This window comes from Nesterenkonia halotolerans (genome assembly GCF_014874065.1).
GTDB classification, from domain to species: domain Bacteria; phylum Actinomycetota; class Actinomycetes; order Actinomycetales; family Micrococcaceae; genus Nesterenkonia; species Nesterenkonia halotolerans.
This window is the reverse complement of record NZ_JADBEE010000001.1, coordinates 171,767-287,109: the sequence shown is the minus strand read 5'-3', so window position 1 is coordinate 287,109 and position 115,343 is coordinate 171,767. Positions and strand designations below refer to the sequence as shown.

Here is a 115,343-nt window from a genome sequence, read left to right as displayed (position 1 = left end):
ATCAGCGGGTCGGGTTCCCCCACGATCTCGTGGTCCTTGCCCTCGTATTCGAACTGGGAGAGGAAACACCGCATCGCGTTGAGCCGGGCACGCTTCTTGTCATTGGACTTGATCGTCATCCACGGCGCGTGGTCGGTGTCCGTGCGCCGGAACATCTCTTCCTTCGCCTCGGTGTAGTCCTCCCAGCGGTCGAGAGACTCCAGGTCCATGGGAGAGAGCTTCCACTGCCGGACGGGGTCGATCTGCCGAATGGCGAAGCGGGTGCGCTGCTCCTGCTGCGTGACAGAGAACCAGAACTTCGTCAGGTGGATGCCGGCGTCGACGAGCATCTGCTCGAACTGCGGAGCCTGCCGCATGAACACCTCGTACTCCTGCTCCGAGGAGAAGCCCATGACGCGCTCCACCCCGGCCCGGTTGTACCAGGACCGGTCGAAGAGCACCATCTCCCCGGCGGTGGGCAGATGGTCCACGTAGCGTTGGAAGTACCACTGTCCGAGTTCCCTGTCCGAAGGGCGGTTCAGCGCCACCACGCGCGCCGTGCGCGGGTTCAGATGCTCGGTGAAGCGCTTGATCGTGCCGCCCTTGCCCGCGGCGTCACGTCCTTCAAAGACCAGCACATGCTTGAGCCCGTAGTCCTCGGCCCAGTACTGGAACTTCAGCAGCTCCACCTGCAGGTGGTACTTCTCGATCTCATAGACATCTCGACCGAGCCGCTCGGCGTAGGGGTAGTTCTCATGCCAGGTCTCCACGGCGCGGCCCTGCGGGTCGATCAGATCCGGGTCTGGGGTGTGACCGTCCTGGACCGTGTACCCGCCGTCGCGCAGCTCGTCGATGAACTCGCGGAGATTCTTGCGCGCCGTACCGTCGACCTGAAAGATCGGATCATTCATCAGAACAGCCTTTCTCGAGATTCGGCTCGCCCCAGCCAAGCAGAGGTGCGTGAACACGCCGTTAACTGGTCTGTTAACTGTTCGGGCAGAACCTGGACGCCAGCTGTGAGTCGAACAGGCTCTTCAAGCCGATCGCTACAGCGTCTCCTCGCCCATCTGACCGGCGCGGGCCAGTGCAGTCAGCCGGGACACGGTGCGGTGGTACTTCTTCATGTATCCGCCGGACATCATCTCTTCGGTGAAGAGCTTGTCGAAGGGCACGCCCGAGGCGACGATCTTCACATCCTGGTCATAGAGGCGGTCGGCGAGCACCACGAAGCGCAGCGCCAGCGCCTGTGCCTCGATGGTCTCCACGTCCTTGAGCACCAGCACATCGACGTCATCCACGAGCTGGCGATACCGGCTGGGGTGCACGCTGGTCATCCGCTCGCACAGTGGGCCGAAGTCATCCACCGCGATCGCGGCCTCCGGGTAGTGCTCGGCGGCGAAGTCTTCGAGCTCTCCGCTGCTCAGCGGGGCCGGCGCCTCGGGGAGTCCACGGTGGCGGTAGTCCTCGCCGTCAACCTTGATGACGGTGAACTGGTCCGCCAGCACCTGGATCTCGCGCTGGAAGTCTGCGGCGGCGAACCGACCCTCCCCGAGTGACCCGGGCAGCGTGTTCGAGGTGGCCGCGAGCTTCACTCCGGCGTCGGCGAGCTCACGCATGAGCCGCGACATCAGCACCGTGTCGCCCGGGTCGTCAAGCTCGAACTCGTCGATGCAGACCAGGGTGTAGTCACTGAGCACGTCCACGGTGCGCCGGAAGGACAGGGCACCGACGAGGTTCGTGTACTCCACGAAGGTGCCGAAGGCGCGCTGACCCTCGACCGCGTGATAGAGCGAGGCCAGCAGGTGCGTCTTGCCCACGCCGAAGCCGCCGTCGAGGTAGATCCCGGCAGGCTCCTGCGCGCCGGCTGCGCCGCGACCGAAGAGCTTTCCCCAGAATCCCCCTGCGGCAGTCTTGCGTCCGGCAGTGGCGGCGAACTCGCGCAGCGCGGTGACCGCCTTCTCCTGTGAAGGGTGTGCGGGGTCGGGGATGTACGAGTCGAAGGACACCTCGGAGAACCGGAAGGAGGGCTTCAGACCTTCGAGCAGCTGACCCACTCCGAGCTGGGGGGTCCGCTGGCTCAGCGGAGTGACATTGGTCGGCATGTCACCACTCTACCTACGACTCTTCGTTTGACCCGCCGATTCCCTATCCTGGAGACAGACCCACGCCGCGGCGTCCTGACGGTCGGCTGTCACGGCCGCGCCGGAAGCGACCGAGCCGGGTCGCGGCGTCCTGCACACCTGCCGGCATCGACGAACATATGAAGGAAGGTTCTGCACACCATGACCGAAGCGAAAGACTTCTCCCAGTACGCCCACCCCGAGTCCCTGGTCTCCACAGACTGGGTGGCGCAGCACAAAGATGATCCGAGCGTGGTCCTGCTGGAGTCCAACGAGGACGTCCTGCTCTACGAGACCGGACATATCCCCGGGGCACAGAAGATTGACTGGCACACCGATCTGAACGACTCGGTCACCCGTGACTTCCTCGGCCCTGCGCAGTTCGCCGACTTCGCGGCCTCGAAGGGGATCACCCCCGAGACCACCATCGTCTTCTACGGCGACAAGTCCAACTGGTGGGCCGCCTACGCACTCTGGGTCTTCACCCTCTTCGGCCATGCAGACCTGCGCCTGATGGACGGCGGTCGGCAGAAGTGGGTCTCCGAGGAGCGCGAGCTCACCACGGAGCCGACTCCGGCCGCTCCCGCCGAGTACCCCGCCCCCGCGGTCCGCGACGATTCGACCTTCCGCGCCTTCCGCGAGGACGTGCTGGAGCATTTCGGCAAACCCCTGGTGGACGTGCGTTCACCGCTGGAGTACTCCGGGGAGCGCACCCATATGGAGGGTTACGAGCAGGAGGGCGCGATGCGCGGCGGTCACATCCCTTCAGCCGCCTCAGTGCCATGGGCCAAGGCGGCGAACGAGGACGGCACCTTCCGGTCCCGGGCCGAGCTCGAAGAGATCTACACCGAGCAGGCCGGGCTGGGCGCCGCCGATGAGGTGATCGCCTATTGCCGGATCGGTGAACGGTCCTCGCACACCTGGTTCGTGCTGCAGCACCTACTGGGCTATGACAACGTGCGCAACTACGACGGTTCCTGGACCGAATGGGGCAACGCCGTGCGGCTGCCGATCACCACGGGTGATCAGCCCGGAGAGGCGCCCACCCGATGAGCACGACGGATCCAGAACGCAGGGCGGCAAGCGCCGACTCCGAGCCCTCGGAGCTGCCCGAACAGCTGGCCGAGGTGATCGAAGAGTTCGCCGAGCTCGAGGAGCGGCAGAAGCTGGAGATGCTGCTGGAGTTCTCCCGGGAGCTCCCGGATCTTCCCGAGCGCTACGCCGGCAGCTACGACCAGATGGAAGAGGTGGTGGAGTGTCAGTCGCCGCTGTTCCTCACGGTGGAGTACGACGACGCCGCCGGAACGGCCGAGCTGTTCTTCGCGGCACCCCCTGAGGCCCCGACCACCCGCGGATTCGCCGCGATCCTGCACGAAGGGCTCAGCGGGCTGAGCTACACCCAGATCCTCGGTGTGCCCGATGATCTCTCCGAGCGACTGGGTCTGGCTCGGGCGATCACTCCGCTGCGCCTGCGTGGGATGACGGCGATGCTGGGCCGGATCAAGCGTAATATCCGGGCTCACCTGGCCGAGACTGCCCCGGGGCAGGCCGGCTGAAGAGGTCGGTGAGCCATTCGACCATTGTGGCGTCCCAGCGCTGCGGGTCGTGGTTCCATTCCTTGACGTGGCGGGCCTGCGCGAAGGAGACATAGCTGACCTTCGAGTTCTTCCGGGCGAGATCCCGGGAGGGCCCGTAGGGCACGATGTTGTCATCGACGCTGTGCATGATCAGCACGTGGTGGCGCAGCTGGTCAGCGCGGTCGATCCAGTTCATCGCCTGCAGATCCACCGGCGCGGCCAGGCCGGTGACTCGCCGCCCGCCGGAATTGGAGATGAACCACTGACCCAGTCTCCCCACCGCAGACGGGATCCGGTTCGCGCGGGCCTGGTAGGCGAGCACGTCCATCCAGTCGATGACCGGGCCGGTGAGCACCAGGGCGCGGATGTGCTCGGCGAACCGTGACCGGTCGGCGACCTGCAGAGAGATCGCACCCCCCATGGACCAGCCCAGCAGGACGATGTCCTGCGCGCCGCGTTCCAGCGCATACTCGATCGCCGCCTCCACGTCCTCCCACTCGGTGACGCCGAGTCCATAGCGTCCATCGGAGGCGTCGGGGGCTTCGCCGTCATTGCGGTAGGAGATCAGCAGCGTGTCGATGCCCAGCGCCGAGGTGGCTGTCAGGGCGCGGATCCCCTCCGTGCGGTTGCTGCCGCGACCGTGGACCCCGATGGCCCAGATATTGCGCCCGGCCAGTGGCAGCTCTTCGCCCTCGGGCCGGCCCGCAGCACGAGGCTGGGGAGGGACATGCCAGGCCGGCGAGGGTCCGCCCGGCAGGGTGATGACCACTTCTTCGCTTTCAAAGCCGGCGTGACTCGGGTTCAGGTAGACCACGGAGGTCCACCAGCCACGGACAGCGGTGCGGAGATCTCCGCCATAGACCTTCTCCACCGGCCGTGTCACGGTGCCGCCCTTGGGCTCCAGCGCGGAGATCGGTCCGATCCGCGCCAGCGATCGTCCCCCGTGGAAGAACAGACCGTAGGTGCCATCCACCACCGTCTCCGCGGTGATGGGAAGGATCACCTCATCACCTTCGGGTCCGCGGGTGACCGCCAGGATCTGAAGATCCTCCGCGCGTTCTCGCACCGGAGTCACCACGGTCCGGGCGAAGTACCCGGCGAGTCCGGAGGCAGCGGCGGCCAGCGTCATGCCCGCTGCCAGTCCGGTGCCGGCGCCCAAGGTCACCGCGCGGACCCAGGGAGTAGGCGCCCGATGCGTGGTCTTCGCGGCCGATTCCCGCCGACTCCACCACGGACGCACGCTTCGCATGACGGAACCCGCGGGTGCGGCCCGTGGACTGTGCTCTTTCAGCCTGGACTTCATGACGCTCAGCTTACGCGGGCACTCGGATCATGATGAGATAGAGACATGAGTGAGAATCAACTTCCGGGACCCTCCGACGACCAGTGGCGCGAGAAGCTCAGTCCGCAGGAATTCCAGGTCCTGCGCGAAGGCGGCACCGAACGTGCCTACACGGGCGAGTACTGGGACAACAAGGCCGCGGGGATGTACTCCTGCCGGGCCTGCGGCGCAGCCCTGTTCACCTCGACCGAGAAGTTCGACTCCCGCTGCGGCTGGCCGAGCTTCTTCGAGCCCGCTGCGGACGCGAACATCCGCTATCTGCGGGACGTCTCGATGGGCATGGAGCGCGTCGAGGTGCGCTGCGGCTCCTGCGACTCCCATCTCGGGCATCTCTTCACCGGTGAGGGATTCGACACCCCCACGGATCAGCGCTACTGCATCAACTCCATCTCGATGGACTTCCACCCGAGCGAAGAGGGCTGAGCGTGACAGTCACAGATGCACCCGCCCAGGTTCTCGACGCCTCCTTCGCCTCGGACAACGTGGCCGGCGTCTCGCCGGAGATCCTTCAGGCGCTGAGCCGGGTCAATCCCGATTCGGCACTGCCCTACGGGGCCGATTCGGTCACGGCCGAGCTGCGCGAGGTCACCAAGGAGATCTTCGGCTCCCGGGCCGAGATCCTGCCGGTGTTCAACGGCACCGGCGCCAACGTGGTCGCGCTGCAGGCTCTGCTTCCCCGCTGGGGGGCCGCGATCTGCTCACTGCAGGCGCATGTCAACAATGACGAAGGCGCCGCTCCCGAGCATGTGGGCTCCCTGAAGCTGTTGCCGCGACCTACGCTCAGCGGCAAGCTCAGCGCCGCCGATGTCGAGGCGGAGATGAAGAACCTCGGATTCGTCCACGCGGCGCAGCCGCTGGCCGTGACACTGACCCAGTCCACGGAGCTCGGCACGGTGTACACGCCTGAGGAGATCTCCTCCATCGCCGCCGCGGCGCATGGTCACGGGCTCGGGGTGCACATGGACGGTGCGCGGATCTCCAACGCCGCCGCCGCGCTGGGCTGCTCGCTGGGTGAGATCACCACCGAGGCAGGGGTCGACGTCGTCAGTCTCGGCGGGACCAAGAACGGCGCCATGGCGGCCGAGGCCGTGGTGGTCATCGATCCAGACCGGGTTCGCGGCACGGACTACATCCAGAAGTACTCGATGCAGCTCGCCAGCAAGCAGCGCTACGTCTCGGCTCAGCTGCTGGAGCTCTTCGGCACCGATCTGTGGCGACGCAACGCCTCCCACGCCAATGCACAGGCCGCCACACTGGGCCGCGCGCTGAGCGAGGTCGAGGGAGTCACGCTCTCGCGCCCCACCGAGGTCAACGCCACCTTCCCGGAGGTGCCCGCCGCCGTCGCCGACGCGATTCGGCAGCGCTATCTGGTCCACGTCTGGGACACCGCGGCCAGCGGCAATCCGGTGCTGCGCATCATGTGCTCCTGGCACACCAGCGACGCCGAGATCGAGGCCCTCCTGGAGTGCGCGCGGCGCGCCTAGCACGTCAGGCTGACTGCGGTTTCTAGTCTTGGGTCGTGACAGCATTCGGTCCCATCTCAGGACCCGACCAGCCCGGGGCGACCCGCACCGGCCCGAGCGACCCACGCGGGACCTCTGGCCTCGAAGGGCTCCCCGAGACGTTCCTGCACGCACTCGGTGAGCTCCGTCGATCGTCGCCACGGGCTGAGGCCCATGTGGCCGAGGTGCCTGCCCCCTCCAAGCTGGCGCCCTACGCGGTGGCGCTGCGCGCCGAGGTTCAGACGCCGAGCATCTCCACGCTCGGGTCCCACCCGGCGAGCAGGCTGCGGCCGCAGCCAGAAGACCCCGAGATCCTCGCCACCGGACGCTTCATCCTGCTCCACGACCCCGCCGGACAGCAGGCCTGGGGCGGGACCTTCAGGGTCGTGATCTACATCCGCGCCGAGCTCGATGCTGAGATGGGCAACGACCCGCTTCTAGGTTCAGTCGCCTGGACCTGGCTCTGCGATTCCCTGGCCCAGCACGGTGTGGAGTACAGTCATGCGGGCGGCACCGCCACCCGCATACTTTCCGAGAGCTTCGGGAGCATGGAGAACCGTCAGCCCAGCAACGACGTCGAACTCCGCGCCTCCTGGAGCCCCACCGGGCCGAGGTTCGGATCGCACCTGCAGGCGTGGGCAGATATGGTCTGCTCCTTCGCCGGGCTGCCGCCGCTGCCCGATGGAGTGATCGCCCTGCCACATATCAGGAGGAGCTGACGACGTGTCGGACACCTCGATGGACGCCCCCGAATCGGGCCCGCCGCCGCTGCTGACCGAGCCCGAGGACGGGGTCCCCTTCGTCATCGACACCGAGCGTGGGCTGCAGCGCTGCGCCGAGGCGCTGGCCGAGGGCACCGGCCCGGTGGCGGTGGACGCCGAGCGCGCCTCGGGCTTCCGCTATGGTCAGCGGGCCTTTCTGGTCCAGCTCAAGCGCGAAGGCTCCGGCATATGGCTGATCGACCCTGAGCCCTTCACCACGCTCGCCCCGGTGCAGGAGGCTCTCCAGGATGTCGAGTGGATCCTGCATGCCGCCACCCAGGACCTTCCCTGCCTGGCCGAGCTCGGCATGCACCCGCACCGCCTCTTCGACACGGAGCTCGCCGCTCGGCTGAGCGGACTTCCCCGGGTCAGTCTGGGCGCCGTGGTCGAGTCCCTGCTCGAGGTGCGCCTGGCCAAGGAGCATTCAGCTGCCGACTGGTCCAAGCGGCCGCTTCCCCAGGACTGGCTGCGCTATGCCGCGCTCGACGTCGACCTGCTGATCCCGCTGCGCCAGCGGCTGCTCGACCTGCTGGAAGAGCAGGGAAAGCTCGACTGGGCGCAGGAGGAGTTTGAACATCTGCGCACCCACCGGCCGGTCACCATGCCGCGCAGCGAACGGTGGCGCAAGGCCTCTGGGGTCAACAAGCTGAAGTCCCCGCGCAAGCTTGCGGTGCTGCGTGAACTCTGGGCTGCTCGGGAAAGCATGGCGGAGTCCAAAGACGTCTCCCCCGGTCACATCCTGCCGGATTCTGCGCTGGTCGCGGCCGCGGATGCCATGCCGCGCACGGTTCCCCAGCTGCTCGGCGTCCGTGGTTTCCATGGGCGCGCCGCCAAGCGGGAAGCTCCGAAATGGCTGCGCGCGATCGAGTCAGGGAGCAGGGACGAAGATCTGCCTCCCGCCCATCGCCGAGCCGCGGGACCGCCTCCGCCCCGGGCCTGGAAGGATCGCAATCCGCTGGCGTTCCGGCGCTACCGAACCGCTCGTGACTGGCTCACCCACCACGCCGACGAGCTCGACCTCATGCCGGAGACGCTGTTGACTCCTGCGGTGCTCAAACAGCTGTGCTGGACCCCGCCTGAGGTCATCGACCTGGACGGCGTCAGCGCTGCGCTGCGTGAGCTCGGGGCCCGGGAATGGCAGATTGCTCAGTGCGCCGCCATCGTGACCGTGGCGATGTTGGATCCGGAGCCGCTGGACGCCTTCTGAGGCTCGTCCCGACGGCTGCAGTCGACTCGGTTCCCCCTGTGGTTACCCGCGGGTAGTATGTGAGCTGAGACTCATCCGAGGCGCGGGATGCCCGCGCTCCCCCTCACGTCACGGAGGCCATGACATGGCAGCAGCGAACGCCCACGACATCCCGGAAGACGCCCTGGACTTCTCCAGGTTCACCGAGCTGGCCTCGGTCTTCGGCGACGAAGTCATCACACACAGTCGGGTCGAGGACGTCGAGCTTCCCCATGGCGCGGGCACGTTCCTGCTCATCAGGTTGGACAATGACCATCCCAAGCGGCCGTCCACTCTGGGCCCGAGCAGCCTCATCGAGTTTGGCGAGACGCTCGCCGCCGCGCTGCCGCGGGCTCGCGCCGGTGAGATCACGGGAGTGGGCGTGATCGGCAAGCCAGGAGTGCTGGCCGCCGGAGCCGACCTGGGCGCCGCAGAGCGCGTGGACTCCTCAGATCACTCCTACGCGATGGCGGACCTGGGACACCAGGCCTACCGACTTCTGGAGGACTTCCCCGTCCCCAGCTTCGCGTTCATCAACGGCACCGCCCTCGGCGGTGGGCTGGAGATCGCGCTGGCGGCCCACCACCGCACCGTGTCCACTGCGGCCAAGGGCATCGGCCTGCCCGAGGCCTTCCTCAGGCTGGTTCCGGGCTGGGGCGGCGTGTACCGACTGCCGCGCCTCATCGGCCCCGAGGCGGCGGCCCAGGTCATCTTCTCCAACGCGCTGAGCAGCAACCGCACTCTCACCGGAGACACCGTCTATTCACTGGGCATCGCCGATCAGCTCCTGGACGCTGAGAACTTCGAGACGCAGAGCCTGGACTACGCAGCGCGCATCATCAGCGCAGACCCCGCCACCACCGACGCGCTGGCCACCCACCGCAGCCACGACGACACCCCCGAGGCCTGGGAACGGGCGATCACGACCGCCGAGCGCACCGTCGCCGCCAAGCTGGGAGACACCGCTCCTGCCCCGCTGCGCGCCCTCGAGCTCTTCCGCCGAGTGCCGGAGCGCAGCCGCGAGCAGAGCCGCGAGGCCGAGTGCGCCGCGCTCGGTGAGCTGATGCTCACTGACGAGTTCCGCAACACGGTGTACTCCTTCCTTGGCCTGCTGCAGAAGCGTGCCAAGCGACCCGCGGGAGTCCCCGAGGCGGCTCCCCGCAGCATCGCCAAGGTCGGCGTCGTCGGCGCCGGTCTCATGGCCTGCCAGCTGGCCATGGTCTTCGCGCAGCAGCTGAAGGTCCCCGTGGTGCTCACCGATGTGGACCAGTCCCGGGTGGACAAGGGGCTTGCCCATATCGAGTCACAGATCGGCAGGCTCGCGGAGAAGGGGAAGCTCAATCCTGAGCAGGCGGCCGCGGTCCAGGGTCTGATCACCGGGTCCACTGACAAGTCCGTCTATGCCGACGCGGACTTCGTGATCGAGGCGGTCTTCGAGGAGACCAGCGTGAAGAAACAGGTCTTTGCAGAGCTCGAACGGATCGTGCCGGCCGAGACCATCCTCGCGACCAACACCTCCTCGCTCTCGGTGACCGAGATGGCCGCTGACCTCGAGCATCCGGAACGGGTCATCGGCTTCCACTTCTTCAACCCGGTGGCGGCCATGCCGCTGGTCGAGATCGCACGAGCACCGCAGACCGGTGATGTTCCCATCGCCACGGCGTTCCAGCTCGCGGCAGGCCTGCGCAAGACTCCGGTGCTCACCAGCGACTCCACTGCTTTCGTGGTCAACCGAGTGCTCCTGCGCCTGATGGCGGAGGTGCAGCGAGCCTTCGACGACGGCACCGATGCCGCCACCGCCGACACCGCACTGCGGCCCATAGGGCTGCCGATGAGCCCGTTCACCCTGCTCGCCATGGTCGGGATCCCGGTGGCACAGCATGTGACCGAGTCGCTGCACAGCAGCTTCGGTGAGCGATTCCACGTGTCGGCGAACCTGCAGCGGCTCATCGATGCCGGGGTCACCGAGATCTGGAGCAGCGACGAGGCCGGCAGGCCGTATATCAAGGACAGCACCCGTGAGCTGATGAGTGTGGGCAGCACGCCGCGCAGTGCCGAGGAGCTGCTGACCACCGTGCAGGACGCGTTGGCCGAAGAGATCGCCATGATGCTCGACGAGGGCGTCGTCACCTCCCGCGAGGACATCGATCTGTGCATGATCCTCGGAGCCGGCTGGCCGCTGCACCGCGGGGGCATCACCCCGTACCTGGACCAGGTCGGCGCGAGCCAGCGGGTGAACGGACGGACGTTCGGAGCATGACTCAGCCTCCCTGCGGTCGCCGTCGCTTCCTGCACACCTCCGCGCTCGGCGCGGCCGCTGGGGCGGCGGCGCTGAGCGGCTGCGGGAGTCCCGAGAGCGAGTCTGCCTCGAGTCCGGCCGCAGAGACACCGCCGAGCGACGCGCCCTGGACAGACGTCCTGCCTGCCGCCGAGCTGCCCACCGGCACGAGCCGCGAAGTCGCCGTCGGCGAGACCCAGCTGCTGCTGCATCGCAGCGAGGAGGCCACGGTCCATGCCTTCTCTGCGGTGTGCACGCATCAGGGCTGCGCGGTGGCCGCCGAGCAGGAGCGCTACGCCTGCCCCTGCCACGGCTCGGTGTTCAACCTGCAGACCGGAGCGCCCGAGGGTGGTCCGGCCCGGGACCCGCTGCCGAACTACCCCGCCGAGATCAGCGGGGACACGGTGCGCGTCCGGATCTGACCTCAGCCGAGCTTCAGGTCCACCTTCGAGGCGGGCACGTCTGAGCCGCGGACGGCGGACTTCACAGCATCGCGGGCCTTGCCCTGGTGCAGGGTGGAGAACCGCATCACGCTGGCGTGCCCGCTCTCCTGAGCCTCCACCTCTGGATCACCGAGCGCACCCAGTCCACGCCAGGCGAGCACTGCAAGCACCTCGCGATGCACCGTCTGGACGTTGCGTGCCTCGGAGGAGCTGGGCTGCCCTGCCTTCAGCGGGTAGATCAGTCGAAGTTCGGTGAGCGATTCCGCCGGGGCCTCGTCGAAGCCATCTTCGCGGCACTGCGCCTGGAAGCTCTCCAGCAGCTGATCAGCTTCCTCGGAGTCTGCCTTCTCGGCGGTGATCTTGCCGTTGGCGCCGAGCGTTCCATGGTGGATGACGAACTCCTGCGCGGTCTCGTCGAACCATGCTTCGCGGTAGGTCCAGGCTTGTTCTTCTCGGCGGTACAGGGTGAGCAAGGTCAGGCCTTTCGAATGCGGAGACTGGGGATCTGTCCGGTGGGGAAGGTCTCACCCGGCAGTGGACGTGCGTAGGGAACCTTGGTGCCGAGCACCTGGCCGACGGCGTCCTGGGTGATCTGCTGCGCGGTCAGTCCGACCCGAGCCAGCACCTCGGTGCGGCTGCCGTGAGCGAGGAACTCCACCGGAAGACCGACTTCGTTGAGGCCGGTGTCCACGCCTGCCTCGCGCATGCTCTGCCGGATGCGTGATCCCACACCGCCAGCCTTGACCCCGTCTTCGATGCAGATGACGGTGCGGTGACGAGCGGCCAGGGAGACCACTGACTCCGGAACCGGAAGCACCCAGCGCGGGTCGACGACGGTCGCGCTGATGCCCTGATCGGAGAGCCGTTGGGCGACATCAAGGGAGAGCTCGGCCATCGTTCCCACGGAGACGATGAGCACGTCGTGGGAGTAGGCCGTCTCGGCCTCGGAGCTGGTCGTGGAGCGCCACAGCACGTCCACGCCGTCCTCGAGGCGCTCGAGCGCCTCGATCTCTCCGTTGACCGAGCCCTTGGAGAAGCGCAGCACGGTGGGGGCGTCGTGGACCGCGACGGCCTCACGGAGCTCTTCGCGAAGTCGGGTGGAGTCACGGGGAGCGGCGATCTGCAGTCCAGGCACGATCTGCAGCAGCGACAGGTCCCACATGCCGTGGTGGCTGGGACCGTCGGGTCCGGTGACGCCTGCCCGGTCCAGGACCACGGTGACACCGGCTCGGTGCAGCGCGACATCCATCAGCAGCTGGTCGAAGGCGCGGTTGAGGAAGGTGGCATAGATCGCCACGACCGGGTGGAGCCCGCCGAAGGCGAGACCGGCCGCGGAGGTCAGTGCGTGCTGCTCGGCGATGCCGACGTCGAAGACCCGCTCAGGGTGCTTCTGCGCCAGGCTGCGCAGGCCCACGGGGATCGTCATGGCACCGGTCAGCGCCACGATGTCCTCCCGCTCGTCGGCGATCGCGGTGATCTCCTCCTCGAAGACGGAGGTCCAGGACCGGGCTCCCCCGCGGTGCACCGGCTCCCCGGTCTCGGGATCGATCACCCCGACGGCGTGGAACTGATCATTCTCGTCGGCGCGGGCCGGGGCATATCCGCGACCCTTCTCGGTGAGTGCATGGACGATCACCGGGCCGCCATAGTTCTTCGCGTCCGTGAGGGCCTCTTCCAGCGCACCCTGGTCATGACCATCCACCGGACCGATGTACTTCATCCCAAGATCTTCGAAGAGCCCTTGCGGGGACCAGAAGTCCTTGGCACCCTTCTTCGCAGCATGCAGGCTGCGGTAGACCATCTGACCGACCGGGCCGCCGTTCTGCAGCCGGTGCTTGGTGCCGTCCATCACCGTCTCGTAGGTGCGGTGTGTGCGGACCTTGTCCAGGAAGCCACGCCGCAGCCGGCCGAGCTGGTTCGCGAGTCCGCCCACGGTCGGAGCGTAGGAGCGGCCGTTGTCGTTGACCACGATGACGACCCGGCGGTTCTTGTCCGCAGCGATGTTATTCAGCGCCTCCCAGGCCATGCCGCCGGTCAGCGCACCGTCCCCGATCACCGGGATGACGCAGCGGTCGCTCTCCCCCGCCAGCACTCGGGCCTTGGAGATTCCGTCCGCCCAGGAGAGTGAGGAGGACGCATGGGAGGACTCGACGATGTCGTGCACCGACTCGGAGCGGTCCGGATAGCCGGCGATGCCGCCCGCCTGACGCAGGGTGGAGAAGTCCTGACGTCCGGTGACGAGCTTGTGCACGTAGGACTGGTGGCCGGTGTCGAAGATGATCGAGTCACGTGGTGAGTCGAAGACGCGGTGGATCGCCAGCGTCAGCTCGACCACGCCGAGGTTCGGCCCCATGTGTCCGCCGGTCTTGGAGACATTGGCGATGAGGAACTGCCGAATCTCCGCGGAGAGCCTCTCCATCTGCTCGTCGGTGAGCTTGGACAGCTCCTGCGGAGACGTGATGGTCTGCAGAATACTCATGGACCGAGTCTACCTCGCGCGGTTCGCTTTGCCCGGGTGCACCCGTGCGCGTGACGCGCAGGTGAGACGCACGGGCGAGACAGAGGAAGGGGCGCCCCGACCGACAGGTCGAGACGCCCCTTCCTCACAGGGTCGCTCAGGCGCGAAGACGCCTGGGCTCAGCTGCTCTACTGCTTGGCGAGCTGACGCAGCACGTACTGCAGGATGCCGCCGTTGCGGTAGTAGTCGGCCTCGCCGGGGGTGTCGATGCGCACGTCGGCGTCGAAGCTGACCTCATCACCGTTGTCCTTGACCGCGGTGACCTTCACGGTCTTCGGCGTGGTGCCCTCGTTGAGCTCGGTCACCCCGGAGATCGAGTAGGTCTCGAAGCCGTCCAGACCCAGCGTCTCGGCAGACTCGCCCGCGGGGAACTGCAGCGGGAGCACACCCATGCCGATGAGGTTCGAACGGTGGATCCGCTCGAAGGACTGGGTGATGACCGCCTTCACACCGAGCAGGCTGGTGCCCTTGGCGGCCCAGTCGCGCGAGGATCCGGAGCCGTACTCCTTGCCGCCCAGGACCACCAGCGGAGTGCCCGCCTCCTGGTAGTTCATCGCCGCGTCGTAGACGGCCTCCTGCGGGGCGCCCTCCTGGGTGAAGTCGCGGGTGTAGCCGCCCTCCACGCCGTCGAGGAGCTCGTTCTTGATGCGGATGTTCGCGAACGTGCCGCGGATCATGACCTCGTGGTTGCCTCGGCGGGAGCCGTAGGAGTTGAAGTTCTTGCGCTCCACTCCGTTCTCCAGCAGGTACCGCCCGGCAGGGGTGTCGGACTTGAAGGAGCCCGCCGGCGAGATGTGGTCGGTGGTGACCGAATCGCCGAGCTTGAGCAGCACCCGAGCGCCCTCGATGTCGGTGACCGCGTCCGGCTCCAGCGTCATGCCCTCGAAGTAGGGGGGCTTGCGCACGTACGTGGACTTTTCGTCCCAGGCGAAGGTGGAGCCCTCGGGGGTCTCCAGCTCCTGCCAGCGGTGGTCTCCGTCGAAGACCGTCGCGTACTTGGACGTGAACATCTCGGTGTCGATCGACTCCTCGATGATCTTCTCGACCTCCATGGGGTCCGGCCAGATGTCAGCGAGGTAGATGTCCTTGCCGTCACCGTCCTGACCCAGGGCCTCGTTCTCGAAGTCGAAGTCCATCGTGCCGGCCAGCGCGTAGGCCACCACGAGCGGCGGGGAGGCCAGGTAGTTCATCTTCACATCGGGGTTGATGCGTCCCTCGAAGTTGCGGTTTCCGGAGAGCACGGAGGTGACAGCAAGGTCCTGCTCCTGGATCTTCTGGGAGATCTCCTCCTCCAGCGGACCCGAGTTGCCGATGCAGGTGGTGCAGCCATAGCCGACCAGGTAGAAGCCGATCTTCTCCAGGTACTCGGTCAGGCCTGACTTCTCGTAGTAGTCGGTGACCACCTTCGAGCCCGGAGCGAGCGAGGTCTTGACCCACGGCTTGCTGGCGAGCCCCTTCTCCACGGCGTTGCGCGCCAGCACGCCGGCGGCGAGCATGACGTTGGGGTTGGAGGTGTTGGTGCAGGAGGTGATCGAGGCGATGGAGACTGCCCCGTGATCCAGCTCGAACTCGCGTCCATCGGGCATCGAGACCGGGGTCGGGTTCGACGGGCGGCCGCTGGCGTGTGCGCCCGAGGTCTCTCGCGGCTTGTCGGTGGCGGACTGTTCGTCCGTCGCCGAGTGCGAGGGCGCGTCGGAGGCCGGGAAGGACTCCTCGGAGGTCTCATCCACGTGGCCGTTGGCCTGCGAGGCCTCCGCGTAGTTGTGGATGTCCTTGCGGAACTGCTGCTTGGCGTCGGTCAGCTCGATCCGGTCCTGCGGGCGCTTCGGCCCGGCGATCGAGGGCACCACGGTGGAGAGGTCGAGTTCCATGTACTCGGAGAAGCGCAGCTCGCGGGAGGGATCGTGCCACATGCCCTGTTCCTTGGCATAGGCCTCGACCAGAGCGAGCTGATCCTCGGTCCGCCCGGTCAGGCGCAGGTAGTCCATGGTCACCTGGTCGATCGGGAACATCGCCGCGGTGGAGCCGAACTCCGGCGACATGTTGCCGATGGTCGCGCGGTTGGCCAGCGGCACCGCCGCCACGCCTTCGCCGTAGAACTCGACGAACTTGCCGACGACGCCGTGTTCGCGCAGCATCTCGGTGATGGTGAGCACCACGTCGGTGGCGGTGGCACCCGCGGGGATGGAGCCGCTGAGCTTGAAGCCGACCACGCGCGGAATCAGCATCGAGATGGGCTGGCCGAGCATCGCGGCCTCGGCCTCGATGCCGCCCACGCCCCAGCCCAGCACGCCCAGGCCGTTCTCCATGGTGGTGTGCGAGTCAGTGCCCACGCAGGTGTCGGGGTACGCGCGCAGCGCGCCGTCGACCTCTCGCGTCATGATGGTCCGCGCCAGGTTCTCGATGTTGACCTGGTGGACGATGCCCATGCCCGGGGGGACGACCTTGAAGTCGTCGAAGGCCGTCTGGCCCCAGCGCAGGAACTGGTACCGCTCGCCGTTGCGCTGGTACTCGATGTCCATGTTGCGTTCCATGGAGTCAGAATTGCCGAAGGAATCGATCTGCACCGAGTGGTCGATGACCATCTCGGCAGGAGCCAGCGGGTTGATCTGCTCAGGCTTGCCGCCGAGCTCCTTCACGGCCTCACGCATGGTCGCCAGGTCCACGACGCAGGGGACGCCGGTGAAGTCCTGCATCAGCACACGTCCGGGGGTGAACTGGATCTCGGTGTCCGGTTGAGCGTTCTCGTCCCACTGGGCGAGCGCCTTGATGTGCTCATCGGTCACATTTGCGCCGTCTTCGGTGCGGAGGAGATTCTCCAGCAGGACCTTCAGGCTGTAGGGAAGGGTCTCGGCCCCCTCCACAGCGTTGAGTCGGAAGATTTCGTAGTCGGTGCCATCGACGCTGAGTGCGCCCTTGGCCCCATAGCTGTCCACATTTTTCACGCGGGACTCCTCTGTAGTTGCCAGTCGTGCCGTCCCGGACAGGTCAATATCCGGACCGATGAATCGGGTTATATTCTACTCTTTCAGATTTCTGTGATGCCCGTCATGTCAGCGGAGTCCTGACGCCGTGCAGCCACGCCCAGGCTGTTCACCTGCGGCGAGACCGGGTGAACAGCGCGACAGACTCCATATGGTGGGTGTTCGGGTACAGATCGAAGACCCTGAGGTCTCCCAGCTGCCATCCGCGGGCCAGCAGCGATTTCGCATCCCGAGCGAAGGAGGACGGCTCGCAGGAGACATAGACGATCTCCCGGGCAGCTGTGGCGTCCAGCGACGCGATCACCTGCTCCCCCGCTCCGGCTCGCGGTGGGTCGAGGACGATGATGTCGCGGTCACGAAGCCGCTCGCCCACGCGCTCCACGGAGGACTGGACGACCTCCACGTGTGGCGTCTGCGCGAACAGCGCCTGAGCGCTGCGGCTGGACCCCGGGGCACCCTCCACGCTGAGCACCGATCCTGCCTCCCCGGTGAGCTGCGCGGCCCAGGCGGTGAACAGCCCTGCACCGGCGTAGAGGTCAGCCACGCGTGCTCCTGCCGGCACGTCTGCCATGGCGTGGACCGCGGCCACCAGGGCCGACGGGGCATTGCGGTGGATCTGCCAGAAGTCCTCGGGCTGGACCTGGACCGAGGAGGTGGCGCCCTGCGACCCGCCCAGCGGAAGCGGCTCGGTGATCGTTCGCGACCCGGCGAGGACCTCGTAGCTGGCTCGGCGCGGGGCGGCGGGGCTGGGATCCGTCGACGCATCCTGGCCGGCGGCGGGACGCGCTCTTCCGCCGCGCCCCCTGCGGCCCGGAGTGTTTCGCCCTCGTCCGCGGGCGGGGGTCGGCTCAGGCTCGGGGGTCACCAGCACGATGTTGGCGATTCCCGGCTCGCGGTGGTGGAGCTGAAGCAGCCGCGAGCAGAGGTCCTCGCGCTGCGCCTCGGTGAGCCCGGCGCGGGCCTGGACCAGCAGCGTCACCTCGGCACCGGCGGCCGCCGCGACGGCGTCCACGCGCTCGGCGCCGAGAAAGCTCCACCCGAAGATGCCGCTCTCGTGGATCGAGTCCACGGCGAGCGGCATGCCGCGCAGCTCGATCAGTTCGTTGCTCCGGTGCGGCTTCATGCTCAGCGCACCCTCGGCGCTCACCGCGAAGCTCACCCGAGTTCGCCAGTGCAGCCCGTGATAAGGGCCCTCGGAGAGGACATCCTCCACATGCAGCTCTCCGTCTCCGGTCGCCAGCTTCAGATGCTGGTCATGGGTGGAGAACCCCCCGATGCGCTGCATCGTGTCTCGGAAGACCTGAGCCTTGAGCCGACGCTGATGCTGATCGGTGATGTGCCCGAACTCGGCGCCCCCGACCGGCAGACGGTCATTCTCGTGGGCGCGCAGCGAGTCCGCGAGCTTCCAGATGTGCCGCCGTCGATAGTCCGAGGGACTCAGCACCTCGACGACGTCGGCGCGCCAGTACTTCGCTCCGGGGCCACCTTCGGTGACGCGCGCGCGGACCGTCTCCCCGGGAATCGCGTGCCGCACGAAGACGACTCTGCCCTCGTGGCGGGCCACACAGTGGCCGCCGTGCGCCATCGGACCGATGTCAAGCGTCAGTGTCTGCGTCATGGCTGCCTCAGCTGCTCCCCTCGGTGCGCGGCGAATCACCTGCGGGCTCGGTCTGCTCTGCGGGTTCTGCCGGCTCGGTCGGCCCGGCGGGCGGCGCAACGGCAGGACGGGTGATCATCCAGCCGACCCACAGGGCCAGCGCGTAGAGCGGGATGCCCATGACGAGGCGGGCGGTGCCGAGTCCTGCGACGTCGTCGGCCAGGTACAGCGGAAGCTGCACCAGCAGACGGAGCCCCGGGACGGCGAGCAGGATCCAGGTGGCCAGGGCGTAGCGGCGACGACGCACCGGGTCTTTGCGCCACTCGAAGGCCTCTCCGCGCACGATGCCGAAGAGCAGGCCCAGGAACGGCCACCTGACGAGGATCGAGACCAGGAAGGCCAGCAGGTAGCCGGCGTTGATCAGGAAGCCCCAGGCATAGAAGTCACGGGCGTCGCCGGAGCGGTAGGCGACGAAGGCGCAGATCAGGATACCGATGAGCCCAGCCAGCGATTGGACCAGTGAGCCCTTCTGCACCACACGCACCACGGCGAAGGCCACGCCGACGGCGACGGAGCCGATCAGCGAGGCCATGAGGTCCTCGGTCACCAGGAAGGCCGCCAGGAAGGCCACCGAGGGAAGCGAGCTCTCGATGAGGCCGCGGACTCCCCCGACGGAGGCCATCACGTCCAGGGAACCGTCGGAGGTGGTCCTGACCCGAGACCCGGCTGCGCTCTTGAGCTGCATCTCACCGTCTCGCGAGACCTGACGCGGGCGGTGCTGCCCGTGGGAATCAGGTGTCATTGCTGACCGGGGCTGCCGCCGGGTTGGGACTGGGGGCGTCATCGCGCCGCTGTGCCCGGTTGCGCGGAACGGCGACCCGCTTGGCGCCCTCCGGGGGCTGCAGCCTGAGAAGTTCGCGCGGGGGCAGCGGATCGTCTCCGCGGACCACGACGATCTTGGAGAAGAGCTCCTCCACAGCACGGGCGGCGGAGGCGTCGATCGCTCCACGGCCACCTACGACGCCGCGAAGGAACCAGCGCTGGCCCTCGAATCCGATGAAGCGCGCCACGCGCCAGCCCTTGCGCCCATCCTTGAGAACTGTCGGCACGCGGGCGGCAAGCTCCTTGCCGAAGCGCCCGTCCACCTGCTTGACCTTGCCGTTCTGCTTGATCACGGAGTCCTGGATCTGTTCGAGCACCTCATTCCAGGTGCCGCCCGACTTGGGCGCCGAGAAGGGCTGGACCTGGATGCTGGCCTGCTCCACCATGATGGTCAGCGCGACGACGCGCTTGGTCTTCTGGTCGATGTCCAGGCGGACCTGCTGGTTCTTCGCCGCCGGAATCAGCAGTGCACCGAAGTCGAGGTAGCCCTTCTTCGAGTCGATCTCGCTGAAGTCCCGGGGCCCGTGCAGCTCGACCGTGCTCGCGTCCGACTCCTCCGGAGAAGCCGCTGCGGGGGCGGCACCATCGGTTGCGGCCGCCGCTGTGTCGGTGGGCGCGCTGACCTCTTCGGTCGCGTCCTTCGATCCTGCTGTCTTCTTCTTGCCGAAGAGCATGCCTGTCCTCCTGGTAGGTTCTCGGCTGGTCTATCGCCCGGTGGAGCCGAAGCCGCCGGCACCGCGGGCGCTGGCGTCCAGATCGGCCACGGGCATGAAGTCGGCCTGATCGACCTGCTGCAGAACCAGCTGGGCGATCCGGTCACCGCGCTCAAAGTGGACCGCCTCGTGGCGGTCCGTGTTGAGCAGGCATACCTTGAGCTCACCACGATACCCAGCGTCGACAGTCCCCGGTGCGTTCAGCACGGTGACGCCGTGGCGAACGGCGAGGCCGCTGCGCGGGTGCACGAGGCCGACCCAGCCGTGCGGCAGCGCCAGTGCGATGCCTGTGGGCACGAGACGGCGCTCACCCGGCGCAAGGGTGAACTGCTCTGCACTGAGCAGGTCTGCGCCGGCATCGCCGGGGTGGGAGTAGAGCGGCAGGCTCAAGCCGGGGTCCAGCTGTCTGACGGGGACTGAGATGCGATTCACAGCCCTGAGTCTACCTTCGGGCTCGACCCGAGAGGTCCGCCGGACATGCGACGATAGTGGTATGAGTGACACGAGTGGTCTGAGTGCTGAAGCGTCCTCCCACGCGGAGCAGGTTCCCGCGTACAGCGAGAAGCTGTGGCCGGCCTGGTGGCTGTGGGTCGCCGGCGTGCTGCTGGGGGCCTCGATCTCCCTGATCTTCTTCCCGATCAGTGTGACCTTCGGGCTGATCACCGCGGTCATCGGAATCGCGCTGGTGATCTTCGGGCTGGTCATCACCACCCCGCGCGTCGAGGTCTCCGAAGGGTGGCTTCGCGTGGGGCGGGCCCGGATCCAGCGGGTCCATCTCGGCAAGATCGTGGCCCACACCGGCGATGCCGCCCGGGAGCAGCTCGGCCCAGGCTTCGATGCGAGCTCCTACCAGTGCATCCGGGGCTGGATCGGCCCCGTCGTCACCGTGCAGATCCTCGACCCCCAGGACGCGACGCCGTATTGGATCTTCTCTACCAGAAAGCCGAACGCCGTGCTCTCGGCACTGGGCTCAAGAGAGCCCGTGCAAGAGCACGGCGTCAGTTTCGAGTGAACCGGATCGACTGCGACCCGGTCACCACCTCCGCTCACCGCTGAGTCTCGACCGACTGTGGGGTCGCTCAGGGTCCAGGAAGCAGGTGCGCTGGGGGCGGGTCAGCCCTCGCAGTCCTTGCAGAAGAACATCCCGTTCTCCTCGCGAGCGACCTGGGAGCGGTGACGCACCAGGAAGCAGGAGGAGCAGGTGAACTCATCGGACTGCGCTGGCAGCACGCGGACCTGCAGCTCTTCGTCGGAAAGGTCGGCTCCGGGGAGCTCGAACCCTTCCGCTGCCTCGGTCTCATCCTCGTCCACCACGGAGGACTGACGCGAGGTGTTGCGGTTCTTCAGCTCTTCGATCGAATCTTCGCTGGTCTCGTCGTCGTTCTTCCGCGGCGCGTCGTAATCAGTTGCCATAAGAGGTGCTCCACACTCCGAATTCTTGAGATCGAAGCGCTCGATGAACGGCTTCGTGGGGAAGCTGAGTGAGCGCGATTTCCCTGTGGCGTGGCCCCTGTCGGAGCGGACTGACGCCCGTCCCGCAGCACACGTGGGAAATTCTGGTCGGACAGATTGTGTCCCATCCGGACCCCAGGACCAAATCCTGTCCCGCCGTTTGAGCCCTGGGCTGACATATGGCGATCTGGGTCGGACATCGAGCCGGATCCGCGCGGCGAAGATGGGCGCCTGGGCGGACCTGCAAAGCACTGTGGGACACGTTGGGGCACTCGTCGGACGCGGCTGCGCCTCGAGCAAGGACCACACAATGTCATGAGAAGCGCGGCAAGGCAATCCTTCCAGGAGTGGTTGAGCAGTTCGGTCGCTTTTGAACCCCACCGCGATACAGTGGCCCGAATAACCACCAGCTCGTTCTTCGGAGGAAGCCCAAATGCAGCACCTGCGCATCGTCGGGGTCAATGAAGGGGAGAACGATCCGCAGCTCATCCTTTCCGACGACTCGGGTCATGAGTTCGCGCTGACGGTGGACGAGGCGCTGCGCCAGGCCGCAGCCCGGCCGACCGTGCGACCCACCAGATCAGGCCTCTCCACCCAGCCGCTGAGCCCCCGAGAGATCCAGGCACGCCTGCGCTCAGGCGCGACCGTGGAGCAGGTGGTGGCGGCCTCCGGGTTGAGCACCGCTCATGTCGAGCGCTACGCAGGGCCGGTCCAGGCCGAGCGAGCGTACATGGCCCAGCGTGCGCAGACGACGCATGTCGCACCTGCCTCGGCCGCCGAGGCCCACCGGGTGGCCTTTGGGGATGCTCCGGCAACGTTGGCCGCGATGGTCAAGGTCCGGCTCCGTGCGATGGACGTGGACCTGTCCACGGTCAGCTGGGATGCCTGGCGCCGTGAGGATGGGCTCTGGCAGATCACCTGCGAGTTCGACGTCGACTCGTCGACGACGCATGGTCCGGGCATCGGGCTCAAGCCGCCCGCCGAATGGGTCTTCCAGGCGGAGACCCGTCACCTGCGTGCAGCCAATCGATGGGCGGAGTCGCTGAGCATCCTGGGATCTGACGCGTCCCAGAGCGACCAGAGCTCCCGCGCGCGTCGACTCACCGCCGTCGACACCCCTTTCAACGTGGAGGACTCCGGGCGCGGGTCCCGCAGTCAGACACGAGGCTCGGATGTCACGCACTCCCCCTCGGGCAGCGCCCGCCAGTCCCGCGGCAGCTCCGACCCGGACCATGCACGGACGGCTGAACGCAGCTCCACCGTCGCCGCAGGACGCTTCGCCGGCTCTCCGCCCCGCGGCGGAGAGCCCGCACCGCGCGGCGAGGGACACGAGCACGAGGACCTCCTGGAAGTGCTTCGGGCGCGCCGCGGCCAGCGTCTCGGCGCAGACGCGGAGGCAGATGACCGCCTCGCGCTGATGCTCAATCGCCCGGACCCGCAGGATCGCGGTACGGACGGCGGCTTCAGGAGCGGCCCGGCTCGAGACGAGGGTGAGGAGCACTCCACCGTCCCGCTTCCACGGCTTCGCCCTGTCGCCGACGACGGCGCGAGTCAGAAGAATGTCGACGAGGGTTCCGTTCCCGAGGACAGCGGACACGATTCGCTCGAAGAGGGCTCAGCCCACGGTGCGGAGCCCTCGGGTCCCGAGGACGCCCCGGCGGCTCCCGGTGAGGACGCCGCAGAGAGCGGGGTCGATGCCTGGGGCTTCGCCTATGACCAGACACAGTCCTCCCCCGCGGCGCATCCGGGCGATGATGCTGCTTCTGCGTCCGCCGAGCGGCCCGAGGCCTCCGGCGGAGATCCGCAGCTCAGCGAAGAGGCGGCGGTGAAGCCACGCCGAAAGCCTGCTCCCCGGCGTGCGAACATGCCGAAGTGGGACGACATCCTCTTCGGTTCGAAGAACGACTGACCCCCCGTGGAAAGCTGAACTACGCTCCGGCGAGCTGCACCAGCGGCACACGACGTTCGGCTTCGGTGAGCGAGCCGTGCTGCCCGACCATCTCCAACGGTCCAGCGCCCACCCGGTCTGCGTGATAGAGCGCGATATCGCTGTACGCTGCGACCAGCACGTCCCCGATCCTGCCGGAGACCCGCTCCTGGACCGGACCGAACCACCCGGCCTCGCAGGCCTGAGCCTTGGTGAGCACCCAGGCGCGGTCCCCGAACTCCTCATTCCACGCGGCGGCGATGTCGCCGGGCTCGGTCTCCGACTGCGCGTAGAGCTGGACCAGTCGTGGTTCGCCGCCGGTGTGCCGCACTCCTGCAAGCAGGTCTTCACGCGCTGAGAAGTCGATGCGGCGCTCGGGGGCGATGTCCACCATCCCGTGATCGGCTGTGAGCAGCACCGATGCCTGGTCTCCGTAGCGCCGGGCCAGATCAGCCGTGAACCGCTGCGCCTCGGCGTCGAGCATCTCGAGCATGGAGAGCCATTGCGGAGAGTCGACGCCGTAGCGGTGACCTGTCTTGTCCAGCTCATCCACATAGAGATAGATGAGCTGCGTGGGCGCGGGACCCTGCCGCACCGCTCCCTTGGCGGGGCGCTGCTGGGCGATCCATTCCGCGGTGCGCGTGAACCGGGCGTCCATGCGCGCTGACCCGGTGAAGTCACCGCCGGAGAGCACCGCCCGGGTCAGCTGGGACTCCGCGAACTTCGGTCGCGAGGCGGTGAGCACGGAGGCGCCGGCGGACGCGGCGCGCCGCAGCACCGAGGCATGCGGCTGCCACCGAGCCGGGTCCACCTCCGCGTCCCAGCCCCCAAGCATGTTGACCACCCGGTCCAGCTCCGGGGCGAGCACGTCGTAGCCGACCAGGCCGTGCTCACCGGGAGTGGTTCCGGTGCCCAGCGAAGCCAGAGATGCCGCCGTCGTCGTCGGGACCCCGACGTCGAGGATCGAGGCGCGCGACGCCTGCCGCCAGGCAGAGGCGATGAACCGCGCGTGGCCCGAGTAGCGGGCCAGCAGCGCATCACCGAGCCCGTCCACCATCAGGACCACCGTGATGTTCGCCGCTGGCAGCCCGAGCCGGTTCTCGAATCCCTCCAGGCCCAGGGAGGCGGCGGCAGAGGTCATCACATGGCGCAGGTGGGCGCCCTCGTAGTCCGGCGGCGGCGGCAGGGTCAGACTCATCGGAGGACCCCCGTCAGCGGGCGTGCTTGACGCAGGCGCGGCGCAGCGCCCGCACGAAGCTGCGCGCCTCGTCCACGGCGGTGTCACCTTCAGCCGTGGCGGCGATCCGCAGCGCAATGTCCTCAGGCACCCAGCTGCCGGTGTCGCCATGGTCGGCGACGCACTCAGGGTTCCCGCAGTCAGCGGGATAGCTGTCGAAGCGCGCCCCACCGGTCCACGTCAGGTTCAAAGAGACCTCGGCCAGTGACCGGTCAGGGGTGAAATGCTCGGGATGCCTGTGCACCTCGGAGAGGATCAGCGAGCGGATCCGGCTCACCGGCACCACTTCCGTGGAGATCCTCGCCACAGTGTCGGCACGCGCTGGATGTGGGGAATCCCCGTGGTCGAAGGCGGGACCGTCCTCAGCCTCGAGGTCATGGTCGTCGAGGTGGGCCACGATGACGACCTCCTCGGCCAGCGCCACCACGGTGATGTGACGGTGGACCTCTTCCATGTCGAAATGTGTGTCCACATGCACGATCTGATGCGTGGCCTCACGTCCGTCGAGCGCCTCGGTGATCGTGTGGTGCACCAGAGCGGGATAGAAGCCGCCGCGCTCGATGGCCTCCTTCAGGGAGAAGGTGGAGGCGGCGGTGCGGTGCTTCTCGCCGGAACCGTGCTGGCTGAAAGTCATGGGAGCCATGGTATCCGGTGCAGGGATTCGCGGGCGCGGTCCACATACGGGATACTGGTCCGGTGCCAGGAAACGCGACTTTTCATCACCGCAACGCTTCCCTCCTCTCTGTGACGGAGGTTCAAGCCCCTGAGGTCCTCACGTCCAAGGACCTCGACAAGCGACTGGGGGATGCGCTCAAACGCCTCAAACTCCCGACCGGGCTGCTCCATCGCGTGGCCGGGGTCAAGGCGCGCCGCAACTGGTCCAAGCCGGGCGACGTCCGGGCCGGCACCGTCGAGGCCGGGCGCAGAGCGCTGGCTGCCGCCGGGATCGCACCCGAACAGGTCTCGATGATGGTCAACACCTCGGTCACCCGCGAGCATCTGGAACCTTCGGTGGCCGTGGGGATCCATCACGACCTGGGCCTTCCCACCTCGGCGATGAACTTCGACATCACCAATGCCTGCCTCGGCTTCGTCAACGCCATCACTCTGGCGAGCTCGATGATCGACGCCGGGCAGGCCACCTATGTGCTGATCGTCAACGGCGAGGATGCCAAGAAGGTCCAGGACGCGACCGTCGAGCGGATCAACTCGCTGGAGAAGATGGCCTCCCGGGACGACTTCATGGCGGAGTTCGCCTCGCTGACCCTGGGCTCGGGTGCCGCGGCCGCCGTCGTCGGACCCGCAGACCAGCACCCCGAGGGGCACCGCATCGTCGGCGGAGTCACCCGTGCCGCCACCCAGCACCACGCGCTGTGCGTGGGCGATCACCACGGGATGTTCACCGATGCCCGAGGTCTGCTCGACGGCGGACTGGAGCTGGTCATGGACGCCTGGACCGATGCCCGGGAGCACTTCGACTGGGACTCCATGGACTCCTACATCACGCACCAGGTCTCCCAGCTGCACACCTCCTCCATCGTCAAGGCCGCCAAGCTGGACAAGAAGCGCGTGCCCGTGACCTACCCGGACCTCGGCAATGTGGGACCCGCCTCGCTGCCGATCACCCTCGCCCGCGAGTCCGAGCGGCTGCAGCGTGGCGACCGCGTGCTCTGCATGGGCGTGGGCTCCGGGCTGAACACCGCGATGCTGGAGATCGAATGGTGAGCCTGCGACCCCGCTTCTCCCCCATCGAGGCCGCCCCCGCCCGGCTGCCCGCCGATCACGCTCCCGACGCGGACCTGGCCTTTCCGGGACTCGATCCCGAATGGTCTCGCCTGGTGCGAGCCAAGACCGACGACGGCGCACGGACCTTCCACGTGCTGGACACCGGGCCGGCGCTGGCCGCCCGAGGGATCACTCCCACCGGGACGATCCTGGCCGTGCATGGCAACCCGACCTGGTCCTACCTGTGGCGCTCTGTGCTGAGCGCCTCGCTGGAGCGTGCCACGCAGGGCTCTGCCTGGCGGGTCATCGCCCCGGACCAGCTGGACATGGGGTTCTCCGAGCGGCTGGCGCATCCGGTGGCACCGGCGCCCGACGCGCCCAGCTACCGGCAGCTGCAGACCCGGCTGGGTGACCTCGACGCGCTGATGGACGCGCTCGACGTCAAGACCTCCACCCTGGTCACGCTGGGACACGATTGGGGCGGTGTGATCTCCCTGGGCTGGGCCGTTCGCCAGCGCGGACAGGTCGATGCCGCCATCACCTTGAACACCGCGGTGGATCATCCCACCGATGAACCCGTACCGGCCGCGCTGCGGGCGGCCATGGCCCCGGCGGCGCTGCCCGCCGCCACGGTCACCACAGAGGCTTTCCTGCGCGTCACGCTCGGCCAGGCCGAAGAGACGCTCCCCGCGGCGGTGCGCGAGGCCTATCGCGCCCCGTACACCTCGCGGAGCGGCCGCGGGGGCATCGGCGGGTTCGTGGCAGATATCCCGGCACTGAGCTCACACGGCTCCCGCGCATGTCTCCAGGACGTCTCGGCCGGGCTGCTCGAGTGGGACAAGCCCACGCTGCTGCTGTGGGGGCCCAAGGACCCCGTGTTCCAGGACCGCTACCTCGCCGATCTGCAGGCGCGCGTCCCACATGCCGATCTGCACCGCTTCGAGGGTGCCGGGCACATGCTCGTGGAGGACCGCGACATCGCCGCCCCGCTGTTCACCTGGCTCGACGACCACTTCGACGCGGGAGGTGCTAATGCCGCCGCTGCGGAGGCGACGCATCCCGCCTCAGATGCCGCGACGAAGCCCGCCGCGGGTCCGGTGCGTGACAGCCTGCGCAGCCCGGAGCCCGCCGGCACGGTCCTGGGGCTGCACGAGCAGCTCAGCTCGCTGAGCAGCTCCGCGCGCCGCAGGGATGCCGCCGTCGTCGATATGACCGCCGAGCCCGAGGCGTGGAGCACCGCCGAGGACGCCGCCACCGGCAACCGGGCGCTGAGCTGGGAGGAACTCGCCGGGCAGGTGGACGCACTCGCCGTCGGTCTGCGCGCAACCGGTGTCCGTCGCGGTGATCGTGTCTCGCTGCTGGTTCAGCCAGGAAACTCACTGACCGTGATCCTCTACGCCTGCCTGCGCCTGGGCGCAGTGGCAGTGGTCGCCGACGCCGGCCTGGGGGTGCGCGGGATGACCCGAGCGGTCCGCAGCGCACGCCCCGACTGGATCATCGGAGCCCAGCCTGGGCTCACCCTGGCCCGCAGCCTCGGCTGGCCGGGCAAGCGCATCAGCGCACAGACGCTCACCGCGCGTCGTCAGCGTCTGCTGGGCACCGTGGCCTCGGTGGAATCCCTGCTGAGCCGCCATGAGGGTGAGACTCCGGAGAACGAGCCGCAACCCGGCGCCGACGACCCGGCGGCGGTGCTGTTCACCTCCGGATCCACCGGCCCTGCCAAGGGCGTCGTCTACACCCATGCGCGCCTCGGGGCCCTGGTGGCGCTGCTGGTCGAACAGTTCGACATCAGGCCCGGAGCGTCGCTCATCGCGGGCTTCGCCCCGTTCGCACTGCTGGGGCCCGCCATCGGCGCCACCTCGGTCACTCCGGAGATGTCCGTGACGAAGCCCGCCACGTTGACCGCCCAGGCCGTGGCCGACGCGGCGCTCGCCGGCGGGGCGAGCATGTTCTTCGGCTCACCGGCGGCGCTGCGCAATGTGGTCGCCACCGCAGCGGAGCTCTCGGCGCTGCAGCGCCGAGCACTCGGGGAGATCTCCCTGGTGCTCTCGGCCGGCGCACCCGTGCATCCGGACCTGCTGAACGCGGTCCAGAGCATCTTCCCCGCCGCCGAGATCCATACCCCCTATGGCATGACCGAGGGACTGCTCCAGGCGGACATCGAACGCCGTGAGGTCCTCGACGCGATGACCACGGGACAGCCCGGGGTCTGTGTGGGCTCCGCGGTCCGCGGGGTGCGGTTCGCCCTGGCCCCGCTGGACTCCACCGGCGTTCCCGCTGAGGAGCTGGTGGACCCTGCTGACGCCGTGGGCGTGCTCGGCGAGATCGTCGTCTCGGCCGCTCATCTCAAGGCAGGCTACGACCGGCTCTGGTTCACCGATCGCACCTCCCGCCGCGACACCCACGACGGACTCCTCTGGCACCGCACCAATGACATCGGCCACTTCGATGCCGAGTCACGGCTCTGGATCGAAGGACGCTTGCAGCATGTGCTCACCACCGCCGCGGGCCCGATCGGTCCCGGCACCGTGGAGACCCCGGTGGATGCGCTGTCCGAGGTCGCCCGGAGCGCAGCCGTGCCCGTGGGACCACAGGGCACCCAGGCAGTCGTGGTGATCGTCGAGCCCGAGTCCGAGCCCAAGTCCGAGCGGATCCCCCTGCGCGCTGGTCGCTCCCCGGTGGCAGGGGTCTCCTTCGCCGCACGGGTGCGCGCCACCGTCCCGGAGATCCAGATCGCCGCGGTGCTGGTGCTCGATGAGCTGCCCACCGATGTGCGGCACAACTCCAAGATCGACCGCACCCGTCTCGCCGGCTGGGCCGAGCAGGTGCTCGCCGGGGAGAAGGTCGGCACCCCGTGACCCGATTCATCGAACCCGGCGCCCGCGTCCTGGTCACCGGCGCCTCCGGGCTGCTCGGGCGCAGCGTGGCGCAGCGCCTGGTCGCGGAGGGCTATTTCGTCACCGTGCTGCAGCGCCGCGCCTCGGCGCTGGACGGCGTTCGAGAGATCCGCGGTTCACTGGCCGATCCGGCAGCGGTGGCGCGAGCCACACAGGATCAGGACGCTGTGATCCATATGGCGGCCAAGGTCTCGGTCTCGGGTGCGCACGAGGACTTTCTCGAGGTCAACGTCCGCGGCACCCAGCGCCTCCTGGACGCGGCGCAGTCCAGCGGTGTCACCGACTTCCTGCATGTCTCCTCGCCCTCGGTGGCTCACGCCGGGGTCTCGCTCGTCGGGGCCGGAGCAAGCCAGGCCGATCCCCGCGGGGCGGTCGGAAGCTATGCGCAGACCAAGGCCCGGGCGGAGCTGATCGCCGAGGCCCGTGGCGCGAGCGGGTTGAATGTCCTGGTCCTGCGACCGCACCTGGTCTGGGGCCCGGGAGATGGACAGCTCACCAGCCGCATCATCGAGCGGGCCCGCTCGGGACGCATGCCGATACTGGGCTCAGGTGCGGCCCTGGTCGACACCCTCTACATCGACAACGCCGTGGACGCCTTCCTCGCGGGGCTGCGCCGGCTGCCGCAGATCGCCGGGCAGCGCCTGGTGCTCACCAATGGTGAGCCCCGCCCCATCGGCGAGCTGATCACCGGGATAGCCGCCGCAGGGGGCGCGCCCGCGCCTCGGCTGCGACTGACACCCGGACTCGCGAAGGGCGCCGGCGCCGTCGTCGAACGCCTTTGGGGACTCAGTGAGCGGATCGCCGGTCCACGGGCCGATGAGCCGCCGATGACGAAGTTCCTCGCCGAGCAGCTCTCCACCGCGCACTGGTTCGACCAGCGCACCACCCAGCAGGCGCTGGACTGGACACCACGGGTCAGCATCGACGAGGGCCTGGAGAGGCTGCGCGAGCACATCCAGTTCACCGGAAGCGTGCTCTGAGCCCTCAGTAGCGGCTGATCGCGCGGCGGGCGGAATCCGTGCGCTGCTCCGGGTTCGCGATCTCGATCGCCGCATGCAGCACCTGAACGCCCTCGGGTGAGGCCAGCACCGGGGTCAGCTCCAGCGACGCCACCTGCGGGTGGTTGTCCTTGAGCATGGCCACGCGCTGCAGCGTGTCCTCCAGCCCTGCGATGTCCACCGCGGGGACGCCCTTGTACCCGAAGAGCCGCTTGGCGGCGCGGGGGCGACGCACGAGGCCGCGCAGGTCCTGATCCGTGAGCGGGGGCACCGCGTGCGCCCAGTCGTCGAGCAGCTCCACGGCGTCCCCGGAGAGCCCGAAGGAGACGACCGGGCCCATCAGCGGATCCTCGATCGCGCGGACCACGCAGCCCTGACCGGCAGGGGCCATCGACTGCAGCTCCAGCCCGGCGGCGCCGTAGTCGGCCAGCACATGACGCATCTCCGCGATCGCGCGTCGCAGCCCCTCGGGGTCCTCGATGTTGAGCTGGACCCCGCCCAGGTCGAGCCGGTGACGCAGATAGGTGTTGGTCGACTTCACCGCCACCGGGTAGCCCAGCGCCTCAGCCGCAGCCAGCGCCTCCTCCTCGGTGGAGAACGCGACCGAACGCAGCATCGACATGCCGTAGACCCCGAGCAGCTCCGCACAGCGATCCGCGTCCAGCGATTCGAGCTGAGCGCCCTGGACGCCGTCGAGCCAGCCGTCCAGCAGCTCGTCCCCGCGGCGCGAGGCGGCGGTCCCCTCCAGGCCCTTCGGCACGTAGGCCTCGCCGATGCCGGCAGAACGCCAGCGCTGGTAACGCACGATCTTCGCCAGGGCCACCAGGGACCGCTCGGGCGAGGAGAACACCGGGAACCCCTGCTGCAGCGAGCCGTCCTCGATCACCAGGGCGGCGTTGCCGATATGGTTCAGCGGCACGCTCGCGTCGAGGACTCCGATCCAGGAGGCCACCATCGGTTTGGTGTGCTGCCGGGCGGTCTGTGAGATGAGCCGGCTGTGGTCGTAGTGCTCGCCGGTCACGGCCGGCTGCAGACACAGCGCGACGGCGTCGATGTCCTCGGCGATGAAGAGCTCCTCCAGCGCCCCGGCCAGCGCGGCGTCGGCGGCCGCGCGGGGAAGGTCGAGGTCCAGATCTCCGACGACACGAACGGCCGTGAGCCCCAGAGTCTCGGCCGTATCGGCAAGGATCCTGCCCATGGACGGAGAATTCGACAGGATCCCGATCCGATCACCGCCGGGCAGCGGCTGGGTGGCCAGCACCTGGAGCACGTCCATGAGCGAGTCGTGGTTGCCCACCTGGATCACGCCGGAGTGCTCCAGCATCGAATCCACGGCTCCCATCGGGGCGCGGGTGGTGCGCACCTCATGCCCCGGGGGTAGGCTGCGCCCCATCACGTCTGACTTGGCGACCACCACGGGTTTGGTCCGCGAGAGCCGCCGCGCGATCCGGGAGAACTTGCGCGGGTTGCCGAAGCTCTCGAGGTAGACCCCGACCGCGCGGGTGGAGTCATCATCCTCGAAGTACTGCATCGCGTCATTGCCGGAGAGATCGGCCCGGTTGCCGGCGGAGATCACCGAGGAGAGGCCAAGCTCACGCCGGTTGGCCTGGGCGAAGAGCGAGACCCCGATCGACGCCGACTGGCTGAACAGACCCACCCCGCCGCGCAGCGGCATGGTCGGTGACAGCGAGGCGTTCAGCGAGACATCCGGATCGGTGTTCATCAGACCCACCGAGGCGGGCCCGATCACGCGCATCCCCCACCGCCTGGCCAGTCGCACCAGCTCACGCTGATCGAAGGGGCGATGATCCTGCTCCTCAGCCTGGGCTCCGAGCTCGGGGGCGGTGACCACGAGGATCCCCTTGACACCGTTGCGGCCACAATCGGCGACGACCTCGGCCAGCTGCTCGGCCGGAACCGCGACCACGGCGAGGTCGATCTGCTGCTTGATATGGGCCAGCGAGGCGGAGGCCTGGACTCCCCCGACCTCGAAGGCCTCAGGGTTGACAGAGTGGACCCCTCCGGTGAAATGACCCTCGATGAGGTTCTGAACCAGGTGGTAGCCCACCGACCCGTACTCGCGGGAAGCACCGATGACGGCCACCTGCTCCGGGGCCAGGAGCTCGGCCACGCTGCGTGACTCGGCACGGTGCTCGCGAGCCTCCATCACCGCTCGGGACTTCTCCGTGGGGTCGATGGGGAACTCGAGCATGACCACCCCGTCTTCAAAGCGCCGCTGGGTCTCATACCCCGCCTCCGAGAAGACGGTCAGCATCTTGCGGTTCTCCGGCAGCACCTCCGCAGAGAAGCGCTCCAGCCCGCGTTCGCGCCCTGCGGCCGCCAGGTGCTCCAGCAGCACCGATCCCAGGCCCCGGCCCTGGTGCTTGTCCGAGATGTTGAAGGAGACCTCTGCCTCACTGGTGTCGTCGATCCGGTCGAATCCACCCACCCCGATGATCTCCTCATCGAGCAGGATCACCATGGCCACGCGATCCACATGGTCGACCTGGGTGAAGCGGATGAGCTCCTTCTCCGTCAGCGCAGACTTGAAGGTGAAGTAACGCAGGTAGATTGAGGAGTCGGACTGCGCCGCATGCATGCGTTGCAGCCGTTCGGAGTCCTGGGGACTGATCGGTCGAAGATGCGCCGCAGCCCCATCACGCAGCACGACATCTGCTTCCCAGTGCGCCGGATATCCGCCGGTTCGAGGTGACTCGCCCATAGGATCAAGACTAACCATCACGTCACTGCAATGGATACTGCCCTCTGGCAGGCACCCGCCCACCGACAGAAACAGGATCAGCTCACCCGCTATGGCCCGCCAATCCAAGAGCGCCGAGACTCCCCCGGTCACCCCGGAGAAGAACATCATCGACATCGACGTCTCTGCGGAGATGGAGACCTCCTTCCTGGAGTACGCCTACTCGGTGATCTACTCGCGCGCGCTGCCGGACGCACGGGACGGGCTCAAACCGGTGCAGCGCAGGATCCTGTACATGATGTCGGACATGGGCCTGCGGCCCGAGAAGGGCCACGTCAAGTCCGCGCGCGTGGTCGGCGAGGTGATGGGCAAGCTGCATCCCCATGGCGACGCCGCGATCTATGACGCCCTGGTGCGCATGGCGCAGCCCTTCGCACTGCGCCTGCCCCTGGTCGACGGCCATGGCAACTTCGGCTCTCTCGACGACGGGCCTGCGGCCCCGCGCTACACCGAGGCGCGGATGACCGCTGCGGCGCTGTCGATGACCGCAGACCTCGACGAGGACGTCGTGGACTTCGAGCCGAACTACGACAACCAGCTCACCCAGCCCGGCGTGCTCCCCAGCGCCTTCCCGAATCTGCTCGTCAACGGCGCATCGGGAATCGCTGTGGGCATGGCCACGAACATGGCGCCGCACAATATGCGCGAGGTCATCAACGGGGCCAAACACCTGATCCTGCACCCCGAGGCCACGGTGGAGGACCTCATGGTCCACATCCCGGGCCCGGACCTGCCCTCCGGCGGCCGGATCGTGGGACTGGACGGCATCGCCGACGCCTACCGCACCGGGCGCGGCTCCTTCAAGACCCGAGCCAAGGTCTCCATCGAGCAGGTCTCGGCGCGCAAGACCGGGATCGTGGTGACCCAGCTGCCCTACATGGTCGGCCCCGAGAAGGTCATCGAGAAGATCAAGGACGCCGTCCAGGCGAAGAAGCTCACCGGAATCTCCGATGTCCTGGATCTGACCGATCGCAAGCACGGGCTGCGGATGATCATCGAACTCAAGGCGGGCTTCAACCCGCAGGCGGTGCTCGCGCAGCTCTATAAGCAGACGCCGCTGGAGGACTCCTTCGGCATCAACAACGTGGCGCTGGTCAACGGTCAGCCCCGCACGCTGGGTCTGCTGGAGATGCTCCAGGTCTACGTGGACCATCGCCTGGACGTGGTCCGTCGGCGCAGCGCCTACCGGCTGCGCAAGCGTGAGGACCGCCTGCACCTGGTCAAGGGTCTGCTCATCGCCATCCTGGACATCGACGAGGTCATCCAGATCATCCGTGCCGCGGAGGACACCGGCGCTGCGCGCCAGCGACTGATGCAGATCTTCGACCTCACCCAGGCCCAGGCCGATCACATCCTCGAGCTGCGGCTGCGCCAGCTCACGCGCTACTCGGCGCTGGAGCTGGAACAGGAGAAGGAGCGCCTGGAGGCAGAGATCGCCGAGCTCGAAGCCATCCTCGGGTCTGAACAGCGCCTGCGCGGCCTGGTCGCCGATGAATTGGACGAGGTGGCCGCCAAGTACGGCGACGATCGACGCACCGAGCTGCTCGACGCGGAGGCGGCCCCCACCGCAGCAGCCGCACCGGCAGAAGCCGGTCCGACGGGCGGCTCCACCAGTCTGCAGATCCCAGATGCGCCCTGCTGGGCCGTGCTGTCCACCTCGGGTCAGCTGGCTCGGACCACGAATCGCAGCACCCTGGTCCATCCCACCCGACGCGCCCGGCACGACGCGCTGACCTCCGCAGTGTCCACCACCGCACGCGGAGAGATCGGCGCAGTCACCTCCACGGGCCGCATGATCCGGGTCCCCGTGGTGGACATGCCCGCGATCGAGATGTCCTCCGGCGCCGTGAACCTGACCCACGGTGTGAAGGCGAAGGACTTCCTGCGCCTGGAGAAGAACGAGGAGCTGCTCGCCTTCGTCCCGCTCGATGCGGTCATCGCCTTGGGCACCGCCCAGGGACGGGTCAAGCGCGTGAACCCCGAATACCCGCTCAATCGAGACGATTGGGAGGTCATCTCACTCAAGGGCGAGGGGCGCGCCCAGGACCGGATCATCAGCGCCGCAGTCGCCGCCGACGACGCCGATCACCTCTGCTTCATCACCGCGGGGGCGCAGCTGCTGCACTTTGAGGCTGGACTCGTCCGGGCCCAGGGACGCACCGCTGCAGGCATGCTGGGCATCAAGCTCGCCGAGGGCGATTCGGTCATCGGCTTCTCCGTGGTTCCGGCAGACGCCCTCGCCGGGACGGGAACCGACTCCGCGAGTGACGCTGCGTCAGACTCGGAGCAGCAGCTGAGCTCCCCTGCCCTGGTGGTCACACTCGCCGCCGGAGACACCCCCCTGGAAGGGTTCGAGTCGGGGAGCATCAAGCTCACGGACCTGGTGGAGTTTCCGGCCAAGGGTCGCGGCACCTCGGGCGTGCGCGCCCACCGGTTCATGCGCGGAGAAGATCACCTCCGGCTGGGCTGGGCAGGCATCGGCCCCGCACTGGGTGCCGCGAAGAACGGCACGGCGCGGAACCTTCCCTCCGAGATGGCCCGCCGTGACGCCTCCGGCGTCCCGTTGGAACGCGCTGTGGATGCCATCGCACCGAGCCCCGAGACGCTGAACGTCCACACCGTCGACGGATCGTGACACACCATTACTACAGCGTGTAGAAATCACTCTTGAGCAGGAGTATCCTGGTGCCTTAGCTGCACGATGGCGCGGCCCGTTCGGCGCTCCCAGGTGCACCGTTGTAGAAGAACCACTGTTGTGACACCCGATAAGGAGCACCCGAAGATGGCCACTCTCGGAGGACTTGAGCGCTCGGTCATGGGCCTGCTCTGGGACAGCGCCGAATCCCTCAGCGCCAATGACGTGCGTGATCGCCTGGGTGAGGATCTGGCCGTGACCACGGTGCTGACAGTGCTCTCCCGGCTCGAGCGCAAAGAGATGGTCCGGCGCGAGAGGTCCACGAGGCCCCACCGCTATTCGGCCACCGCCTCCCGCGAAGAGCACACCGTGGAGATGCTCAACGAGGTCTTGGGCACCGCAGGGGATCGTGAGGCCGTGCTGGCCAGGTTCATCGGGACCATCCCCGATTCCGAGGCCGCCGCGCTGCGCCGCCTGCTGCAGAACTGAACCCCCACGGCGCTCCCACTAAACTGACTCGGTGACCATCCTCGCCGCATGCCTCGCCGCCCTGGCCCTCGTGCTGGCGATCTCTGTGCCGCGGCTGCTCCGCGAGGCGAACTTCCGGTCCCGCTCCCCCTGGGCAGCGATGCTGCTGTGGCAGGCCATTGCGCTGGCCGGAGGCGTCTCCATGGTCGGCGCCCCGATGGTCTACGGCCTCGGGCCATTCGGAGATTCGGTGCCCGCCGCCGCTTCCAAGGTGCTGGGACTCATGGCCGCCGCAGATTTCGCGGCTCTGACGGACCTTGGAGTACATCCGGGACACATCTTCGCGCTGTGCCTGAGCGTTCTGCTGGGCGGGCACCTGCTGCTGACCCTGCTGCTGACCTATATCCGGGTGCTGGGCCAGCGACGCCGTCACCGTGATGTGGTGCGCCTGCTCTCCACACCGGTGGACGGAAACCAGGCCGCCACACTGGGGCGGCATCTGAACCTCTCCGCAGAGCTGGGCGACGCCCATGTGCTCGAGCACGAGGCCCCGCTGGCCTACTGCCTGCCCGGACGCACGAACGCCGGGTCCGTGACGGTGCTCTCCCGCGGGCTGCTGAACCAGCTCTCGGAGGCCGAGCTGGGCGCCGTCGTCGCGCATGAGAAGACCCATCTGCAGCAGCGCCACCACTTTCTCACCATGGCCTTCGAGGCCTGGTATCGCGCGCTGCCCTGGCTGCCCACCACGCGGCACGGCCGCGCCGCGGTGACGGAGCTGACCGAGATGCTGGCCGACGACGGCGCTCTGCGCGCCCATACGCGTGGTGATCTGCTGCGCGCACTGGCGCTGAGCACGGCCGGCCCGGATCACCAGGACGTCCTTCGCGGGAGAACTCAGACTGTCGAGGAGAGCCGTGCCGCGGCCGCAGCCGAGATCGCGGGCGGCGACGAGACCGGCGCTGACTCCACGAGCGGCGACGCCACGGAGTCCACGCTGATCACCACGGCACGGCTGCGCAGGCTGCTGGCGCCCCCGGCGCCGCTGTCCCGGCCAGCCCTCGGGGGCGTGATCGGCATCGCCGCAGCACTGGTGCTGGTGCCTGCGGCGGCGCTGCTGCTGGGCGCCTGAGGATCAGCGTCGAGCGCCCAGACGGCTAGCTGTTCGCCGCCAGGAAATCCTCGGCACCGCCGACGAGCTCGGTATGGCCCTGCTCCAGGTCATCGCGTCCCACCAGAGAGGCGATCTCCGCTGCGAACTCCTCCACGCTGTAGAGCCGACCCGCGGCTTCACGGCGTGAGGCGATCGCACCAGGTTCGGCGCGTTCGAGCAGCGTCGCTGTGATGGTGCCTTCGATCATGTCGCCCGAGACCACGGTGAGCGTGATGCCCTTGGCGTCGAGCTCCGGGATCAGCTCCAGGAGCGCATCCTCCCCGGCTCGCTTAGATCGAGCCACGGGTTCGTAGGAGTCCATCGTGGCGGTCTGCTTGATGAAGTGCGCCTGGTGGCTGGTGACGAACACGATCTGGCTGCCCTTGGACATCACCTGGATCGCTGCGCGCGCCATCTGGACCTGGGCGTCGCGGTTGAGCATCAGCGCGTAGTCCTCGCCGCGCCCGGACTCCATGCCGCCGGAGGCGTTGAGCACGAGCAGATCCAGCGAGCCGAAGTTCTCCACCGCGGCGTCCACCAGGGCCTGCGCCCCGGCCTCCTCGGTCAGGTCCGCTCCGACGGCGACGGCGCGACCACCGGCCTCCTCGATGCCGGCCACCACCTTCTTGGCCCGGGGCGCCTTCTGCCGGTAGTTGATCACGACGCCCGCGCCTCGGGCGCCGAGCAGCGCTGCGGTGGCGGCACCGATGCCGCGGGAGGATCCGGTGACGATGGCGCCGGTTCCGGCCAGGTCCTGCTGTGTCATGAGTTCTTCCTCAGTTCTGCGTCGTGGTGTGCTGTCTCGCGTGCTGCGTGGGGCGTGCGGCCGCGCCCGGAAGGTCAGTGGCCCATCCCGAGACCACCGTCGACCGGGATCACCGCTCCGGAGATGTAGGAGGCTTCGGCGGAAGCGAGCCAGCGCACGACTGCGGCGACCTCCTCGGCCTCGGCGAAGCGACCGGTCGGGATGTTCTGCAGGTACTTGGCCTGGGTGGCCTCATCCAGCGCATCGGTCATGTCCGAGCGGACGAAACCAGGTGCCACCACATTGGCGGTGATGCCGCGGCCGCCGAGCTCACGGGTCAGTGAGCGGGCCATCCCGATGAGGCCCGATTTTGAGGAGGCGTAGTTGATCTGGCCAGGAGAGCCGTAGAGGCCCACCACGGAGGAGATCAGCACCACGCGGCCCTTCTTCATCCGAATCATGCCCTTGGAGGCCCGCTTGAGCACGCGGAAGGCGCCGGTGAGATTGGTGTCGAGGACATCGGTGAAATCCTCTTCACTCATCCGCATCAGAAGCGTGTCGCGGGTGATTCCCGCGTTCGCCACGAGGATCTCCACCGGGCCGTGGGCCTCTTCCACCTGGGTGAACGCGGAGTCCACAGAGGCGGAATCGGTGACGTCCGCCGCCACGCCCAGCGCACCCTCGGGGGCGTCCCCGTTGCGCGTGGTCACGGCGACCTTGTCACCGTTGGCGATGAACGCCTCGGCGATGGCGCGCCCGATGCCGCGGTTTCCGCCGGTGATCAATACGCTGCGTGCGTTCATAAGTCTCCTCATTACGAGCCTCGGTCCCAGCGGCTCGGTGGTCTCGGCCACCGCTGGCGCGGGAAATGTTCTGTCCCCAGCCTATGTCAGCGGTTATGTGACCGTCGCGTCACATCGCCGTCCGGCCTCCAGGTTCGACGCCTAGACTGTCCTGGTGAGCGATCAGGTCCACTCGATCACTGATGCACCGCAGAAGCACAGTGACGAGCAGCACGGGAGAATGGTCCGCTATGCGGTGTCGATGGCCATCCGCATGGTGTGCTTCATCCTGGCGGTGATCCTGCAGAACTGGATGACCTGGGTTCTCCTCGCCCTCGCGGTGGTTCTGCCCTACGTGGCCGTGACCACGGCGAATGTCGGTGGTGATCGATATATGCGGCGCAGCGAGTCTGAAGATCTCGAGTCCCCCTCCCTGCTGGGCACCTCCCACGAGGACGCCCCGCCGGCGGTTGACCGCCAGTGGTGGGAGGACGAGGAGGACGCCCGGGATGAGGACGCCGACTCCGAGGGCTATGCCGCGCAGCCCGAGGTCATCGCGGGAGAACTCGAGGACCCCGACGACGCCGAAGACACCGACGAGGAACAGGACGAACGCCGCTGATGGATCTGCTCAACAGCCTGGGACGCGCCGGCGCGCAGCCAGGCCCGCAGACCCCGGAGTGCTCTCGGAAGGGCTGCCGAAACCCCGCAGACTGGCAGGTGCTCTGGAACAACCCCAAGATTCATGACCCTGATCGGCGCAAGGTCTGGCTCGCCTGCGACGAACACCGCGCGTGGTTGGAGAACTTCCTCGCCCAGCGGCTGTTCTGGCGCAGCACCGAGCCCCTGGCCGAGCAGGATTCCAGCACGGACGTTCCGGACGACGAGCCCCGGATCGATCCATGACTCGCTACCGCTTTCTGCTGACCCCCACCTGGCTCGGATGGCTCGCCATCTGCACGCTCTTCGCCGTGGCCTGCGTGTTCCTGGGCCAGTGGCAGATCGATCGCCGTGAGGCCTCGCTGGAAGAGATCAACCGCATCGTCTCCAACTACGACGCCGACCCGGTCCCGTACTCGAATGCCCGAGAGCTCTTCGACGCGGCCGAGGCCGACGACGAATGGACCGTGGTCGAACTGACCGGCGAGTACCTCGAGGACGACTCCCGGCTTGTCAGGAATCGGGCGCACCGCGGCTCCGTGGGCTATGAATCGCTGGTGCCCTTCTCCGTAGCCGGCACCGATGACGTGGTGATCATCGACCGCGGGTGGCTGCCCACTGACAGCTCGGATGGTTCCCGCCCGGAGTACTCCCCCGCGCCGCCCGAGGGCGAGGTCGATCTTGTGGCTCGCATCCGGCCCGCCGAGCCGGCGATCAACCGTGGAGCACCCGAGGGACAGCTGGCCTCGATCGATCTCCAGGAGTACCAGGATGAGCTTGGCTACAGCCTCCTCACCGGCGGCTATGGGCTCATGGCCGAGGAGTCGCCCGCCCCAGAGACCGCGCCCCGACAGCTGACCCGTCCCTCCATGGAGGAGGGACCCCATCTGTCGTATTCGATGCAATGGCTCACCTTCGGCCTGCTCGGCTTCATCGGCTGGGGCTATGCCGCGCGGATCCACGCCAGGAATCGGGACTTCGACGAGGCAGAGGCTGCAGCGAGCGGGGCGACCCCGCATGCCGTCTCCGAGGACGGCGGCCCGGTACATGCCGCTTCCGCGGTGCCCGCGCAGGATCGAGTGCGGGAGGCCAATCGGCGTCGCCGGATGACGAGCGGACGGCTCTCGGACGAGGACCTCGAGGACGCCTGGGTCGACCAGCGACTGGGCCGCTGAGCCTCAGCCAGCAGGCGGCAGTTCCTCTCCGGCGCAGGAGGAGACCTTCCGCCAGTGCAGAGACTCCTCATCGAGCTGCCAGTGCGTCACCTCGGAGCCCAGGATGGTCTCCGAGGTGAACCACCAGCTCTCCCCCGGGTTCCATCCCGCGATCACGCTGGCGGTGTCTGCCCCCACCGGGATCGCCCGGCCGGCACTGCTCAGATAGCCCGCGACGCTGAGGTGCACGCCGTCGTACTCCTTCGACGCAGCTTCCCAGTCGGGGATGACCCACCGGCCGGCTCTGCCGGTGGTGCGGTACCAGTCGTGGCGCTTCTCGGCGCTGACCTCCAGCGGGAACCGTTCGCAGAGGGCAGCCCAGTCCTGGGCAGAACGGATCTCACACACTCTGGGCGCTCCTGAGACCCAGAGTCGGCGCGTGTGGGCGGTCTCCCAGCCGAAGTCGTCTTCGAACAAGTACAGAACCGCCGGTGCGTGATCGGAGAACCGCGCGGTGCTGCGCAACAGATGGTCCGGCGGTCGGGACCACCACACTCCGCCGTAGCTCGCCTTGGGATCTTCCGGGCGGTCACCCAGTGCCCGGAGTTCAAGGGCCTGCTGCTCCGCACACCAGTCCGAGAGCACCTGCGTGGGTTCGCCGGAATGGTCGTATCCGGGGATGTCTGGCCACTGCACACAGGCCTGATCGCTCAGACGCACTTCGTGGCTCCACCACTGGGTCTGTGGGGAGCCGAGAAGGTGTCGGGCAACGCGCAGCAGAGCTCCGCGCAGCTCTGCGGAGCCGGCGAGCAGATCCTCACCCTCGGGCTCCTGCCAATAACGGGCGAACGCCACGACGTCGGCGAGGACGAGACGCAGCAGGTCCTCGCTGGGATCCGCGAGGTCCGTCGCGTCCAGGGCCCGTGCGACCTCGGCAGGTCCGACCGCCGGCGACAGGACGCGGACCGGGGAGCCGAAGACCGCCCATCGGGACATCAGCTGGCCACGGTGCTCTCCTTGGGGCTCGAGCACCCTCGCCGCCTCGTGGACCAGTCCAGAGAGCTCAGCGGAGCTCGGGTCCGTACGCTGCTCAGAGGCCAGCGCGAACTCCAACAGCAGTCGGCGTCCTCGCGGACCATCAAGCAGGGCTTCGGGGGTCAGAGCCATGCGCTGAGCCTAGCGACCAGGGACCTGGACCGCTCGGATCAGTCCTGCGTGATCAAGACATCCCTCACAGGACAGCGCGATCAGGCCAGTGTGATGAGGTCCTCGTAATCCTTGGTGTAGATGTCTTCCTCGCCGTCGGGCAGCAGCAGCACCCGGTCGGGGCTCAGCGCCTCCACCGCTCCGGGGTCGTGGCTGACCAGGACCACGGCGCCCTCGTAGGTGCGCAGTGCAGCGAGGATCTCCTCGCGGCTTGCGGGGTCCAGGTTGTTCGTGGGCTCATCCAGCAGCAGCACGTTCGCGCTCGAGGCCACCAGCGAGGCCAGGGCCAGGCGGGTCTTCTCGCCGCCGGAGAGCACCGCAGCGGGCTTGCTCACATCATCGCCGGAGAACAGGAACGAGCCGAGGATCTTCCGCTGATCGGTGTCATTGAGGAAGGGCGCGGCGGTCTTCATGTTCTCCAGCACGGAGCTCTCGGTGTCCAGTGTGTCGTGCTCCTGGGCGAAGTAGCCGAGCTTGAGACCGTGCCCGGAGATCACCCGGCCGGAGTCCGCCTCGGCGGCGCCGGCCAGCAGGCGCAGCAGCGTGGTCTTGCCGGCACCGTTGTAGCCCAGGATGACCACGCGGGAGCCGCGGTCGATCGCGAGGTCCAGTCCGGTGAAGATCTCCAGCGAGCCGTAGGACTTCGAAAGGCCTTCCGCCATGAGCGGGGTCTTTCCGCAGGAGGCCGGCGCGGGGAAGCGGATGTTTGCCACGCGCTCTGCGGCGCGCTCGCCCTCCAGTCCTGCCATCATGCGGTCGGCTCGCTTGAGCATGGACTGGGCGGCCACGGCCTTCGTGGCCTTGGCGCGCATCTTCTCCGCCTGGAAGCGCAGCTGGCTGGCCTTCTTCTCCGCGTTGGCGTACTCGCGCTTGCGCCGAGCCGCGTCCTGGTCGCGCTGGACCAGGTACTTCTTCCAGCCCATGTTGTAGACGTCGAGCGTCATCCGGTTGCCGTCGAGGTAGAACACCTTGTTCACGGTGGATTCGATGAGGTCCACGTCGTGGGAGATCATCAGGACTCCCCCGGCGTAGCTCTGCAGGTGATCACGCAGCCAGACGATGGAATCTGCATCCAGGTGGTTCGTGGGCTCATCGAGCAGCAGGGTGTCAGCGTCTGAGAACAGGATCCGGGCGAGCTCGACGCGGCGGCGCTGACCACCGGAGAGCGTCTTCAGCGGCTGGGTCAGGATGCGCTCGGGCAGGTCCAGGTTGTTGCAGATCATGGCGGCCTCGGCCTCTGCGGAGTAGCCCCCGGCGGCGTCGAACCGGGTCTGCACCTTGGCGTACTGGGTCATCGCCTTGTCGCGGACCGCATCGTCGGTGCTGGCCATGTCCTGCTCTGCCTGGCGAAGCTTGGTGGAGATGACGTCAAGTTCCCGGGCGGCGAGGATCCGGTCGCGGGAGAGCTGCTCCATGTCATCGATCTTCGGGTCCTGCGGCAGATAGCCGATGCTCCCCCGGCGCTCCACGTGTCCGGCGGCAGGCTGGGTCAGCCCCGCGAGGACCTTGGTCAGCGTGGTCTTGCCGGCGCCGTTGCGCCCGACGAGGCCGACTTTGTCTCCCGAATCGATGCGGAACGCGACCTCGTCCATCAGCAGGCGCGCTCCGGCGCGGAGTTCAAGATTGGATACGCTGATCAACGGTGCAGTTTCCCTTCGGGCCGCGCAGAGCGCGCCGGCCTGACAACTTTGAATAGGTGGGTTCAGTGGACAACCCTTCCAGTGTAACGACGACCCTGGATGCAGCCGCATTCGACGTCGACACCTCAGACGGCGGCAGGCGACGCATCCTGCACCCGGTGACCCTCAATCTGCCCGAACATCGCATCGCTGTGATCGGCGCCAATGGGTCGGGCAAGTCCACCTTGCTGCGGCTCATCGCCGGGCTCGTGGCGCCCAGCTCGGGATCGGTCCAGCTCAGCCCGGCCGGCGTGCGGACCGGATTCATCTTCGCGAACCCGCAGGCGCAGCTGATCATGCCTGTGGTCGGTGAGGACATCGCCTTCTCGCTGCGCAGCAGCATCACCTCGGCAGCGCAGCGTCGTCAGCGCAGCCGTGAGATCTTGGACACCATGGGCCTGGGTGACCGTGAGGAGTCCAGCATCTACGACCTCTCCTCCGGTGAGCGGCAGAAGGTGGCGCTGGCCGGAGTCCTCGCCGCGGAGCCCGAACTGGTCCTCGCCGATGAGCCCACCACGCTGCTGGACCTGCGCAGCACGGTGGAGTTCACCCAGATGCTGATGAATCTGACTCCGCCGATGATCGTGGCCACCCACGACCTCGGCCTGGCGGCGCGGGCCCAGCGGGTGCTGGTCTTCGATCATGGCCACCTGGTCGCCGATGGTCCGCCGGGAGTGGCGATCCCCTACTACCGCGAGCTCGCCGGAGCCGATGGTCCGGCGTCGTCCGCGCCTGAGCGCTAGGCGCGAGACCTCAGGGGCCGCAGCGTCAGGTGCCGGGGTCCGGAGAAACCCGATCTAGTAGGCGCCGGACCCTCCGACGACGGCCTGTGCCGTGCGCATCACGATCACGATGTCTCCCATCAGCGACCAGTTCTCCACGTAGTACAGATCCAGGCGCACGCTCTCCTCCCAGCTGAGATCCGACCGGCCGGCGACCTGCCACAGCCCGGTGATCCCGGGCTTGACCAGCATGCGCCGGTGGGTCGTGTCATCGTAGGCCTCCACCTCTTGGGGCAGGGGCGGACGGGGGCCCACGACCGACATGTCACCGCGCAGCACATTGTAGAACTGCGGCAGCTCATCAAAGCTGAGCCTGCGCAGCACCGCACCGACCCGCGTGACGCGAGGATCCTTGCGCATCTTGAAGAGCACACCGTTTCCCTCGGAGAGGGTCTGCAGCATCGAGAGGTGCTTCTCTGCGTCCACCACCATCGAACGGAATTTCAGCATCGAGAAGCGGGAGTGGTCGATCCCGACGCGCTCCTGCCTGAAGAGCACCGGCCCTGAGCTGTCGAGCTTCACCCAGACTGCGATCACCAGCAGCAGCGGCGCGAGCAGCAGCAGCGCCGTGGCGGAGACGACGATGTCGAAGGCGCGCTTGGTGACTCGCCCCATGCTCGACATCCGCGGGTAGGCGACGTAGAGCATCGGGACGCCGCCGACCATGTGCGACTCGATCCGCGAACCCGCGATCTCGGAGAGCGAGGGCACCACGACCAGGTTCACGTTCAGGGCCTCGAGCGCCCATCCCAGTTCGCGGACCGATTCGGGAGGCAGAAAATCGGTCTCGGTGAGCATGACCAGATCCGCAGCGCTGCGCGTGACCACATCGATGATGCGGGCGACGGTCCGCCCCGGGTCGGTGACACCGCCATCCGCATGCACCAGGCCCTCGGTATAGGTCGCGGTGACCGTGGCCCCGGTGGAGGTCTTGGACCCTTCCACCGCAGAGACCACGTGCCGCACCTTCCGAGGATCGCCGACGACGACGACGCGGTGCGTCCACTCGCCGTGGCGCCACCGGTCCAGAAGATACCGCCGCCACAGATGCCTGCCCAGAAGCAGACCAGCGGCTCCCAGCGGCAGCGAGACGATGGTGTGCTCTCGGGGCACGTCAAGGTTGAAGACGACGACCGCGACGAAGAAGACGCCGAAGGTCACGAAGGTCCCGACGAGGACCCGCCGGTACTCGGTGAGTCCCGCGCCGATCTGCTTCCAGTCTCGGGAACGGCCGAGACTGAGCCCGAGGACCCACAGCGCGCCCAGGCCGAGGGTCACGCCCACTGGATGATGGCCTTGGAGCAGGAGACCGTGCACGGCTCCGAGGACTCCGGCGATGATGGCGATGTCCGTGACGAGCAGGCGCATCCCATAGCTGTTGTGCCACTCTCGGGCGGAGGCTGGACCTGACGGGGCTGTCATCCAATCTGCTGAAGCCCCGAGACGTGCTGCATGCGCAGAAGCGGTCTGAGTTGTCATGAGGATGCCCCTGCAGCTCGCGTCGCCAGGACGAGGAGCCGAGTCGCTGGGTGGAACAGGTCAGGAGTGGGGCCTGACCGGCTGGAGAACGGAGGATTCACGGTGGTTGCCTTTCGATTGAACGGGGTTGCGCTGAGTCGGTGCAGGCTCAGCGTCGGGAGGTGCGAGGTCTTGCGGTGGTCGGCTGACCTTTCGGTGGGCCATGATCAGGCCCGGTATGACTTCGGCTGCGAGCACTCCGATGGCCATCGAGATCCCAGGGGCCGCCGCGCCAAGGCCAAGTCGAACCCCGAGGATGGTGCCGGGCACCACCAGCGCCAGCAGGGTCAGGGACATGGCGGCCTGACGCCAGAAGCCACGTCGATCGGTGAGCAGGTTCGCCTGAGTGAGGTACATCGACTGCGCCACGAGCGCGGCGGACATCCCCAGGACGACGCCCCAGGAGGGTACGAGGTCGCCGCCGGTGACCAGGTTCGAGACCGGGCGGGTCAGCAGAGCAAAACCCATGGCAGCCGCGAGACCCAGTCCGAAGAACATCGCATTGGCTCGCCGCCACAGTCCGATGTCCGGGTCGACGGCGAATCGAGGCCAGAGCACCATCGCGGACATGAAGAGCACGGAATAGACCGGCATGTAGAGCTGAAGGGCCATGGCGTATTCACTCACGTCGGCAGCAGTAGCCACCCTCGCCAGCACCAGCCGTCCGTGTTGTTCTGAGAGCGCCCGCCCTGCCATGGCGAGGAGCACAGGCAGGCCTCCGATGAGAATCAGCCGCACGGCCACGAAGAACCTCTGTTCTGAGGCGACGCTGTGCTCGCGCTGATCATCGGCTCGCTCGGCATAGAGACCCTTGAGCCCGATCCGAGGGTGCAGGAAGGCAAGTGAGGCGCAGATCGCCACATACGTCACGGTGCTCAGCGGCAGTCCCACCGCAAGCCAGATGGGAGCAACCTCGAGTTCGACGAGAAGCAGCACCAGCAGAAGGTTCCCGATAGGAGGGATCAGTCCGAGCAGGACAAGCAGGTCCGTGCGGTCTCGTCCCATCAGCACCCGGGCCGCCAAGCCCATCGGGAGACCCATGAAGAAGATGCAGAGCACGAGGCTCATCACGAGATCCACCTGGGGCCCCAGTCCATCCGGGACGCGGAAGAAGGTCGACCAGAGTCCGCAGACGCCTGCGAGGGTCGCCGCTGCCGTTCCGCCGATACCCACCGCGCCCAGCACCAGAGCGGTCCGCCGGACCAGAATCCGAACCTCGGCCACCGATTCACGACCCTTGCCGGCCCGTGCCACCGCCCGTGCCACGGCGGCCCCGAGTCCCAGATCCGCGAACGGAAGGGCGATCTGCAGCTGCGCGATCATGATGATGAAACCGAAGGCCAGCACCCCGGCGTACTGCACGGTGAGCCCTGCGCTTGTCAGGGCGCAGGCTCCGCTGATCGGCAGCACAGCGGCACGCATGCCGGCGGTGCGCAGCAACATGGTCGTCCAGCTGCGCTGCTTCAACGGCTCGGCTGACTCCGCCCGTTCCGGTCTCACCGTGTCTGCGCGCTGTGCGGTGACCGTGGGTTCAGGTTCCACGGTTGACCGCCCGCATGACACCCGAGAGACCCACGACGACGGCGGCAGGGTGCGCACGCGCCTTCAGGCCGCGCGTCAGGTGACGAGCACCTGCGAACCACGCCCGTGAGGCGAACGCGTCTCGGGCCACCACGGAGGTCAGGAAGTCTGCCCGGGCCTGGTCCGAGACCTGGCTTCCCAGTGAGTTGACCCATTCCGCGCTTGCCCGCCAGTCCGGTGTTCGAGACAGGGACCCCTGGCTCCCCTGGTGGACCCGCACGAGAACCTCAGGAAGCATCCGAAGCCGTTGTCCGGACGCGTCCATCCTTCGCACCCAGTCCCAGTCTTCCTGCCGGGTCAGTTCCTCGTCCCACGGCACGGTGAGTGCGACCTCCCGGTGACACATCAAGGAGGATGCTTGTATGAAATTCCGACGCAGTCGAAGCGTCGAGCGATCCAAGACGTAGTCGATCACACCCGTGGCCGCCAGATCAGACTGACGGTAGAGCTGCTCAGGGACCACTCTGCTCGAGGAGCCGACGAGCAGTGATCGTGAGCTGAGCAGAGTGTCTTTCGCTGCATGGGCGAGCTGCAGGGCTGACTTTTCTGCGACCCACTCGTCGTCGTCATCGAGGAACGCGACGTGGGTGGTTTCAGCTGTCTGGACTCCGAGGTTGCGTGCTGCCGCCGCCCCGAGACCCCCCGAGGTGAGAACCAGCACATGCGGCAGACCCATCAAGAGCCTCTGCACCTGCGCTTCCCTCTCGGGTCGATCCAGAACGACCAGCGCAGTGACCGGGACGGTCTGCCGGAGCACCGAGCGAACCGCGCGCTTCAGAGTGATCCGACCCACCGTGGGAATGACCGCCGTCAGCGTGTCTCGGCGTCGTGGGGAACGCCGGTGCAGCGCTCGGTAATCGAGGGTCGGCGCATCTGCGGCGGAACTCATCAGCGGAAGCGGGGCCGCGGTCATCGTGGTCTCCTCATCAACAGGGCCGCCAGCTTGACGGGCTCCAGCAGGTAACGGCCGCTGAGACGACGCGGATCTGAGGCCAGGCGCCACAGCCATTCGAATCCCCAGGCACCGACCTGGCGAGGGGCAAGCGCCTGAACGCCACCGAGCTGGTCCAGTGCTCCCCCGACGGTGGCGATCACGGGAACACCCAGCCGGCCGGAAAGCTCATCCGCGATCCGTTCCTGAAGCGGCATGCCCATCCCGATGAGCAGCACCTGGGGATCGTGAGCACGAATGTGTTCGATCACGGTGACCAGATGCTCGTCCCGCCAAGGGTCCGCGGGAATGGACTGCCAGGAGATATGGCTGTCGAGGGATTCGAAGTACTCCTGCGCTGCGGCGGCCGCTTCAATGGTGCCGCCGAGGGCAGTGACGCGCGAGATGTTGGCCAGTTCGGTCAGCCCGCCCAACCAATCGGTGGATCCGAGTCGATGTTCTGTGCTCCACGTGACCGATGACTCCGCCGCGACGGGGCTCCGTGGATGGTCCTGGACAGGTGCAGCCTGATCAGGCTGCGTCCTCCCGCGGGGCTCTCCAGGCCAGAACCGCAACAGCGCCAGCAGGGGCATGCCGTCGATGATCACAGCACCGGCGCGGGCATAGAAGTCACGTACATCAGGAAGATGGTGCCAGAGGTACACCGAGTGGAGATTGTGACCTGCGACCACCATTCGGCGACGCTCGTGCACGGCAGTCTGGATGTGGCGCAGCAGTTCCTGCCGTCGCAGCGGAGAGACACGCACTCCCAGCAGCGGGACCTCGACGGTGGGGATTGCGGTCATCGGAAGGCTCCTTCAAGCGGGACGAACGGTTGTTGCGGAGATTCTCGAGCAGCCTCCGGCCGAGGCGTCATGCGTCCCAGATTCGGGGCGGTCAGCACTGCCAGAAGGATCGGCAGGGCCACATAGGGATTGTTCAGTCCGCTGACCGAGAGGCTGTTGATCGTCGCAATGGCCATCAGCACGATGACCAACGTCCCGGAGACACGCGACATGCGCATGACGACGACGGGGACGATCAGCGCGAGCAGCAGCGCCAACACACCGCCGTCGTAGTAGAGGCGCATGGCGAAAGAGTGCAGGATCACCGAATAGCACTGACCATCCCCGACCGAGGAGAACAGCCGCTCGTAGTAGGAGAGCTGTTCACAGGCGCCGGCCGAGAGCGGCGTGATCGGCGGGGTTCCATAGATCCGCTCGGCCCAGCCCCAATGTGCGGTCTCCCCCTGCAGCACCTCAAAGAACTGGACCCGGTCGATGACCTGGGACTCAGCAGCGCGTGCCTGGAAGACCACCCACGGCAGGGCGGCGGCTGCCAGAGGCAGCAGTCCGGCCAGGTACTTCAGGAACACATCCGAGGTGCGAGTGCTCCACAGCGCATAGACCACGAGAACGACGTAGGTCAGCGCCCCGCTGCGAGAGCCGGAGAGCACCGTGAGCACGCCCAACAGCACGACCATCCAGAACCGATGGGGTGCGTTCTGTCGGTGGACGACCGCTGCCAGCGCCGTGAACAGAGCCAGTTCAAAGTTGTTCTCCAGGAAGAGCCCCGGGCGCTGATTCGGGCCGACCAACGCTGCAGTGAGAAGAGACTTGAGGGTCGCCAGAGAGATCAGCCACCACGCCAGCTTGTGGAGCAGGTCCGTGCGACTCCAGCAGTGGCCACGCGCCATGGCGAACACGACGAGATACACCAACCAGCGATGCGCCTGAAGCAGATCCTCGAGCGGTGGCTGTTCGAGGAGCGCCCCGACGATCCGGGTGCCGATGTACGCGGCCAGGATCAGCAGCATCAGGGGTGCGATGATCCTTCCGCGGATGAAGATCCAGGCGGCGAGCAGCAGAATCCAGGCGTCGAGGATTGCGGTCATCGGAAGCGGTGAGAACTCGCCCACGTAGACGACGCTGACCAGGGCGCTCCCCAGGAGCACCAGATACAGCAGGCGCTGCAGCCAGACCGGAATCTCGACCTCGTGCGTGCGTGCCCCGGCGGCTGGGGTTGGGCGCAGCGGAACGGTCGGCCAATACCTCGGCACGGGCGCGGATCACCCCCTCTCCTGAGGAAGTACGACGACTCGGCTCTTCCGGGCCTCGGCTGTCGAGGCATGGGATTCAGTGTCAGAAAGCCTGCGCGGTCCGGATGGCATGGGGTCCGGAGCTGCCAGTCGTTGGCTGGCCGCGGGTTCGACCTCGCCACGGGTGTGGCGCGATGGACGCTGTCGGCGCTCCTGCAGGCTGTCCGGCCCGCGCATCGGTACGCCCGCCAGCACCAGCCCGACGACTCGTGCCCGAGCGCGGGCCAGCAGCTCGAAGCTGGTGGCGAGCTGGGCCCGAGTAGCGGTGCCATAGCGGGTGACCACGATCACCCCAGTGGTGATCTGCGCGAGCAGCGCGGCGTCGGAGACCGAGAGCAGGGCAGGGGTGTCGATGATGGTCACGTCATAGCTCTCGGCACAGGCCTCCAGAAGCGCCTGAACCTTCTCCACGCTGGCGGGTTCCATGCTCTGGTCCACACGGGCTCCGGGAAGGATGACGTCGAGTCCCTCCTCCACCCCGGAGATGATGACATCCTCCAGATAGACGGCACCTCCGAGCACGTCCCGCAGGCCTCCGGTCTCCCCACTCTCCGCGCCCATCTCAAGCCAGTCGGCGAGATCAGGGTTCTCGAAGTCCGCACCGATGAGCAGCGTCTTCCGTCCGCCGTCCGCCAGCGACCGAGCGAGATTGACGGCCACTGTGGTCCGCCCCTCCCCCTCCACGGAACTGGTGATGACATAGGAGCTGGGCGAGCTGAAGGACTCGCCGAATCGCAGTCGCATGCGCATCTCTCGGAATGCCGCGGCGGTGTCTGCGGTTCCGCGGCCCTTGCGCCGGCGAGCCTCACGACCTCCGCCCTCACGTCGCGTCACGCCCAGCAGCGGTGCCACGGTGAGCGGGGCGAAGTCCTCGGGACGGCGGATCGAGGTGTCCAGCGCCTCGCGCAGGAAAGCCAGCCCGATGCCCAGGATGAGGCCGATCGCGAACCCCACTCCCAACGTGAGATCGAGCCGCGGGCCCTGCGGGGTGGTCGGCACTTGAGCGGCCTGGACAACAGCGAGATCCATGATCCCCGGGTCACCCGCGGAGGTGCCTTCGACCGAGGTCTCGATCTCGTCGACCACATTCTGCAGACTCTCGACGACGGCGTCGGCGATGTCTGCCGCCTGCTGGGCCGACCCTGCGGTGGCAGTGATCTCCAGCAGTGTGGTGTCCGCGAGGGCCTGGGCCTCGACGTCGTCTGCCAGCGCGGAGGGCGATGTCGACAGGTCCAGCATCTGCACCACGGGGCCCAGCACAGCGGGGGTGTTGACCAGATCGGCGTAGGTGGCAGCGCGCTGTTCCGCGAATGAACTGCCCTGCTGCAGCTGCGCCAGATCTGTCCCGCTGGAGGCCGAGACGAAGACCTTGGTCGTCGAGGCATAGCTGATCGGCTGAAATGGGTAGGTGGCCGCTGCGCCGATGACGGCGAGGACCAGAGTGAGAAGGATGATGGCCCATCGCCGACGGCAGATGCGCAGGTAGTCTTGCATGTTCATGTGTGACAACTTTCCCGGTGCGTGGTCAGAAGTCACCGGGCAGGAAGCCCCTGGAACGGAGAGGCGACCATCTCGGTGTGTGGCTCACGCTAGGTGCAAGTTGACACTGCGCATCACGGTGGTGAAGGAACCCCCGCACCGACTACGGGGGAACCCCCGTGATTCCCCGTGGTGGATGACCTGGAGATGTGACACAGGCCACTCACAGGGGGTTATGCGGTGCGCAGGTCGTCTTCGTCCTCGAGCTGCAGCATCCGCCGCAGCGCGTGACGAGAGTCCAGCCCGAGCTTTCCCAGAGCATTGGCCACGTGATACTCCACGGTGCGAACGGAGAGCACGAGTTCCTCGGCGACATCCTTGTTCGTCAAGCTTTGACCGACCATCAGCGCGATCTCTCGCTCTCTCGTGGTGAGTGCCGTCAGAGCAAACCGCGCTTTGGAGCTGAGTCCCTCGGGCAGGTCGACCAGTCGTGGTCGTTCCTGGGGGGCCTGTCCCGCGGTCACCTTGCGCAGGGTGCGGAAGATCTCATCGGCCTGATGAAAGAGCCCCTCTGCGCCGCAGCCCTGGAACATCGAGGCCGCCCAGAGCACTGATTCTGCGGCCTCGTCCGCCTTGTCCTGCAACGTGTCCAGCCCCTGGACCACGCAGTGCCCGAGGTCCAGAGCCAGCAGGCCCCGGTAGATGCTCAGGGCTCCGCCGTCCCCTGGGACGTGAGCCGATTTCAGGCCGGGAAGTGCCGTGATCACGGACATGGCAGCGATCAGATGCTCGTGAGCGGCGGCGTGCTTGCCAGCGCCCAGGGCGGCGAGTCCGCGGAGGTGCCGCAGGACATAGTCGCGGTGTGGGACGGAGGAATGCTCGTCGGCGCGCACCTTGGTGATCAGCGCGGGCAGCGCCTGCGCCCTTCCACTGTGCAGCAGGGAGCGGCCCAGCAGAACTGTCGAGGTCGCTGCACGCGACCAGGTGCTCAACTCGACGTGCATTCCCAGGATGCTGTTGACCACCTTCTCGTGGTCCTGGGCCGCGGTGGCGGCCCAGGCGTCCACATACCCACGTCCGGCGTGTCCCAGACTCGTGTCGGTCACCCGTCCCACATGGGCGCGCAGATCGAAGGACCAGCTCTGCGCTTCACGGTGTCCGCGGGCGGCAGGCACCAGATGCACCGCGTTGAACGCCACGGGTGCGACGTTGTCCTCGCTGATGTCGAGGACTTCCGAGGCGGCCGACTCGGCAAGGAGCTGCGCCTCCGACCACAGTCCTGCCTCGAACAAGAGGTAGGTCATATGCACCTGTGCGTAGGCCAGCGCCCGCCGGTTGCGGCCAGGCCAGTTCTCGATCGCGGTGACCAGGTCCGCGTAGGCCTCCGACGGGTGGCCTGCAGTGCGCAGCACCGATCCACGGGCCACCAGCAGCGCCATCTGGGCAGACTCAGTGCCGGGCACCATTCGCACCTCATCGAGGAGCTTCTGGACCTCGTGGGAGAAGTACTGGGGCTGGGCGTCCTCGATCCCCTCCAGCGACTGCCACAGCTGCAGACTCACGCGCAGGCCACGGGTCTCCGCCAACAGCTGCTCGGGAGTGGCGATTCTGGTGTGCACATCCGGGTCGTCGGCCTGGATCCGGCCCTCGAGCTGCAACAGGGCCTGCACCGTGCGCGCCGCAATGTTGAGCAGATGCCAGTAGGAGCCCCGCAGCCCGGACGTGCGCGAGGCCTGCAGCACGGTGTCTGCATAGCAGAGCAGAGCCTTGGGCGTCGCCGCGTCGAGGTCCACTCCACCGGCAAGAAATCCGAGCGCGGCCTCGAGGTCACCACGGATGAGACTTTCGCGCGCCAGTATCCCCCGACGGAGCACTGGGTGCACCTCGTGGCTCTGCGCCCAGCTGACGGTGGCGTCCACATCGATCTTGGTCCCGGCGCGCATCGCGGCGAAGCTGAGGCTTTCAAGCGTGCTGCCGGAGCGGTCGACTTCGAAGGCCAGTCTGCTCAGCTCGAGCGCCTGCGCAGTGTCTCCGATCCGGCTGGCGGCCCGGGCCGCCTGGACCAGCGCTTCAACCGTCTCCGCAGGTTCCTCCACCCCCGGGTCCAGCAGCACAGCTCCCGCACGGTGCCGCGCGGAGGCGATGCCAGACTCGACCCGGGAAAGCCGCATCTGCAGATCCACGCGAAGTTCACGGTTCAGATCCGCGACCAGGCAGCGCTCAAAGACCTTGTACTTCACGGAGAATCGTCCAGAGGTCATCGCCTCGGTCACCAGGCTTGAATCTCGCAGAGCCTGAACGTCGACGGACTCAACCCCCAACAGCGTGCTCATCTCGTGGACCGAAAGCGGGTAGCGCGCCAGTGCCAGCAGGGCAAGCATCTGCTGGACGTCCTCAGTGGTCTCGTGGAAGACCTGACTGATCAGCAGTCGCTGCGCCTCGGCTGGACCCTCTCCGCGGTCCAGCTCCCGCAGCGCCGCCTGCAGCGCGTCGGCGGTGATCGCGTCATCGAGGGTGGTGAGCCGGTCGATCACGTGGTTGAGATAGGAGGGAAAGCCCCCTGTGACATCGTGGACCCGCGCTGCCACGTTGCTGCTGATCGGCAGCCCGGTGTGCTCCTGGAGCAGGTCACGGACCTCAGACCGGGTGAAGGGCTCCAGGACGATGCGCAGCGCCTCGCCGGCGGTCTCCGTGAAACGGATGAGCCGGTGCATCTCGGGGCGCCTGGTGGTGCGCGCCGTGACCATCGAGAGCATCGGAATATCTTCGATCTCGCGGAGGGTCTGGAAGATCACATCCGAGGAGAGCGGGTCGACCCATTGCATGTCCTCGATGACCAGGACCACCGGCTCGGTGATGGCGTCCGCCTGCTCCTGAACCAGGGCGGCGAGCTCCTCCACGTCGCAGGGCGCCCGGTAACGCTGCGGCTTCCGCAACAGGTGCGTGGCGGCATACCCCGGAATCTCCCGGTCTGCGGGGTCGAGGTAGACGTTGGCTCTGGACCATCCGGGCAGGCGAGAGACCGCCTCGTTGAGCAACGAGGTCTTCCCCACTCCTGGCGGGCCTTCGATGAGCAGGAAGCGCGGGGCGACGGAGGTGTGAACGGCCTCCGCCGCCGCCGCGATCACTTCGAGCTCAGACTGCCTGCCGAGAAATCGTGTTGACGTCGACATATCTGCCCCCTGGCGCAGGTGGCACTCTGTCTGGTTCAGGGTCCAGACATGGAACGCACCTGCTCGGCACAGCTTATGTCAATGTTTTTTCCAGGAGAATAGCAATCCGGAAATTTGTTCAAATTTAAATATTGAACCCCAGCGCGCGCATCTGCTCGCGGCCGTCGTCGGTGATCTTCTCCGGGCCCCACGGCGGCATCCAGACCCAGTTGAGCCGCCACTCGTCGACCATGGTTCCGACGTGCTGGCCCACCTGCTCCTCGAGCACATCGGTGAGCGGGCAGGCCGCGGTGGTCAGCGTCATGTCGATCAGCAGGGCGCCGTCTTCGGCGTAGTTCAATCCGTAGAGCAGACCGAGGTCCACAACATTGATGCCGAGCTCCGGGTCGATGACCTCCTTGAGTGCTTCCTCAACATCTTCAAGCGGCGTCTGGGCCGCTGCGACAGCGTCACTCATGGCGCTCTCCTTTCCCTATCGGGTAGCTGCTTCGGTGGTCTTTCGTCCGTCTCGTCCTTGGTGCAACGTCTTCGGTCGGGCGGCTATGCCCGGACCTGGGCCTGGGCCAGGGCGTCGCGCAGGGCCATCCAGCCCAGCAGCGCGCATTTGATACGTGCAGGATACCGTGCCACACCGGTGAAGGCCGAGGCATCTTCGAGCGCCTCGAGCCGTGCTGGGTCCAGCTCCTGACCCCGGGCCGCCATCAGCTCGCGGAAGTGCTCGCCGAGCTCAGCAGCTCGTGTGACCGACTGTCCGATCACCAGTTCGTACATCACGGAGAGGGAGGCCTGGGAGATCGAGCACCCCTGCCCGGTCCAGCCCAGCGCCTCGATCGTCTCGCCGGCGTCGTCGAGCTGCACGCGCAGCGTGACCTGGTCCCCGCAGGTGGGGTTGAGCTGGAAGGACTCTCCCCCGTAGTTCGCGAGCTCACCCTCGCCCTGTCGCGCGCGAGCGTGATCCAGGATGACCTGCTGGTAGAGCTGCTCCATGGCGTCTGCCATCACACACCCCCTCGGACGGCCGGAGCTGCGGACTCGGCAAGCCCGAAGAACCGGCGGACTTCGTGGAGCCCTGCGATGAAGGCGTCCACGTCCGCAGCGGTGGTGTAGACCCCGGCGGAGGCCCGAGCCGAGGCGTGGACTCCGAGCCTGCGGTGGATCGGCTGTGCACAGTGGTGGCCCACGCGCACCGCCACACCGAGGCTGTCCAGCACCTGTCCGACGTCGTGGGGATGAACCGACTCGACCTCGAAGGCGACGACGGCGAGGCGGTCAGCTGAGTCCTGCGGCCCGAGCAGGCGTACACCCGGGACATCGGCGATGCCGTCGATCATCCGCTGGGCCATCTCCGCCTCGTGTGCCGCGACCTGGTCCATGCCGAGTGCGTCGAGGTACTCGACCGCAGCTCGGAAACCGATGACCTGGGCCACCATCTGCGTGCCCGCCTCGAACCGCTGCGGCGGCGGCATGAAGCTGGTCGATTCCATCGTCACGACCTCGACCATGGAACCACCGGTCAAGAACGGCGGAAGGTCCTCCAGCAGCTCTCGCTTGCCGAAAAGTGCTCCGACGCCGGTGGGACCCACCATCTTGTGTGCGGAGAAGGCTGCGAAGTCGACGTCCAGGGCATGCAGATCCACCGGCATGTGCGCCGCGGTCTGGCAGGCATCGAGCACCACGTAGGCCCCCACCGCACGCGCGCGGCGAACGAGCTCTGGGACATCGGTGATCGCACCCGTCACGTTCGAGGCATGCGTGATCGCGAGAATCCGGGTGCGCGGCCCGATCACCGAGTAGGTCTCCGGGTCCAGACGTCCCTCGTCGGTCAGACCGATCCAGCGCAGAGTGGCGCCGGTCTTCGCCGCCAGCTGCTGCCAGGGCACGAGATTCGCATGGTGCTCGGCCTCGCTGACGACGATCTCATCGCCGGCCCGCAGCCCGTACCGCTCCTGCGCAGCGTCACTGACGACGTCGGAGGCCGACCCACTACCTGTCGTCTTGGCCGAAGCTGCGAGACTGGCATTGAGGAAGCCGTGGGCGATCAGGTTCAGCGCCTCGGTGGCGTTCTTGGTCCAGACGATCTCGTCCTCGTCGGCCCCGACGAAGTTCGCCACCGCGGTCCGAGCGAACTCATAGGCTTCGGTGGCCTCCTCGGCGAGCTGGTGCGCACCGCGGTGCACCGCCGCGTTGGACTGGGTGTAGAACGCCAGCTCCGCGTCGATGACCGGCTGCGGCTTCTGCGCCGTCGCTCCGGAGTCGAGGTACACCAGGGACTTCCCGTCGCGGACCGTGCGGCCCAGCAGCGGGAAGTCAGCCCTGATGGCGTCTGGATCAAACACTATGCTCAGGCCTGGGCGGGAGCGAGGAAACGATCGTAGCCGTTGGCCTCGAGCTCATCGGCCAGCTCCGGTCCGCCCTGTTCCGCCACTCGGCCGTCCACGAACACGTGCACGTAGTCCGGCTTGATGTAGTTCAAGATGCGGGTGTAATGCGTGATCAGTAGGGTGCCCATGTCGTTGGACTCCTGTGCACGGTTGACTCCGTCGGAGACCACGCGCAGCGCATCGATGTCGAGACCCGAGTCGGTCTCGTCCAGGACGGCGAACTTGGGCTTGAAGAGCTCGAGCTGGAGGATCTCCACGCGCTTCTTCTCACCGCCGGAGAAGCCCTCGTTGACATTGCGGTTCGCGAAGTCGGCGTCGATCTTGAGCTTCTCCATGGCGGACCGGACATCCTTGGCCCAGGTGCGCAGCTTCGGGGCTTCGCCGTCGATCGCAGTCTTGGCGGTGCGCAGGAAGTTGGTCATCGTGACACCGGGGACCTCCACGGGGTACTGCATAGCCAGGAAGAGTCCGGCGCGGGCGCGCTCATCGACCGCCATGTCCAGCACGTTCTCGCCGTCCATGGTGATGGTCCCGGAGGTCACGGTGTAGCGCGGGTGCCCAGCGATGGTGGAGGCCAGGGTGGACTTGCCGGAGCCGTTGGGGCCCATGATGGCGTGGATCTCACCGGAGTTGATGGTCAGGGTGACGCCCTTGAGGATCTCTTTGACGCCCTGCTCGGTCTCGATGGAGACGTGCAGATCCTTGATCTCGAGAGTAGACATGTGTTGCGTGTCCTTTGCTTGGTTCGTGAAAAGTGCTGAAGGTGGGTCGAGGTGCTGCCCGTCGGCCGTGGCCGCGGGTGATCCTCAGAAGCCGGCGATCTCGAGCTCGTTCTCCAGGTCCTGATGGATGGTGTTCTCGATGGAGTCGACGCCGATGGCCTGGACGATCTCGTTGAGGAAGCCGCGCACCACGAGCTGGCGGGCCTCCTTCTCAGGAATGCCGCGAGCCATCAGGTAGAACAGATGGTTCTCGTCAAAGCGGCCGGTGGAGGAGGCGTGTCCCGCTCCCTCGATGAGTCCGGTCTCGATCTCCAGGTTCGGGATCGAGTCAGCGCGCGCGCCGTCGGTGAGGATCAGGTTCTGGTTCTTCTCGTAGGAGTCGGTGCCCTCGGCAGCCTTGCGGATGAGCACGTCACCGACCCAGACGGTCCGGGCGTCCTGACCCTGCAGGGCGCCCTTGTAGAGCACGTTGGAGCTGTTGCGCGGGGAGTTGTGGTCCACGAAGCTTCGGTGCTCCAGGTGCTGGCCGGCGTCGGCGAAGTAGAGGCCGTACATGGAGGCCTCTCCCCCTTCGGCGGCGTATCGCACGTTGGAGTTCAGGCGGACGACCTCTCCGCCCAGGGTGACCGAGACGTGCCTGTACTTCGCGTCGCGCCCGATCTCGGCATCCTGCTGACCGACGTGGATCGCGTCACCGGCCCAGCGCTGCAGCGAGACCACGGTGACGTCAGCGCCGTCGCGCACGATGACCTCCACGTTGAGGTTCGCATCGGCGGACCCGCGGTGCTCCAGCACGAAGACCACCTTGGAGTGGGCCTCGGCCTCGAGCACGATGTGCGCGTTGGCGCGGTGCCCGGCAGCCTCGCCGGTGATGTCGATGAAGACCGGGTCGCTCAGCTCGGTGTCGGCCGCGACCTTGATGTAGTCGGCCTGCGCGGACTGGCTGTAGCCGACGACGGCGGCGCGGTCGGCAGCGGAGAACACGGTGCCGCGCGGTGACTGCGCCAGGGCGAGCTCACCGTGGGTGACGCCCTCGGCGGACTTGCGCAGCTTGATGGTGACCGGGGTCTGGGTGGCGGCGTCGGAGAGCACGCGGCCGAGCTTCTTCAGCGGCGAGAAGCGCCACTCCTCTTCGCGGCCGGTGGGGACGGCAAAATCTGCCACGGACAGGCTCGTGGTGCGATCGGCGCGGGAGCCGCCGGACTTGGCCTTGGTCGTGGACTCGCCGAGACCGCCGTGGGTGTGTTCGGTCTCCTCATGGGCGGTGGCGAGGTTCTCGCCCTCCTCGCCCATTCCGGGGATCGAGATGCGGGCTTCCCCGACCTCGACGCCTTCGACCTGTTCCGCCTGCTCGGCGGACGCGGATTTCGTCATGTGTTTCTCTTCCCTTGGTTCTATGGGGGTTCACTTCAGGCTCGGTGCAATCAGCAGCGTGCCCCACCCGTCCGGCGCGCGTCGCGCCGGACGGGTGGGGTGCTGCATGAGTGGGGCTCGATCAGCCGACCGAACCTTCCATCTGCAGCTCGATGAGGCGGTTGAGCTCCAGCGCGTATTCCATCGGCAGCTCCCGAGCGATCGGCTCGATGAAGCCGCGCACGATCATCGCCATGGCTTCGTCTTCTGCCATTCCGCGGGCCATCAGATAGAAGAGCTGGTCCTCGGAAACCTTCGAGACGGTGGCCTCGTGGCCCAATGTCACGTCATCCTCGCGGATGTCGATGTACGGGTACGTGTCCGAACGCGAGATCGTGTCCACCAGCAGGGCGTCACAGACGACCGAGTTGGCAGAGTGTGATGCGCCCTCATTGACCTGGACCAGTCCGCGGTACGCGGCCCGGCCGCCGTTGCGGGCCACCGACTTCGACACGATGGTCGAGGAGGTGTGCGGCGCCATGTGGACCATCTTCGACCCGGTGTCCTGGTGCTGGCCTTCGCCGGCGAACGCGACCGAGAGGGTCTCGCCCTTGGCGTGCTCACCGGTGAGGTAGACGGCGGGGTACTTCATGGTGACCTTGGAGCCGATGTTGCCATCGATCCACTCCATGGTGCCGCCTGCGTCGACGACCGCCCGCTTGGTCACCAGGTTGTAGACGTTGGTGGACCAGTTCTGGATGGTCGTGTAGCGCACACGGGCGTTTTTCTTCACCACGATCTCGACCACGGCGGAGTGCAGCGAGTCGGAGTCATAGATCGGCGCCGTGCAGCCTTCGATGTAGTGCACGTAGGAGTCCTCATCAGCAATGATCAGGGTGCGCTCGAACTGACCCATGTTCTCGGTGTTGATGCGGAAGTACGCCTGCAGCGGGATCTCTACGTGCACGCCCTTCGGGACGTAGACGAAGGAGCCGCCGGACCACACCGAGGTGTTCAGTGCCGAGAACTTGTTGTCGCCCACCGGGATGACCGATCCGAAGTACTCCTCGAAGAACTCGGGGTGCTCCTTCAGCGCAGTGTCGGTATCCATGAAGATGACACCCTGCTCTTCGAGGTCCTCGCGGATCTGGTGGTAGACCACCTCGGACTCGTACTGGGCAGCCACACCGGAGACCAGGCGCTCACGCTCGGCCTCGGGGATGCCGAGCCGCTCATAGGTGTTGCGGATGTCCTCGGGAAGGTCTTCCCAGGTCTTCGCCTGCTTCTCGGTGGAGCGCACGAAGTACTTGATGTTGTCGAAGTCGATGCCGGAGAGGTCTGCTCCCCACATGGGCATGGGCTTGCGCTGGAAGTACTTCAGGCCCTTCTTGCGCAGCTTGAGCATCCATTCCGGCTCGCTCTTCTTTGCGGAGATGTCCTCCACGACCGCTTCGTCGATGCCACGCTTGGCGTTGGCACCGGCGCTGTCGGAGTCGGACCATCCGTACTCGTAGGACCCGATGCCCTGAAGCTCCGGGTTCCGCTCGAGAATATCGGAGGTGACCCCCGAGTCCTTTTCGCGCTGAATCTGCTCGGTCATGACAACCTCTCTTGTTGACGGGGGGAGATGACGATCCGTTTTCGTCCACCGCTGGCCGGACGCGATTCATTCGTCGCACCGGCCCCGGCGCTGATCTGTTGTTCTGCTTCTGCACTGGCTGCGGCGCGGGCCCGCTGCTCAGCGGCAAGCTTTTCGCGACCCACAGGCACGTGTGTGGTGCAAACGTGAGCACCGGCCGCCTGTGTGGAAAGCCGCCTGACGTCGACGTCGAGCAGTCGGGAGATCATATCGGTCTCCTCCTCACAGAACACCGGATGAGCCGCAGCTATTTCCCGGATCGGACAATGACCCTGGCACAGCTGCGTGGACTGCATCGCCAGCAGCGGGTTGTCCCGGCCGACGAGGCGAGTGAATCCCGCGAAGCCGTCTTCGGCGAAGAGCTGGGACAGCTTGTCGGTGCGCGCGTCGAGGTCGCTGACGCCCTCGAGCTGTCTCTCCCACCGCTGCTCGAAGCCGGCGAAGTACTCCCGCGCCAGCCCTCGGGCGGTCTCGGGCGTGGGCTCGGCGACCAGCGAATCTTCCGCGCTCGGTGCCGAGGCGGACTGGAGCATCGACAGCGCCGTCTGCACCAGCCCGAGGTAGTCGTCACCGAGGGAACGCTGACCGCGCTCGGAGACCACGTACCGGCGGGAAGGGCGGCCAGCACCACGACGACGCGTGGTGACGTTCTTGACCTCGAGGATTCCCTGCTCGGTCATGGCGTCCAGGTGGCGGCGGACGGCCGCGGCGGTCAGCTTCAGCTCGCGGCCCAATGCGGCGGCGCTGATGGGGCCTTCTTCGACCACCAGCTGCAGCACTCGCTGGCGGGTCGTGCTCTCAGCCTCACGGAACGTCTCCGACTGTCCTTCAGCGGCGGGGGCAGGGCCGCCCTTCTCAGGGCTGGTGGGACTCTCCGCGCCACGGTGCCGCTCGTCTGCGGCAACAGACTCGGAAGCAGTGGAATACATGACCCTATTCTGACCTATTCAGAACAAAGCCGCCAGCAAGGGGGACCTTAGTAGCCGGAGACCTTCGGCACAGCAGTCCCCGTGAGAGCGTCACACCCAGCAGATCTTCTACGGTCCGTAGAAATGTAGACTGGTGACGTGCCCCAGCCTTCACCGTGCCTGACCCTGCGCCACGTGCGCTATGCCGTCGGCTCAGCCCGCAGTTCTCGCGGACTCACGGAGATCCTCAGGGGCGTGGACCTGACGGCCCGGGCCGGCGAGGTGACCGTGCTGCTCGGCCCCAACGGCGCGGGCAAGACCACCACGCTCAGCTGCGCCCAGGGATTGCTGCACCCGACCCAGGGATCTGTGCAGCTGCTCGGCCAGGATCCATTCCGCGCGGAGGCAGACCTGCGCGCTCGGGTGGGGGTCATGCTGCAGGACGGAGGGCTCCCCCAGTCGGTGCAGCCCCGGGCCCTGCTCAAGCACGTCGCCTCGCTCCACCAGAACCCCTGGCCCTTGGAGGACCTGGCCGAGCGGCTGGACATGCAGAGCTTCCTCTCGACCTCGATCCGCCGACTCTCGGGTGGGCAGAAGCAGCGGGTGGCCCTGGCGGCAAGCCTCCTGGGCCGACCCGAGGTGGTCTTCCTCGATGAACCCACCGCCGGCCTGGACCCGCAGTCGCGACAGACGGTCTTCGAGCTCATCAGCGAGCTCCGCGATATGGGGATGGGGATCATCCTGACCACCCACCTGCTCGAGGAGGCGCAGAAGCTCGCGGACTCGGTCTTCATCCTCAAGGACGGGACCGTCGTGCGCCATGGCACAGTGGCCGAACTGACCAGCACCGCAGCTCAGGGCACCGATGCCACAGCTGACCCCACACGCCGCATGGTCTTCACCGCATCCAGGACACTGACCCGCGCGGAGATCGCCAGCTCTCCCCTGGCCATCGAGCTCGACGGCGGGGCGAGCAACGGACCGGGGGCTGCCTGGATGACACCAGGGCTCTCCGGCCCCGAACAGCTGCGGGCGCTGGCCGCCTGGTGGGAGCTGATCGATATGATGCCCGTCGAGGTCAGGATGGAAGCTCGAACCCTCGAAGATGTCTTCTGGGAGGTCTCCGTCTCATGACTCCGACCTACGCGCCCCTGTCACCGGCCCCGCGACCCGCGGGGCGGCGCATCCTCTCCCACGGGCTCTACGAGACCCGCAATGTGCTGCGCAACGGGGAGCAGCTCCTCGTCTCGCTGATCCTGCCGCTGCTGGTGCTCTTCGGAGCACACCGGCTGGAGCTGATCACCTCCTCGGCCACCCCGAGCATCGACATGATCACCCCGGGGGTACTCGCCCTGGCGGTCATGGCTTCGGCGTTCACCGGCCAGGGCATCGCCACCGGTTTCGAGCGGCAGTACGGGGTGCTGGCCTATCTCGCCACCACACCGCTTGGTCCCACCGGACTGATTCTGGGCAAGGCCATCGCCGTGCTGGCTGTGGTCGCTGTGCAGGTGCTGGTCATCGGGTCCGCCGGACTGCTGCTGGGGTGGGACCCGGAGCCGCTGGGACTGGTGTGGCTGGGCGTCGTCGTCGTCCTGGGGGCCACCGCCTTCACCGCGCTGGGACTGTTGCTGGCCGGGACTGTGCGGGCCGAGGCCACGCTCGCGCTGACGAATGTCATCTGGGTCCTGCTGGGCGCCGCAGGAGGGTCGGTCTTTCCGCTGAACCATGACGACGCCGGCGCCCTGCTTCTCCTTCTGCCCTCCGCCGCACTGGGCGAGGGCCTCCGCACCGCTTCGCTGCAGGGGACCTTCCCTCTGCTCGAAGCCCTGATACTCGCCGGATGGGCCGCCGTGGCCATGCTGGCCGCACGAAGGTGGTTCAACTGGCGATGAAGTTTCCGATGAATCTGCTCGAGACCCTGAGGTCGAACCTGCCCACCAGGATCACCCGGGTCACCAAGGTGCTGGCCTGGGCGACGCTGGTCAGCAATATCGGCATCATCCTGACCGGCGGGGCCGTCCGGCTCACGGCCTCCGGCCTGGGCTGTCCGGAGTGGCCGCGCTGCACTCCGGATTCCTGGGTCTCCACTCAGGAGATGGGCCTGCACGGGGCGATCGAGTTCGGCAACCGGCTGCTGACCTATGTCCTGGTGCTGATCTGCGCACTGATGTTCTTCGCGCTGCTGAGGCTGCGTGGCAGCCATCGCCCGCTGTTCAGGATGAGCGTGCTGATCCTGGCCGGGATACCGCTGCAGGCGGTGATCGGCGGGATCACCGTCTGGACGAACCTGAACCCCTGGATCGTCGGACTTCACTTCCTGCTCTCGGCGGCTCTGGTGATGATCTCCACGATGCTGCTGAACCGCATCAGGCTTGAGCTCAAGTCCGCCCGGGAACACGACGATCTGGCGGCGCCAGCAGGCGCCTCCGGCGTGCCGCTCAGACAAGTGGGCTCCGATGCCGTCGCCGCTGCGATGACACCGGTCATCCTGGGGGCGACCTGGGTATCGGTCTTCCTGGGCACGGTGGTCACCGGGACCGGGCCCCACGCCGGAGACCCAGGCTCGCCCCGACACCTGTTCGATCCCGATCTGGTCACCCGCATGCACGTGGTCCCGGTCTATGTGCTGTGCTTCGCCGCGATCGCTCTGCTGGTGCGTCAGTCCCGCACCGCGACCTCACCCGCTCAGCGACGCTGCGCCTGGTGGCTTCTCGCGGTGATCCTCGCCCAGGGCGTCATCGGCTACACCCAGCACTTCACCGGGCTGCCCGTGATCCTGGTCGGACTGCACATGCTCGGGTCAGCCCTGCTCGTGGTCTCTGCCACGGCGGTGTTCGAGAGCTATCGGGCCCGCTACGTGACGCGTGGTCTTGGCGGGTCAGCTCCGCTGGCGAAGTCCCCACAAGGTCAAACCGCATCGTCATCCTGAACCTCCAGCAGCCGGCCCGGACTGGGCACTCGGTAGGCTGGACGTATGGACGAGAGCATCCCGGACGCCGAGCAGACCTCGGACAGCACACCACATGATGTGGCCGAAAGACTCCGTATGACCGCAGACGAGGACCTTCTGCTCACCGCCTGGCAGTACCGGATGATGCAGCGGGATGTCGCCGCGAGCAAGGGCAAGGCACTCGTCGCCAAGCGGTCAGCGAGAGATGAGTTCCGCGTCCGTGCCTTGGAGGCCCTCCAGGCCCGGGATCCCCAGGTATACGAGATTGGGCTCGCAGCGGAGCGGGCGGAAGCCATACGAGAGAACATCGCGCACGACAGAGCGGCAGCGCTGCAGCTGCTTGAGGAAGCTGGTCCAGCTCTGAGAGATGTCGTAGCCCGGCGGAGTCGATCGATGCTTCTGCTCATCGAACTTTGCGGATTCGAACCTTGGCCCCAGCTCAGATGGGACAAGGATGTCCGGCGCAGTTCGTTGGAAGAGTTCGATCAGGCGATGCCGGCTCTGCGCACAGAGGACCTGGAGTCGGTTTCACATGCTTATAAGACGGCCGTCAGCGCACTGGCGTCAAAGACCCGACCCTGGGGAAAGATCGCTCTGGTCAGCGCCGCCGGTCTCGGCCTTGGAGCGCTCACCGCAGGACTGGCGGCACCAGTGGTGGGCGCGCTGTTCGGCTCCGCCGTGCTGGGGTACTCCGGAGCGGCGGCAACCTCGGCTGGGCTCGCCGCTCTCGGCGGGGGGTCCATAGCAGCAGGAGGGTTCGGCATGGCGGGCGGCGCTGCGGTGATCGCCGGGGCGGGCGGCGTCGCCGGGTCCGGCTTTCTTGTCGCAAGTGCCCGCATGAGCGGATTGACCGTTGGACAGGTTGCTGCGGACGTAATTCGGCTTGAGGTCGCGACGAGACTTGTGCTGTTGGATGTTGAAGGTGACGACGCAGCGGCCAAGGCCGTGGTGATGGCGCTGCGTGAACGAGTCGTGACGATTGGGCAGCAGGTGGCCGAACTCGTCCGGCGCATCGACGAGCTTCGCGTCCAACGGGACGAGGCGCTCGCAGCCCTCCATGAAGAGCGTGAAGCGCGAGTCGCCGACGAGGCGACCATCAAACGCCTCACAGAACAACTCAACAGCCGACTCCACCGCACGCATCGTGACGAGCACGTCCAGGCCATAGATGACGAGATTGACGCATTGCGGCAACAGCAGCAGGCGACGGAGCTCGTCTCAGGCTTCGTCCGGTCGCGCGCCGAGAAGCTTGATCTCGTGGCATGAATCAGATGAACGACAACGAGGGCACGCCGGGAGTCCACGACGATGGGCATCGGCACATAGCTTCCAATCTCGACGCCCTCGCGCGGGACACGGGTGACGTAGAAGGACTCATCGCCGCTGCCCTGGCGGGGGACCCCGCCGATGAGGCGAAGATCGCGAGGGTGGAGCAGCAACCTGCTGGACTGTCCTACCGAGAACTGAGCAGCTTCAACGCGCTGCGGCGCACTGCCGAGAGCTGGGGACGCGCCGAGTTGGTCGACCACGCGAACGTCGCCCACACCGGTAGGGCGAACCTCTGGGCACGCGAGGACAGGCTTCCTTGGTCACCGGAGGACGTGATCGTGGCAGGTCTGGCGGGCTCCGTGGGTTTGGTTTCTGTGGCATTGGACAGCCATGCGGACCAAGCACTGCGGGAGGGTCTCTACTGGCTCAAGAGCACACCGTGGCTTCGCCAGTGGGAGGCTGATGCGGCACGACTGCCTATCGATTACACCGGCCGCTATTTCGGAGGACCAGCCCATCGCGTTCGCTCGGCCGGCCACGACATCGCGCGATTTCCTTCAGCGCTGATGCAGATCCGAGACGGGACGTTCACGGGAATCCGGTGGGAGAACAAGGTCAAGATCGTGGAGCACATCACCACAACTCCTCGTGGCAATCCCTTCGCCCGCGCGGATGATCCCCTCGAGGCGGCCGCCCTCTTGCTGAAACACTGGGCGGCCGACGTGGTGACACCAATGAGCCTGCCGTTGCCTGGATGGACGCTGCTCTACGAGATGCCTCATCGGGAGCTCAGGAAATTCGCCCACGAAGCTTATTCCGGCATGGCACCGGGCGAAGGTCTGAACATCCGGTCCGGTCTCCTGACACCTTCGCTTGGTTCCCTTGCGGTAGAACTCATCATTCGAACTCACATTCACCTGCAGAGCTTAGCTGAAACTGGAACTCCCACCCTCAGGCCTGCAATGCGCGCGAAGCTCACGGAGATGCTCCTTGCGGGGCAGGGACTCATCGGTGCCGCCTCACTGACCAAAGCTGCGGCGATGACGGTGGCGCAAGCTCCTCTGGCGCTTGGCCACATCAACGTACCCGCGCTCATCCGCACCGGGACACTGGCGATCGAGCTGCAAAGGATACGCCGGGAGCGACTGGAAGCCGGTCCTCCGACATGGTCAGAACTGGCGGCCATTCAGTTCCAGGAGATGTCTCTCGAAGAGCTGAGTCTCCTCGAAGAGCTCCTCAGCTCAGCCGCGCCAGCACACTGAAGGTCTCGTCTAAGTCCCTGGCCTGTGCATTCGGCACGGACTGGAGATGGGCGACACGCAGCTGAGTGTCCAGCAGGACACTGGTGCGATTCGCCGTGCCGCGCTCGGAGTCAAAGACCCCGTAGCTGCCAGCAATATGTCCGTGCGGCCAGAAGTCAGAGACCAGACTGAAGGGCAGCTCGTCTCCCCCGATGCGCAGAGACTCCGCATAGGCGCGCAGACTGTGCAGCGGATCGCAGCTGATCGCCAGGACCGTTGCGCCGATGTCGCGGATCTGGGCACCTCGTGAGGCCAGCGAGCGGAGCTCCGAGCCGCAGACGGCGCTGAACGCGAAAGGATAGAACATCAGCAGGGCGGGCGCCCCGCCCAGCTTCTCGAGCGTGATGGATTCCCCATGGTGGGTCCGTGTCGCGAACGAAGGCGCCCGCTCCCCCAGGTCCGGAGGCGACGACGCTGTCATGACTGGTCCGCCCTCACTGCAGTTCCACCCTCACGGCCATTCCAACCTCACGGCGAATCCAGGATCACGGTGTCTGCACGATCACTGCTTCTTGCGCCCCATCAGTCGGGTCGCGGCCCAGTGAGTGCTCACGCCCGCCGAAGAGGTCACGTGCAGCCCAGCGTTGGGGGCGGCGTCCTGGATCTCCACCGGGGGGACGTATCCGTCACGACCCGAGCGCGGTGTCAGCAGCCAGATCACGCCGCCTTCATCCAGCGTCGCCAGTGCGTCCACGAGCGCGTCGGTGAGATCGTCATCGCCGTCCCTGAACCAGACCAGCACGGCGTCCACGACCTCCTGGACGTCTTCGTCGAGCAGCTCCTCGTCCAGCAGATCTTCCAGCCGATCTCGGAAGTCATCGTCAACGTCCTCGTCCACGCCGATCTCTTGAACCAGCGAATCGGGCTTGAGCCCAAGCTCCTGGAGCAGGTCGCCGACCGAGACAACATTGGTTCCGGCGTCGTTCTTGTGGCCCGTCGAAATGCTCGACGGATCCTCGGCTGCAGAAGCCTGACTCACCTGAGGGTCCCTTCCTCTTTCATCTACGTCTGAAGAGCAACACCACCGCGGGGATGGGGCTGTCACCAGCAACGTTACGCGGATCCCTATCCGTTCGGGAAGTACGACACCACACGAACGGGTAGAGTTGAGCTGAAAATCGGCCGCCGCACCATCGGTGGCAGACGACCTCGTGGGTCCCGCCCGTGGCACATCCCTGTCCATGGAACGCAAGACCCAGACACATACCTTTGAGAGGTGACCCGTGAGCGCTGGTGAAGAGAACTCCCATATCCGCAGTGGCCTGACCAACCAACTCCCGGACGGCGACCCGGAAGAGACCCAGGAATGGCTGGAATCCTTCGACCAGCTCGTGGAGTTCCACGGCACCGAACGGGCGGAGTACATCATCCGCACGCTGCTCCAGCGCGCCGGTGCGAAGTCGATCGAAGTTCCCATGGTCACCACCACGGACTACGTGAACACCATTCCCGTCGACCAGGAGCCTGATTTTCCGGGCGAAGAGGAGATGGAGCGCCGCATTCGTCGCATCCTGCGCTGGAACGCCGCGATGCTGGTTCACCGCGCACAGCGCAGCGACATCTCCGTGGGCGGACACATCTCCTCCTACGCCGGTGTCGCGACCCTCTACGAAGTGGGCCTGAACCACTTCTTCCGCGGCGCCGACCATCCCGGCGGCGGCGACCAGATCTTCTTCCAGGGCCACTCCTCCCCCGGCAACTACTCCCGCGCCTACCTCGAGGGGCGCCTGACCGAGGAGCAGCTCGACGGCTTCCGCCAGGAGGTCTCCAAGGCTCCCAACGGCCTGAGCTCCTATCCCCACCCGCGGCTGATGCCGGAGTTCTGGCAGTTCCCGACCGTGTCCATGGGCATCGGTCCGATGAACGCCATCTATCAGGCGCAGTTCAACCGCTACCTGCACAACCGTGGCATCAAGGACACCTCCGAACAGCAGGTCTGGGCATTCCTCGGCGACGGCGAGATGGACGAGCCCGAGTCACGCGGACTGCTCCAGCTCGCGGCGAATGAGAAGCTCGACAACCTCAACTTCGTCATCAACTGCAACCTGCAGCGCCTCGACGGCCCGGTGCGCGGCAACGGCAAGATCGTCCAGGAGCTCGAAGCCTTCTTCCGCGGTGCCGGATGGAACGTCATCAAGGTCCTCTGGGGCCGCGAATGGGACGAGCTGCTGGACAAGGACGACGACGGCGAGCTCGTCCGGGTCATGAACGAGACCCTCGACGGCGACTACCAGACCTATAAGGCTGAGTCCGGGTCCTTCGTGCGCGAGCACTTCTTCGGCCGCTCGGCGAAGACCAAGGAGCTCGTCGCGGAGATGTCCGATGACGACATCTGGAACCTCAAGCGCGGCGGACACGATTACAAGAAGGTCTACTCCGCGTACAAGGCCGCCTCCGAGGCGACCGGCAAGCCCACCGTGATCCTGGCGCAGACCGTCAAGGGCTACGGACTGGGACCGAGCTTCGAGGGCCGCAACGCGACCCACCAGATGAAGAAGCTCACCGTGGATGACCTCAAGCGCTTCCGCGACACGCTGCGCATCCCGGTCACGGACGAGCAGATCGAAGAAGATCCCTACAACGTGCCCTACTACCACCCCGGAGAGGACTCCGAGGAGGTCAAGTACCTGCTCGAGCGGCGCAAGGGACTCGGCGGCTACCTGCCCAAGCGTCAGGTGGCCGGCGAGGGTCTCACCCTCCCCGAGGAGAAGACCTACGCACAGGCGAAGAAGGGCTCCGGCAAGCAGAAGGCCGCCACGACGATGGCGCTGGTCCGACTGCTCAAGGACCTCATGCGGGACAAGAACATCGGCAAGCGCATCGTGCCGATCGTGCCCGACGAGGCGCGCACCTTCGGGATGGACTCCTTCTTCCCCACCGCGAAGATCTACAACCCCAAGGGCCAGAACTACATCTCCGTGGACCGAGAGCTCATGCTCGCGTATAAGGAGTCCCCACAGGGTCAGATGATCCACCCGGGGATCAACGAGGCAGGTGCCACCGCCGCGTTCACCGCAGCCGGCACCTCCTACGCCACCCATGGCGAGACGATGATCCCGTTCTACATCTTCTACTCGATGTTCGGGTTCCAGCGCACCGGTGACTCCTTCTGGGCGGCAGCGGATCAGCTGGCGCGCGGCTTCATCATCGGCGCCACCGCAGGCCGCACCACACTGGTCGGCGAGGGCCTGCAGCATCTGGACGGGCACTCACCGCTGCTGGCGGCGACCAACCCAGCGGTGAAGCACTTCGATCCCGCCTTCGGCTACGAGATCGCGCACATCATGGAGAACGGGCTCTTCGAGATGTACGGCGATCACGACGGCGATCACAACGTCATGTACTACATCACCGTCTATAACGAGCCGGTCCAGCACCTCCCAGAACCAGAGGACCTGGACATCGAGGGCGTCAAGCGCGGCATCTACCGGCTCTCCACCTCGGAGAAGGACGGCCCCAAGGTGCAGCTGCTCGGCTCCGGCGTGGCGGTGCCGTGGGCTCAGGAGGCGGCAGAGATCCTCGCCGAGGAATGGGGCGTCTCCGCGGATGTCTGGTCGGTTACCTCCTGGAACCAGCTGCGCCGTCAGGCCCTGCACGTGGAGCAGTCAGCAATGCTGGATCCGGAGCGTGAGCCGGAGGTTCCCTTCGTGACCCAGCAGATGGAAGGCGCCGAAGGCCCGATCATCGCGACCACGGACTTCGCCACCCAGGTCCCGGACCAGATCCGTCAGTTCCTGCCGAACCGCTTTGCGACCCTGGGAGCCGACAGCTTCGGCATCTCGGACACCCGCCCCGCGGCACGCCGGTACTTCAAGATCGATGCCCACTCCATGGTGGTGCGCGCGCTGCAGATGCTCGCCGACGACGGCGCAGTGGACGCCTCCGCTCCCGTCGACGCGATGAAGAAGTACGATCTCGGCAACGTCAACGCCGGATCCTCCGGTGAGGTCGAAGACGGCTGATCGCTGCCGCCTTCACCTTCCGCGCGTGACGCGCAGGTGAACCAGAAAGGGGTCCGGAGCGCTGCTCCGGGCCCCTTCTGCTGTGCACGGCCCGATCTGTCCTCTGCTCGTGGAGATCTCGGTCGAACGGCGACGCTGGACTTTGTAGGGATCACACAACTGGCGGGGGAACTCCACACGCTCTAGGCTCCAGGACATGACTGCATCAGCTGCGACGGCGCCGGGCCCCGTTCCGGTCTCCTGGGAGGCCCTGGAGATCCTGCGCTCCGACGCGGGAAATCTGACCAATGAGGTCAACGGTCATCTCGAGGAGACCCTGACCTGGTACCGCCACCTCAGCACCGACGAGCGCGCCTCGCTGCGACTCATCGCCCAGCGTGGCATCGGCGGACTCATCAGCTGGCTGGAGAACCCCTCCTCGCGCTCGATGCCACTGGTCAACGAGCTGCTCGGCAGCGCCCCCACAGACCTGATGCGCACCATCTCGCTGCAGCGCGCGCTGCAGCTGATCCGCAGCATCGTCGAGGCCGTGGAACAGCGTCTCCCCGGTCTCATGCCCGCACAGGACCAGCAGCTCATGCTCGAGGCGGTGCTGCGGTACTCCCGCGAGGTGGCGTTCACGATCGCCGACGTCTACGCCCGCGCGGCGGAGTCCCGGGGCGCCTGGGACTCCCGCCTGGAGGCCCTGCTCGTCGACGCGGTGCTGCGCGGAGAGCCGGCGGAGCAGATCGCCTCCCGCGCCGCCGCCGTCGGGTGGCGCAGCCACGAGGGGGTCGTCGTCGTCGTCGGGGAGGCACCGGAACAGGCGGATGCGGTCTTCATGTCCGAGCTCAGGCGCCAGTGCATCCGCTTTGCTGCCGATGCAGTGGTGGGCGTCCAGGGAGACCGGCTGCTGCTGCTGCTGGGACGGACCAATGACCTTGCGGAGGGTCTCGAACGGATCCTTCCCCGCTTCGGGTCCGGCCAGGTCGTGTACTCGAGCTTCGCGGGGTCGATCAGCCAGGCGCACAAGAGCGCGCAGGCGGCGTTCACCGGGTTCAGCGCCTCACGAGCGTGGACCTCCGCTCCGCGACCCGTGGCGGCCGAGGATCTGCTGCCCGAGCGGGTGCTCTGCGGGGACGAGACCGCGAAGACGGTGCTCAGGACCACCATCTTCGACCTCTTGGCATCCTCGGGAAATGGTCTGCTCGAGACGGTGACCGCTTATCTGGATGCCGGACACTCCCTGGAGGCCACGGCGCGCGAACTCTTCGTCCACACGAACACGGTGCGGTACCGGCTTCGCAGAGTCACCGACATCACCGGATGGGATCCTGTGGTGCCCAGGGACGCCTACGTGCTGCAGACCGCGCTGGCCGTCGGGCGTCTGTAGGCCGCCGTTGTAGGGTATCCACAAAGCTCAACGTGGGGCTTGGTGCGCCTGTGCCCCCGCAGAACACGTTCGGATATGGGAAGTTGGACTAGTGCTTGCGATCGTATGCCCCGGACAGGGCTCCCAGACCCAAGGCTTCCTCTCGGAATGGCTCAGTGACGACGCCTCCCGTGCGGCGCTGAAGACCTACTCCGAAGCCAGCGAAACCGACCTGCTCACCCACGGCACCGAGTCTGCAGAGGACACGATCCGCGACACCGCCGTGGCGCAGCCGCTGATCGTCGCGGCCTCACTGCTGAGCGCGCGCACCCTGGACCTTCCAGCACTGGACAGGGACCGGGTGCTCTACGCCGGGCATTCAGTGGGCGAGGTCCCGGCCGCAGTGCTCGCCGGAGTGCTCACCGAGGCGCAGGCGATGCAGCTGATCAAAGTGCGCGCCCAGGGCATGGCGACTGCCGCCGCCGCCGCGCCGACCTCGATGGCCGCTGTCATCGGCGGAGTCGAGGAGGAGGTCCGTCAGGCCATCTCCGACGCAGGCCTCACCGCTGCGAACGCCAACGGGCCCGGCCAGATCGTCGCTGCCGGGGAGGCCGAGAAGATCGCCGCACTCGAGTCGAATCCCCCGTCCCGCGCCCGGGTCATTCCGCTGAAGGTCGCCGGAGCCTTCCACACCGAGTTCATGGCCCCCGCTCAGCAGTCACTGCGCGAGGAGGTGTCCGGCTTCGAGGTCAGCGACCCCCGGGCGCCGCTGCTCTCCAACCGCGACGGGGCGTACCTGGACAGCGGAACCGAGACGCTCGAACGCCTGGTCGAACAGGTCACCCGTCCCGTGCGCTGGGACCTGTGCATGGAGACCACGGCCGCCGCAGGCGTCACCGGGGTGCTGGAGCTGCTGCCCGGGGGCACCCTGACGGGTCTCGCCAAGCGCGGCCTCAAGGGTGTGCAGTCGCTGGCAGTCAAGACCCCGGCTGACCTGCCCGCCGCGAAGGAATTCATCACCGAGCACGCCGGTTGAGCCGATGAACACGTCACCGCGTGGTCAGGCCTCCACAGACACCCCATTGATCATCAAAGGACACCCCTGACGTGACAGTCACACTGAACCAGCCCGCAGCCATTGCCGGCACCCGCGTCATGGGTCTGGGGGCTTACCGCCCCGAGCTCGTGATCGACAACGAGCAGATCTGCCAGTGGATCGATTCCTCCGACGAGTGGATCCAGCAGCGGACCGGCATCAAGACACGTCACCGCGCCCCGGAGCACGTCTCCGTGGTGGACATGGCCGAGGGTGCCGCCCGTGAGGCGCTGGAGCATGCCGGCATCTCCGGCGAGGAGCTGGGCGGGGTCATCGTGGCCACGGTCACCCATCCCTTCGCCACACCCTCCGCCGCGGCAGATCTCGCGCACCGCCTCGGCGCCACCCCCGCCGCGGCGTTCGACATCTCCGCCGCCTGTGCGGGGTACTGCTACGGGATCGGCCAGGCCGATGCCATGGTGCGCTCCGGTCTCTCCCGCTACGTCCTGGTAGTCGGGGTGGAGAAGCTCTCCGACTTCATCGACAACCACGAGCGCACGATCTCCTTCCTGCTGGGCGACGGCGCCGGCGCCGCCATCATCGGCCCCTCCGAGACCCCTGGCATCTCCCCCTCCATCCTCGGTTCCAACGGGGAGAAGTGGGAGGCCGTGGCCATGGACAGCACGCTGCTGAACTTCCGCGACGCGCTGGCGCGAGCCCGCGAGACCCAGGACGCCACCGAGCTGCTCAATGCAGAGAACCGCTACTGGCCCACGCTGCGTCAGGACGGACCCACGGTCTTCCGCTGGGCCGTCTGGGAGATGGCCAAGGTCGCCCAACAGGCCCTGGACGCCGCCGGCATCACAGCGGATGACCTCGTGGCCTTCGTGCCGCATCAGGCGAATATCCGGATCATCGACGAGATGGTCAAGCAGCTGAAGCTTCCCGAGCATGTGATGGTGGGACGCGACATCGTGGACGCCGGAAACACCTCCGCGGCCTCGATTCCGCTGGCCATGCATCGCCTGCTCAAGGAAAACCCAGAACTCTCCGGCGGTCTTGCTCTGCAGATCGGTTTCGGAGCCGGACTGGTCTACGGCACCCAGGTCATCAGACTGCCGTAACCACTCGGACCATAGGCCTGAGATCCATCTGCGATCTCAGAGACATCTGACGTACTCAACAATCACCAACGAAAAGGAGCCGCTGATATGGCTGACAAGAACGAGATCCTCGCAGGCCTCGCAGAGATCGTGAACGAAGAGACCGGCCTGGAGGTCGAGGAGGTCCAGTCGGACAAGTCCTTCACCGAGGACCTGGACATCGATTCGATCTCCATGATGACCATCGTGGTCAACGCCGAAGAGAAGTTCGATGTGAAGATCCCCGATGAAGAGGTCAAGAACCTCACCACCGTGGGCGACGCCGTCGACTTCATCGCCAACGCGCAGGGCTGATCAGCTCCTGACTGGGACGGGAGGACCAGAGCGCACGCTTCGGCCCTCCCGTCCAGCCCCCCGCTCTTGAATTTCCTGTTCTCACACTTTCATTGAGGTAGATCCATGACACGTCGTCTCGTCATCACCGGTCTCGGCGCCACCACTCCCATCGGCGGCGACGTGGACACCCTCTGGGCGAACGCCCTCGCCGGGACCCCCGGCGCCAAGACTCTTGAGCACGAGTGGGTCGAGAAGTACGAGCTTCCGGTGACCTTCGCCGGTGAGGTCAGCGTCGAGCCGGCCGAGGTGCTGTCGAAGCCAGAGACTCGACGCATGGACCGCTCCACCCAGCTGGGCATGGTCGCCGCGCGACAGGCCTGGGCCGACGCCGGTCTCCTCCGTCCCAAGGACGAAGGATATGACCTGGATCCCGAGCGCGTCGCGGTCTCCTTCGCCACCGGCATCGGTGGCGTCTGGACCCTGCTGGACAGCTGGGACACCCTGCGCGAGCGCGGACCGCGTCGCGTCATGCCGATGACGGTGCCGATGCTGATGCCCAATGGCGCCGCCGGGGCGATCAGCCTGGACCTCGGAGCGCAGGGAGGCGCCCGGACAGCAGTCTCTGCCTGCGCCTCAGGTGTCGAAGCCCTCGACGTGGCCCTGGAGATGCTGCGCAAGGGCGACGTCGACGTCGTGCTCGCCGGCGGCACCGAGGCGGCCATCCATCCGTTGCCGATGGCGGCCTTCGCCTCGCTTCAGGCCCTCTCCAAGCGCAACGATGATCCTGCCGCGGCGTCGCGTCCCTATGACCGAGACCGCGACGGCTTCGTCATGGGAGAGGGCGCCGGAGCGCTTGTGGTCGAGACCGAGGAGCACGCCCAGGCCCGAGGAGCAAAGATCTATGCCGAGCTCGCCGGAGCCGCGGTCACCTCAGACGCGCACCACATCACTGCCCCGGACCCGGAGGCCCTTGGGGCCTCGCGGGCGCTGCGCCGGGCACTGGAGTCTGCCGGGGCTGAGCTGAGCGACGTGACGCATGTCAACGCCCACGCCACGTCGACGCCAGTCGGAGACAAGCCGGAGTACTACGCGCTGAAGTCAGTCTTCGGTGACCATCTCGAGAACATCTGCGTCTCCGCCACGAAGTCCCAGACCGGGCACCTGTTGGGTGCCGCCGGCGCCGTGGAATCGGTACTCACCGTAAAGGCACTGCGCGAACGGCGTGCTCCGGTGACCATCAACCTCGACCACCAGGACCCCGAGATGCCGCTGGACGTCGTCACCGGCACACCCCGCGAGCTCGGTGACAAGCAGCAGGTCGCGCTGTGCAATTCCTTCGGCTTCGGCGGACACAACGCCGTGGCTGCTTTCCGCACCTACTGATCACACGCCGGGTCTGGCGCAGCTGCGAGGCTGACACCGACGATCCCGCGCAGACGCGAAAAGACCCCCGTGGAGGATCCGGATGGATCCCCCGCGGGGGTCTTCTCTGCTTCACGAGGAAGCTGCCGCGGCTGGGAAGCGATGGCCCCTCGAAGGGGCTTTAGCGGCAGGTATAGGGATGACTCGAGAGTCATCGAGCTCGGGTGATGCCGACTGGCGGTGGAGGTCGCCGCGGGTCACCGGTTCACTGGGTCAGCCGACCACCTGGTGCAGCCAGCGCACGGGTGCGCCCTCTGCTGCATGTCGGAAGGTCTCAAGCTCCTCGTCCCAGGCTTCGCCGAGGGCCAGGGAGAGCTCCTGGTAGACCACCGAGGGATCTCCTGCGCCCATTTCGTAGGCATAGCGGATCCGGTCTTCTGAGACCACGATGTTGCCATGCACATCCGTGGTGGCATGGAAGATGCCAAGCTCAGGGGTGTGCGACCAGCGCCCACCGTCGCAGCCCGGCGAGGGGTCCTCGGTGACCTCGAAGCGAAGGTGGTTCACGGCGCGCAGTGCCGAGGCGAGGGTGGCGCCCAGACCCGCAGGACCCTCCCAGGAGAGTTCCGAGCGAAAGTCGCCGGGCGCGGCGGGCTGAGGCTGCCACGTGAACTCCACTCGAGAATCGACTGCCGAGGACACTGCCCATTCGACATGCGGGCAGAGCGCGGCAGGCGCCGAATGGATGTGCAGGACACCTCGGGCCGTATTTCCAGACATATCCATCCTCCACAGTGCTGTTGGTACGTCTTCCCCTACGACCGACAGCAGCCTGATGGCTGATGGTGACTGTTTCCTTCACAGGTTAACAGCAATGTGCTCAGTACAACAATATCGAGGTTAACAGATGGTGCCCCGGGATCCGCTCAGGCGCGGGGATGGGCCTGTCCATAGGCATCGCGGAGCGAGTCGATCGTGACATGGGTGTAGAGCTGCGTGGTGCTCAGGGACGCGTGGCCCAGCAGCTCCTGGACGGTGCGCAGGTCCGCTCCTCCCTCCAGCAGATGCGTGGCCGCGGTGTGTCGCAGGGCGTGCGGTCCCCTGGCCGCAGTGGTGCCCAACCGCCCCAGCTGCTGATCGACGACGCGTCGCACGGTTCGAACGTCGATGCGTGCACCGCGCCGGCCGAGGAAGCAGGCGGTCGCAGAGCTCGCAGTCGCCAGGACCGGGCGTCCCGTCTCCCACCACTGCCGCATGGCGGTCTCTGCCGGCACCCCGTAGGGCACGATGCGCTCCTTGTTCCCCTTGCCCAGCAGCCGCACCATGCGCCGCCCCGTCTCGAAGGAGGCCAGTTCCAGGCCAGACAGCTCAGCGACGCGCATACCGGTGGCGTAGAGCAGCTCCACCATCGCGGCGTCCCGCAGATGCATCGCGTGCTCCACCGGGTCCAGCGGCTGGGCGGACGCGCTCTCCGCTGCCTGGTCGGCCAGACCGGCCGTGAGCTGGTCCATGTGCTGGTGCTGGAGCACATCGGGCAAATGGGTGCTGCGTCGGGCGGTCCGCAGTCGGACGGAGGGATCCTCGCTCAGATGTCCCCTCCGGTGGGCCCAGGAGGTGAATGCTCGCACCGAGGCGGTCTTGCGGTTGAGCGTGCTGCGGGAGAGTCCGGCCTGGTGCATGTCGCCCAACCAGCGTCGTATATCGCTCAGCCCTAGGCGCTCCAGAGGACCGCACTGCGCGTCCAGCTGGCGGAGATCGCTGCGGTAGGCCCGAATGGTCTGCGGGGACAGGCCCCGTTCGTGCTGCAGGTGTTTGAGGAACTCCGTGATCAGCGGTGACTGAGCGGGTTCGGTGCGCTCGGTGTTCGCAGTCTTCGCCGAGGAGGTGGCCATACCCGCAGTCTAAGCGCCGGGCCTGTTCAGGCCTGGCCCCATTGTCCGTTGACGGTGCGAGCGTGTCCCGAACGTTGAAGTCGGCTGACTTCCGCCAGAACCTTCGGCAGCGGGAGCCCTGCGATCCCAGAGAGCTTGCCCGGGCTGCTCAACCCTCGTGCTGGCAGGGCGTCGTAGAGGAGCCGCTGGGCCTCGGTGAGTCCATCCTGGGGTCGTGCGGAGACGGATACCGGCAGGGTGGGCTGGTGGACGCTGGGAACGCCGTCCACGGTCGGCGCACCCGCAGCCAGCGCAAGGATATCTGTGGCGTCGGTGATCAGCTCCGCAGGGGTCTCCCGGAGCAGACGATGACAGCCTGCCGATGACGCTGAGAAGATGCTTCCCGGGACCACCCCCACCGGGCGAGCGAGGGTGAACGCATGGTGCGCTGTGGACTGAGCGCCGCTGCGCCAGCGCGCCTCGGTGATCACCGTGACCATGCTCAGCGCGGCGATCAGGCGGTTGCGCTGGAGAAACCGGTGCCGGGTCGGGGCCGAGCCCGGCGCCATCTCGCTGAGCAGCAGCCCTGTCGACGCGACCTCTTGGAGCAGTCGTTCGTTGCCGGCGGGATAGAGCCGGTCCAGTCCTCCAGCGAGGACGGCGATCGTGGGAGCAGGGGGTGCAGATTCCCCACCCCCGGACCGGGGTTCCGCGCGATCAGACTGCGTGGAAGCGGTGCGCAGGGCCGCCCGGTGAACCGCAGCATCGACACCGTAGGTTCTCTACCCCCCTTAGGCGTGTTGCACCCACCACGTCACGGAGAGCACTAATACTGCTGACATGGCCACATGGGATCTCAAGTTCGCGGTGCCAGTTCAGAAGTTGGCCCGCACCAGGGAAGACGCGAGTGGGTCACCAGACCCGGTACTCGAACGAGCGTTCGCCACGTCGATGTCGAGGGAGCTTGCTTCTACGTATGGTCAGGAATCACGGCCCTTCTTCGTTGACATGACGGGCCGTGTACACATGGAACTCAACTCCTTTTTTAGAAGTGCCAGAATGCGGAGCCGCTCCGTCGGCACAAATCGAAAATACGCATACAGCCTCAAAACCTGGCTCAACTTCATCACTTTGCGAGGACAGCTCTGGGACGACGTCACGGAAGACGATGTGTTGGATTTCAAGTTTTGGCGAAGGACTGACGTGCGAAACCCCGGTCGCATCGGTGGGAGCGCTTGGTCCTCCGACTTAGCGGCCCTCACCGTCTTCTATGAGTGGGCTAGCAGGCACCTACAGGGTCCCGATCTGTCGTTTGAGATTCGAGCTGGGTTCTCCGCAACCGGACCTAAGGGTCGTATGCAACCTGGCCCTTCGTACCGCGCCTCTTCGGTCCGCACTTCCGACGTAAAGTGGTTGTCTCCGGCAGCCTTTCAGTTATGGAGAGACGTCGGCGTACACGGGCTCAGTCGCCAGGGCCAGGAAAGAACCCGCTGGCGGCCGAGATCTCAATCGCGGGACGCGGCCTTCGTGGATGGTTTGTATTCGACCGGCCTTCGGATTCAGGAGTGGTCAAGTGTACTTCTACAGGAACTCCAGGAGCCCTCAAGAGGTCATCGCTACTTGACTTTGAGACTGGCTGCCGCGTGTGCCAAAACCAATCAATCACGCCCTTACTGGATCGAGACCAAGGCTCTCAATGCCGTCACCCTCTATAGAGAAACCGAGCGGGCACACGCAGTACGCATTGCACAAAGTGCGGGAAGGTACGAGAAAGCTCCAGAAAAACTAATTATTGATTCGGTAGACAAGCGCGGAATATTTGCAATCTTGCACGAAGACTCCGGGATTATCAACAACATAAATATGGGAAATCTATCTCCCTCCGACCGGTTGCGACTTTACGTGCGGGGCGCGGATGGCTTATCCCCAGCCGCACTGTGGCTCAATGAGGACGGTATGCCACGAAGCAAGACAACTTGGTATAAATCCTTCAACCGCGCGAACGCAAGAGTAAGGAAGGCTGGCATCGAGAACCTCTCGTGCAATCCGCACATGCTGCGGCACAGTTTCGCCTTGCGTTGGTACAGCGTGGCGCGACTCGTCTGGGAGCGCAAGTGGGCACCGGAGCCGGCATCTAGGGCCAAAGACTTTAGGGAACAGTTCGGAGATGCCTGGAGTTTCGTGCAGACCATGCTGGGTCACAGCAATGTAGAGACCACGAAACAAATCTATCTGCAACCCTTTAACGCTTTGAACGTCCGATTGCTCCTGGACTATGGTCGGCTCAGCCTAGACCCGGACGTTCTGCTAGAAATTCTAGACCATGATCCCCGGGTCCGATTGCTCTCTCATGCAGAGCGGGGGTACGAGCTGTGACACGTGCGAAACTTCCCGCCAAGGGTTACGTGAGACCCAAGACTCTGACTACCGACACCGGCGCGATGAGGGTCAAAGTCTACGAAGAGAGGAGCGGACGCTCCAGGATATTTGCGTTTGATCAGTTTCCCATAGCCTCGGACATCGTCCTGGCCATGGCGGAGGGTTTCGCCCTCAGCACCGGCCCGGGTGGAACAAGGAGAACGCTCCCTTCAGCGGTTTCTTTGCACTCGAACCTAAGGCGCTATGCAAAGTATCTTTCGGGGCACGTTGCCCCTCCTCGCGCACTTACCTCGCTACGTCCCAGCCACCTCAGAGAGATACGACTAAGAAGCGACAAGAAGGGCGTCGACCTCATCCATAGTTTGCGGTTGGTCCTCCGGACCAATCCAGATTTACCCCCCGAATATCGGGAACTTCTTATGGCGCCGATAGCCCAGGTTCACACTCCCCAGAAGATCGCCGCCTACTCCAGCTCAGAATTCAGAGCGATCCGCCGGGCACTCCGCACAACTGTCCGAAGCACGATAGAACGCATTCGGCGAGTCGAATCAGAATTGCAGAGTGCACGGTCCGCCCGCGCCAGCGCATCAACGTTGTCGACTCGGCAGATCGTTCTTCTGGCAATTGCTGACACCGGGTGTATTCCCCGGAACGCGCGGGGGGAGAGCAAGTATCCCAACGGTGCAAGTATCGCTCGGGAGTTGATGCCGTCTCCATTGGAAACAGCTTCGGCCGCTCTACTCCTACAGAGTCTCACCGGCCAAAACATCGGGACGCTACTCGCTCTAACAGTGAATTACCAACGAGCAGATGATCAAGTGTCGGAGGATCCGCTGGTCCTAACTCGCTCATATAAGCCGCGGCGAGGACGCTACCTTGCCGACATGGATGTTGCGTTCGATTCCTCCGATGTTTGGCAAGACGCTCCGGCGCAGGGTCGAGACGCATTGGGACAACCAGCAGGCGTGTTCCAGGTCGTTCTTGAGATGTGCGCACGAACACGCTCTTTGGCGGCAACTGACAGGCTATTCTGCTACTTCACCCACTGGCGACGGGCGACTACGGAGGGCGGAACTGGATGTCGGCCACTTGCGACCCTCAGCCAAGGCGGCCAGATCTCCTGGACCCACCTCGGCGAATCTCGTAAAGGGGTCAACAGCCAACGAATTCGGCGCAGCTTCATATCCCTTCGACAGCGCCCCGTCGACCACACGGTTGAGACTATGGCGGACACATACTTAGTTAGAGAGCCAACCGATCTGGCAGAGAGCCAGACGGTCGTCTCAGCTGCTCTAGCCGATGAGGTCGAAAGAATTCGAACAACCTCCGCAGTCCAACTGATGACACCCCAGCAAGTCCGTTTAGCAGGAACGGACCCTGAAGCAGTCGCAAGAGAGTTGCAGATACACGTGGACACCCTTAGGGATCTTCTTTCGGGGCAGCTCGACACTGTCGCGACTGCCTGTGTCTCAAACTCGAATAGTCCGTACTCCCCTCCGGGCACAGCTTGCACCGCTTCTTTCCTACTCTGCCTCGGCTGTCCAAACTCCATCGCGGAACCACGGCACGTGCCCGTGCTCCAGACCTTGGAACGACGACTGGAAGCTCGACGCGAAGAGGAAACCCTTGACACCTGGCGGCAGAGGTACGGCCTCGCGTATGAACAAACTACCGACATCCTGCGGATGTTGAGTCCAGCATCCTCGGAGCCAGACAGCTCCAATACGACCGATGACCGAGCAAAGATCATCGACCAGTTACTCGATGGAAAGCTGGAACTCCGATGAATCGAGACAATAACTCGCAACCGTCCGAGGGCAGCAATCCTCTGGTATTGGTGAATCGACAGCTTGTCGCCGGGATAGATCCGAACAAGTTGAGTCGGTTCTTGGATGAAACGTGGGACCTGACTCCGGGAATACTGGAAGCACACAGCTCGAAGGTTGTGTTCTCGTTCTCTACATTCCATCCTCGGTGGCGCCCGGCACTTCGGACATACTTCTGGACTCTTCTCAACGACGAGGGAGTGCGCCCAGTCCCTGGCGCATCGCCAGAAGCCCGGCTCTCAGTGCGGAGCGTATCGGCGATCAGGGTTTCGTTGGCGAAGGCACTCACGGTGATCGACGCCATGGGTATAACGAACTTGGCTCACCTCGACCAGTTTCAGCTGGATGACTTCGTGACATCACTACGCGAAGAGCACTCGTATGAATCGGCTCGGAGGATGCTTACCGAGTTGCGAAGGCTCTGGACTTACCGGACTGCCGTAGATCCTCCCCTCAGGATGCCTGCAGCCGTCCCCTGGAACGGCGATCGAGCGAATGACCTCTTGGTCGCGCCTCCCAAGATGAAAGAGAATAAGACCCCACGAATATCCGACGAGACGCTTGTGCCCCTCATCACTTGGGCGGCTCGATTCGTGGACGACTATAGCGATGACATCATCGCGTCATTCAATCAATATCGAATGCTGATCAAGTTCGAGTACAGACATAGGCTTAGAGAGGTCTCGACCCTTGACGATGCGCAACCGATTCGCGCTCGGATCGAGAGCGCCTTGGCGGAACTCCGCCGAGCAGGCTTAGGGCTACCGGGGCATTCCGGGGTTCAGGATCCGTCGATCAACTGGACTCACCTGGGCAGACTCGCGACGGCCAATCCTGGATGGATAAAGCGTAACCACTTCGACCTCATAGAGACTAGTGGACTGTCAGTGGACGATAATGCATACCTTACGGTCACTTGTACGGGCCTTCTAGACGGTTCGTTGTGGCGGGATAGACCTATCCCCTGGGATGCAGCGCCAGACTTCGCGAAACGCCTTCAAACTGCCTGTTTCCTGTTGATCGCTTATCTTTCAGGCATGCGGGCCGGAGAAGCCCTATCCCTGGAGCGTGACTGCCTGCACTTCGACGAGACGCTGCAACTATGGCAGGTCACCGGTACCCGGTGGAAGGGAGCAGTCGACACCCAAGGGGCCAAGGCGGCTGCCGGTGAACAACGCTCTCAACCGTGGGTGGTCCATCCTCTGGCCGCCAGAGCCCTCCAAGTCCTGCACGCTCTGGACAATCAACAGTTTCTCTTTCCCGCACAAATGCGCCCCCAGGCGTTGCGGGGCGTGAAACCCGCTGACAATCTCCGACCAGGCACAGCAAAAACTGCCTCAAGAGTAGGCGCCGACATTCGAGAGTTTATCGGGTGGGTCAATGAGTATGCAGAGTCTTTGTCGCGAACCGATCTCATTCCCGAAGACATCGACGGGTGGGTGAATGCAAGGAGGCTACGGAGGACTCTGGCGTGGCATATCGTTCGTCGACCCCGAGGTTTGGTTGCTGCGGCCATTCAGTACGGCCACGTTGCCACGTACGTTACTCAGGGCTACGCCGGCAGTTACGATTCGGGGTTTGCCAACGAGCTCGCACTGGAAAGGTGGCTCGAACGCTATGACGATTTGAGCGAACTGGACATGTACATAGCAAGAGGAGGTCGATTGAGTGGACCTGCAGCCGAAGAACTCGCCCATCGAACACACAGCGCTATGGCCAAGTACGCCGGTCGGGTCATACCGACACGCCGCCAAGCCGATGCGCTTCTCCGCGCCGATCCACTCTTGCAGGTTTATCCGGCCGAAGGTCTGCACTGCGTATTCAACGCGGAGAAGGCTCTTTGTACGCGTGAGGATGACGGCCCCAAGCTGGCAGATTGCAGGAGCAGTTGTTCCAACATTGCGCGTACCGATGCTGACATTGAGCGGGTGGTGGAGTTGGCAGAAGCGCTAAGTCAGGATCGAAACGCCCCGGCGATTCGCCACAAACGCGCTCTCGCCATAATTGCCCAATTGGACGACGTCGTAGCGGCTCACCAAAATGATCCGAAAGCGGGAATGCAGCGTGGATGAGACCTCAGAGATTCGCGACCGACTTCAAAGGGCTGCCGACGACCTCCTCGAAGGACGTGTTCCTGGCCCAGTCACGGGTGTGCGCTTGGTGGAGTTGGCGGGGGTTAAACGTCACAGACTGACCCACGACAACCCAGATATCAACCGAAAGTTTCAGGACGATGCCAAGCAGCTAAACCGCCACGAACCTGCCGTCACCGAACTTAGGAAGAAGCTAAGGACACAGCAGGAGCGCAACAAGCAGCTATTTAGTGAGGTTCAGGCACTCTCCAACCGGGTCGATGCATACGCGACTGCGCTTGCAATCGTGACCGAGGAACGTGACCGACTCACCCGGGTCCTCGGTCGAACCGAAAAATTGGCACCGTTCTCAAAGTCTGCCGGGACCTGAACTGTTGGACCTCAAGCCGCAAACGACACGTAGTGGCCAACCTCGGGGTGTGTCCGTCTCTCTCCCCCTAGACGCCAACAAACCCGGGACACACTAGAGTCTCCAAGAATCCCGGGGCGGTTCACTCCGCGATCCATGCTCCGCCGCGACCAGTCCCTGGGTGACCCCCCCCCGGATCATGAAGCGACTGGGGGCAAACGATCGAGCCCGGAGAACGGACCGGCCAACACCACTCATCCTGCCGGAGAAACGGTGTCCCTAGAAGCTAACGGGGGGCGAACCCCACCGCGTGGGTGAGTCATAGGCCATCTAGGCCTTTCCAGTCCTCAGGGGTCACGGCGTTAGTCCGAAACGGACCATCGTCGCGCAACCAACTAGAGCTGCACCGCCGACGAGTGCCAGAATCATCGACACTTTGACAGCGATGTGTTTTTTCCAGGTGATCTTGCTCATCTCGACCATCTGATGTGTGAGCACTGGCAAAAGGTCCTTCTTCTTAATCGCTGACGGCAGCTGCCCCGCATCCCAAAACTTCAGGTGTCCAAAATAGATGAAGTTGTCCGGGTATTCCCTTCGGATATGCTTCCGCCGTAGGCGGGGAATGACAACCCACACCGAGAACCCGGCCGCAAGCGTCATCACGAGTAGCCCCCCGAAGTACAGGACCTCTTGCCACGGTCCTTCAAGTGCGCTGAAGACTCTGCTCTCACCCGCTAGGGCGACAGCAGTGGCAACGCCGGCGGATTGAAGCGCGAAAGCGAATGAAGCCTTGGCGTCAACCTTTCCTGTCCAATCGCTGATGGCGCCGTGAATGCGCCATGCCGTGTCTAGCGCGCGCTCATGTTCGTGGTGATCGACAGCGGCTCGTGGCTTGCATCCGAACACTTAGACGCCCCACCAAGCCGCTGACCGGAATAACGTCTCCTGGACGCCGCTGTCGTTCCTCATGTGGGTCTTCCTCCACAATGAGCTACCATCCTCCATGTAGGCCACATCGCTAGTCATCGCTTCAAAGACTGCGGGTGTAATCGTCACCTGGTAAGAGTCACGAATCTCACTGAGCTTGGCAGCTTTGTTCGGCGCTTCACCGATAGAAATCAAGTCACTGTTGTCACGGACGCCGCCACGGACGATCAGAGCTTCACCGGTATCAATGCCGATGCCGTGATTGATGGCGAAGAATTTCTCACCGTCGGACCAGTTGGCTTTGATTTTAGGGCGCAGGACCTCGAACACCGCCCAGTTGATCGCCAGGGCAGAACGTACCGCCTTGGTCTCCTTGTCCCCACCCATGAAGATTGCCATGACACGGTCACCATCGAAGCTCCTGATCTCACCGCCATAGTTGCGGAGAATTCGAGCCGCTGTGCTGATGTAGGCGCGGATGATCTTTGCTGTGGCTTCTTTCTTGAGCGAAGTGGCCATCTTGGACGAACCGGCAAGGTCGGCGTAGAGGTAAGTCGCATCTACAAGCTTTCCTCCGTTCTTCATCACCACATCTTCCGTTTTCGGCACCACTCGTCCATCCGTGATGGCCCAATCCGCCGTCAAGATGTCACTGACACTGCTTTCGATGGTCGGGTGCACCTGCAATCTCCCTCAAATAGTTTGTCCCTGAGTTTACTCAGAGCCTATGACGATCCAGGATGCACCCGAAACATCAAACCAAACTACCAACGTAGCCATAGGCAAGCCTCTGCGGCGGACAAGTCAGGGTCTACAAGTGAATCGCTCTGGGATTTAATCCGGCCGATGCGTGAACCAACCTCTGCCGCGAGCCCGCTCGGCGGCTTCACCCCATAGCTTTCCGCCATCCTCGACGAAACGGGCTTGTGCCATCAGACCAACGAGGAGGTCTAAGCCACTTCCGGGGTTATCAGCGAAATAGGCGTTGACGAGCCCAGCGGTGGCCTGATGCACGCTAATCATGGCGCCATGGCACGTCTCGGCGATGTCGCCGAAAACGGTAGGACCCACCGTGATTGAGGAGGTGCCACTGGGCGTCCCCTCATTCAGGTTGAGTTCGCCTGCGCGGGGACCAGCGTGAATGTGGTTGTTCCCCAGCTTGTAAAAGGGGCGAAGATGCTCAAGACCCACGAGTAACTCCAGGTCGCGGAAAGTAACGCTCTTCTTCTCAGGGAACAGTGGGAACGCCCACCCGTTTGGCTTGAGCATAGTTTTGTCCGAACGCTCCACCACTTCGGCTACGAGACGTTTCGCTCGCTCCATCTCTTCAGCGTCGAACGGCTTCCGACCCAATGCTTCGGCGTGCAGCTGGTAGTTTTCCATGTCCTGCAGGTTCTCGACCCGCGCGTAGTCGAGATAGCGACGTGAGACCTCGGGGCCGGCGCTGCCAAGGACCTGAATGAGGACAGCCAATTCGTGCAACGTTCGCCAGCGCGCCACAGCTCCGGCGTGGAAGCCCGACATCGCCAAGTGCCTGATCTCCCCCGCCGTGCGCAGCGCCCGGCCGTGGGCACCCAGCAGTGCTTTCATCTTGGGGCCGTGCTCCCGTGTGGACCCTGCAATGTCTTGCCCCAGTTCATAGCCGAGATAATTGCTAGCTTCGAATGCCGAGTCCGCAGGACCCCATACCTCGTCCATCAGCCCCTCAAGCCGCTGGCGATCGCCCCGCAAACCATCAACTAGTCTCGGAGTAGCCCTCCGCAGCGCGACGTAGACCCTGCTGGCCGTATCTCTACTGGCATCGTTGATGAGAGATTCGACTGTGCCGTCTGCGGTCAGCTTCTCCCACCTGGCTGAGAAACCTTCGGGATCTCGTGCCGCGTGCTCCTCCAGCACCTTGGCAAACGCATCGTTGACTGCTGTATCCATACGACTGAGTTGCGGACCGTCCGGATCACCTGCACCGGTCGCGCTAGGAAGACCGCCGGCCCACCTTCGGAGGAGGCGCCCCAACAGTTCACGGCCCGTCGCCATAGGGCGGTCCGCCACAGAGCGAATGCGGCTGCTGCTCACATGTTTCATGGGCCAATTGTCTCCCGTGCCCCCGACAATCAGCTTAAGGAGCATTGAAAGCGATCAAGAGAGCCCCCGGAACCGGTACAGTTCGGCACCATGAAGGCAACAGGCTCCGGGAGACACCCGTGACAGACGCCAACGATGTGAGCGCCATCATTCGGCAGTTTGCGGATCAGTCGGGTGCGTTCGGCCCGACCGGTTGGCACATAGTCGCCCAGCACAAGAACCCATGGGGACGGGTTCCAATGACCGATGGTGGAAAATTTCTGGACGGGGGGTCGCGGGCCTACATTGACCGGCTGTTGGCAACGCAAAAGCAGCCAGACCCCAAGAGCAGGCGACACCACTACGTTCCGAGAACGTACTTGAAAAAGTGGGGTTTCGACAAGGAGAACAAGCGTGTCTGGAATCTAGACACCATCACCGGCAACGTGCGAGCGTTTTCGGTGAATGACGTATGCGTGGGAGAGAACTTCTACAGGGTAGTTGGCCGGGATGGTGAAGCCCACAATCGAGTCGAGGCGATGTTTGGGGTTGTCGATTCGGAGCTGGGCCGCATCCAAGCGCTGTTCGAGAGACTGCAGGACCCCGAACAACTGAGGTTCGACGACCTAATGGGCTTGGGAGTCACTGTTGCAGCGCAAAGGATGCGCACTGCTCAACAACGCCGCCTTCTCTTACAGCACGACGCCTGGCTTGTCGCGCAGAACTCCGGACAGTTCAAGTCCATCGACGACCCCTCGAACCCGCTGGGAGTAGCAGGCGTCCACACGAAGACATTGTTTGCCGCCTTGTGGGAGGCAGCCGACGTCATGACGACGCGGTCTATCGAGGTGTGGGACGACCCCGAGGGTCGGTTCTGGACTTGCGACGCGCCCGTCCTGGTTCCGTTTCTGAGCAACAAGAGGCCATCCCTGATGGCGGCTCCACACATTCTGTGGCCCGTGAGTCCATACCGGGTAGTCGCGCTGACGAACTCACCATCGGGGGAAAAAGCAGTGATCCGGCAGGCAACGGCTAAGGAACGTGGTCTGGTTAGGAAGGCTATCGAGCAAGGACGGGAACGTTGGATCTTCGCTTCGCCTGAGCAGAAGGACCGGCTTCCGACGACCAAGAAGTTCGGGCGGCGAACTCAGGTGCGGCTGCGGTGCACGAAGTGGACTCCGCGAGGCGAGCCCATCAGGCCGCCAGGCTGTTGTGTTGAACAGACTGAAGTGTTCGCTGCGTACCCCGATGTTGCCATTTGCAACCAAGGTCTGCACACACACGCAACCAAAATGTGGGACTACACCTGATGGCAGATCGCCTTGCCGCGAGATAATGATCCCATGAACTGCCCCGAGAATCCGACTCAGCGGTGGCTGGCCATGAGCGAACTCGGTGGGCACATCCTGCCCGCGCAGGTGACTTTCGCGATGAATGAGAAGCTGGGCCGAGCCAAGCAATCAAACTAGTTCTACGACTTGCCCTGCTTGTAGTCCTCGGCTAGGCCCGCCCAGTCGGGATAGATCGTTTCGCGAGTAAAACCAAAGTGGTTCTTGAGCATCTCCCGCAACGAAGGTTTGACCTCTGAGGGAATACGAATTCCCATAAGGTTGGGATATTGCGTTTGGATTCTCCCCCTCTCCGTGGTGAGCTGCTCGTTCCCCATAGTCTTCCTGAGTTTCGCCGCCGACCAGGTAGCGGGACGTGTGACAGTAAATAGCTCACATTCCGGGGCCTCGGCTTCCGGCAGTGGGGAGGTTGAAAACATGAACTCTCCGCGTTGAGCGGCAATTCGGGGATCAATAGGGGGCGTGGCTATGACCATCGCCGCTGGAGGTTTGACCAGCATTTCCTCATACGACCCCTCTATCCAGGGCTTACTAACTGGGGTCAGCTTGTCCCCTTGGACGGCGATGAGTACTCCGTCCAGTTCATCTGTGTCCTTCTGGGCAACTTTGTCGCACAACATGAAGAGCGCGACAAACGGATCAGTTGTGATGTCTATGAGTCTGGTGGCAGCCCCGTTGTGCCGGTATCTAGCCAGAATCTCCCAATCTCCCGCATGCTGGGCGTTGGTGACTCCGATACGTCGTGCTGTGTCGATCATGCTTCGTTCGTGTTCCTTGAGACTATCCCCGAAGATTCCCGCACGTGTTGCACCGGAATTCAATCGCCATTCGATGTCTGCCTGACCCCGCCAGCGCACTCCAGTTGCGGGACCAAGAACGCTGACGCCACCAATTGCGTTGATGATAGCTCGGCAGGTGTCTCTCTTGCCCTTCACACCATTCATATTCGCAGCCGACGGATCGAAGATTAGATCGTCGTCCCATCGGGTCGACCGCACGGTAGGCGAAGGAGACCTATTTGGTTCGCTATTCGTCGAAGGTGCACTCATGGGTCTGATGATGACATGAGCGTCCAACACCTGTATAGGACTATACGCAAGCCAGTCTCCACTCTTCCGTGAAAGTCTCAATGGCACCCCACAAAACAGAATCAATTATGCCTAGCAAGAGCGACCCCTGAGCTCGATCGACCGATGTCGTAGCTATAGTTGGCTACCAGCACCTAGCCGCTCCAGACTCCTGGAAGGCACCGGCTGAGGTAGGCCCACTTTGGGATGGCGTATCGAGAGGAGATCCGTGTCGTTCGAGACAGACCTTGAAGAGAAGATTAAAACGATACTCAACGAAGGCTGGAAGACCTCTCAGGGCAAGTCTGTCCCGCGCACTAATGACATTGCGTTGAAAAACGGTTCGGTAGAGATGGAGGCGGCGTTCTTGTACGCAGACCTGGCTGACTCAACAGCCCTGCAGAAGAATTACAACGCAAAGTTCGCAGCAAAGGCAATCCGCACTTATCTTGCTGGTGCGTCTACGATTATTCGAAAGTTCGATGGTGATATCAAGAGCTTCGACGGCGACAGAGTCATGGGCGTATTTGGCGGCGAATCAAAAGGGGAAAACGCGGTAAAAGCAGCGTACATGATTAACTGGCTTGTTAAAAAAGTCATAAATCCACTTGTGAAGGAACGTCACGAGAACAACGGCACGAAAACTGTATGGACTGCCCAACACGGGATTGGAATCGATGTCGGATCTACATTCGTAGCTCGGGCAGGCGTTCGCAACGCGTCCGGAGAAACGACGCATAACGACTTGATCTTCACCGGCCGCGCTCCCAACGTAGCAGCGAAGCTCAGCGCACTGCGTGGTACCCAAGCTGGTCCGATAGTGATCACAAAGGACGTATTCGACCTACTCAATCAAGGTCAAAAAAAGAAACTAAAATCAGATTCACCAGTATGGAGTTCGCCCACTGTTGAGAAAGTTGGGCCGTACTCGCTGACCCTCTACCGAACCAATTACTGGCGAAAGACTTGATTGGACCTCGAAAGCGTAAAGCAGCAGAATCCGCTTCGTCTACCCAGCAGGATACCGCTGCACTCGACACGGCTTGGAGAGTCCACCAGGCCCAGTGCGATTGGACCAACCGCGTCGACGGCAAAACAGCATTCGCCTTCACTATCAAGTCGGCGGCAATCCCCACAACCGTCGCGCTCACCGGCGACGGCCGCCACACCGGGAGTACCCGAGCGAGCGAGCGAGACAGGGCAACACACCTGAGCGCCTCCGTCGCGACCTAACCTGGAGGCGGTGCGTGCCCTGTCACCGTCAGCTCAGGAGCACATCGCCGAAAAGTCGACAGAGACCTCGGTTGAGCCGCGAGAACGACCATCCTTGCGTAGCGACTTCCATCTGTTCCCAGCGGCCCGATGAGTACTAGAGGTCGGCAACAACAGATTCTGGGTAAGTGAAACTACACCCCTCCCGAGATGAGACAGAGACCCGCGCGCACGAGGTCCTGGGACAGCTCTGCGGTGACCCGGGTGCCGTAGTCGGTGATCTCCCGAGAGCCGACGATGGCGATGGCGCGGGTGAATCCCGGCAGTCGGCCCGGCAGCGCATCTGCTGTGATCGTGTCCTGGCCGCGGAACCACAGGCCCGCAGGTGCGGCCGGGCCGAGGTCTCTGAGCTGCTGCGGCCAGGCGGGGTCTTCGGGGATGAGCAGCCCTCCGCCGAACCGGGCCATGGTCTCCAGGTCCCGCTCTCCGCGCAGCTGGCCCGTTCGGGTGCGCCAGCGCGCCAGCCCGGACTCGAGGTCCTGCTGCCGAGGTCCCAGACCTGCGGACTCGGCCGCCTCCGCCAGCTGCTGTCCCTGGTGGGGGGAGAGGACGTGGTCGGTCGTGATCAACCGGTGCAGGGTCTCCGGGCCCAGAAGCTCCATCGCCACGCCGGCCAGCAGATCGCCGGGTTCGATGAGTCGGCAGAGTTCCGCTCGGACGCGCCGGAGCTCCGCCGTCGGTGCGGGGGTTGTTCCCGCTGTCTGGGCGGGGGTCGTGGCGGTGGCCCGTGCGGCGGGCGGAGCCGTTGTCGGTGGAGGCGTCGTGCGAACTGAATCTGCCGGGGTCATGGGAGCTCCTGGGATGCGTGGGGTCGATTTCCTGCTGGGCATGGAGTCTTTTCACCGCCGGTCTGCGCTCTGCCTCAGCTGCAGAGCCGCGTCCACCTCGTCCGAGCCCGGGCGGTCCGAGGCGAGGAGATCTGCGATGGTCCAGGCCAGTCGCAGCACCCTGACGTATCCCCGCAGGGAGATGGAGGCACGGTCCAGAGCGGCGTCGATATGAGTGGTGGCCGCCCCGGGCAGGCGCAGGCCACCGGTGAGCAGCTGCATCGAGGCCTCGGAATTGGTCGCAATTCCCCACGGAGCCAGGCGTGTTCGCTGGAGATCCCTCGCCGCCAGCACGCGCGACCGGACCTCCGCCGAGGATTCCCCGGGGGGACCCAGCGCGTCGGCCGCCGAACGGGGACGATCGACCTGGATCTGCAGATCGATCCGGTCCAGCAGCGGACCCGAGAGCCTGGCCATGTAGTTGCGCCGCTGTGCCACCGAGCATCGGCACCGGGATCCTGACCCGACATTGAGTCCGCAGGGGCAGGGATTCGCCGCGAGCACCAGTTGGAAACGCGCCGGGTAGGTGACGCTGCCTGCGGCACGGTGGAGCGAGATCTTCCCGGTCTCCAGGGGCTGCCGCAGCGCATCCAGAGCGTGCCGCGGGAATTCCGGCGCCTCGTCGAGGAACAGCACTCCCCTGTGCGCGCGAGTCACCGCTCCCGGACGCGCAATGCGGGCACCGCCGCCCACGATCGCGGCCATCGAGGCGCTGTGATGCGGGGCCTGAAACGGCGGCACCCGACGCAGCTGCGTGACCGCCTGTGGTTCCGCCGCAATGGATTCGATCGCCGTGGCCTCCATGGCCGCCTGATCGTCGAGGGGAGGAAGGATCCCGGCCATGCGTTCGGCGAGCATGGTCTTGCCGGCACCCGGTGCACCGATGAGGAGGAGATGGTGCCCACCAGCGGCCGCAAGCTCCAGCGCGAAGCGTGCCTCCTGCTGTCCATGGACGTCGGCAAGGTCGAGCGCGCCATCTGCGCACACCGCAGTGCTGTGGGCGCCGCCTGAAGTGAAGCTGCTCAAGCCCGCCGATGTCGTCACCGAATCCGCCGGCACGGGGTCCGTGGACCACCGATCCAGCCCGGGCACGTCGCGAAGTCGACTTCTCAGCGGCCCGGTGGCGAACGCAGCCGCGACCTGGGTTACGTGGGTCCCGGCCAGGACCGTCATATCCGGCACCAGCGCCGCCTCCTGGGCATTCGCCTCCGCGACGACGACAGTCCGAGCACCGGCAGTCTGAGCGGCCGCGACAGCAGGGAGCACGCCCCGCACCGGCCGGAGCCGACCGTCCAGACCCAGTTCAGCCAGAAAGACGATCCCCTCGGTTCCGGTCACCTTGCCATCCGCCGCCCAGGCGCTCATCAGGATGGCCAGGTCCAGCACGGATCCTGACTTGGGCAGCGAGGCCGGGAGCAGATTCACGGTGAGGCGCCGAGCAGGAAGTTCGATGCCGCTGTTCTTCGCAGCCGAGCGGATCCGGTCCTGACTCTCACGCAGCGAGGCATCCGGCAGGCCCAGCAGGATGAAGGCAGGAAGAGACTGACCGATGTCGGCTTCCACTTCGATGAGTCGACCGTCCATGCCCACGAGAACCACTCCCCTGGCACGGCCCATGCCCATCAGTGCACATCCTTGAGGTGCTCGAGTCCGCGCAGCAGGTGTTCCCCTGCATGCGGGGCCGAAGAGCTGCTCAGCAGCACGGCGACGACGTCCACGCGCCGCGGTGTGTGCAGGCAGTGCATCTGGGCGCAGTAGTCCAGCAACAGTCGGTGCACGCGCGCGAGCTTCACCTGATTCACTGCTTCGAAGGGATGACCGTAACCGGTCCCGCGACGAGTCTTGACCTCCACCGCCACCAGCTGTTCACCGTCACGGGTGATCAGATCCAGCTCCCCGCGTGCAGTCCGCCACCGACGTTCGAGTATCTGATGCCCTTGGGCGCCCAGATACTCCGCAGCGATGTCCTCACCCACCTGGCCGGTGATGTCCTTGGTCCGCATCGGCGCTCCTCTCCTGGAGCTTCAGCATGGCCAATCGAGACTGCCAGGAGACGGAACTCACCCCACCTGTGGAGGGGGCCGAGGAAGCTCGGATGGCACCCGGCGCTGGGGAAAACTTCGGCGGCGCACAGAACGCCGGACCGGCTCAGACGCCGAGGTTCCAGCTGAGCCGGTGCTGCGGGGTGACACCGAGTTCGGTGAGCGCGGTCCGATGTCCCTGGGAGCCGTATCCACGATTCGAGGCCCAGCCGTACCCCGGGTGCTCGTCGGCGAGGCGCTCCATCAGCTGGTCGCGCTCCACCTTGGCGAGAACCGAGGCGCAGGCGACCGAAAGCGCCTTGATGTCAGCTTTGATCATGGTCTGCACGCGCGGGGAGGCGCCACGGGTCAACCAGTCATGCGCGCCGTCGAGGATCACCGCGTCGAGCGCGGTGCCCAGCTGCACCTCCACCGCATTGAGCCCCGCGAGACCCGCTGCGCGCAGCGCTCCGTTGATTCCGAGCGTGTCGATCTCCCGGGGGTGGCGGTGCTGCACGCTGTAGGCCGCCACGTGTTCACAGATGGTGGGGTGCCAGCGTCGTCGCGCGGCGGCGGTGAGCAGCTTGGAGTCTCGCACCCCGTCGAGCTGGGGGCAGACACCGGTGCTCCGCGGAGTGTCTGCGAAGATCGGGTGCGTCAGATCCAGCACGACCACGCCGATGCTGACGGGGCCGGCCAGTGCTCCACGCCCTACTTCGTCGATCCCTGCGATATAGCGCACGCCGCGGCGCGCCGCGAGGGCCAGCTCCGGGAGCAGGGTGGCGTTCTCAGGCATCGATCACGGGGCGGGCACGGAGTCGAAGGGTTCCCGCTGCGATCCTCCGCCGCCGAAGTTGTCGAGCGGCCAGATCACGGCGGTGGACCGGCCGACCACGTTCTCCAGGTCCACGGCTCCCCTGTTGGGCTCGTCCATGTGGGAGCGGGAATCGGCGGAGTTCCCACGGTGGTCGCCCAACACCCAGACGCTGTCCTCGGGCACCGTGACGGAGAACTCGACCTCGCTGGGAGCATCGCCGTCGAAGATATAGGGCTCATCGATGGGTTCGCCATTGACCATGACGCGGCCCTGGTCATCACAGCACTCGACCTCGTCGCCGCCGAGGCCGATCACGCGTTTGACCACGAAGTGTGACGAGGTGTCGGGCAGCAGGCCGACGAAGGTCATCGCGTCCTGGAAGGCGTTGGTCTCCACATCCGCCGAGGCTCCCCACGACTTCTCCGTGTCCTCGAAGACCACCACGTCACCGCGCTCCACGTCCAGGAGCTCCGGCGCCAGCAGGTTTACGATGATCCGGTCATCGACCTCCAGGGTGGACTCCATCGATTCCGACGGGATGTAGAAGGCGCGGAAGAGGAAGGTCTTCACCACGAAGGAGATCACCAGCGCGAAGACCAGGATCGTGGCGATCTCGATCAGGAAGGCCGCGGCCGGGTGGCGGGGCGGACGCCGACGTCGTCGGTCTCGCCGACTCGCGGGCACGGGGGCGGAAGAATCCTCACTGCTGCTGATAGCCGACCTCCTGGAGTTCTCGTCGTTCGTCCCAGGGCCAGAAGACACCGGATACGCGGCCCAGGATGCGGTCCTCGCTAATCATACCTCCGCCGGGGGCGCCCAGCAGCGCGCGGGAATCGATGGACTCTGCGCGGTTGTCCCCCATCACCCAGACCCGCCCAGGCGGCACCACGGCCTCGAAGCTCAGCTCCGAGGCGGGATCGGCGGCGTCGACCGCCCGGCCCAGGTAGGGCTCGGTCAGCGGCTCCGCGTTGAGCGTGAGGTGTCCGGAGTCATCACAGCAGGAGATCTCATCCCCGCCCACACCCAGCACCCGTTTGACGTAGGTGGCCGGCGGAGCGGAGAGACCGAACCAGTGGCCGATGCGCGAACCCAGCTGGCTCAGCGTGGAACTGCTGCCCTCGTAGGGGGTGAACGAGCCTTCGCCGTCGAAGACGATCACGTCACCGCGCTGGACCCCCTGCTCGCCGGGATAGTCCTTCTCCACCAGGATCCGCTGGGAATCTTCCAGCGTGGGCGCCATCGAGACCTGGGAGACCGTGTAGATGTCCACCACCGCGATGCGCAGCCCGGTCGCGACCATCACCGCGATCACCGCGGTGGCCACCACAGCCATCCAGGGCCGAAGACGCCGAGAACCCCGTGCCGACGAGTCAGACTCGTCCTGCGCGGGGTTCTCGTCGATATTCATCTGTCGATGCGAGCCGTCAGTGAAGAAGGCCGAAGCTGATCAGCGGATCAGGCCTCGGTGACTTCCTCGACCTTTTCGCCCTGCTGGCGGGCGATGGTGGACTCACGCTTCTCGGGGATGCGTGCAGCCTTACCATGACGATCACGCATGTAGTACAGCTTCGCGCGGCGCACGTCACCGCGGGCAGAGACCTCGATCTTCTCGGTCACCGGGGAGTGCACCGGGAAGGTGCGCTCCACGCCGACGCCGAAGGAGACCTTGCGGACCGTGAAGGTCTCGCCGATGCCGTAGCCCTGGCGGCCGAGCACGTAGCCCTTGAAGACCTGAACACGAGTGTTCTTGCCCTCGATGATGTTCACGTGCACGCTGACGGTGTCACCGGGGCCGAACTCCGGGACATCGGTGCGCAGGTTTGCTGAATCGACCATGTCGAGCTTATGCATATGTTTCTCCTTGGACGACTGCCACAGGTCACTCGCCCTGGTTGCGACCTCTTGGACGGTCAGCGCGCAGGGCGCCGAGCACGCCGGGTTCCGGCGCAGGTCAAAGCGTGATCTACCGGAAGGAGACGATTCCCCCTCCGGCGGCCTGTCTGTTGACGGACATCCCCTATGGCAGATGCAGCCGCCCAGCAGGCACGGTGGTCAATTCTATGTCAGATTCCGCTCCTGTGCGACCACATGTCTGGCCCACAGGTCGGGGCGGATCTTGCGTGTGCGCAGATCCTGCTGCGCCGAGCGCCAGTCACGGATCTTGGCGTGGTCTCCGGAGAGCAGGATCTCGGGGACATCGATCCCCCGCCAGCGCGCAGGCTTGGTGTAGACCGGGTACTCGAGAAGCCCGTCGGCATGGGACTCCTCCGCCAGCGACTCAGGGTTGCCGATGACTCCAGGGATGAGCCGGGTGATCGCCTCGACCATCACGACGACGGCGGACTCGCCGCCGTTGAGCACATAGTCACCGATGGACATCGGCCGCAGCTCGAAGTGCTCCTGTGCCCAGTCCAGCAGGCGGTGATCGATTCCCTCGAAGCGGGCAGGCGCGAAGACGAGATGCTCGGCATCGGCAAGCTGCTCGGCGGTGCGCTGGGTGAACAGCTCCCCCGCCGGGGTGGGCACGATCAGCACGGGCCGGGGAGGCGCCGTCTGATCCTCGACGGCGGCGGGCGTGGGGCGCTCCGTGAGCACGTGTTCCAAAGCCAGCGCCCATGGTTCAGGCTTCATGACCATGCCGGCGCCGCCGCCGGTGGGTGTGTCGTCCACGCTGCGGTGCTTGTCGAAGCTGAAGTCACGGAGCTGGTGTCGGTGGATCTGGACGAGATCCTCGCGCTGGGCCTTGCCGATCAGTGAAAGATCGAGGACGTCGAAGAACTCAGGAAATATCGAGATGAGGTCGATCCGCATGATTCGAGCCTCTCAGAAGAGGCCGGGCGGCGGGTTCAGCACGATGCGCTGATGCTCCACGTCCACCTCGGGAACGATCTCCTCGACGAAGGGCACCATGACCTCTTCGCCGGAGACCGCGGTGACGACCAGCAGGTCCTGGGCGGCGCCGGTGATGAGCTCCTTGAGCGTTCCGAGCGCTTCGCCATCGGGGCCCTGGCAGCGGAATCCAGCCAGCTCGTGGCTGTACCAGCCGTCTTCCTCGGGCTCGTCCTCCATCGGGACCTCGACGAAGAGGGTGGACCCGCGCAGCGCCTCGGCGCCGTTGCGGTCGGTGACCTCTCGGAAGTCCAGAAGACACACGCTCTTGTTCCAGCGCTGTCGGGTGACGGTGAGCAGTGTGGTGATGCGGTCGGTGGTCTCGTCCCCGGCGATCCGGATGAGCACCGAGCCTGCGGCGAGCCGGCGTTCAGGCTCATCGGTGAAGAGCTGAACGGTGACCTCGCCACGAATGCCATGGGGCTTGCCGATGCGAGCGACCCGCAGGCGCTCTGCCGAATCTGGCAGTGCCTGCGGGTCGGTCTCGAATGCCTTCTGGCCTTCAGCGCCAGCAGTCATGGGGGTGATCCTCGTATCCGTCAGCGGCTGCGGTCGGTATCGACCACGTCCACACGGACGTCGCCCCCACCGGGGAGGGCTGAGACCACAGTGCGCAGTGCCTTCGCGGTCCGTCCGGCCCGGCCGATCACTCGGCCAAGGTCGTCCGGGTGAACCCGAACCTGCAGGACGTCGTAGCGACGTCCGCCCTTGCGTCGGACATCGACGTCGTCCGGCGCGTCCACGATGCCGCGGACAAGGTGTTCGAGCGCGTCACTCAGCACTGCATCTCCCATGATTACTCTGCGTTCTCCTCGGAGGCGGACTCGGCCGGAGCCTCAGTCGCCTCTTCTGCGGGAGCCTCGGCCGGAGCCTTGGACTTCTCCTGGATGACTGAGCCCTTGGACGGAGCGACAAACTCCTCCTTGGCGGCCTTCGTGCGCAGAGTTCCCTCGGCGCCGTCGAGGCCCTTGTGCTTCTGCCAGTCACCGGTGATCTTCAGCAGAGCCTGGACCTGCTCGGTGGGCTGGGCGCCCACGGAGAGCCAGTACTGGGCCCGCTCAGAATCGATCTCGATGAGCGAAGGCTCTTCGAGGGGGTTGTACTTGCCGATCTGCTCGATCGCGGCGCCATCTCGCTTGGTGCGGGAATCGGCGACGACAACGCGGTAGAACGGTGCACGGATCTTGCCCATGCGCTTCAGACGAATTTTAACTGCCACTTGAGTGGTCCACTCCTGTTTCTTGTTTCAGGGGCGCGGTCAGGCATCAGGCTGCGTGGGGACGTGCTGCACAGTCGATGCGACCACTTCAGAACATTGTCCCTACGGCGGGTGTAGAGGGTGCCCACCGTCGAACAAAGTACCTGCCTATTGTGCCAGAGATCCACCGAAGTAGCGATCTCATCGACTCACCCAGCCGCATGGCAGCTGCAGATCAGCGCAGGTACTTCTCGAACCCCTTGGGCAGGCTCAGGTCCTCTGGGTTGAGGTCCTTCGATCCCGCTCCGAAGCTGGAGCCGTCCATGCGCTTGGACGCACCCTGCTGCCGCTTGAGCTCGGCCTCGCGGGCCTCCTGCGCGGCCTTGGCCGGGTTTCCGGACTTCTTCTTCGGCTTGGCCTGCTGCTTGCGCTTCTTGGAGGCACCTCCACCGGCACCCATGCCGGGCATGCCTCCCATTCCAGGCATACCGCCGCCGCCAGGCATCTGGGGCATGCCGCCGCCGCCCGCCATCTTCTTCATCATCTTCTGGGCCTGCGTGAAACGCTCCAGCAGCTGATTGACCTCCGAGACGTGGACGCCGGAGCCTTTCGCGATGCGCGCTCGGCGAGATCCGTTGATCACCTTGGGAACATTGCGCTCGTAGGGGGTCATCGAATAGATGATCGCTTCCACACGGCCGATCGAGGACTCGTCGAACTGCTCGAGCTGCTGACGCATCCCCTGGGCTCCGGGCATCATGCCCAGGAGCTTCTTCATCGAGCCCATCTTCTTGAGCTGCTGCATCTGCCCGAGGAAGTCGTCGAGGGTGAAGTCCTCCTGGTCGGCGAACTTCTTGGCCATCTTCTCGGCCTCGCCGCGGTCCCAGTTCGCCTCGGCCTGCTCGACCAGCGAAAGGATGTCGCCCATGTCGAGGATGCGGCGCGCCATGCGGTCCGGGTGGAAGACCTCGAAGTCCTTGAGACCCTCGCCGGTGGAGGCATACATCACCGGCTTGCCGGTCACGGAGGCGACCGAGAGTGCCGCACCGCCCCGGGCGTCGCCGTCGAGCTTGGTGAGCACCACACCGGTGAAGTCGACGCCCTCGTTGAAGGCCTGCGCCGTGGTGACGGCGTCCTGACCGATCATGGAGTCGATGACGAAGAGCGTCTCGTGCGCCCCGACCGCAGACTTGATGTCTGCTGCCTGGCGCATCAGCTCCTCATCGACACCGAGTCGGCCCGCCGTATCGATGATCAGCACATCATGGAGCTTGTTGCGGGCCTCGGCCAGGCCGTCGGTGGCGACCTTGACCGGATCCCCGGTGGCTGACTCGGTCTCCGAAGAGACGCCGGGGTGCGGTGCGAACACCGGCACCCCTGCTCGCTGACCGCCGATCTGCAGCTGCTTGACCGCATTGGGCCGCTGGAGGTCACAGGCCACCAGCATCGGAGTGTGACCCTGGCTCTTCAGGTGGTGGGCAAGCTTGCCCGCCAGAGTGGTCTTGCCCGCACCTTGGAGGCCCGCGAGCATGATGACCGTCGGCGGCTGCTTGGCCAGGGCCAGCTCACGCGTCTGACCGCCGAGGATCCCGACGAGCTCCTCGTTGACGATCTTGACCACTTGCTGACCGGGGTTCAGCGCCTGGGCGACCTCGGCCCCGAGTGCACGTGCCTTGACCTTGGCGATGAACTCGCGCACCACGGGCACTGCGACGTCAGCGTCGAGCAGCGCGCGGCGGATCTCCCGGGCGGTGCCGTCGATATCGGCCTCGGACAGCCGCCCTTTGCCGCGAAGGTTCTTGAAAGTGGCGCTCAGGCGATCGGAGAGGGAGTTGAACACGTCAGGTAGGTCCCTTGGGTCGTTGGTGATGTCTGCTCGGGCAGGCGCGAAGTGCGCCCACTGCGCAGTGGATGTACCGAGGCTCTAGAGTATCAATGTGCGATGGATAGACCTTCACCCCAGTCAGAGCGAGCCGGCAGGCACCTCCTCCGCAGAGGGGACCGGGGCGGCTGAAGCCGAGGTGGTGGAGGCGGAGATCGTGGAGGCTGCCCGGCGATCCCACGGCGAGGCGCTGCTGGGTGCCCAGCAGGCACACCGCGCGGCCAGTCGTTCCTTCTCCGGCGCCGCGCAGCACTCCTTCTCCTCCCGGCTCCGCGAGCACGTGGCAGCCCAGCACAACCTCCGCGCTGCCGTTCTCGGTCGACACGATGATCCCGGGCTGGAGCCCCATCCCGGCTGGCCCGCCCAGCAGCTGGGTCAGGCGCAGCAGGCGGCGGAAGAGCTTCCACAGCCCGAGGCTGGAATCTCCAGACCGCCGCTGAACGTCACCGTAGGCGTGATGGCCGGTCCCGTCCTGGATGCCGGGTTCCATGAGCTCGCGGATCTGCGCCGGATCACCGTGCAGAACTGGGAGGTCGAACTCCCCACACTGGATCTGCTGATCATCGGCTCCGAGGCCATCGATTCCGACGAGGTGACCCCGTTTCTCACCGAGGTCTTGATCCCCGCTGCCCGTGCCCGTGAACTGCACTGTGCGATGGTGGTGACCTCGGCTCCCCCGATCGAGGTCTACCTTCCGGTCGCGCGCCTCTCACAGGACATCTTCGCCACAGACCCTGATGCCGCAGAGATGCTCCGCAGCCAGTGCCCCGAGGCGAACCTCATCGAGGTCATCCCGCACCCGGTCAGCCCGCTGCTGCATACCCCCTTGGGGACCCGGCCGGCAAAGACCGAGCTGGTGGGACTCCTGGGCATGGACCAGAGCCGACCGGCGGCGCAGCTGCAGGATCCACAGTTCATCACCCCACTCTTCGACGGAGTGCTCGCCGCAGGACGTCCTGCGGTGTTCCTGTCACCGGAGCATCGTCAAGCCCCCGCGGCCGCGGCCGACGCGCAGCAGTGGAGTGTCCCGGTGGACTACGCCCCCTGGACGCCATCGACCGCCGCAGCGGACCTCCTTCGACCGAGCGCGAATATCGCCGCGCTGCAGCGCAGCATGGACGTCGGCCTTGCAGTGAACGCCGTCATGGACTCCCAGGCGGTCTTCGACCCTCAGGTCCTCCAGCTCCAGGCCAGCGGCACACTGGTGCTCTCCACATATAACCAGGGAGTGAACTCCTACTATCCGCAGGTCCAGATCGCCAACTCGGCCGAGGACGTCGCCAAGACTCTGGAGGGGATGAGCCTCGAAGAGCTCCGCCGCGCTCAGGGTGAGGGCATCAGGAAGGTCTTCACCGATCACCACGGCGCCGACGTGCTGAGCCGGATCTGCCGGTCCGCCGGCCTTCAGACCCCCGGCCGATCAGACCGCGTGCTGGCTGTGGCGGATGAGCTCACCGGCGATCTCGAGGCTGACCTGCTGGCACAGACCCACCCCCAGCTGGAGATCACCACCTGGGCAGGGCTGCAGGACCTGCTGCGCCCGGACAGGACCACGACGCCCTCCGGGGGTCCGCCTTTCGACATCCTGCTGCCGGTGAGCAGCACCCATCGCTACAGCCCGCACTACGCTGCTGACCACGCCGCTGCCTTCAGCTATCAGGCGGCCCGGGTCACCACCAAGCTCGACGGCGACGCCGCGTCCACCGATGCCTCCGCGCACCAGCGCCGCGCCGATGTCGTCGACCTCTCCCTCTCCGCCTGGTGGCGTCCCGCAGCTGCCGCCCTCTCGTCCCCCGATGCTCTGGTGCAAAGCCTGAAGACCGACGCGGCTGGCTGCGGCGTCTATGCCATCGATCATCTGGGGCACCGCCGTGCAGGACTGCGCCGCACCCTCGATCCCGAGCGGGGAAGCGACAAGGCTGCAGCACGTGAGGAGTTCCGGCGCACCGCAGCAGAGCTGGGACTCCAGCTCGCCGTCGTCGTGCCGATCTATAACAACGGCGATCATCTGCGGCACAAGGCCTTCGCCTCGCTGCGCCGTTCCAGCATCTTCGAGACGATGCACATCCTGCTGATCAACGACGGCTCGACCGATGCCTCGACCGTCGACACGATCGAGGAGCTGGCCCACACCTGGCCGAACGTCTCGGCGTTCCACCATCCTCGCGGCGGTTCCGGCTCCGCGTCACGTCCGCGCAACACCGGCCTCGAACTGAGCTTCACCGAGTTCGTCACCTATCTGGACCCGGACGACGAGGAGCTCGACGACGGCTACTGGGAGCTTCTGGAACGCCTCCGCGCTGAGCCCGAAGCCGACTACGCGTTGGGGACCATGGCCGTCTGGACCAGAAAATACGGTGTCCACGACTACCACCAATGGTTCCTCCCCGGGGTCGAGCACCGCGGCGGACTGGACCGCCCCACCCGGGATTCGCTTGCGAGGCTGAACTTCCGTCCCGCCTCGATCGAGGCGCTGGTGGCACGGAGGGAATGGCTGCAGAGCCTGGGGCTCGTGCAGCCCGTCGGGGCCGTGGGTCAGGACAGCTACTTCTTCCAGCAGATGTTCTTCCACACCCACGCCTACGTCCCGGTGTATCGGCCCGTGTACACCTATTACGGGGCTGTGGAGACCTCCATCGTCAACGTGGTCTCACCGAACTATTTCCGCAAGTACCTCATTCTGGAGACCGACCGGGCGGAATGGCTGCGCAGAGTGGGGCTTCTCGAGACCTACCAGCACCAGCGCTTCGAATCCTTCTTCGTCACCTGGTATCTGGACAAATACAAGCGTGTGCGCCCGGACCAGCGAGAGGAAGCCGCGACGGTGCTCCGTGAGATAGCCGCCGCCTACGGCGATGTCCGCTGGAAGGACCCGCGTGCCCTCGCGTTCCTCAACTCCAGTGAAGGGGCCTCATGATGCTGCCCGCAGAGCGCACCGATCCTGAGCGTGCCGCAGAAGCCACCAGAGGCGCCGACGCGAAGCCCCACGTCCACACCACCACGGCCGAGACGGCCCGAAGCGACCACGATCTGAAGGACACCCCGCGATGACCGACACCGATCACCCGAGCAATCAGCGCGCCACCCCGGCAGCGCAGGGCGCCGAGCTGAGCCAGGACACTCGAGACCTGGTGCTCAGCCTGCTCCAGCAGCAGCAGGCGCTGTTGCAGGAGCTGCGCTGGGCCTATGACCAGCTCGAACGGGTGCAGGAGGTCGACCTGGCACAGCTCAGAGCACGGGTGACTGAGCTGGAAGAGGGCGGCTCCTCGCTGAGCTCAGCTCTGCCGACACCGCTGAGTCTGTCCACCAGCGCGCGAAAGAAGCTCCAGTTCTCCGTGCAGCACCCGGACCGCGCCGTCAGGGCCGCCGGTCGCAAGCTGCGCCGACCTTTGGGACAGGTGGCACGCAAGGCAGGTATCAGCCGGTGAACCCTGCGCAGCTGCGATTCGCCGGCGTCGGCGCACGCCAGGCCCGGGTCGACGCGGGACTGCGCCTGCTCGCGGAGCTCCAGGCCTCTCCCGACCCGGTCGCGGAGCTTCGGAAGCCTGCTGCACTGGAGCTTCTGGGACCTGAACCAGGGAGCCCCTTCGCCCGGGGCGCGCGAGACAACACCGGCCTTCTGGAGGACTTGGAGCCCTGCATCGCGGCGCTGCCTGATCCGGAGACCGGCATCTCCCGTCCGCCGCTGAGTCTTCGCGTCACCGTGATCGACGATGAGCTGACCCGCGGGCTTCTCACCGGTGCGGCCACGACGCGTGGGCTGCGCGCCGCCCAGGTCGTAGCCAGCGCCTCTGCGCTGGCAGCAACGGACCTGGTGATCCTGACTCCGGCAAGCATCGGGGCGCAGCACAGCGTGCCCCCCGAGGGCAGTCCGCAGGATTCCCAGAAGCGGCAGCGCACGTGGGCCGACACCGTGCTGAACCACGTGATCCCTGCCTGCCGGAAGAGCAACATTCCCGTGGTCTTCTGGGACCACACCACACGCAGCACCACGACGACGGGGCGCGAGATCGCGAAGGCCTGCGATCGAGTCTTTGCCGTCTCCGAAGAAGCCGTGCGCCGTTACGCCGCCACCAGACGGCGTCCCGCGGAAGCCGTACGGGTCCCCATGATCGTGAACCCCCTGCTGAGCAGTCCTCTGGGCTCACGAGGACCCGCCCCCCGACTGATCGGTCTGGCAGAGGCGCAGCTCGGCCAACGGCCCAAGGACCTTCGACTGATGATGGGATGGCTGCTGGACGGCATCCGTTCCCACGGGATTCCCACAGCGCTGTTCCGTGGTGGGGCGCCTGACGAGCACCCGACGGGAACCGGCGCAGGATTTGCCGTGCGTCATTGGCCGCTCCTCGCGCCCAACCCCGGCCCCACACGCCTTGCAGCCGTGGACCGGGTGACCGATATCGGGCTTGCGCTGAATCCGGTGATCAGTTCGCAGACCCTCTACGACCGGCGCGTCCTGGAGCTGCAGGCCTGCGGTTCGATGGTGCTGAGCACCTACAACCAGGGCGTGAACTCCTACCTGCCCCACGTCCATGTGCCGCAGTCGGCCACGGACGTCGCCGACATGCTGGGATCGCTCAGCATCGCAGAGCTGCGTCGTGCCCAGGGTGACGGGATCCGCACCGCGTTCACCGACCACCACGTGACCGATGCCCTCGGCCTGTTCTGCGAGTCACTCGGAATCACGGTCGACCTGCCCACCGAACGGGTGCTGGCCGTTGCCCAGGAGCCCGATCCGGTGCTTCGCGCGGAGATGGCAGCGCAGACCCACGCGGACATCCCGCTGACCACCTGGGACCAGCTGCCCGCGCAGCACGGGAGCTACGACATTCTGCTGCCGCTCTCCACCGCTCGGCACTACTCCCCCACCTACGCGGCAGATGCAGTCGCGGCCTTCCGATACCAGGGCGCGCCGGTCGTCTCGAAGCAGGAGGGCTCCGCAGAGCTTGCCGATCCCGACGCGCTGCGGCACCTGCCCGACGAATCCGTGGCGGACTGGTCAGGACTGGATCTGAGCGCATGGTGGCGACCACGACGTGATGTCACGACCGGGCCCGATGCTCTGCTCACCGAAGCTCGCCGACACCGCATCTATTCCTCCGACCACCTGGGGCATCACCCTCGCAGCGAAGCCACGGATGCCCGTCGCCCACGCCCGAGCCTCGAGTCCGACGATGACCTCGCCGCCTCGTCGCGCGCGGCCGCCGCTATGGCCGAGGCCCTGCAGCTGAAGCTTGCGGTGGTCGTGCCGGTGTACAACAACGGCGATCACCTGCGCCACAAGGCCTTTGCCTCGCTGCGCCGATCCTCGGTCTTCCAGAAGATGCAGGTGCTTCTGGTCAATGACGGTTCCACTGATCCGGTCACCGTGGACACCATCGAAGAACTCGCCCACGAGTACCCGAACGTGATGGCCTATCACCACGCCGCAGGCGGCTCAGGTTCTGCCTCCCGGCCCAGAAACACCGGACTGCAGCTCGCCCAGACGGAATTCGTCACCTATCTGGATCCTGACAACGAGGCGGTGGACGACGGGTTCGCGCGTCTGCTCGAAGACCTGTTGGGGCACCCGAGCGTCGACTTCGCCCTCGGGGACATGACCCACTGGGCCAGCCAGTTTGGTCGCCTGCGCTACAGCCAGCTCCTTCGCGAGACCCTTGCGGAGGACATCGATGAAACAGGCACCATCACGGTCCCGGCGGATGCTCTGGAGAAGCTGCACTTCCGCCCCATGGGCATACAGACCATCGTCGCCCGCACGGACTGGCTGAAGGGCTGCGGGCTGACCCAGCCCTTGGGCGCGGTCGGACAGGACAGCTACTTCTTCCAGCAGATGCTCTACTACGCCCGGCGGATCAGGGTCCAGGACATCGGTGTGCACACCTACTACTCCGCGGTCAGCGATTCCACGGTGAACACCATCAACCCTGGCTACTTCGAGAAGTACCGACCCCTCGACGCCGCGCGAGCGGACTGGCTGCGTGAGATCGGCAAACTCGAGTCCTACCGGTCACTCCGCCTGGAGCCCTTCTTTGTGAGCTGGATGCTGCCCAAGCTGCGGCGGCTGGAGTCCGAGCCCGCCAGCTGGCTCTTCGCCGCCGAGACCCTGGCAGACCTGCTCGGATACTACGGCGAGCACAACTGGACCAGTCCCGAGGCGGAGCGATTCTGGCGTCAGCTCAGTCATGCCCGCCGACGCAGGAAGCCACGCGGCTGACGCTCAGCCGCGCCGAACTCCCTTCAGGCCTGCAGCACGGGTGCAGCAGCGACGTTCTCGGGCTCAGTTCTGCAGGGCCGGCTCCATCCGCTCACCGATCTCCCGGGTCACCGAGCGCACGAAGTTGTGTGAGAGGTGACTGTTGTCGTTGTAGGTGATGGCGCCGCCGAGCACCGCGTAGCAGGTCTCATCCTCCTCGCGGCAGACGAGGTCCTCGGTGGGGACGAAGTGGTAATTCTCGGCCTCGTCGAAGACATCCTCGGACTGAGTGAGCCAGCGCTCGGCCACCCTGGTGTCCTCAAGGTCGTCGTTGCAGGCTGCCAGGTCGTCCTCGTTCAGGGCCACGCATTCGGGGAGAGTCTCCTCCTCATTGCGTTCGTAGTTCATCCGCGGAATCTCGCCGAAGACCACGACTTCCTTATCGGCCTCGAGCCAGACCTCGATCGGGGCCATGATGCTGCGCGCCTGATCCGTGAGCTCGACGTCGGTCTCGGGGAAGTCCACGTCGATGTCCGGCCCATCGAAGCCTCCATATACCTGACTTCCAGCGATCACGACGGTCTCGACCTCGTCGTCGTCGGACAGCCGATCAAGGATCTCGAGATTCGCCTCGCCGCAGGGATCGTCTTCATCCTCGTAGGTGCCGGCGCGCGGAGTGCAGCTGGATCGGGTGAGCACCAGCAGCCGTTTATCGCTGTCCTGCGCGATCTCATCCAGGGCGGGCAGCCACATCGTCGCGTGCGAGTCTCCGAAGACGGCGATGGTCCCGTCGGCCTGAGACTCCTCGGCCCCGAGCCAGCACTCCGGCACTCCTTCATCCTCGGCCTCCGCCTGACAGCCCGGATACACCGGCTCCTGGGGCTGCGCGGCGACGTCGGCCGGCGAGGGCATGAGTCCGAGCGTCCCTTCGAACGGGTCCCCGCACTGGTCGGGGTTCGCCAGCGCCCGATATCCGTAGCAGGGATGGTCCTCGGAGAGGTCCGAGGCGTAGAAATCCTGCTCCACGTGCTCGACGGAATAGTGCGCCACGCCGACCACCAGCGCCATCGAGACTGCGGCTGCCACCATGGTGCGCCAGGTGGGCATCAGGAATTTCGCCCGTCGCAGCGGGGCCTCGAAGAATCGCGTGCTCAGCGCCGAGAGGGTTACGACGCCGAGGATCAGCAGCAGCTTGACGTACCACTCCTTCGCGGCGTCACTGACGTAGGGCGCGAAGATGACCACCGGCCAGTGCCAGAGGTAGATCGCGTAGGACCAGTCTCCGATCGCCGTGGCCGGACGCAGCGAGAGCCACCAGTGGATGCCGGTCACCCGTTGCTTGCCGCCACAGGCCATGAGCAGGGTGGCACCCACTGTGGGAACCAGTGCCGCCCAACCGGGGAACGGAGTGAGCGCGCTGTAGAGGTACGCCGAGGCGAGGATCATCGCGAATCCGGTCCAGCCCAGCAGGTTCGCCCATCGTCCGGTGAACTGACTGGCCCCCAGCACAAGCGCGAGCACGGCCCCCAGGGCGAACTCCCAGATCCTGGTGGGGGTGACGAAGTATGCCTGGGCCGAGGAGTCTGCCGTGTAGTAGATCGAGAAGGCGAGCGAGGCGACGCCCAGGACCCCGATCACGGAGAGGAAGATGGTGCGCACGCTCACCCGCGGGGTCGCGTCGGGGTTGCGGGCAAGACGACGACGGCGCCCGAAGACCGCCACAGCCAGGACCAGCGCCAGCAGCACCGGCCAGAGGACGTAGAACTGCTCCTCCACTGAGAGCGACCAGAAGTGCTGCACCGCGGTCGCGCGTTCATCGGCCTTGGAGTAGTCGACAGCATCCTCGGCGAGGATCCAGTTCTGCACATAGAGCGCCGAGGCCATGATCTGGCGTCGCGTGCTCTGCCACTCGGTGCTGGGGAGTATCGCCACTGCTGCCACCGCGGTGAGCCCCAGGACCAACAGGCTCAGTGGGAGGAGTCGGCGGATGCGGCGAGCCCAGAACTGTCCCAGTCTGATGCGACCGGTTCGATTGGCCTCTTTGAACAGGTGCGCTGTGATCAGGTAACCGGAGATCACGAAGAAGACATCGACCCCGATGTATCCCCCGGTCAGCCGCTCGGGCCAGAAGTGATACATCACCACCAGCAGCACGGCCAGTGCCCGCAGGCCCTGGATCTCCGGCTGGAAACGTCCACTTCGCGAGGAACGCGCACCGGACTCAGGCACCGAGGGTGCCGAGACGGACGTGGACTGCGTGGGTTCAGCGCGTGTGGACATAGGCAGTTCTGGTTTTCCTTCGAAGCTGGAATGCAACCGCTCCAAGATATCGCCGATTGCTGGATATCACCGATTCCATGCCGGGACCCTCGTGTCGCCACCGGTGTCAGGGATGCCGGTGAGGTGCCCCTGGGATAGACTCGCGTGCTGTCAGCCCCGACACGCCGCCACAGAAAGAGATCCATCTTGCCTAGGAAACTCTCCACCGTCGGTGTCATCGGACTCGGCTATATCGGACTCCCCACCGCAGCCATCCTGGCCGATCACGGCGTGAGAACGATCGGCATGGACGTCTCCGAACGCAACGTCGCCGCGGTGAACAACGGCGAGGTCCCCTTCGTCGAACCCGGACTGCGCGAGGTCCTGGAACGAGCAGTCAACAGCGGGACCCTCACCGCGAGCACCGAGACCCCTGTCGCGGACGCCTACATCGTGGCCGTCCCCACCCCCTTCACCGAGACTCACGCAGCTGACCTGTCCTACATCGAGGCCGCCGCAGACGGGATCGCCGCCAAGCTCACCGGTGGGGAGCTGATCATCCTGGAATCCACCTCACCTCCCGGCGCCACCGAACACATGGCAGCCCGCATCCTCGCCGCCCGCCCAGACCTCACCGCCGAGGACATCCTGGTCGCGCACTGCCCCGAACGCGTGCTCCCGGGCAAGATCATGGAGGAGATGATCACCAACGACCGGATCATCGGCGGACTCACCCGCGAAGCCGCCGAAGCCGCCCGCGACCTCTACTCGGCCTTCTGCAAGGGCGAGTTCCTGCTCACCGACGCGAAGACCGCGGAGATGGCGAAACTCACCGAGAACAGCTTCCGCGACGTCAACATCGCCTTCGCCAACGAGCTCTCCGTGATCAGCCACAAGCTGGGCATCGACGTGTGGGAGCTCATCGAGCTGGCCAATCACCATCCCCGGGTGAACATCTTGCAGCCGGGCCCGGGCGTGGGCGGACATTGCATCGCGGTGGATCCCTGGTTCATCGTCGACGCCGCCCCCGAGCAGGCCAACCTGATCCGCACCGCGCGGCAGACCAACGATGCCAAGCCCGAATGGGTCCTGGGCCGGATCGAACAGGCCCTCGAAGCCGCCGGGGAGAACCCGAGCGTGGCGCTGCTGGGCCTCGCCTTCAAGGCCAACATCGATGACCTGCGCGAGTCCCCGTCGCTGCAGATCGCCGAGACGCTCGCCCAGCGCGCTCCGGGTGCGGAGATCCTCGCGGTGGAGCCGAATATCGAGCAGCTCCCCGCCGTCCTGGAGAACTCCGCCAACGTCACCCTCACCAGCGTCGAGGACGCCCTGGAGGCCGCCGACGTCGTGGTGCTGCTGGTGGACCATGCCGCATTCAAGGCCATTACGACGGCTCAGCTGGGTACCGCCACGGTCATCGACACCCGCGGCATCTGGCGCTAGCCACGCGGCTCGCCTGCGGAGCCGCAGGTCTGTGACAGACTGAACTCGTGGATTTCGACGTTCTTATTCTCTTCATCGTTCTTGCTGTGGTCCTGCTCGGCACCCTGGGATTCTTCCTGGTGCAGGGCGGAAAGATCCTCCCCAAGGACAAGCGTGAGCAGTACCTCTCCCAGCGGGACCCAGACGACCTGCCCGGCGGGGGTGTGGACACGCTCGAGGCTCCGCCCGAGGACCGCCCCACCACCGACGCGCCCGAGGCCGGCGACGGCGTCGATGTGGCGCAGGAGCCCACGGTCCTGGAACCGGCCGTCGAGACACCCGAACCTGTGGCCACCAGGCTCGCAAGGCTGCGGGCCCGGTTGGTCAAGTCCAACAACATCTTCGGTCGCTCCCTGCTGGCCCTGCTCTCGCGTGACGAGATCGATGAGGACGTCTGGGAGGAGATCGAAGAGATCCTGCTCATGGCCGACGTCGGCACCGAACCCGCCATGGAGCTGGTGGACCGCCTCCGCGAACGGGTCAAGGTCGAAGGCACCAAGGATCCCGTGCAGGTCAAGGCGATGCTCAGCGAGGAGCTCCTTGCACTGGTCGATCCCAGCCTGGACCGCCGGCTGACCGTGACCGCCGAGGGTCGCCCTGCGGTGATCATGGTCGTCGGAGTCAACGGAGTCGGGAAGACCACCACCGTCGGCAAGCTTGCCCGCATGCTCGTCGCCGAGGACAAGGACGTGCTGCTCGGTGCGGCCGACACCTTCCGTGCCGCCGCGGCGGAACAGCTGAGCACCTGGGGCCACCGGGTCGGTGTGCCCACCGTCAAGTCTGACGTCGAGGGCGCGGACCCTGCGTCGGTCGCCTACGAGGCCGTGGACAAGGGCATCGAGCTCGAGACCGACGTCGTCATGATCGACACCGCTGGACGGCTGCAGAACAAGGCCGACCTGATGAACGAGCTCGGCAAGGTCAAGCGGGTGGTGGAGAAGAAGTCCGAGGTGGACGAGGTCCTGCTCGTGCTGGATGCCACTGTCGGTCAGAACGGGCTCAATCAGGCCAAGGTCTTCGCCGAGGTCGTCAACATCTCCGGCATCGTGCTCACCAAGCTCGACGGCACGGCCCGCGGCGGGATCGTCATCGCGATCCAGCGCCAGCTGGGCGTGCCGGTGAAGTTCATCGGACTCGGAGAGGGTCCCGATGACCTCGCGCCCTTCGACGCTGAAGAGTTCGTCGCCGCACTGCTCGAAGAGCGCTGACCCCCGCTACGGAAGGAATCCGCGCAGCAGAGACGCGGTGCCCTCGAGGTGATCGGCCATCAGCGCCTTTGCCTGCGCCGCGTCCCCGCGCAGAATCGCCTCGGTGATCTCCACGTGCTGTTCGTTGGAGTGTTCGAGGTTGGCAGGCAGCAGCGGGATCTCATCCAGCAGCGCATTCACGCGCGCCCGAGTGTCGGTCACCGCTGTGATCAGTGACGCGGAGCCGCTCAGCTCCGCCACCGCGATATGGAATCGGGAGTCCCGGGCGCGGTAGCTGACTCCATCCGCGCTCTGCACATCGGCGAGACACCCCTGCAGGTGCTCCTGCGCCGAGGCACTCCGGTCTGCCTGCGCGGCAAGCTCCGCGGCCGCGGGTTCGAGCACCGCACGAAAGACCAGCACGTCGCGTCGCTGGAGCGGGTTCAGCTGCTCCATCCTCTGCCGCGCCGCATTGCGCGTCTCCAGCACATAGGTCCCGCCATACCGCCCGCGACGAACGTCGAGAAAGCCCGCCTGCTGCAGTTCCGCGAGGGCCTCCCGCAGGGTCGCGCGCGAGACCCCGAGATGCCCGGCCAGCTCGCGCTCTGCGGGCAGCTTCTGCCCCGGAGGAAAGAGTCCGACCCGAATCGCCTGAAGCAGGTGCTCGATCGTCTCCTCGAAGGTATTGCCCGACCGTACCGGGCGCAGCACCGCATAGGGGTCGCCGAACTCTGCCGCTGACATTCGGTTCCTCCTTCTGACTCTCGCCGACGCACACGCCCCGGTCCTCGTCCTGAGACCGACGAGCTGAGCGACTGAAGCTCACAGCCTACGTGCCTCGTCGGCCCCGAAGCCGCAGCCAAAGGCCTTCGGTGCACCGGGTATTGACGCCCCGGGGCTGAGGTGTCAGGATTCCGCACAACACCATGGACTGAAAACAGTCCATTGGAGGTGTTCTCGCCGGTTCGAATCCACAGGGGTGGACTGCCATGCCGCACGACAAGACCACAGCATCCGCCGCAGATTCCAGCTATCACGATCATCGACGACTCAAGGCCGGGGCGGCGGGGTGGATTCTATTGGCAGGCCTCGGGGTCTCCTACGTCATCTCCGGGGACTTCGCCGGGTGGAACATCGGTCTGGCCGAGGGCGGCTGGGGCGGCCTGCTGATCGCCTTCGTGCTCATGGGGCTGATGTACACGTGCATGGTCTTCGGCCTCGCCGAGATGTCCTCCTCGCTGCCCACAGCGGGAGCCGGCTACGGCTTCGCGCGCCGCGCACTCGGCCCGCTTGGAGGGTTCGCCACCGGGGTGGCGGTGCTCATCGAATATGCGGTCGCGCCCGCCGCGATCGCCACCTTCATCGGCGGGTACATCGAGGCGCTGGGACTGTTCGGCATCACCAACTCCTGGCCGGTCTATCTGGTGACCTACGCGGTGTTCGTCGGCATTCACCTCTACGGGGTGGGTGAAGCCCTGCGGCTGATGTTCGGCATCACCGTGGTTGCCGTGTTCGCCCTGGTGGTCACCGTCATCGCCCTCGTCCCCCACTTCGACGTCAGCAACCTCTTCGACATCGTTCCGAACGACGCCGTGGGTGCCAGCGCCTTCCTCCCCATGGGGTACGCCGGCGCGATGGCCGCGCTCGTCTACGGCATCTGGTTCTTCCTGGCCATCGAAGGAGTGCCGCTGGCGGCCGAGGAGACCACCGACCCGAAGCGGGACATGCCGCGCGGGATCATCGTCGGGATGGCCATCCTGCTCGTCACCGGGGCCCTGATGCTCGTCCTGGTGCCAGGGGCCGCTGGTTCAGAAGCGATGAGCAGCTCGGACAACCCCCTGCCCGAGTCGATCCGCGCCGTCGCCGGATCGGGCAGCGTCATGGCCAGCATCGTGAACTACGCCGGCCTCGCAGGACTGATCGCCAGCTTCTTCTCCATCATCTACGCATATTCCCGCCAGCTCTTCGCCCTCTCGCGCGCCGGGTACCTGCCCCGCTGGCTCTCACTGACCGGTGAGCGGAGAACCCCCTGGGTGGCACTGATCGTGCCCGGCACCATCGGCTTCGTGCTGGCGGCGGTGACCGGTGACGGCGGACTGCTGATCAACATCGCCGTCTTCGGTGCCACGGTGTCCTACGTGCTGCTCAACCTCTCCCACATCGTGCTCAGGTTCCGTGAACCAGATCTCCCCCGCGCCTACCGGACCCCGGGTGGGGTGGTCACCACCGGCATCGCCCTGGTGCTGGCAGTGGTCGCAGTCGTCGCGACCTTCCTGGTCGACGTGCTCGCAGCGTCCATCACCGCAGGGGTCTTCCTGCTCTTCCTCGCCTACTTCTGGTTCTACAGCCGCCATCACCTCGTCGCGAATGCTCCCGAGGAGGAGTTCGCGATGCTCGACGACGCCGACACCACGCTGCAGTGAGCCAGCTTGCGCTCCTGCTCGTGACCCCGATTCCGCACATGCCCCCTGCCCCTGCCACCTGAGGATCAGAACCCGTGACGACATCACCCACACATCCGCGCAATGACCGCATGCTGAGCGTTCCGCGGCTGCGCCAAGAGATCACCGAGGGACGCATCGACACAGTGGTCCTCGCCTTCACAGACATGCAGGGACGCCTGCAGGGAAAGCTCTGTCACGCCCAGTTCTTCCTGGACTCGATGCTCGAGGAGGGCGCCGAGGGCTGCAACTACCTGCTGGCAGTGGACACCGAGATGAACACTCCCGGCGGCTACGCAATCAGCAGCTGGGAGGCGG

At 65.9% G+C, this 115,343-nt stretch carries 98 protein-coding genes and 1 pseudogene (2 of these 99 running past the window's edge); 44 read left to right on the top strand and 55 right to left on the bottom strand.

Annotation, left to right across the window (positions count from 1 at the left end; all coding sequences use genetic code 11):
• Together ppk2 and zapE are read right to left on the bottom strand one after the other, a co-directional pair.
• On the bottom strand, positions 1-890 hold the 5' portion of the coding sequence (ppk2, locus tag H4W26_RS01275) for a polyphosphate kinase 2 (protein WP_192590378.1). 34 nt of this gene lie to the left of the window's left edge; 890 of the gene's 924 nt are visible here — the first part of the coding sequence; the start codon lies at positions 888-890; its stop codon lies off the left edge, out of view.
• 135 nt (positions 891-1,025) lie between these two features.
• Positions 1,026-2,081 carry a cell division protein ZapE gene (gene zapE / locus H4W26_RS01270; protein ID WP_192590377.1) on the bottom strand — a complete coding sequence of 352 codons (1,056 nt, stop codon included), beginning with the start codon at positions 2,079-2,081 and terminating at the stop codon, positions 1,026-1,028.
• A gap of 180 nt (positions 2,082-2,261) precedes the next feature.
• Between zapE and H4W26_RS01265 the strand changes: the two genes are divergently transcribed.
• On the top strand, positions 2,262-3,152 hold the full coding sequence (locus H4W26_RS01265; RefSeq protein WP_192590376.1) for a sulfurtransferase: 891 nt from the start codon (positions 2,262-2,264) through the stop codon (positions 3,150-3,152).
• Entirely contained in the window at positions 3,149-3,655 is a 507-nt protein-coding gene (locus H4W26_RS01260; RefSeq protein WP_192590375.1) for a SufE family protein, read from the top strand. The genes H4W26_RS01265 and H4W26_RS01260 overlap by 4 nt, the downstream gene beginning before the upstream one ends.
• Here the strand turns inward: H4W26_RS01260 and H4W26_RS01255 are convergent.
• Positions 3,600-4,979, bottom strand: coding sequence for an alpha/beta hydrolase family protein (locus tag H4W26_RS01255; protein WP_192590374.1), 1,380 nt, complete (start codon positions 4,977-4,979; stop codon positions 3,600-3,602). The two genes, H4W26_RS01260 and H4W26_RS01255, sit on opposite strands and share 56 nt — an antisense overlap.
• 45 nt (positions 4,980-5,024) lie before the next feature.
• On the opposite strand from H4W26_RS01255, the gene msrB reads away from it, so the two are divergent.
• The 6 genes from msrB (at position 5,025) to H4W26_RS13605 (ending at position 11,206) form a co-directional block, all read left to right on the top strand.
• The gene (gene msrB, locus H4W26_RS01250; protein ID WP_192590373.1) at positions 5,025-5,441 is read left to right on the top strand and encodes a peptide-methionine (R)-S-oxide reductase MsrB; all 417 of its coding nucleotides are present in this window, start codon (positions 5,025-5,027) and stop codon (positions 5,439-5,441) included.
• Positions 5,442-5,443: 2 nt separating this feature from the next.
• On the top strand, positions 5,444-6,502 hold the full coding sequence (locus H4W26_RS01245; RefSeq protein ID WP_318779731.1) for a threonine aldolase family protein: 1,059 nt from the start codon (positions 5,444-5,446) through the stop codon (positions 6,500-6,502).
• 35 nt (positions 6,503-6,537) lie between these two features.
• Positions 6,538-7,239, top strand: coding sequence for a DUF3000 domain-containing protein (locus H4W26_RS01240; RefSeq protein ID WP_318779730.1), 702 nt, complete (start codon positions 6,538-6,540; stop codon positions 7,237-7,239).
• A gap of 19 nt (positions 7,240-7,258) precedes the next feature.
• Complete coding sequence (locus H4W26_RS01235) at positions 7,259-8,488, top strand: ribonuclease D (RefSeq protein WP_192591945.1); 1,230 nt, start codon at positions 7,259-7,261, stop codon at positions 8,486-8,488.
• 124 nt (positions 8,489-8,612) lie between these two features.
• Positions 8,613-10,766: a 3-hydroxyacyl-CoA dehydrogenase NAD-binding domain-containing protein gene (locus H4W26_RS01230; RefSeq protein WP_225939550.1), complete on the top strand. Its 2,154-nt coding sequence runs from the start codon at positions 8,613-8,615 to the stop codon at positions 10,764-10,766.
• Positions 10,763-11,206, top strand: coding sequence for a Rieske (2Fe-2S) protein (locus H4W26_RS13605; RefSeq protein WP_225939549.1), 444 nt, complete (start codon positions 10,763-10,765; stop codon positions 11,204-11,206). Before H4W26_RS01230 ends, H4W26_RS13605 begins: the two co-directional genes overlap by 4 nt.
• Positions 11,207-11,208: 2 nt before the next feature.
• Here the strand turns inward: H4W26_RS13605 and H4W26_RS01220 are convergent, their stop codons facing one another.
• The 7 genes from H4W26_RS01220 to dut form a co-directional block, all read right to left on the bottom strand.
• Entirely contained in the window at positions 11,209-11,700 is a 492-nt protein-coding gene (locus H4W26_RS01220) for a hypothetical protein (protein WP_192590372.1), read from the bottom strand.
• 2 nt (positions 11,701-11,702) lie between these two features.
• Positions 11,703-13,706, bottom strand: a complete 2,004-nt coding sequence (gene dxs / locus H4W26_RS01215) for a 1-deoxy-D-xylulose-5-phosphate synthase (RefSeq protein WP_192590371.1) — start codon at positions 13,704-13,706, stop codon at positions 11,703-11,705.
• 167 nt (positions 13,707-13,873) lie between these two features.
• Positions 13,874-16,690, bottom strand: a complete 2,817-nt coding sequence (locus H4W26_RS01210; RefSeq protein ID WP_192590370.1) for an aconitate hydratase — start codon at positions 16,688-16,690, stop codon at positions 13,874-13,876.
• Positions 16,691-16,838: 148 nt separating this feature from the next.
• Positions 16,839-18,347 carry a class I SAM-dependent RNA methyltransferase gene (locus tag H4W26_RS01205; RefSeq protein ID WP_192590369.1) on the bottom strand — a complete coding sequence of 503 codons (1,509 nt, stop codon included), beginning with the start codon at positions 18,345-18,347 and terminating at the stop codon, positions 16,839-16,841.
• 7 nt (positions 18,348-18,354) lie between these two features.
• Positions 18,355-19,128, bottom strand: coding sequence for a DUF3159 domain-containing protein (locus H4W26_RS01200; protein WP_225939548.1), 774 nt, complete (start codon positions 19,126-19,128; stop codon positions 18,355-18,357).
• The gene (locus H4W26_RS01195; RefSeq protein ID WP_192590367.1) at positions 19,118-19,882 is read right to left on the bottom strand and encodes a DUF3710 domain-containing protein; all 765 of its coding nucleotides are present in this window, start codon (positions 19,880-19,882) and stop codon (positions 19,118-19,120) included. The genes H4W26_RS01200 and H4W26_RS01195 overlap by 11 nt, the downstream gene beginning before the upstream one ends.
• Positions 19,883-19,912: 30 nt before the next feature.
• Positions 19,913-20,353, bottom strand: a complete 441-nt coding sequence (gene dut / locus H4W26_RS01190; protein ID WP_192592127.1) for a dUTP diphosphatase — start codon at positions 20,351-20,353, stop codon at positions 19,913-19,915.
• A gap of 61 nt (positions 20,354-20,414) precedes the next feature.
• Here dut and H4W26_RS01185 point away from each other — a divergent pair, with 61 nt between their 5' ends.
• On the top strand, positions 20,415-20,933 hold the full coding sequence (locus H4W26_RS01185; RefSeq protein ID WP_192590366.1) for a DUF3093 domain-containing protein: 519 nt from the start codon (positions 20,415-20,417) through the stop codon (positions 20,931-20,933).
• Between the two features lie 101 nt (positions 20,934-21,034).
• Here H4W26_RS01185 and H4W26_RS01180 read toward each other — a convergent pair whose 3' ends face one another.
• Positions 21,035-21,334: a DUF4193 domain-containing protein gene (locus H4W26_RS01180; RefSeq protein ID WP_036475539.1), complete on the bottom strand. Its 300-nt coding sequence runs from the start codon at positions 21,332-21,334 to the stop codon at positions 21,035-21,037.
• A 472-nt stretch (positions 21,335-21,806) separates the two neighbouring features.
• Here H4W26_RS01180 and sepH point away from each other — a divergent pair, with 472 nt between their 5' ends.
• The gene (gene sepH, locus H4W26_RS01175; protein WP_192590365.1) at positions 21,807-23,282 is read left to right on the top strand and encodes a septation protein SepH; all 1,476 of its coding nucleotides are present in this window, start codon (positions 21,807-21,809) and stop codon (positions 23,280-23,282) included.
• Between the two features lie 19 nt (positions 23,283-23,301).
• On the opposite strand, the gene H4W26_RS01170 is transcribed toward sepH, so the two are convergent.
• Complete coding sequence (locus H4W26_RS01170) at positions 23,302-24,498, bottom strand: alkaline phosphatase family protein (protein WP_192590364.1); 1,197 nt, start codon at positions 24,496-24,498, stop codon at positions 23,302-23,304.
• A gap of 13 nt (positions 24,499-24,511) precedes the next feature.
• Positions 24,512-25,171 (bottom strand): DUF5998 family protein, encoded by a 660-nt coding sequence (locus H4W26_RS01165; protein WP_192590363.1) that lies wholly within the window; start codon positions 25,169-25,171, stop codon positions 24,512-24,514.
• A gap of 62 nt (positions 25,172-25,233) precedes the next feature.
• On the opposite strand from H4W26_RS01165, the gene H4W26_RS01160 reads away from it, so the two are divergent.
• The 3 genes from H4W26_RS01160 to H4W26_RS01150 are packed head-to-tail and all read left to right on the top strand — an operon-like array spanning position 25,234 to position 30,139.
• Positions 25,234-26,262, top strand: coding sequence for a 3-oxoacyl-ACP synthase III (locus H4W26_RS01160; RefSeq protein WP_192590362.1), 1,029 nt, complete (start codon positions 25,234-25,236; stop codon positions 26,260-26,262).
• Complete coding sequence (locus H4W26_RS01155; protein WP_192590361.1) at positions 26,256-29,120, top strand: alpha/beta fold hydrolase; 2,865 nt, start codon at positions 26,256-26,258, stop codon at positions 29,118-29,120. Before H4W26_RS01160 ends, H4W26_RS01155 begins: the two co-directional genes overlap by 7 nt.
• Positions 29,117-30,139, top strand: coding sequence for an NAD-dependent epimerase/dehydratase family protein (locus tag H4W26_RS01150; RefSeq protein WP_318779728.1), 1,023 nt, complete (start codon positions 29,117-29,119; stop codon positions 30,137-30,139). Before H4W26_RS01155 ends, H4W26_RS01150 begins: the two co-directional genes overlap by 4 nt.
• Before the next feature lie 4 nt (positions 30,140-30,143).
• Here the strand turns inward: H4W26_RS01150 and H4W26_RS01145 are convergent, their stop codons facing one another.
• Complete coding sequence (locus H4W26_RS01145; protein WP_192590360.1) at positions 30,144-32,879, bottom strand: bifunctional acetate--CoA ligase family protein/GNAT family N-acetyltransferase; 2,736 nt, start codon at positions 32,877-32,879, stop codon at positions 30,144-30,146.
• Positions 32,880-32,970: 91 nt separating this feature from the next.
• On the opposite strand from H4W26_RS01145, the gene H4W26_RS01140 reads away from it, so the two are divergent.
• The 3 genes from H4W26_RS01140 (at position 32,971) to H4W26_RS01130 (ending at position 37,150) form a co-directional block, all read left to right on the top strand.
• On the top strand, positions 32,971-35,553 hold the full coding sequence (locus H4W26_RS01140; RefSeq protein ID WP_192590359.1) for a DNA gyrase/topoisomerase IV subunit A: 2,583 nt from the start codon (positions 32,971-32,973) through the stop codon (positions 35,551-35,553).
• 147 nt (positions 35,554-35,700) lie between these two features.
• A complete protein-coding gene (locus H4W26_RS01135; RefSeq protein ID WP_192590358.1) occupies positions 35,701-36,042 on the top strand; it encodes a BlaI/MecI/CopY family transcriptional regulator in 342 nt (113 codons plus the stop codon).
• 31 nt (positions 36,043-36,073) lie between these two features.
• The gene (locus H4W26_RS01130; protein ID WP_192590357.1) at positions 36,074-37,150 is read left to right on the top strand and encodes a M56 family metallopeptidase; all 1,077 of its coding nucleotides are present in this window, start codon (positions 36,074-36,076) and stop codon (positions 37,148-37,150) included.
• Between the two features lie 25 nt (positions 37,151-37,175).
• Here the strand turns inward: H4W26_RS01130 and H4W26_RS01125 are convergent, their stop codons facing one another.
• Together H4W26_RS01125 and fabG are read right to left on the bottom strand one after the other, a co-directional pair.
• Entirely contained in the window at positions 37,176-37,937 is a 762-nt protein-coding gene (locus H4W26_RS01125) for an SDR family oxidoreductase (RefSeq protein ID WP_192590356.1), read from the bottom strand.
• 74 nt (positions 37,938-38,011) lie between these two features.
• On the bottom strand, positions 38,012-38,719 hold the full coding sequence (gene fabG, locus H4W26_RS01120) for a 3-oxoacyl-ACP reductase FabG (protein ID WP_225939547.1): 708 nt from the start codon (positions 38,717-38,719) through the stop codon (positions 38,012-38,014).
• Positions 38,720-38,873: 154 nt separating this feature from the next.
• Between fabG and H4W26_RS01115 the strand changes: the two genes are divergently transcribed.
• The 3 genes from H4W26_RS01115 to H4W26_RS01105 are packed head-to-tail and all read left to right on the top strand — an operon-like array spanning position 38,874 to position 40,533.
• Positions 38,874-39,320 (top strand): DUF3099 domain-containing protein, encoded by a 447-nt coding sequence (locus H4W26_RS01115; protein WP_192590354.1) that lies wholly within the window; start codon positions 38,874-38,876, stop codon positions 39,318-39,320.
• Entirely contained in the window at positions 39,320-39,604 is a 285-nt protein-coding gene (locus H4W26_RS01110) for an acetone carboxylase (RefSeq protein ID WP_192590353.1), read from the top strand. The genes H4W26_RS01115 and H4W26_RS01110 overlap by 1 nt, the downstream gene beginning before the upstream one ends.
• Entirely contained in the window at positions 39,601-40,533 is a 933-nt protein-coding gene (locus tag H4W26_RS01105; protein WP_192590352.1) for an SURF1 family cytochrome oxidase biogenesis protein, read from the top strand. Before H4W26_RS01110 ends, H4W26_RS01105 begins: the two co-directional genes overlap by 4 nt.
• A gap of 3 nt (positions 40,534-40,536) precedes the next feature.
• Here H4W26_RS01105 and H4W26_RS01100 read toward each other — a convergent pair whose 3' ends face one another.
• Positions 40,537-41,679 (bottom strand): hypothetical protein, encoded by a 1,143-nt coding sequence (locus tag H4W26_RS01100; RefSeq protein WP_192590351.1) that lies wholly within the window; start codon positions 41,677-41,679, stop codon positions 40,537-40,539.
• 80 nt (positions 41,680-41,759) lie between these two features.
• Positions 41,760-43,358, bottom strand: coding sequence for an ABC-F family ATP-binding cassette domain-containing protein (locus H4W26_RS01095; protein ID WP_192590350.1), 1,599 nt, complete (start codon positions 43,356-43,358; stop codon positions 41,760-41,762).
• 65 nt (positions 43,359-43,423) lie between these two features.
• Between H4W26_RS01095 and H4W26_RS01090 the strand changes: the two genes are divergently transcribed.
• Positions 43,424-44,140 (top strand): energy-coupling factor ABC transporter ATP-binding protein, encoded by a 717-nt coding sequence (locus H4W26_RS01090; RefSeq protein ID WP_318779727.1) that lies wholly within the window; start codon positions 43,424-43,426, stop codon positions 44,138-44,140.
• A gap of 54 nt (positions 44,141-44,194) precedes the next feature.
• Here H4W26_RS01090 and H4W26_RS01085 read toward each other — a convergent pair whose 3' ends face one another.
• From H4W26_RS01085 to H4W26_RS01020, 14 genes are all read right to left on the bottom strand, one after another.
• Entirely contained in the window at positions 44,195-45,601 is a 1,407-nt protein-coding gene (locus H4W26_RS01085) for a sugar transferase (RefSeq protein ID WP_192590349.1), read from the bottom strand.
• A gap of 117 nt (positions 45,602-45,718) precedes the next feature.
• Positions 45,719-47,239, bottom strand: a complete 1,521-nt coding sequence (locus tag H4W26_RS01080) for a lipopolysaccharide biosynthesis protein (protein ID WP_192590348.1) — start codon at positions 47,237-47,239, stop codon at positions 45,719-45,721.
• Entirely contained in the window at positions 47,229-48,191 is a 963-nt protein-coding gene (locus tag H4W26_RS01075) for a glycosyltransferase family 2 protein (protein ID WP_192590347.1), read from the bottom strand. Before H4W26_RS01075 ends, H4W26_RS01080 begins: the two co-directional genes overlap by 11 nt.
• Positions 48,188-49,015, bottom strand: a complete 828-nt coding sequence (locus H4W26_RS01070; RefSeq protein WP_192590346.1) for a WecB/TagA/CpsF family glycosyltransferase — start codon at positions 49,013-49,015, stop codon at positions 48,188-48,190. Before H4W26_RS01070 ends, H4W26_RS01075 begins: the two co-directional genes overlap by 4 nt.
• Positions 49,012-50,268 (bottom strand): hypothetical protein, encoded by a 1,257-nt coding sequence (locus H4W26_RS01065; protein ID WP_192590345.1) that lies wholly within the window; start codon positions 50,266-50,268, stop codon positions 49,012-49,014. The genes H4W26_RS01070 and H4W26_RS01065 overlap by 4 nt, the downstream gene beginning before the upstream one ends.
• 9 nt (positions 50,269-50,277) lie before the next feature.
• Complete coding sequence (locus H4W26_RS01060; protein WP_192590344.1) at positions 50,278-51,807, bottom strand: polysaccharide biosynthesis tyrosine autokinase; 1,530 nt, start codon at positions 51,805-51,807, stop codon at positions 50,278-50,280.
• A gap of 212 nt (positions 51,808-52,019) precedes the next feature.
• Complete coding sequence (locus H4W26_RS01055; protein ID WP_192590343.1) at positions 52,020-54,959, bottom strand: AAA family ATPase; 2,940 nt, start codon at positions 54,957-54,959, stop codon at positions 52,020-52,022.
• Positions 54,960-55,083: 124 nt separating this feature from the next.
• Positions 55,084-55,416 carry a metal-sulfur cluster assembly factor gene (locus H4W26_RS01050; protein WP_192590342.1) on the bottom strand — a complete coding sequence of 111 codons (333 nt, stop codon included), beginning with the start codon at positions 55,414-55,416 and terminating at the stop codon, positions 55,084-55,086.
• A gap of 83 nt (positions 55,417-55,499) precedes the next feature.
• On the bottom strand, positions 55,500-55,958 hold the full coding sequence (gene sufU, locus H4W26_RS01045) for a Fe-S cluster assembly sulfur transfer protein SufU (protein WP_192590341.1): 459 nt from the start codon (positions 55,956-55,958) through the stop codon (positions 55,500-55,502).
• A complete protein-coding gene (locus H4W26_RS01040; RefSeq protein ID WP_318779726.1) occupies positions 55,958-57,295 on the bottom strand; it encodes a cysteine desulfurase in 1,338 nt (445 codons plus the stop codon). Before H4W26_RS01040 ends, sufU begins: the two co-directional genes overlap by 1 nt.
• Before the next feature lie 5 nt (positions 57,296-57,300).
• The gene (gene sufC / locus H4W26_RS01035; RefSeq protein ID WP_192590340.1) at positions 57,301-58,062 is read right to left on the bottom strand and encodes a Fe-S cluster assembly ATPase SufC; all 762 of its coding nucleotides are present in this window, start codon (positions 58,060-58,062) and stop codon (positions 57,301-57,303) included.
• Positions 58,063-58,146: 84 nt separating this feature from the next.
• The gene (gene sufD / locus H4W26_RS01030; protein ID WP_192590339.1) at positions 58,147-59,436 is read right to left on the bottom strand and encodes a Fe-S cluster assembly protein SufD; all 1,290 of its coding nucleotides are present in this window, start codon (positions 59,434-59,436) and stop codon (positions 58,147-58,149) included.
• Positions 59,437-59,557: 121 nt separating this feature from the next.
• Positions 59,558-61,015, bottom strand: coding sequence for a Fe-S cluster assembly protein SufB (gene sufB, locus H4W26_RS01025; protein WP_225939546.1), 1,458 nt, complete (start codon positions 61,013-61,015; stop codon positions 59,558-59,560).
• Positions 61,012-61,983: a helix-turn-helix transcriptional regulator gene (locus H4W26_RS01020; protein ID WP_192590338.1), complete on the bottom strand. Its 972-nt coding sequence runs from the start codon at positions 61,981-61,983 to the stop codon at positions 61,012-61,014. Before H4W26_RS01020 ends, sufB begins: the two co-directional genes overlap by 4 nt.
• A gap of 138 nt (positions 61,984-62,121) precedes the next feature.
• Here H4W26_RS01020 and H4W26_RS01015 point away from each other — a divergent pair, with 138 nt between their 5' ends.
• The 5 genes from H4W26_RS01015 (at position 62,122) to H4W26_RS00995 (ending at position 67,443) form a co-directional block, all read left to right on the top strand.
• Positions 62,122-63,096 (top strand): ABC transporter ATP-binding protein, encoded by a 975-nt coding sequence (locus H4W26_RS01015; protein ID WP_318779725.1) that lies wholly within the window; start codon positions 62,122-62,124, stop codon positions 63,094-63,096.
• Positions 63,093-63,854 (top strand): ABC transporter permease, encoded by a 762-nt coding sequence (locus tag H4W26_RS01010; protein WP_192590337.1) that lies wholly within the window; start codon positions 63,093-63,095, stop codon positions 63,852-63,854. The genes H4W26_RS01015 and H4W26_RS01010 overlap by 4 nt, the downstream gene beginning before the upstream one ends.
• The gene (locus tag H4W26_RS01005; protein WP_192590336.1) at positions 63,851-64,891 is read left to right on the top strand and encodes a COX15/CtaA family protein; all 1,041 of its coding nucleotides are present in this window, start codon (positions 63,851-63,853) and stop codon (positions 64,889-64,891) included. The genes H4W26_RS01010 and H4W26_RS01005 overlap by 4 nt, the downstream gene beginning before the upstream one ends.
• A gap of 45 nt (positions 64,892-64,936) precedes the next feature.
• Positions 64,937-66,178, top strand: coding sequence for a hypothetical protein (locus H4W26_RS01000; protein ID WP_192590335.1), 1,242 nt, complete (start codon positions 64,937-64,939; stop codon positions 66,176-66,178).
• A 161-nt stretch (positions 66,179-66,339) separates the two neighbouring features.
• The gene (locus tag H4W26_RS00995) at positions 66,340-67,443 is read left to right on the top strand and encodes a hypothetical protein (protein WP_192590334.1); all 1,104 of its coding nucleotides are present in this window, start codon (positions 66,340-66,342) and stop codon (positions 67,441-67,443) included.
• On the opposite strand, the gene H4W26_RS00990 is transcribed toward H4W26_RS00995, so the two are convergent.
• Positions 67,418-67,903: a redoxin domain-containing protein gene (locus H4W26_RS00990; protein ID WP_192590333.1), complete on the bottom strand. Its 486-nt coding sequence runs from the start codon at positions 67,901-67,903 to the stop codon at positions 67,418-67,420. The genes H4W26_RS00995 and H4W26_RS00990 overlap by 26 nt on opposite strands.
• A gap of 81 nt (positions 67,904-67,984) precedes the next feature.
• Positions 67,985-68,461 carry a DUF3052 domain-containing protein gene (locus H4W26_RS13600; RefSeq protein WP_318779724.1) on the bottom strand — a complete coding sequence of 159 codons (477 nt, stop codon included), beginning with the start codon at positions 68,459-68,461 and terminating at the stop codon, positions 67,985-67,987.
• A gap of 244 nt (positions 68,462-68,705) precedes the next feature.
• On the opposite strand from H4W26_RS13600, the gene aceE reads away from it, so the two are divergent.
• The 6 genes from aceE (at position 68,706) to fabF (ending at position 76,653) form a co-directional block, all read left to right on the top strand.
• Positions 68,706-71,444 (top strand): pyruvate dehydrogenase (acetyl-transferring), homodimeric type, encoded by a 2,739-nt coding sequence (gene aceE / locus H4W26_RS00980; RefSeq protein ID WP_192590331.1) that lies wholly within the window; start codon positions 68,706-68,708, stop codon positions 71,442-71,444.
• Positions 71,445-71,640: 196 nt separating this feature from the next.
• Positions 71,641-72,816 carry a PucR family transcriptional regulator gene (locus H4W26_RS00975; protein ID WP_192590330.1) on the top strand — a complete coding sequence of 392 codons (1,176 nt, stop codon included), beginning with the start codon at positions 71,641-71,643 and terminating at the stop codon, positions 72,814-72,816.
• A 91-nt stretch (positions 72,817-72,907) separates the two neighbouring features.
• The gene (locus H4W26_RS00970; protein WP_192590329.1) at positions 72,908-73,831 is read left to right on the top strand and encodes an ACP S-malonyltransferase; all 924 of its coding nucleotides are present in this window, start codon (positions 72,908-72,910) and stop codon (positions 73,829-73,831) included.
• A gap of 119 nt (positions 73,832-73,950) precedes the next feature.
• A complete protein-coding gene (locus H4W26_RS00965; RefSeq protein WP_192591937.1) occupies positions 73,951-74,955 on the top strand; it encodes a beta-ketoacyl-ACP synthase III in 1,005 nt (334 codons plus the stop codon).
• A gap of 87 nt (positions 74,956-75,042) precedes the next feature.
• Positions 75,043-75,288, top strand: a complete 246-nt coding sequence (locus tag H4W26_RS00960) for an acyl carrier protein (RefSeq protein WP_192590328.1) — start codon at positions 75,043-75,045, stop codon at positions 75,286-75,288.
• Positions 75,289-75,393: 105 nt separating this feature from the next.
• Positions 75,394-76,653 carry a beta-ketoacyl-ACP synthase II gene (gene fabF / locus H4W26_RS00955; protein WP_192590327.1) on the top strand — a complete coding sequence of 420 codons (1,260 nt, stop codon included), beginning with the start codon at positions 75,394-75,396 and terminating at the stop codon, positions 76,651-76,653.
• A 252-nt stretch (positions 76,654-76,905) separates the two neighbouring features.
• Here the strand turns inward: fabF and H4W26_RS00950 are convergent, their stop codons facing one another.
• From H4W26_RS00950 to H4W26_RS00940, 3 genes and pseudogenes are all read right to left on the bottom strand, one after another.
• The gene (locus H4W26_RS00950) at positions 76,906-77,412 is read right to left on the bottom strand and encodes a DUF3145 domain-containing protein (protein ID WP_192590326.1); all 507 of its coding nucleotides are present in this window, start codon (positions 77,410-77,412) and stop codon (positions 76,906-76,908) included.
• A gap of 146 nt (positions 77,413-77,558) precedes the next feature.
• Positions 77,559-78,524, bottom strand: a complete 966-nt coding sequence (locus H4W26_RS00945; protein WP_192590325.1) for a tyrosine recombinase XerC — start codon at positions 78,522-78,524, stop codon at positions 77,559-77,561.
• Positions 78,525-78,550: 26 nt separating this feature from the next.
• A pseudogene (locus H4W26_RS00940) lies at positions 78,551-79,267 on the bottom strand (DNA-processing protein DprA); the annotation flags it as partial.
• Positions 79,268-79,343: 76 nt separating this feature from the next.
• On the opposite strand from H4W26_RS00940, the gene H4W26_RS00935 reads away from it, so the two are divergent.
• From H4W26_RS00935 to H4W26_RS00925, 3 genes are all read left to right on the top strand, one after another.
• Positions 79,344-80,879, top strand: coding sequence for a tyrosine-type recombinase/integrase (locus tag H4W26_RS00935; RefSeq protein ID WP_192590324.1), 1,536 nt, complete (start codon positions 79,344-79,346; stop codon positions 80,877-80,879).
• Positions 80,880-83,229: 2,350 nt separating this feature from the next.
• Positions 83,230-84,780, top strand: coding sequence for a site-specific integrase (locus H4W26_RS00930; RefSeq protein ID WP_192590323.1), 1,551 nt, complete (start codon positions 83,230-83,232; stop codon positions 84,778-84,780).
• Entirely contained in the window at positions 84,773-85,171 is a 399-nt protein-coding gene (locus tag H4W26_RS00925) for a hypothetical protein (protein WP_192590322.1), read from the top strand. The genes H4W26_RS00930 and H4W26_RS00925 overlap by 8 nt, the downstream gene beginning before the upstream one ends.
• Positions 85,172-85,504: 333 nt before the next feature.
• On the opposite strand, the gene H4W26_RS13930 is transcribed toward H4W26_RS00925, so the two are convergent.
• The 3 genes from H4W26_RS13930 to H4W26_RS00910 all read right to left on the bottom strand — a co-directional run bounded on the left by H4W26_RS13930 (position 85,505) and on the right by H4W26_RS00910 (position 88,006).
• Positions 85,505-86,056 carry a Pycsar system effector family protein gene (locus H4W26_RS13930; protein WP_192590321.1) on the bottom strand — a complete coding sequence of 184 codons (552 nt, stop codon included), beginning with the start codon at positions 86,054-86,056 and terminating at the stop codon, positions 85,505-85,507.
• Positions 86,057-86,758 carry an adenylate/guanylate cyclase domain-containing protein gene (locus tag H4W26_RS00915; RefSeq protein ID WP_192590320.1) on the bottom strand — a complete coding sequence of 234 codons (702 nt, stop codon included), beginning with the start codon at positions 86,756-86,758 and terminating at the stop codon, positions 86,057-86,059.
• Positions 86,759-86,911: 153 nt separating this feature from the next.
• The gene (locus H4W26_RS00910) at positions 86,912-88,006 is read right to left on the bottom strand and encodes a DUF5677 domain-containing protein (protein ID WP_192590319.1); all 1,095 of its coding nucleotides are present in this window, start codon (positions 88,004-88,006) and stop codon (positions 86,912-86,914) included.
• 272 nt (positions 88,007-88,278) lie between these two features.
• Between H4W26_RS00910 and H4W26_RS00905 the strand changes: the two genes are divergently transcribed.
• Entirely contained in the window at positions 88,279-89,448 is a 1,170-nt protein-coding gene (locus H4W26_RS00905; RefSeq protein ID WP_192590318.1) for a DUF4238 domain-containing protein, read from the top strand.
• Positions 89,449-89,609: 161 nt separating this feature from the next.
• On the opposite strand, the gene H4W26_RS00900 is transcribed toward H4W26_RS00905, so the two are convergent.
• Positions 89,610-90,431 (bottom strand): FRG domain-containing protein, encoded by an 822-nt coding sequence (locus tag H4W26_RS00900; protein ID WP_192590317.1) that lies wholly within the window; start codon positions 90,429-90,431, stop codon positions 89,610-89,612.
• Positions 90,432-90,783: 352 nt separating this feature from the next.
• On the opposite strand from H4W26_RS00900, the gene H4W26_RS00895 reads away from it, so the two are divergent.
• Positions 90,784-91,524 carry an adenylate/guanylate cyclase domain-containing protein gene (locus tag H4W26_RS00895; protein ID WP_192590316.1) on the top strand — a complete coding sequence of 247 codons (741 nt, stop codon included), beginning with the start codon at positions 90,784-90,786 and terminating at the stop codon, positions 91,522-91,524.
• 436 nt (positions 91,525-91,960) lie between these two features.
• Here the strand turns inward: H4W26_RS00895 and H4W26_RS00890 are convergent, their stop codons facing one another.
• The 12 genes from H4W26_RS00890 to ffh form a co-directional block, all read right to left on the bottom strand.
• A complete protein-coding gene (locus H4W26_RS00890; RefSeq protein WP_192590315.1) occupies positions 91,961-92,614 on the bottom strand; it encodes a DNA-processing protein DprA in 654 nt (217 codons plus the stop codon).
• A 51-nt stretch (positions 92,615-92,665) separates the two neighbouring features.
• The gene (locus tag H4W26_RS00885; protein ID WP_192590314.1) at positions 92,666-94,276 is read right to left on the bottom strand and encodes a YifB family Mg chelatase-like AAA ATPase; all 1,611 of its coding nucleotides are present in this window, start codon (positions 94,274-94,276) and stop codon (positions 92,666-92,668) included.
• Positions 94,276-94,656, bottom strand: coding sequence for a YraN family protein (locus H4W26_RS00880; RefSeq protein WP_192590313.1), 381 nt, complete (start codon positions 94,654-94,656; stop codon positions 94,276-94,278). Before H4W26_RS00880 ends, H4W26_RS00885 begins: the two co-directional genes overlap by 1 nt.
• A 145-nt stretch (positions 94,657-94,801) precedes the next feature.
• Complete coding sequence (locus H4W26_RS00875; protein ID WP_192590312.1) at positions 94,802-95,470, bottom strand: ribonuclease HII; 669 nt, start codon at positions 95,468-95,470, stop codon at positions 94,802-94,804.
• A gap of 3 nt (positions 95,471-95,473) precedes the next feature.
• Complete coding sequence (gene lepB / locus H4W26_RS00870) at positions 95,474-96,175, bottom strand: signal peptidase I (RefSeq protein ID WP_318779723.1); 702 nt, start codon at positions 96,173-96,175, stop codon at positions 95,474-95,476.
• A 16-nt stretch (positions 96,176-96,191) separates the two neighbouring features.
• The gene (gene lepB / locus H4W26_RS00865) at positions 96,192-96,899 is read right to left on the bottom strand and encodes a signal peptidase I (RefSeq protein WP_192590310.1); all 708 of its coding nucleotides are present in this window, start codon (positions 96,897-96,899) and stop codon (positions 96,192-96,194) included.
• Positions 96,900-96,946: 47 nt separating this feature from the next.
• Positions 96,947-97,342, bottom strand: coding sequence for a 50S ribosomal protein L19 (rplS, locus tag H4W26_RS00860; protein WP_192590309.1), 396 nt, complete (start codon positions 97,340-97,342; stop codon positions 96,947-96,949).
• A gap of 207 nt (positions 97,343-97,549) precedes the next feature.
• A complete protein-coding gene (gene trmD, locus H4W26_RS00855) occupies positions 97,550-98,302 on the bottom strand; it encodes a tRNA (guanosine(37)-N1)-methyltransferase TrmD (RefSeq protein WP_192590308.1) in 753 nt (250 codons plus the stop codon).
• A gap of 12 nt (positions 98,303-98,314) precedes the next feature.
• Complete coding sequence (rimM, locus tag H4W26_RS00850) at positions 98,315-98,899, bottom strand: ribosome maturation factor RimM (protein ID WP_192590307.1); 585 nt, start codon at positions 98,897-98,899, stop codon at positions 98,315-98,317.
• A gap of 20 nt (positions 98,900-98,919) precedes the next feature.
• Positions 98,920-99,162 carry an RNA-binding protein gene (locus tag H4W26_RS00845; protein ID WP_036476533.1) on the bottom strand — a complete coding sequence of 81 codons (243 nt, stop codon included), beginning with the start codon at positions 99,160-99,162 and terminating at the stop codon, positions 98,920-98,922.
• Positions 99,163-99,176: 14 nt separating this feature from the next.
• Entirely contained in the window at positions 99,177-99,599 is a 423-nt protein-coding gene (gene rpsP, locus H4W26_RS00840) for a 30S ribosomal protein S16 (protein WP_192590306.1), read from the bottom strand.
• Positions 99,600-99,813: 214 nt separating this feature from the next.
• Positions 99,814-101,418 (bottom strand): signal recognition particle protein, encoded by a 1,605-nt coding sequence (gene ffh / locus H4W26_RS00835; protein ID WP_192590305.1) that lies wholly within the window; start codon positions 101,416-101,418, stop codon positions 99,814-99,816.
• Between the two features lie 97 nt (positions 101,419-101,515).
• Here ffh and H4W26_RS13925 point away from each other — a divergent pair, with 97 nt between their 5' ends.
• The 4 genes from H4W26_RS13925 to H4W26_RS13920 are packed head-to-tail and all read left to right on the top strand — an operon-like array spanning position 101,516 to position 107,677.
• Positions 101,516-104,377 (top strand): glycosyltransferase family 2 protein, encoded by a 2,862-nt coding sequence (locus H4W26_RS13925; RefSeq protein WP_192590304.1) that lies wholly within the window; start codon positions 101,516-101,518, stop codon positions 104,375-104,377.
• Positions 104,374-104,511: a hypothetical protein gene (locus H4W26_RS00825; RefSeq protein ID WP_192590303.1), complete on the top strand. Its 138-nt coding sequence runs from the start codon at positions 104,374-104,376 to the stop codon at positions 104,509-104,511. The genes H4W26_RS13925 and H4W26_RS00825 overlap by 4 nt, the downstream gene beginning before the upstream one ends.
• Entirely contained in the window at positions 104,508-104,888 is a 381-nt protein-coding gene (locus H4W26_RS00820) for a hypothetical protein (RefSeq protein ID WP_192590302.1), read from the top strand. Before H4W26_RS00825 ends, H4W26_RS00820 begins: the two co-directional genes overlap by 4 nt.
• Entirely contained in the window at positions 104,885-107,677 is a 2,793-nt protein-coding gene (locus H4W26_RS13920) for a glycosyltransferase (protein ID WP_192590301.1), read from the top strand. The genes H4W26_RS00820 and H4W26_RS13920 overlap by 4 nt, the downstream gene beginning before the upstream one ends.
• A 63-nt stretch (positions 107,678-107,740) precedes the next feature.
• Here H4W26_RS13920 and H4W26_RS00810 read toward each other — a convergent pair whose 3' ends face one another.
• A complete protein-coding gene (locus H4W26_RS00810; protein ID WP_192590300.1) occupies positions 107,741-109,936 on the bottom strand; it encodes an acyltransferase family protein in 2,196 nt (731 codons plus the stop codon).
• 186 nt (positions 109,937-110,122) lie between these two features.
• On the opposite strand from H4W26_RS00810, the gene wecC reads away from it, so the two are divergent.
• Both wecC and ftsY read left to right on the top strand, forming a co-directional pair.
• The gene (gene wecC, locus H4W26_RS00805) at positions 110,123-111,358 is read left to right on the top strand and encodes a UDP-N-acetyl-D-mannosamine dehydrogenase (protein ID WP_192590299.1); all 1,236 of its coding nucleotides are present in this window, start codon (positions 110,123-110,125) and stop codon (positions 111,356-111,358) included.
• A gap of 47 nt (positions 111,359-111,405) precedes the next feature.
• Positions 111,406-112,605 carry a signal recognition particle-docking protein FtsY gene (gene ftsY, locus H4W26_RS00800; protein WP_192590298.1) on the top strand — a complete coding sequence of 400 codons (1,200 nt, stop codon included), beginning with the start codon at positions 111,406-111,408 and terminating at the stop codon, positions 112,603-112,605.
• 6 nt (positions 112,606-112,611) lie between these two features.
• On the opposite strand, the gene H4W26_RS00795 is transcribed toward ftsY, so the two are convergent.
• Positions 112,612-113,328 (bottom strand): FadR/GntR family transcriptional regulator, encoded by a 717-nt coding sequence (locus tag H4W26_RS00795; RefSeq protein WP_192590297.1) that lies wholly within the window; start codon positions 113,326-113,328, stop codon positions 112,612-112,614.
• 245 nt (positions 113,329-113,573) lie between these two features.
• Here H4W26_RS00795 and eat point away from each other — a divergent pair, with 245 nt between their 5' ends.
• Both eat and H4W26_RS00785 read left to right on the top strand, forming a co-directional pair.
• Complete coding sequence (gene eat, locus H4W26_RS00790; protein WP_192590296.1) at positions 113,574-115,007, top strand: ethanolamine permease; 1,434 nt, start codon at positions 113,574-113,576, stop codon at positions 115,005-115,007.
• Positions 115,008-115,117: 110 nt separating this feature from the next.
• On the top strand, positions 115,118-115,343 hold the beginning of the coding sequence (locus H4W26_RS00785) for a glutamine synthetase family protein (protein WP_192591935.1). Its footprint extends 1,121 nt past the window's final position; the window shows 226 of its 1,347 coding nt (coding positions 1-226); the start codon lies at positions 115,118-115,120; its stop codon lies off the right edge, out of view.

Excerpts from the sequence above, each read along its gene's own strand:
- H4W26_RS00885 (WP_192590314.1), bottom strand. The coding sequence starts at position 94,276 with ATGGGCATGGGCCGTGCCAGGGGAGTGGTTCTCGTGGGCATGGACGGT.
- H4W26_RS01200 (WP_225939548.1), bottom strand. The coding sequence starts at position 19,128 with ATGACACCTGATTCCCACGGGCAGCACCGCCCGCGTCAGGTCTCGCGA.
- H4W26_RS00950 (WP_192590326.1), bottom strand. The coding sequence starts at position 77,412 with ATGTCTGGAAATACGGCCCGAGGTGTCCTGCACATCCATTCGGCGCCT.
- H4W26_RS00965 (WP_192591937.1), top strand. The coding sequence starts at position 73,951 with ATGGGTCTGGGGGCTTACCGCCCCGAGCTCGTGATCGACAACGAGCAG.
- H4W26_RS01010 (WP_192590337.1), top strand. The coding sequence starts at position 63,093 with ATGACTCCGACCTACGCGCCCCTGTCACCGGCCCCGCGACCCGCGGGG.
- sufB (WP_225939546.1), bottom strand. The coding sequence starts at position 61,015 with ATGACCGAGCAGATTCAGCGCGAAAAGGACTCGGGGGTCACCTCCGAT.
- H4W26_RS00945 (WP_192590325.1), bottom strand. The coding sequence starts at position 78,524 with ATGGCCACCTCCTCGGCGAAGACTGCGAACACCGAGCGCACCGAACCC.
- H4W26_RS00900 (WP_192590317.1), bottom strand. The coding sequence starts at position 90,431 with ATGAATGGTGTGAAGGGCAAGAGAGACACCTGCCGAGCTATCATCAAC.
- H4W26_RS01055 (WP_192590343.1), bottom strand. The coding sequence starts at position 54,959 with ATGTCGACGTCAACACGATTTCTCGGCAGGCAGTCTGAGCTCGAAGTG.
- rplS (WP_192590309.1), bottom strand. The coding sequence starts at position 97,342 with ATGCATAAGCTCGACATGGTCGATTCAGCAAACCTGCGCACCGATGTC.
- H4W26_RS00820 (WP_192590302.1), top strand. The coding sequence starts at position 104,508 with ATGACCGACACCGATCACCCGAGCAATCAGCGCGCCACCCCGGCAGCG.
- H4W26_RS00975 (WP_192590330.1), top strand. The coding sequence starts at position 71,641 with ATGACTGCATCAGCTGCGACGGCGCCGGGCCCCGTTCCGGTCTCCTGG.
- H4W26_RS01165 (WP_192590363.1), bottom strand. The coding sequence starts at position 25,171 with ATGACTTTCAGCCAGCACGGTTCCGGCGAGAAGCACCGCACCGCCGCC.
- sufC (WP_192590340.1), bottom strand. The coding sequence starts at position 58,062 with ATGTCTACTCTCGAGATCAAGGATCTGCACGTCTCCATCGAGACCGAG.
- H4W26_RS01105 (WP_192590352.1), top strand. The coding sequence starts at position 39,601 with ATGACTCGCTACCGCTTTCTGCTGACCCCCACCTGGCTCGGATGGCTC.
- msrB (WP_192590373.1), top strand. The coding sequence starts at position 5,025 with ATGAGTGAGAATCAACTTCCGGGACCCTCCGACGACCAGTGGCGCGAG.
- H4W26_RS01020 (WP_192590338.1), bottom strand. The coding sequence starts at position 61,983 with ATGTATTCCACTGCTTCCGAGTCTGTTGCCGCAGACGAGCGGCACCGT.
- H4W26_RS01060 (WP_192590344.1), bottom strand. The coding sequence starts at position 51,807 with ATGAACATGCAAGACTACCTGCGCATCTGCCGTCGGCGATGGGCCATC.
- H4W26_RS00825 (WP_192590303.1), top strand. The coding sequence starts at position 104,374 with ATGATGCTGCCCGCAGAGCGCACCGATCCTGAGCGTGCCGCAGAAGCC.
- H4W26_RS01230 (WP_225939550.1), top strand. The coding sequence starts at position 8,613 with ATGGCAGCAGCGAACGCCCACGACATCCCGGAAGACGCCCTGGACTTC.
- H4W26_RS01000 (WP_192590335.1), top strand. The coding sequence starts at position 64,937 with ATGGACGAGAGCATCCCGGACGCCGAGCAGACCTCGGACAGCACACCA.
- sufD (WP_192590339.1), bottom strand. The coding sequence starts at position 59,436 with ATGACGAAATCCGCGTCCGCCGAGCAGGCGGAACAGGTCGAAGGCGTC.
- H4W26_RS01110 (WP_192590353.1), top strand. The coding sequence starts at position 39,320 with ATGGATCTGCTCAACAGCCTGGGACGCGCCGGCGCGCAGCCAGGCCCG.
- H4W26_RS01195 (WP_192590367.1), bottom strand. The coding sequence starts at position 19,882 with ATGCTCTTCGGCAAGAAGAAGACAGCAGGATCGAAGGACGCGACCGAA.
- H4W26_RS01235 (WP_192591945.1), top strand. The coding sequence starts at position 7,259 with ATGGACGCCCCCGAATCGGGCCCGCCGCCGCTGCTGACCGAGCCCGAG.
- H4W26_RS00935 (WP_192590324.1), top strand. The coding sequence starts at position 79,344 with ATGGCCACATGGGATCTCAAGTTCGCGGTGCCAGTTCAGAAGTTGGCC.
- H4W26_RS01100 (WP_192590351.1), bottom strand. The coding sequence starts at position 41,679 with ATGGCTCTGACCCCCGAAGCCCTGCTTGATGGTCCGCGAGGACGCCGA.
- fabG (WP_225939547.1), bottom strand. The coding sequence starts at position 38,719 with ATGAACGCACGCAGCGTATTGATCACCGGCGGAAACCGCGGCATCGGG.
- sepH (WP_192590365.1), top strand. The coding sequence starts at position 21,807 with ATGCAGCACCTGCGCATCGTCGGGGTCAATGAAGGGGAGAACGATCCG.
- H4W26_RS01135 (WP_192590358.1), top strand. The coding sequence starts at position 35,701 with ATGGCCACTCTCGGAGGACTTGAGCGCTCGGTCATGGGCCTGCTCTGG.
- trmD (WP_192590308.1), bottom strand. The coding sequence starts at position 98,302 with ATGCGGATCGACCTCATCTCGATATTTCCTGAGTTCTTCGACGTCCTC.
- H4W26_RS01265 (WP_192590376.1), top strand. The coding sequence starts at position 2,262 with ATGACCGAAGCGAAAGACTTCTCCCAGTACGCCCACCCCGAGTCCCTG.
- H4W26_RS01140 (WP_192590359.1), top strand. The coding sequence starts at position 32,971 with ATGGCCCGCCAATCCAAGAGCGCCGAGACTCCCCCGGTCACCCCGGAG.
- H4W26_RS01085 (WP_192590349.1), bottom strand. The coding sequence starts at position 45,601 with ATGACAGCCCCGTCAGGTCCAGCCTCCGCCCGAGAGTGGCACAACAGC.
- H4W26_RS00890 (WP_192590315.1), bottom strand. The coding sequence starts at position 92,614 with ATGACCCCGGCAGATTCAGTTCGCACGACGCCTCCACCGACAACGGCT.
- H4W26_RS01145 (WP_192590360.1), bottom strand. The coding sequence starts at position 32,879 with ATGGGCGAGTCACCTCGAACCGGCGGATATCCGGCGCACTGGGAAGCA.
- H4W26_RS01185 (WP_192590366.1), top strand. The coding sequence starts at position 20,415 with ATGAGTGACACGAGTGGTCTGAGTGCTGAAGCGTCCTCCCACGCGGAG.
- H4W26_RS01125 (WP_192590356.1), bottom strand. The coding sequence starts at position 37,937 with ATGACACAGCAGGACCTGGCCGGAACCGGCGCCATCGTCACCGGATCC.
- H4W26_RS00990 (WP_192590333.1), bottom strand. The coding sequence starts at position 67,903 with ATGACAGCGTCGTCGCCTCCGGACCTGGGGGAGCGGGCGCCTTCGTTC.
- sufU (WP_192590341.1), bottom strand. The coding sequence starts at position 55,958 with ATGGCAGACGCCATGGAGCAGCTCTACCAGCAGGTCATCCTGGATCAC.
- H4W26_RS00960 (WP_192590328.1), top strand. The coding sequence starts at position 75,043 with ATGGCTGACAAGAACGAGATCCTCGCAGGCCTCGCAGAGATCGTGAAC.
- H4W26_RS00880 (WP_192590313.1), bottom strand. The coding sequence starts at position 94,656 with ATGCGGACCAAGGACATCACCGGCCAGGTGGGTGAGGACATCGCTGCG.
- H4W26_RS01255 (WP_192590374.1), bottom strand. The coding sequence starts at position 4,979 with ATGAAGTCCAGGCTGAAAGAGCACAGTCCACGGGCCGCACCCGCGGGT.
- H4W26_RS01170 (WP_192590364.1), bottom strand. The coding sequence starts at position 24,498 with ATGAGTCTGACCCTGCCGCCGCCGCCGGACTACGAGGGCGCCCACCTG.
- H4W26_RS00810 (WP_192590300.1), bottom strand. The coding sequence starts at position 109,936 with ATGTCCACACGCGCTGAACCCACGCAGTCCACGTCCGTCTCGGCACCC.
- eat (WP_192590296.1), top strand. The coding sequence starts at position 113,574 with ATGCCGCACGACAAGACCACAGCATCCGCCGCAGATTCCAGCTATCAC.
- H4W26_RS01070 (WP_192590346.1), bottom strand. The coding sequence starts at position 49,015 with ATGACCGCAATCCCCACCGTCGAGGTCCCGCTGCTGGGAGTGCGTGTC.
- zapE (WP_192590377.1), bottom strand. The coding sequence starts at position 2,081 with ATGCCGACCAATGTCACTCCGCTGAGCCAGCGGACCCCCCAGCTCGGA.
- H4W26_RS01075 (WP_192590347.1), bottom strand. The coding sequence starts at position 48,191 with ATGACCGCGGCCCCGCTTCCGCTGATGAGTTCCGCCGCAGATGCGCCG.
- lepB (WP_192590310.1), bottom strand. The coding sequence starts at position 96,899 with ATGAATATCGACGAGAACCCCGCGCAGGACGAGTCTGACTCGTCGGCA.
- H4W26_RS00910 (WP_192590319.1), bottom strand. The coding sequence starts at position 88,006 with ATGGATACAGCAGTCAACGATGCGTTTGCCAAGGTGCTGGAGGAGCAC.
- dxs (WP_192590371.1), bottom strand. The coding sequence starts at position 13,706 with ATGAGTATTCTGCAGACCATCACGTCTCCGCAGGAGCTGTCCAAGCTC.
- H4W26_RS00875 (WP_192590312.1), bottom strand. The coding sequence starts at position 95,470 with ATGCCTGAGAACGCCACCCTGCTCCCGGAGCTGGCCCTCGCGGCGCGC.
- rimM (WP_192590307.1), bottom strand. The coding sequence starts at position 98,899 with ATGACTGCTGGCGCTGAAGGCCAGAAGGCATTCGAGACCGACCCGCAG.
- H4W26_RS01005 (WP_192590336.1), top strand. The coding sequence starts at position 63,851 with ATGAAGTTTCCGATGAATCTGCTCGAGACCCTGAGGTCGAACCTGCCC.
- H4W26_RS01260 (WP_192590375.1), top strand. The coding sequence starts at position 3,149 with ATGAGCACGACGGATCCAGAACGCAGGGCGGCAAGCGCCGACTCCGAG.
- H4W26_RS13605 (WP_225939549.1), top strand. The coding sequence starts at position 10,763 with ATGACTCAGCCTCCCTGCGGTCGCCGTCGCTTCCTGCACACCTCCGCG.
- H4W26_RS01180 (WP_036475539.1), bottom strand. The coding sequence starts at position 21,334 with ATGGCAACTGATTACGACGCGCCGCGGAAGAACGACGACGAGACCAGC.
- H4W26_RS00930 (WP_192590323.1), top strand. The coding sequence starts at position 83,230 with ATGAAAGAGAATAAGACCCCACGAATATCCGACGAGACGCTTGTGCCC.
- fabF (WP_192590327.1), top strand. The coding sequence starts at position 75,394 with ATGACACGTCGTCTCGTCATCACCGGTCTCGGCGCCACCACTCCCATC.
- H4W26_RS01205 (WP_192590369.1), bottom strand. The coding sequence starts at position 18,347 with ATGACGCAGACACTGACGCTTGACATCGGTCCGATGGCGCACGGCGGC.
- H4W26_RS01155 (WP_192590361.1), top strand. The coding sequence starts at position 26,256 with ATGGTGAGCCTGCGACCCCGCTTCTCCCCCATCGAGGCCGCCCCCGCC.
- H4W26_RS01050 (WP_192590342.1), bottom strand. The coding sequence starts at position 55,416 with ATGAGTGACGCTGTCGCAGCGGCCCAGACGCCGCTTGAAGATGTTGAG.
- H4W26_RS00795 (WP_192590297.1), bottom strand. The coding sequence starts at position 113,328 with ATGTCAGCGGCAGAGTTCGGCGACCCCTATGCGGTGCTGCGCCCGGTA.